This window comes from Labilithrix sp. (assembly GCA_019637155.1).
GTDB lineage: Bacteria > Myxococcota_A > Polyangia > Polyangiales > Polyangiaceae > Labilithrix.
The window spans coordinates 1-113,767 of record JAHBWE010000009.1 but is presented as its reverse complement, the minus strand read 5'-3'; the positions used below and the strand labels follow the sequence as shown (position 1 = coordinate 113,767).

Annotated in this window: 105 protein-coding genes and 2 tRNA genes (1 of these 107 cut by a window edge); 45 read left to right on the top strand and 62 right to left on the bottom strand. The window is 70.5% G+C overall.

All coding sequences use genetic code 11. From position 1 onward, the window contains the following. The 6 genes in view from rfaE1 to KF837_20195 are tightly spaced (at most 33 nt apart) and all read right to left on the bottom strand, a layout consistent with a single transcriptional unit that may run on beyond the window. On the bottom strand, positions 1-376 hold the beginning of the coding sequence (rfaE1, locus tag KF837_20220; GenBank protein ID MBX3229656.1) for a D-glycero-beta-D-manno-heptose-7-phosphate kinase. Its footprint begins 596 nt before the window's first position; the window shows 376 of its 972 coding nt (coding positions 1-376); it begins with the start codon at positions 374-376; its stop codon lies off the left edge, out of view. A 9-nt stretch (positions 377-385) separates the two neighbouring features. Further along, positions 386-895, bottom strand: coding sequence for an HAD family hydrolase (locus KF837_20215; GenBank protein ID MBX3229655.1), 510 nt, complete (start codon positions 893-895; stop codon positions 386-388). A 1-nt stretch (position 896) separates the two neighbouring features. Next, the gene (locus KF837_20210) at positions 897-1,979 is read right to left on the bottom strand and encodes an SIS domain-containing protein (protein MBX3229654.1); all 1,083 of its coding nucleotides are present in this window, start codon (positions 1,977-1,979) and stop codon (positions 897-899) included. Continuing rightward, positions 1,979-3,223, bottom strand: coding sequence for a glycosyltransferase family 9 protein (locus KF837_20205; protein MBX3229653.1), 1,245 nt, complete (start codon positions 3,221-3,223; stop codon positions 1,979-1,981). The genes KF837_20210 and KF837_20205 overlap by 1 nt, the downstream gene beginning before the upstream one ends. Before the next feature lie 33 nt (positions 3,224-3,256). After that, on the bottom strand, positions 3,257-4,054 hold the full coding sequence (locus tag KF837_20200) for a glycosyltransferase (GenBank protein MBX3229652.1): 798 nt from the start codon (positions 4,052-4,054) through the stop codon (positions 3,257-3,259). Beyond that, a complete protein-coding gene (locus tag KF837_20195; GenBank protein ID MBX3229651.1) occupies positions 4,039-4,788 on the bottom strand; it encodes a methyltransferase domain-containing protein in 750 nt (249 codons plus the stop codon). Before KF837_20195 ends, KF837_20200 begins: the two co-directional genes overlap by 16 nt. Before the next feature lie 188 nt (positions 4,789-4,976). On the opposite strand from KF837_20195, the gene KF837_20190 reads away from it, so the two are divergent. Both KF837_20190 and KF837_20185 read left to right on the top strand, forming a co-directional pair. Further along, on the top strand, positions 4,977-6,830 hold the full coding sequence (locus KF837_20190; protein MBX3229650.1) for a beta-propeller domain-containing protein: 1,854 nt from the start codon (positions 4,977-4,979) through the stop codon (positions 6,828-6,830). 25 nt (positions 6,831-6,855) lie between these two features. Beyond that, the gene (locus tag KF837_20185) at positions 6,856-7,011 is read left to right on the top strand and encodes a hypothetical protein (GenBank protein MBX3229649.1); all 156 of its coding nucleotides are present in this window, start codon (positions 6,856-6,858) and stop codon (positions 7,009-7,011) included. 460 nt (positions 7,012-7,471) lie between these two features. Here KF837_20185 and KF837_20180 read toward each other — a convergent pair whose 3' ends face one another. Next, positions 7,472-9,037 (bottom strand): glycosyltransferase family 39 protein, encoded by a 1,566-nt coding sequence (locus tag KF837_20180; protein ID MBX3229648.1) that lies wholly within the window; start codon positions 9,035-9,037, stop codon positions 7,472-7,474. 82 nt (positions 9,038-9,119) lie between these two features. Here KF837_20180 and KF837_20175 point away from each other — a divergent pair, with 82 nt between their 5' ends. The 4 genes from KF837_20175 to KF837_20160 all read left to right on the top strand — a co-directional run bounded on the left by KF837_20175 (position 9,120) and on the right by KF837_20160 (position 13,711). Continuing rightward, entirely contained in the window at positions 9,120-9,872 is a 753-nt protein-coding gene (locus KF837_20175; GenBank protein ID MBX3229647.1) for a class I SAM-dependent methyltransferase, read from the top strand. A 58-nt stretch (positions 9,873-9,930) separates the two neighbouring features. After that, a complete protein-coding gene (locus KF837_20170; GenBank protein ID MBX3229646.1) occupies positions 9,931-10,770 on the top strand; it encodes an FkbM family methyltransferase in 840 nt (279 codons plus the stop codon). A gap of 55 nt (positions 10,771-10,825) precedes the next feature. After that, the gene (locus KF837_20165; protein MBX3229645.1) at positions 10,826-11,356 is read left to right on the top strand and encodes a class I SAM-dependent methyltransferase; all 531 of its coding nucleotides are present in this window, start codon (positions 10,826-10,828) and stop codon (positions 11,354-11,356) included. A gap of 1,305 nt (positions 11,357-12,661) precedes the next feature. Next, entirely contained in the window at positions 12,662-13,711 is a 1,050-nt protein-coding gene (locus tag KF837_20160; protein ID MBX3229644.1) for a VCBS repeat-containing protein, read from the top strand. 109 nt (positions 13,712-13,820) lie between these two features. Here KF837_20160 and KF837_20155 read toward each other — a convergent pair whose 3' ends face one another. The 3 genes from KF837_20155 to KF837_20145 form a co-directional block, all read right to left on the bottom strand. Then, positions 13,821-14,741, bottom strand: a complete 921-nt coding sequence (locus tag KF837_20155; protein MBX3229643.1) for a hypothetical protein — start codon at positions 14,739-14,741, stop codon at positions 13,821-13,823. Positions 14,742-14,759: 18 nt separating this feature from the next. Next, positions 14,760-16,442 (bottom strand): hypothetical protein, encoded by a 1,683-nt coding sequence (locus tag KF837_20150; protein ID MBX3229642.1) that lies wholly within the window; start codon positions 16,440-16,442, stop codon positions 14,760-14,762. Positions 16,443-16,533: 91 nt separating this feature from the next. Then, positions 16,534-19,680, bottom strand: a complete 3,147-nt coding sequence (locus KF837_20145; GenBank protein ID MBX3229641.1) for an ankyrin repeat domain-containing protein — start codon at positions 19,678-19,680, stop codon at positions 16,534-16,536. 111 nt (positions 19,681-19,791) lie between these two features. Here KF837_20145 and KF837_20140 point away from each other — a divergent pair, with 111 nt between their 5' ends. The 4 genes from KF837_20140 to KF837_20125 are packed head-to-tail and all read left to right on the top strand — an operon-like array spanning position 19,792 to position 22,750. Beyond that, positions 19,792-20,205, top strand: a complete 414-nt coding sequence (locus KF837_20140; protein MBX3229640.1) for a DUF962 domain-containing protein — start codon at positions 19,792-19,794, stop codon at positions 20,203-20,205. Beyond that, positions 20,189-20,770, top strand: coding sequence for a hypothetical protein (locus KF837_20135; GenBank protein ID MBX3229639.1), 582 nt, complete (start codon positions 20,189-20,191; stop codon positions 20,768-20,770). Before KF837_20140 ends, KF837_20135 begins: the two co-directional genes overlap by 17 nt. 4 nt (positions 20,771-20,774) lie before the next feature. Beyond that, complete coding sequence (locus KF837_20130) at positions 20,775-22,256, top strand: protein kinase (protein MBX3229638.1); 1,482 nt, start codon at positions 20,775-20,777, stop codon at positions 22,254-22,256. Positions 22,257-22,276: 20 nt separating this feature from the next. Continuing rightward, positions 22,277-22,750, top strand: a complete 474-nt coding sequence (locus KF837_20125; GenBank protein ID MBX3229637.1) for a hypothetical protein — start codon at positions 22,277-22,279, stop codon at positions 22,748-22,750. On the opposite strand, the gene KF837_20120 is transcribed toward KF837_20125, so the two are convergent. Both KF837_20120 and KF837_20115 read right to left on the bottom strand, forming a co-directional pair. Continuing rightward, on the bottom strand, positions 22,740-24,140 hold the full coding sequence (locus KF837_20120; GenBank protein MBX3229636.1) for a HAMP domain-containing protein: 1,401 nt from the start codon (positions 24,138-24,140) through the stop codon (positions 22,740-22,742). The two genes, KF837_20125 and KF837_20120, sit on opposite strands and share 11 nt — an antisense overlap. Before the next feature lie 16 nt (positions 24,141-24,156). After that, a complete protein-coding gene (locus KF837_20115) occupies positions 24,157-24,906 on the bottom strand; it encodes a response regulator (protein MBX3229635.1) in 750 nt (249 codons plus the stop codon). A gap of 166 nt (positions 24,907-25,072) precedes the next feature. Here KF837_20115 and KF837_20110 point away from each other — a divergent pair, with 166 nt between their 5' ends. From KF837_20110 to purS, 3 genes are read left to right on the top strand one after another with little or no spacing between them, the layout of a single operon-like run. Continuing rightward, complete coding sequence (locus KF837_20110; GenBank protein ID MBX3229634.1) at positions 25,073-25,612, top strand: OmpA family protein; 540 nt, start codon at positions 25,073-25,075, stop codon at positions 25,610-25,612. Between the two features lie 2 nt (positions 25,613-25,614). Beyond that, positions 25,615-26,580, top strand: coding sequence for a phosphoribosylaminoimidazolesuccinocarboxamide synthase (locus tag KF837_20105; protein MBX3229633.1), 966 nt, complete (start codon positions 25,615-25,617; stop codon positions 26,578-26,580). Further along, positions 26,577-26,825 carry a phosphoribosylformylglycinamidine synthase subunit PurS gene (gene purS / locus KF837_20100; GenBank protein ID MBX3229632.1) on the top strand — a complete coding sequence of 83 codons (249 nt, stop codon included), beginning with the start codon at positions 26,577-26,579 and terminating at the stop codon, positions 26,823-26,825. The genes KF837_20105 and purS overlap by 4 nt, the downstream gene beginning before the upstream one ends. A 4-nt stretch (positions 26,826-26,829) precedes the next feature. Here the strand turns inward: purS and KF837_20095 are convergent, their stop codons facing one another. The 4 genes from KF837_20095 to KF837_20080 form a co-directional block, all read right to left on the bottom strand. Then, positions 26,830-28,173 carry a hypothetical protein gene (locus KF837_20095; protein ID MBX3229631.1) on the bottom strand — a complete coding sequence of 448 codons (1,344 nt, stop codon included), beginning with the start codon at positions 28,171-28,173 and terminating at the stop codon, positions 26,830-26,832. A gap of 634 nt (positions 28,174-28,807) precedes the next feature. Further along, positions 28,808-29,659, bottom strand: a complete 852-nt coding sequence (locus KF837_20090; GenBank protein MBX3229630.1) for an aminoglycoside phosphotransferase family protein — start codon at positions 29,657-29,659, stop codon at positions 28,808-28,810. 15 nt (positions 29,660-29,674) lie between these two features. After that, positions 29,675-30,547 (bottom strand): PD40 domain-containing protein, encoded by an 873-nt coding sequence (locus KF837_20085; GenBank protein MBX3229629.1) that lies wholly within the window; start codon positions 30,545-30,547, stop codon positions 29,675-29,677. Between the two features lie 107 nt (positions 30,548-30,654). Continuing rightward, a complete protein-coding gene (locus tag KF837_20080) occupies positions 30,655-32,166 on the bottom strand; it encodes a CoA-acylating methylmalonate-semialdehyde dehydrogenase (GenBank protein ID MBX3229628.1) in 1,512 nt (503 codons plus the stop codon). A gap of 65 nt (positions 32,167-32,231) precedes the next feature. Here KF837_20080 and KF837_20075 point away from each other — a divergent pair, with 65 nt between their 5' ends. Beyond that, a complete protein-coding gene (locus tag KF837_20075; GenBank protein ID MBX3229627.1) occupies positions 32,232-34,772 on the top strand; it encodes an NUDIX domain-containing protein in 2,541 nt (846 codons plus the stop codon). Here the strand turns inward: KF837_20075 and KF837_20070 are convergent. Together KF837_20070 and KF837_20065 are read right to left on the bottom strand one after the other, a co-directional pair. Then, positions 34,759-35,577, bottom strand: a complete 819-nt coding sequence (locus KF837_20070) for an SDR family NAD(P)-dependent oxidoreductase (protein ID MBX3229626.1) — start codon at positions 35,575-35,577, stop codon at positions 34,759-34,761. The genes KF837_20075 and KF837_20070 overlap by 14 nt on opposite strands. Positions 35,578-35,602: 25 nt before the next feature. Beyond that, the gene (locus KF837_20065; protein ID MBX3229625.1) at positions 35,603-36,934 is read right to left on the bottom strand and encodes a hypothetical protein; all 1,332 of its coding nucleotides are present in this window, start codon (positions 36,932-36,934) and stop codon (positions 35,603-35,605) included. Between the two features lie 114 nt (positions 36,935-37,048). Here KF837_20065 and KF837_20060 point away from each other — a divergent pair, with 114 nt between their 5' ends. Continuing rightward, entirely contained in the window at positions 37,049-37,840 is a 792-nt protein-coding gene (locus KF837_20060; protein ID MBX3229624.1) for a metallophosphoesterase, read from the top strand. Here the strand turns inward: KF837_20060 and KF837_20055 are convergent. Beyond that, positions 37,824-39,122 (bottom strand): delta-60 repeat domain-containing protein, encoded by a 1,299-nt coding sequence (locus KF837_20055; protein ID MBX3229623.1) that lies wholly within the window; start codon positions 39,120-39,122, stop codon positions 37,824-37,826. The genes KF837_20060 and KF837_20055 overlap by 17 nt on opposite strands. On the opposite strand from KF837_20055, the gene KF837_20050 reads away from it, so the two are divergent. Further along, entirely contained in the window at positions 39,041-39,286 is a 246-nt protein-coding gene (locus tag KF837_20050; protein ID MBX3229622.1) for a hypothetical protein, read from the top strand. The two genes, KF837_20055 and KF837_20050, sit on opposite strands and share 82 nt — an antisense overlap. A gap of 12 nt (positions 39,287-39,298) precedes the next feature. On the opposite strand, the gene KF837_20045 is transcribed toward KF837_20050, so the two are convergent. The 5 genes from KF837_20045 to KF837_20025 form a co-directional block, all read right to left on the bottom strand. After that, the gene (locus tag KF837_20045) at positions 39,299-40,102 is read right to left on the bottom strand and encodes a hypothetical protein (protein ID MBX3229621.1); all 804 of its coding nucleotides are present in this window, start codon (positions 40,100-40,102) and stop codon (positions 39,299-39,301) included. Continuing rightward, the gene (locus KF837_20040) at positions 40,099-43,029 is read right to left on the bottom strand and encodes a PHP domain-containing protein (GenBank protein MBX3229620.1); all 2,931 of its coding nucleotides are present in this window, start codon (positions 43,027-43,029) and stop codon (positions 40,099-40,101) included. Before KF837_20040 ends, KF837_20045 begins: the two co-directional genes overlap by 4 nt. Positions 43,030-43,089: 60 nt before the next feature. Next, positions 43,090-43,344: a hypothetical protein gene (locus KF837_20035; protein ID MBX3229619.1), complete on the bottom strand. Its 255-nt coding sequence runs from the start codon at positions 43,342-43,344 to the stop codon at positions 43,090-43,092. Further along, positions 43,341-44,717 (bottom strand): protein kinase, encoded by a 1,377-nt coding sequence (locus KF837_20030; protein MBX3229618.1) that lies wholly within the window; start codon positions 44,715-44,717, stop codon positions 43,341-43,343. The genes KF837_20035 and KF837_20030 overlap by 4 nt, the downstream gene beginning before the upstream one ends. Positions 44,718-44,796: 79 nt before the next feature. Continuing rightward, a tRNA-Arg gene (locus tag KF837_20025) sits at positions 44,797-44,870 on the bottom strand. Positions 44,871-45,012: 142 nt separating this feature from the next. Here KF837_20025 and KF837_20020 point away from each other — a divergent pair. After that, the gene (locus KF837_20020) at positions 45,013-45,756 is read left to right on the top strand and encodes a HAMP domain-containing histidine kinase (GenBank protein ID MBX3229617.1); all 744 of its coding nucleotides are present in this window, start codon (positions 45,013-45,015) and stop codon (positions 45,754-45,756) included. Here the strand turns inward: KF837_20020 and KF837_20015 are convergent. Continuing rightward, positions 45,719-47,713 carry a DUF4139 domain-containing protein gene (locus KF837_20015; GenBank protein ID MBX3229616.1) on the bottom strand — a complete coding sequence of 665 codons (1,995 nt, stop codon included), beginning with the start codon at positions 47,711-47,713 and terminating at the stop codon, positions 45,719-45,721. The genes KF837_20020 and KF837_20015 overlap by 38 nt on opposite strands. Before the next feature lie 51 nt (positions 47,714-47,764). After that, positions 47,765-49,234, bottom strand: coding sequence for a sigma-54-dependent Fis family transcriptional regulator (locus KF837_20010; protein ID MBX3229615.1), 1,470 nt, complete (start codon positions 49,232-49,234; stop codon positions 47,765-47,767). 293 nt (positions 49,235-49,527) lie between these two features. Between KF837_20010 and KF837_20005 the strand changes: the two genes are divergently transcribed. After that, positions 49,528-50,346 (top strand): GGDEF domain-containing protein, encoded by an 819-nt coding sequence (locus KF837_20005; GenBank protein ID MBX3229614.1) that lies wholly within the window; start codon positions 49,528-49,530, stop codon positions 50,344-50,346. Here KF837_20005 and KF837_20000 read toward each other — a convergent pair whose 3' ends face one another. Then, positions 50,347-50,694 carry a hypothetical protein gene (locus KF837_20000; GenBank protein ID MBX3229613.1) on the bottom strand — a complete coding sequence of 116 codons (348 nt, stop codon included), beginning with the start codon at positions 50,692-50,694 and terminating at the stop codon, positions 50,347-50,349. A 128-nt stretch (positions 50,695-50,822) separates the two neighbouring features. Between KF837_20000 and KF837_19995 the strand changes: the two genes are divergently transcribed. Together KF837_19995 and KF837_19990 are read left to right on the top strand one after the other, a co-directional pair. Beyond that, positions 50,823-51,872, top strand: a complete 1,050-nt coding sequence (locus KF837_19995; GenBank protein ID MBX3229612.1) for a hypothetical protein — start codon at positions 50,823-50,825, stop codon at positions 51,870-51,872. After that, positions 51,869-53,191, top strand: a complete 1,323-nt coding sequence (locus KF837_19990) for a sigma-54-dependent Fis family transcriptional regulator (GenBank protein ID MBX3229611.1) — start codon at positions 51,869-51,871, stop codon at positions 53,189-53,191. Before KF837_19995 ends, KF837_19990 begins: the two co-directional genes overlap by 4 nt. 1 nt (position 53,192) lies before the next feature. Here KF837_19990 and KF837_19985 read toward each other — a convergent pair whose 3' ends face one another. After that, positions 53,193-53,507, bottom strand: a complete 315-nt coding sequence (locus KF837_19985; GenBank protein ID MBX3229610.1) for a PDZ domain-containing protein — start codon at positions 53,505-53,507, stop codon at positions 53,193-53,195. Positions 53,508-53,511: 4 nt separating this feature from the next. After that, positions 53,512-53,871 (bottom strand): hypothetical protein, encoded by a 360-nt coding sequence (locus KF837_19980; protein ID MBX3229609.1) that lies wholly within the window; start codon positions 53,869-53,871, stop codon positions 53,512-53,514. A gap of 219 nt (positions 53,872-54,090) precedes the next feature. On the opposite strand from KF837_19980, the gene KF837_19975 reads away from it, so the two are divergent. The 5 genes from KF837_19975 (at position 54,091) to KF837_19955 (ending at position 59,001) form a co-directional block, all read left to right on the top strand. Beyond that, positions 54,091-55,086, top strand: coding sequence for a hypothetical protein (locus tag KF837_19975; GenBank protein ID MBX3229608.1), 996 nt, complete (start codon positions 54,091-54,093; stop codon positions 55,084-55,086). A gap of 28 nt (positions 55,087-55,114) precedes the next feature. Next, on the top strand, positions 55,115-55,486 hold the full coding sequence (locus tag KF837_19970) for a hypothetical protein (protein MBX3229607.1): 372 nt from the start codon (positions 55,115-55,117) through the stop codon (positions 55,484-55,486). 44 nt (positions 55,487-55,530) lie between these two features. Beyond that, the gene (locus tag KF837_19965) at positions 55,531-56,991 is read left to right on the top strand and encodes a hypothetical protein (GenBank protein MBX3229606.1); all 1,461 of its coding nucleotides are present in this window, start codon (positions 55,531-55,533) and stop codon (positions 56,989-56,991) included. Between the two features lie 122 nt (positions 56,992-57,113). Next, the gene (locus KF837_19960) at positions 57,114-57,800 is read left to right on the top strand and encodes a response regulator (GenBank protein ID MBX3229605.1); all 687 of its coding nucleotides are present in this window, start codon (positions 57,114-57,116) and stop codon (positions 57,798-57,800) included. 937 nt (positions 57,801-58,737) lie between these two features. After that, on the top strand, positions 58,738-59,001 hold the full coding sequence (locus KF837_19955; GenBank protein ID MBX3229604.1) for a helix-turn-helix transcriptional regulator: 264 nt from the start codon (positions 58,738-58,740) through the stop codon (positions 58,999-59,001). Between the two features lie 65 nt (positions 59,002-59,066). On the opposite strand, the gene dnaK is transcribed toward KF837_19955, so the two are convergent. Beyond that, complete coding sequence (gene dnaK, locus KF837_19950) at positions 59,067-60,986, bottom strand: molecular chaperone DnaK (protein ID MBX3229603.1); 1,920 nt, start codon at positions 60,984-60,986, stop codon at positions 59,067-59,069. Positions 60,987-61,205: 219 nt separating this feature from the next. Beyond that, positions 61,206-62,447: a serine/threonine protein kinase gene (locus tag KF837_19945; protein ID MBX3229602.1), complete on the bottom strand. Its 1,242-nt coding sequence runs from the start codon at positions 62,445-62,447 to the stop codon at positions 61,206-61,208. A gap of 245 nt (positions 62,448-62,692) precedes the next feature. Between KF837_19945 and pcnB the strand changes: the two genes are divergently transcribed. Together pcnB and KF837_19935 are read left to right on the top strand one after the other, a co-directional pair. After that, on the top strand, positions 62,693-63,892 hold the full coding sequence (gene pcnB, locus KF837_19940) for a polynucleotide adenylyltransferase PcnB (protein MBX3229601.1): 1,200 nt from the start codon (positions 62,693-62,695) through the stop codon (positions 63,890-63,892). Continuing rightward, positions 63,876-64,898, top strand: a complete 1,023-nt coding sequence (locus KF837_19935) for a hypothetical protein (protein MBX3229600.1) — start codon at positions 63,876-63,878, stop codon at positions 64,896-64,898. Before pcnB ends, KF837_19935 begins: the two co-directional genes overlap by 17 nt. On the opposite strand, the gene KF837_19930 is transcribed toward KF837_19935, so the two are convergent. The 3 genes from KF837_19930 to KF837_19920 are packed head-to-tail and all read right to left on the bottom strand — an operon-like array spanning position 64,899 to position 68,784. Further along, the gene (locus tag KF837_19930; protein ID MBX3229599.1) at positions 64,899-65,798 is read right to left on the bottom strand and encodes a hypothetical protein; all 900 of its coding nucleotides are present in this window, start codon (positions 65,796-65,798) and stop codon (positions 64,899-64,901) included. Between the two features lie 19 nt (positions 65,799-65,817). Next, positions 65,818-66,477, bottom strand: a complete 660-nt coding sequence (locus KF837_19925; GenBank protein ID MBX3229598.1) for a methyltransferase domain-containing protein — start codon at positions 66,475-66,477, stop codon at positions 65,818-65,820. A gap of 42 nt (positions 66,478-66,519) precedes the next feature. Continuing rightward, complete coding sequence (locus KF837_19920; protein MBX3229597.1) at positions 66,520-68,784, bottom strand: glycosyltransferase; 2,265 nt, start codon at positions 68,782-68,784, stop codon at positions 66,520-66,522. A gap of 85 nt (positions 68,785-68,869) precedes the next feature. Between KF837_19920 and KF837_19915 the strand changes: the two genes are divergently transcribed. Next, positions 68,870-70,804: a hypothetical protein gene (locus KF837_19915; protein ID MBX3229596.1), complete on the top strand. Its 1,935-nt coding sequence runs from the start codon at positions 68,870-68,872 to the stop codon at positions 70,802-70,804. On the opposite strand, the gene KF837_19910 is transcribed toward KF837_19915, so the two are convergent. Then, on the bottom strand, positions 70,789-71,742 hold the full coding sequence (locus tag KF837_19910) for an NAD-dependent epimerase/dehydratase family protein (protein ID MBX3229595.1): 954 nt from the start codon (positions 71,740-71,742) through the stop codon (positions 70,789-70,791). The two genes, KF837_19915 and KF837_19910, sit on opposite strands and share 16 nt — an antisense overlap. A gap of 36 nt (positions 71,743-71,778) precedes the next feature. Next, positions 71,779-73,878 (bottom strand): thioredoxin domain-containing protein, encoded by a 2,100-nt coding sequence (locus tag KF837_19905; protein MBX3229594.1) that lies wholly within the window; start codon positions 73,876-73,878, stop codon positions 71,779-71,781. A gap of 11 nt (positions 73,879-73,889) precedes the next feature. On the opposite strand from KF837_19905, the gene KF837_19900 reads away from it, so the two are divergent. Continuing rightward, positions 73,890-74,543: a MarR family transcriptional regulator gene (locus KF837_19900; GenBank protein ID MBX3229593.1), complete on the top strand. Its 654-nt coding sequence runs from the start codon at positions 73,890-73,892 to the stop codon at positions 74,541-74,543. Positions 74,544-74,554: 11 nt separating this feature from the next. Here KF837_19900 and KF837_19895 read toward each other — a convergent pair whose 3' ends face one another. The 5 genes from KF837_19895 to KF837_19875 are packed head-to-tail and all read right to left on the bottom strand — an operon-like array spanning position 74,555 to position 79,485. Then, positions 74,555-75,652, bottom strand: coding sequence for an FHA domain-containing protein (locus KF837_19895; protein ID MBX3229592.1), 1,098 nt, complete (start codon positions 75,650-75,652; stop codon positions 74,555-74,557). 31 nt (positions 75,653-75,683) lie between these two features. Beyond that, a complete protein-coding gene (lepB, locus tag KF837_19890) occupies positions 75,684-76,316 on the bottom strand; it encodes a signal peptidase I (protein ID MBX3229591.1) in 633 nt (210 codons plus the stop codon). After that, positions 76,313-77,692 carry a HAMP domain-containing protein gene (locus tag KF837_19885; protein MBX3229590.1) on the bottom strand — a complete coding sequence of 460 codons (1,380 nt, stop codon included), beginning with the start codon at positions 77,690-77,692 and terminating at the stop codon, positions 76,313-76,315. The genes lepB and KF837_19885 overlap by 4 nt, the downstream gene beginning before the upstream one ends. After that, on the bottom strand, positions 77,689-78,411 hold the full coding sequence (locus tag KF837_19880) for a response regulator transcription factor (protein MBX3229589.1): 723 nt from the start codon (positions 78,409-78,411) through the stop codon (positions 77,689-77,691). The genes KF837_19885 and KF837_19880 overlap by 4 nt, the downstream gene beginning before the upstream one ends. Before the next feature lie 3 nt (positions 78,412-78,414). After that, entirely contained in the window at positions 78,415-79,485 is a 1,071-nt protein-coding gene (locus KF837_19875) for a hypothetical protein (GenBank protein MBX3229588.1), read from the bottom strand. 54 nt (positions 79,486-79,539) lie between these two features. Between KF837_19875 and KF837_19870 the strand changes: the two genes are divergently transcribed. Continuing rightward, the gene (locus KF837_19870) at positions 79,540-79,857 is read left to right on the top strand and encodes a PilZ domain-containing protein (protein ID MBX3229587.1); all 318 of its coding nucleotides are present in this window, start codon (positions 79,540-79,542) and stop codon (positions 79,855-79,857) included. A gap of 116 nt (positions 79,858-79,973) precedes the next feature. Here the strand turns inward: KF837_19870 and KF837_19865 are convergent, their stop codons facing one another. The 4 genes from KF837_19865 to KF837_19850 form a co-directional block, all read right to left on the bottom strand. Beyond that, a complete protein-coding gene (locus tag KF837_19865) occupies positions 79,974-81,209 on the bottom strand; it encodes a FecR domain-containing protein (GenBank protein MBX3229586.1) in 1,236 nt (411 codons plus the stop codon). Next, complete coding sequence (locus KF837_19860; GenBank protein MBX3229585.1) at positions 81,199-82,041, bottom strand: RNA polymerase sigma factor; 843 nt, start codon at positions 82,039-82,041, stop codon at positions 81,199-81,201. The genes KF837_19865 and KF837_19860 overlap by 11 nt, the downstream gene beginning before the upstream one ends. A gap of 204 nt (positions 82,042-82,245) precedes the next feature. After that, positions 82,246-82,572, bottom strand: a complete 327-nt coding sequence (locus KF837_19855; protein MBX3229584.1) for a hypothetical protein — start codon at positions 82,570-82,572, stop codon at positions 82,246-82,248. A gap of 16 nt (positions 82,573-82,588) precedes the next feature. After that, positions 82,589-83,083 (bottom strand): hypothetical protein, encoded by a 495-nt coding sequence (locus tag KF837_19850; protein ID MBX3229583.1) that lies wholly within the window; start codon positions 83,081-83,083, stop codon positions 82,589-82,591. Between the two features lie 82 nt (positions 83,084-83,165). Here KF837_19850 and KF837_19845 point away from each other — a divergent pair, with 82 nt between their 5' ends. The 5 genes from KF837_19845 to KF837_19825 all read left to right on the top strand — a co-directional run bounded on the left by KF837_19845 (position 83,166) and on the right by KF837_19825 (position 87,494). Beyond that, positions 83,166-84,350 (top strand): acetyl-CoA C-acyltransferase, encoded by a 1,185-nt coding sequence (locus KF837_19845; protein MBX3229582.1) that lies wholly within the window; start codon positions 83,166-83,168, stop codon positions 84,348-84,350. Between the two features lie 21 nt (positions 84,351-84,371). Further along, on the top strand, positions 84,372-85,196 hold the full coding sequence (locus KF837_19840; protein MBX3229581.1) for an MBL fold metallo-hydrolase: 825 nt from the start codon (positions 84,372-84,374) through the stop codon (positions 85,194-85,196). A 6-nt stretch (positions 85,197-85,202) separates the two neighbouring features. Further along, a complete protein-coding gene (locus tag KF837_19835) occupies positions 85,203-85,439 on the top strand; it encodes a hypothetical protein (protein ID MBX3229580.1) in 237 nt (78 codons plus the stop codon). Positions 85,440-85,788: 349 nt separating this feature from the next. Next, positions 85,789-86,298, top strand: a complete 510-nt coding sequence (locus KF837_19830) for a hypothetical protein (protein ID MBX3229579.1) — start codon at positions 85,789-85,791, stop codon at positions 86,296-86,298. Further along, complete coding sequence (locus KF837_19825) at positions 86,295-87,494, top strand: site-2 protease family protein (GenBank protein ID MBX3229578.1); 1,200 nt, start codon at positions 86,295-86,297, stop codon at positions 87,492-87,494. The genes KF837_19830 and KF837_19825 overlap by 4 nt, the downstream gene beginning before the upstream one ends. On the opposite strand, the gene KF837_19820 is transcribed toward KF837_19825, so the two are convergent. The 10 genes from KF837_19820 to KF837_19775 all read right to left on the bottom strand — a co-directional run bounded on the left by KF837_19820 (position 87,491) and on the right by KF837_19775 (position 95,420). Further along, positions 87,491-88,099, bottom strand: a complete 609-nt coding sequence (locus KF837_19820; GenBank protein MBX3229577.1) for a hypothetical protein — start codon at positions 88,097-88,099, stop codon at positions 87,491-87,493. The two genes, KF837_19825 and KF837_19820, sit on opposite strands and share 4 nt — an antisense overlap. Continuing rightward, complete coding sequence (locus tag KF837_19815; GenBank protein MBX3229576.1) at positions 88,096-89,232, bottom strand: hypothetical protein; 1,137 nt, start codon at positions 89,230-89,232, stop codon at positions 88,096-88,098. The genes KF837_19820 and KF837_19815 overlap by 4 nt, the downstream gene beginning before the upstream one ends. A 148-nt stretch (positions 89,233-89,380) precedes the next feature. Beyond that, positions 89,381-90,502, bottom strand: a complete 1,122-nt coding sequence (locus KF837_19810) for a zf-HC2 domain-containing protein (GenBank protein ID MBX3229575.1) — start codon at positions 90,500-90,502, stop codon at positions 89,381-89,383. Then, complete coding sequence (locus tag KF837_19805) at positions 90,499-91,098, bottom strand: RNA polymerase sigma factor (protein ID MBX3229574.1); 600 nt, start codon at positions 91,096-91,098, stop codon at positions 90,499-90,501. Before KF837_19805 ends, KF837_19810 begins: the two co-directional genes overlap by 4 nt. 75 nt (positions 91,099-91,173) lie before the next feature. Then, positions 91,174-91,674 (bottom strand): hypothetical protein, encoded by a 501-nt coding sequence (locus tag KF837_19800; GenBank protein MBX3229573.1) that lies wholly within the window; start codon positions 91,672-91,674, stop codon positions 91,174-91,176. Continuing rightward, complete coding sequence (locus KF837_19795; protein ID MBX3229572.1) at positions 91,671-92,153, bottom strand: hypothetical protein; 483 nt, start codon at positions 92,151-92,153, stop codon at positions 91,671-91,673. The genes KF837_19800 and KF837_19795 overlap by 4 nt, the downstream gene beginning before the upstream one ends. Continuing rightward, positions 92,153-93,316: a DUF3570 domain-containing protein gene (locus KF837_19790; protein ID MBX3229571.1), complete on the bottom strand. Its 1,164-nt coding sequence runs from the start codon at positions 93,314-93,316 to the stop codon at positions 92,153-92,155. The genes KF837_19795 and KF837_19790 overlap by 1 nt, the downstream gene beginning before the upstream one ends. A 5-nt stretch (positions 93,317-93,321) precedes the next feature. Next, the gene (locus KF837_19785) at positions 93,322-93,534 is read right to left on the bottom strand and encodes a DUF4266 domain-containing protein (GenBank protein ID MBX3229570.1); all 213 of its coding nucleotides are present in this window, start codon (positions 93,532-93,534) and stop codon (positions 93,322-93,324) included. Continuing rightward, positions 93,531-94,505, bottom strand: coding sequence for a hypothetical protein (locus KF837_19780; protein MBX3229569.1), 975 nt, complete (start codon positions 94,503-94,505; stop codon positions 93,531-93,533). Before KF837_19780 ends, KF837_19785 begins: the two co-directional genes overlap by 4 nt. 93 nt (positions 94,506-94,598) lie before the next feature. Beyond that, on the bottom strand, positions 94,599-95,420 hold the full coding sequence (locus tag KF837_19775) for a hypothetical protein (protein ID MBX3229568.1): 822 nt from the start codon (positions 95,418-95,420) through the stop codon (positions 94,599-94,601). Between the two features lie 139 nt (positions 95,421-95,559). On the opposite strand from KF837_19775, the gene KF837_19770 reads away from it, so the two are divergent. Further along, positions 95,560-95,805: a hypothetical protein gene (locus tag KF837_19770; protein ID MBX3229567.1), complete on the top strand. Its 246-nt coding sequence runs from the start codon at positions 95,560-95,562 to the stop codon at positions 95,803-95,805. Positions 95,806-96,160: 355 nt separating this feature from the next. Here the strand turns inward: KF837_19770 and speA are convergent, their stop codons facing one another. Next, complete coding sequence (gene speA, locus KF837_19765; protein MBX3229566.1) at positions 96,161-98,113, bottom strand: biosynthetic arginine decarboxylase; 1,953 nt, start codon at positions 98,111-98,113, stop codon at positions 96,161-96,163. A gap of 130 nt (positions 98,114-98,243) precedes the next feature. Continuing rightward, a tRNA-Ser gene (locus KF837_19760) sits at positions 98,244-98,331 on the bottom strand. Positions 98,332-98,417: 86 nt separating this feature from the next. Here KF837_19760 and KF837_19755 point away from each other — a divergent pair. Then, a complete protein-coding gene (locus KF837_19755; protein ID MBX3229565.1) occupies positions 98,418-99,761 on the top strand; it encodes a hypothetical protein in 1,344 nt (447 codons plus the stop codon). 9 nt (positions 99,762-99,770) lie between these two features. On the opposite strand, the gene KF837_19750 is transcribed toward KF837_19755, so the two are convergent. Continuing rightward, on the bottom strand, positions 99,771-101,345 hold the full coding sequence (locus KF837_19750) for a beta-ketoacyl synthase (protein ID MBX3229564.1): 1,575 nt from the start codon (positions 101,343-101,345) through the stop codon (positions 99,771-99,773). 105 nt (positions 101,346-101,450) lie between these two features. On the opposite strand from KF837_19750, the gene KF837_19745 reads away from it, so the two are divergent. Genes KF837_19745 through KF837_19735 form a run of 3 tightly spaced genes read left to right on the top strand, consistent with a single transcriptional unit; the run spans position 101,451 to position 103,361 of the window. Continuing rightward, positions 101,451-102,128 carry a TetR/AcrR family transcriptional regulator gene (locus KF837_19745; GenBank protein MBX3229563.1) on the top strand — a complete coding sequence of 226 codons (678 nt, stop codon included), beginning with the start codon at positions 101,451-101,453 and terminating at the stop codon, positions 102,126-102,128. A gap of 50 nt (positions 102,129-102,178) precedes the next feature. Further along, positions 102,179-102,502: a hypothetical protein gene (locus tag KF837_19740; GenBank protein MBX3229562.1), complete on the top strand. Its 324-nt coding sequence runs from the start codon at positions 102,179-102,181 to the stop codon at positions 102,500-102,502. A 4-nt stretch (positions 102,503-102,506) separates the two neighbouring features. Further along, positions 102,507-103,361 (top strand): ferritin-like domain-containing protein, encoded by an 855-nt coding sequence (locus KF837_19735; GenBank protein MBX3229561.1) that lies wholly within the window; start codon positions 102,507-102,509, stop codon positions 103,359-103,361. Here the strand turns inward: KF837_19735 and KF837_19730 are convergent. Further along, positions 103,345-103,728: a hypothetical protein gene (locus tag KF837_19730; protein MBX3229560.1), complete on the bottom strand. Its 384-nt coding sequence runs from the start codon at positions 103,726-103,728 to the stop codon at positions 103,345-103,347. The two genes, KF837_19735 and KF837_19730, sit on opposite strands and share 17 nt — an antisense overlap. 261 nt (positions 103,729-103,989) lie before the next feature. On the opposite strand from KF837_19730, the gene KF837_19725 reads away from it, so the two are divergent. From KF837_19725 to KF837_19710, 4 genes are all read left to right on the top strand, one after another. Continuing rightward, positions 103,990-106,530, top strand: coding sequence for a DUF3516 domain-containing protein (locus KF837_19725; protein ID MBX3229559.1), 2,541 nt, complete (start codon positions 103,990-103,992; stop codon positions 106,528-106,530). A 334-nt stretch (positions 106,531-106,864) separates the two neighbouring features. After that, positions 106,865-107,347: a hypothetical protein gene (locus KF837_19720; GenBank protein MBX3229558.1), complete on the top strand. Its 483-nt coding sequence runs from the start codon at positions 106,865-106,867 to the stop codon at positions 107,345-107,347. After that, positions 107,344-107,691 (top strand): hypothetical protein, encoded by a 348-nt coding sequence (locus tag KF837_19715; protein ID MBX3229557.1) that lies wholly within the window; start codon positions 107,344-107,346, stop codon positions 107,689-107,691. The genes KF837_19720 and KF837_19715 overlap by 4 nt, the downstream gene beginning before the upstream one ends. A gap of 82 nt (positions 107,692-107,773) precedes the next feature. Continuing rightward, positions 107,774-109,312 (top strand): M48 family metalloprotease, encoded by a 1,539-nt coding sequence (locus tag KF837_19710; GenBank protein MBX3229556.1) that lies wholly within the window; start codon positions 107,774-107,776, stop codon positions 109,310-109,312. A gap of 2 nt (positions 109,313-109,314) precedes the next feature. Here KF837_19710 and KF837_19705 read toward each other — a convergent pair whose 3' ends face one another. Beyond that, the gene (locus KF837_19705; protein MBX3229555.1) at positions 109,315-110,553 is read right to left on the bottom strand and encodes a hypothetical protein; all 1,239 of its coding nucleotides are present in this window, start codon (positions 110,551-110,553) and stop codon (positions 109,315-109,317) included. 482 nt (positions 110,554-111,035) lie between these two features. Here KF837_19705 and KF837_19700 point away from each other — a divergent pair, with 482 nt between their 5' ends. Beyond that, entirely contained in the window at positions 111,036-111,905 is an 870-nt protein-coding gene (locus tag KF837_19700; protein MBX3229554.1) for a pirin family protein, read from the top strand. Between the two features lie 44 nt (positions 111,906-111,949). On the opposite strand, the gene KF837_19695 is transcribed toward KF837_19700, so the two are convergent. Next, complete coding sequence (locus KF837_19695) at positions 111,950-112,819, bottom strand: hypothetical protein (protein MBX3229553.1); 870 nt, start codon at positions 112,817-112,819, stop codon at positions 111,950-111,952. A gap of 153 nt (positions 112,820-112,972) precedes the next feature. Beyond that, the gene (locus tag KF837_19690; protein ID MBX3229552.1) at positions 112,973-113,608 is read right to left on the bottom strand and encodes a Uma2 family endonuclease; all 636 of its coding nucleotides are present in this window, start codon (positions 113,606-113,608) and stop codon (positions 112,973-112,975) included. Positions 113,609-113,767 lie beyond the last annotated feature (159 nt).

The window sequence follows — 113,767 nt, the reverse complement described above, 5'->3', positions numbered from 1 at the left end:
CGCGCGACTCCTGATCGATGCGGACGATCTGCTGGCCGCGCGCGACGAGGCGCGTCTTGTGCGTGGTCGGCCGCGCCGGATCGTGGACGAGGCGCGAGGCGATCGATCGCTCCGTGAGGAGGCGCTCGATCGTCGCCGCCCCCGCGTCCTCGCCCACCAAGCCGACGAGCGTGGCGCGGCCTCCGAGCGACGCGACGTTGGCGGCCGCGTTGGCGGCGCCGCCGAGCGCGTGCGCGCGGCTCGTGACCTCGAGGACGGGGACGGGCGCCTCCGGCGAGATCCGCTTCACGTCGCCGCGCGCGAACTCGTCGAGCATGACGTCGCCGACCACGACGACGTGACGTCCGCGGAACGCGTCGATGGCGTCGCGATTCATCGAAGCGACCTAGCCGAGCGAGCGCAGGATCGGGACCAGCGCTTCGAACGATCCGATGGCGTAGTCAGCGTTCACGCTCGCTCCTCCGACGATGACGGTCGTGCAGCCGGCCGCGTGGCCGGCGAGCATGTCCGAGTCGCGGTCTCCTACCATGACGGACCGCGTCAGGTCGATAGCGCGCGCGGCGGCGGCGTCCTGGAGCATGCCCGGGCGCGGTTTGCGGCAGGCGCAGCCGTCGTCGGGTCCGTGGCGGCAGTAGCGGACGTCGTCGAGGACGACGCCCTCCGCCGCGAGGAGCTCGCCGACCCGCGCCGTCACGGCCGCGAGCTCCTCCGGCGCGATGATCCCGCGCGCGACGCCGGACTGGTTCGAGACGACGACGAGCTCGAAGCCGAGCGCCTTCGCCTCGCGGAGCGCGGTCCCCACGCCGGGGAGCAGCGTGACGATCGCGGGATCGCGCGGATAGCCGGTGTCGACGACGAGCGTGCCGTCGCGATCGAGGAAGAGCGCGCGCTTCACTTCACTTCGCGAGGAGCGCCGCGATCGCGCTCGTCGTCGAGCGCTGGGGGACGAGCGGCAGGAGCACGACCTTGCCGCCGTGCGCCTCGACGACCGCGCGCTCGGGGATCGGCTTGGCGGCGTAGTCGGCGCCCTTGCAGTGGACGTCGGGCCTCAGCTGACCGAGGGCCTCCTCCGGCGTCGGCTCCGCGAACGCGTGCACGAAGTCGACGAGCTCGAGCGCCGCGAGCATCTCGAGCCGCTCCGCCAGCGGGAAGATCGGCCGGCCTTCACCCTTCGCCGCGCGCACCGTCTCGTCGGCGTTCACCCCCACGACGAGGACGTCGCCGTGCGCGCGCGCGGCCCTGAGCGACGAGAGGTGCCCGGCGTGGAGCACGTCGAACACGCCGTTCGTCCAGACGATCGTCTTCTTGTCGTGCCTCGTCTGCTGCCGCAGGAGCGCGAGGTCGTCGCGCGAGAGCACCTTCGGCGCGGCGCCGCTGGCGGGAGCCGCGACGCCGTGCTCCTCGAACGCCGCGTCGACCGCTTCGCAGAGGACGTGCCCGATCATGATGTGGCACTCCTGGATGCGCGACGTGACGCGCGAGGGCACCGCGACGCAGGCGTCGCACGAGGCCGCGAGCTTCGTGCCCTTCGCGCCGGTGAGGCCGAGGACCTTCACCCCGCGCGCGCGCGCGGACTCGATCGCGGCGAGCACGTTCGGGGAGCCGCCGCTCGTCGTGATCGCGACGAGGACGTCGCCCTTCTGCCCGAGCGCCTCGACCTGCCGCGCGAAGACGCGCTCGAACCCGTAGTCGTTGCCGACCGCGGTGAGGATCGAGGTGTCGACCGTGAGCGCGATGCCCGGGAGCGCGCGGCGCTCGGTGACGTAGCGGCCGACGAGCTCGGCGGCGAGGTGCTGCGCGTCGGCCGCGCTCCCGCCGTTGCCGCAGAAGAGGACCTTGTTGCCGGCGCGGAGGCAGTCGACGACGAGCGCGCACGCGGCGAGGATGTCCTTCGCGCAGCGCTGGAGCAGCGCGCTCCGCGCCTGGACGCCGTCGCGGACGGAGGTGGCGAGCAGGAGCTCGAGGGCGCGCGTGGACATCAGTTCATGACCGCGGCGGCGCGCGGCGCGGGCGAGATGACGGGCCGCGTGCGCTCGAACACTTCCTTGACCGAGACCGTGCACGCGGCGGTGTTGCGCACCGCCTCCGATTTGCGGCCGACGACCACGTCCTTGCCGTTGTAGACGGTGAAGAGCGGCATCGAATAGAGGTTCGGCGCGATCGACGCGACGCGCGAGCCGATCGGCGCGAAGAGCGTGGGCGTGTCGGCGAAGAAGAGGCCCACCGTCGGCGTGTCGACGAGGCAGGCGAGGTGCATCGGGCCGCTGTCGTTCGAGACGAGCACGTCGGTGATGCTGAAGAGCGCGAGGAGCTCGCGGAGGTTCAGCTCGCCGGCCATGCTGAAGGCCCGCGGGTCGCGCGTGGTCCTCGCGACGGCCTCGACGTAGGCGGCCTCCCCCTTCGTCCCGATGAACGCGACGCAGGCCTCGGGGTACTCGGCGAGGAGCAGCCGCGCGAGCTCGCCGTACCGCTCCGCGGGCCACTTCCGGGCCTCGGGCGCGAGCTCCGGCGACGTGTTCGGGTTGATCACGAAGACGCGACCGTTCTTGCCGACGCCGTGCGCGGCGAGCTTGCTCCACACCGCGGCGAGCGACGCCTCCGCCGGGCTGACGCGCGGATAGGTGTATTTTGCAGCGAACTCGGCGAATTCGAGGTAGTAGAAATCGTCTTTTGCGAGCAAATAGACGAGGGAGAGGAAAATGTCTTTTGTGTGGAAGTAGTGGTTGTACCAACCGGGCACGTCGAGGAGCTCGCGACGCCAGGGCTCGGGGTTGAGGTAGAAGCCGGCCTTCTGCGGGATGTTGCCGAGGCTCGCGAGGACGAGCGGGAACTTGGCGTAGAACTCGAGGTCGATGACGAGGTCGCACCCCGCGGCGCGGAGGTCACGCGCGACCTTGAGCGTCGAAGCGACGAACGCCTGCGGGCTCGAGTTGTCGACGAAGTAGTGTTTGTCGGTGAGCCCCAGGATCTCGAGGAGCTCCTTGTTGCCCTTGAAGGTGACGAAGTGGATCTCGGCGCCGGGGAACTGATCGCGCAGCGCGCGCAGGCTCGGCGTGGCCACCACGATGGAGCCCATGCCGAAGAACTTCATGACGCAGATCTTCTTGTAGGCCGTGACCGGCTGCATGAAGGGGCGCTTGAGACGTTTGCCGACCGCGAGCGCCGAGCAGATGGCGTTGCCGACGACGGCGTCGACCTTGCGCATCATCTTTACGTCAAGCATCGCGTTGCTCCTTGCCACGGCGGTTTTTGTCGGTCAAGGCGAGGGAGAATCGACCGATTCGGCCGAGGCCGAGGCGATCGTCACCGTCCCCGGGTCCCAGCGGCGGCGCGAGCGCAGCTGGAAGGAGCGGACCATCAAGAGGCCCCCTTCGCCGAAGACGCGGAGCATGCCGACGACGCTCAGCTTCGAGCCCCCCACGTCCTGCCAGCGGACGAGCGGGAGCTCCAGGATCCGGAGCGGCTCCGATCCGTCCTCCTGGAGCAGGCGTCCGAGCAGCTCGACGTCGAAGGCCCAACGCGTGGTGAACGGCTCCTCCAACGCGCGCACCAGCCGCGGCGTGGCCCGGAACCACTTCGCGCCGCACTGCGTGTCGTAGACCGGGAGGCCGAGCGTCACCGACGCCATCGTCGCGAAGACGCGCCCGGCGACGTGGCGGATGGGAGAACGATCGATGATCGCGCCCATCCGCCGCACGCGCGAGCCGAGGACGACGTCGAGCTTCGAGCGCAACAGCTCGTCGCAGAGGCGCTTGATCTCGGTGGGACCGGTCGCGAAGTCGGCGTCGGCGTAGCCCACGAGCTGCGCGCCGTTGTCGATCGCGAGCTGCATGCCCGCGCGGACGGCCTCCGCCTTGCCCGCGTTCACCGGCTGGATGAGGCACTCGACGCCGTCGATCTCGGCCGCGAGCGCGCGGAGCATCGTCGCGGTGTCGTCCGTCGATCCGTCGTCGACCAGGAGCACGCGCGGTCCTGTCGCGAGCTCCTCGATGAGCCGGCGCGAGAGGCGCGCGCGCTCGTTGTAGCAAGGGACGACGACTACGCTCGTTCGCATACCGCCCACCAGCTCAGCCCGGGGACGTCGAGCTTGGCCAGGCTCGACCAGCGCGACAAGCGGTTGTCGATCCGCAACGCGGCGTGGATCGCCGCCGTCAGCGCGGGACCGCCGCGCCACTCGCTGCTCGGACGCTCGCCGCCGGGCGCGGGCGGGAAGACGCGCTCCTTCAGGACCTGCAGCGCGCGCGGAGCGAGGAAGGAGTGGAACAGTCCGCCAGAGGCGCGGATGTGGAGGCCCGCGCTCTCGAGCACGGACGTCGCTGTTGCGGGGCTGTAGCGGCGGCAGTGCTCGAGCGCGAGGTCGTGCGAAGACCGGAGGCTCTGCCAGGCGGGGACGCTGAGGAGCAGGGTCGAGGTCGCGCTCATGTTCCGCGCCACGATGGAGCGCAGGAACTCGACGTCGTCCGGGACGTGCTCGAGGACGTCGAGCATGAGGACGACGTCGAAGGTGCCGCCCGGCTGCTCGTGGACGAGCTCGATCCGCGAGGTCGCGAGCCGCGCGGCCGCGCTCGCGCCGAGGCGCTCGTAGCCGCTGTCCCAGCAGGTGACGCGCGCGTCGTCGGGGAGCTGTCCGAGGAGCCGCTTCGAGAACCAGGCATCTCCGGCGCCGACGTCGAGGATCGTGTGCGGCTTCGACGGACGGCTCGTCTCGAGGCACCGCGCGAAGAAGTCGAACCGACTCAGCTCCCACGGATGCCGGGAGTGGTTGTCGTGCTGCTCCTTCAGGTCCATCGCTGCGAGGAGGCCACGTACCACTTCCGCCGAGCCGCGTCCCGCCCGCGACGTGTGCCACGCGCGGCACAGTCCGACTCGGCTGTCGCCTCGGAGGGGAGCGAGAGCGCGAACCGCACGGGAAATAGGCTCGAATCGCGCGTGGCCCGGGCGTCGCTACGGGGAGGGACGGAGGCTCCCAAGGAACCATGCTTCGCTCGACCCGTCTCGGACTCGCCGCTGCCCTCGCCGTCGCCCTCGCCGCCCTCTCCGGTTGCAGCGGAAAGAGCGACTGCTCCACCTTCGCCGTTCCCGCGTCTGACCGCACGGGGGCCGATGACGCGCGGTCCGGCTCGTCCTCGGGCGCGTTCGCTCCGTCGGCAGGAAGCACCAACAGCGGCGCGGCCGCCAGCCGGGCGATCTCCGAGGCCGACGTCGTCCAGCTCGACGACGTGACGGATCGCATCTACGCGCTCTCGAAGAGCGGCACGCTCGCCGTCGTCGACGCCGCGGAGCCGGGCAAGCTCTCGTTGCTGGGCAAGCTCGCGCTGCCGGGGGAGCCGTTCGAGATGTACCGGCGCGGCGACGTCCTCCTCACGATGTCGAACCGAGCGCTGAAGGGCGACGGCGACCTCCAGGCGCCGCTCCCCGAGGACGAAAACACGATCTACGTCGACGACAAGGCCGCGGGCGCTGCCGTCCATGCCGTCGACGTCACGGCGCCGGGCTCGATGCGCATCCTCGCGTCCTTCAAGGTGCCGGGCGAGATCGCCGACTCGCGCATCGTCGGCAACATCCTCTACCTCGCCACCTACGAGAACGCGGCGTGCTGGCACTGCAGCACGACCCCGCGCACGCTCGTCACGAGCTTCGACATCAGCGACGCGTCGGCGCCGCGGCAGATCGAGCAGGTCTCGTTCGAGTCGGCCGTCGCGCCGTCGCCGACCATGCTCGCTCCCTGGCGTCGCAGCGTCTCCGCGAGCAAGGAGCGCCTCTACATCGGCGGCCTCGCCGAGGCGGCAGGGACGACGACGAACGAAGGCGTCATCGAGGTCATCGACATCAGCGACAAGGCCGGCCACCTCGCGCGCGGCGCGAAGATCTCCGTCGCCGGGCCGGCGATGAGCCGCTGGCAGATGGATGAGAGCGACGGCTTCCTCCGCGTCGTGAGCCAGCGCGGCGTCAGCCGTACGCTGAACGGCGAGGCCTTCCCCGACGTCGACGTGTTCCGCATCGAGTCGAGCACCTCGATCGTCCGCGTCGGCCACATGACGATGCAGCTCCCGAAGCTCGAGGGCCTCAAGTCGGTGCGCTTCGACGGCAAGCGCGGCTACGTGATCACCGCGTACACCGAGCCGATGATCGTGCGCGATCCGCTCTTCGTGCTCGACTTCACCGATCCGGCGCAGCCGACGCAGGGGGCCGGGCTCGAGATCCCGGGTTGGGTGTTCCACCTCGAGCCGCGCGGCGACCGTCTCCTCGCGCTCGGCCTCGACCGCGAGAGCACGGCCGGCAGCCTCAACGTGTCGCTGTTCGACGTCGCCGACGCGAAGTCGCCCTCCATGATCGAGCGCGTCAACTTCGGCCCGAGGAACATGTTCGCGGACAGCCAGGTCACGAGCGCGGTCCTCGCCGAAGATCAGGATCGGATCCAGAAGGCGTTCCGCATCTTCCAGGACGGCGTCATCGCGGTCCCGTTCTCCTCCGGCAACGGAGACTGCGGCGCCGCCGGCGCCGGCATCCAGCTCCTTCGCTGGACCCCGAGCTCGCTCGAGGCGACGTCGTTCTTCCCCGTACCGGGCAATCCACGGCGCGCGATCCGGCGCGACAGCCCTTCGATGAAGGAGCTCATCGCCGTCTCGGACTCGAACGTGCGCGCGTTCGCGCTCGAGCGGGCCAACGTCGCGCCGCTGGCCGACGTCGTCATCGGTCGCTGCGTCCCGCGCACGGTCGACATGTCCTCTCCCGGCGGCGGCTTCTCGATGGGCGACGACTGGGACGGCGACATGCGCGGCCCGCGCCGAAGCGGAAGCTCGCCCTGGCCCTCCGGCATCTGCGAGTAGCGACGCGGGGCCTTCGCGCCTGGTCGTGTTGTCAGGCCTCGACTTCCGGCCGGATGCCGTCGCCCTCGACGCGACGTCGGTGTTCGTCGCGGGAGAGGGCTCGTCGACCGCGACCCTCCGCGTCGTCCGGCTCGGCGCCGACGGCGGCGAGACTCTCCGCGCCGAAGCGATCCTCCCGTGACCGCGTTCGTGTCGGTCCATCGAAGAGCACGAGAGGCGCACCGCACCTCCATGACCGCGAGGGTGCTCTGGTAGTGCCATGACGGGTTCGTCTCCCGCGCAGACCAGAGCGCCATCTTGAAGGCGGCGTTGTACTGAAAACGTCTTCCGGATGGCGGGAACCAGCCGCACGACGGCGCCGATCTGAGGAAGCGCGCGAGCGCGGTGGAGGCAACGAGTCTTGCTCGCGCGCCGGGATCGCTCCACGGTAGTCATGAGACTCGGACGGCAGCGGCTCCTCGCCGGCGTTGCGCTGGTCCAGCTCCCACTCCATCTCTCCGTTCGCGCAGCGCCGAGCAGCCACGCGCCATCGCGCCGAACGAAACGCGACCCGCGACGATCTCCACGCGGCGACCCTAGTAGCTCCGCGCCACCGCCGGACAAAACGCGAGGATGCGCATGGAGTCACGGTCGCGTCCACGTCAAGGTTTGCTGTCCGGCTCCAGCATGCGCCACGCGCGGCAGTTGCCGGGCGGGACCTCCATTCCGCATTCGCGCGCGCAGTGCTTCGTGAGCTGGCTGTCGTCGATGAAGAGGACGTCCGGCTCGCGCTTTGCGATCGCGCGGAGGTTCGCGCAGTCGGGTCCGAGCCCGTCCTCCGGGACGCTGAAGAGCACTTCGTTCGTCATTCGCCGTCCGTAGAGCGGGAGGATGAAGCCGTTCCACACGAAGTACACGATCACGAAGCGGGCGTGGACGTCGGGGAACGTGTCCTGCTGGTCGGGTCCGTCGAGGAACCACGGGCTCCCTGCCACGTTCATGCGCGGGCCGATCGAGTGGCGCGTCATGTACATGTCGAACTCGGGCCGCGCGAGATGCAACGCGAGTACCCCGGTCGCGACCGCGAAGAGCAAGCGGCGACCCTTCTCGCGCGATAGGTGCGCGAGCGCGCGCCCGATGACGATCGTGATCGCGACCGTGAACGTGTAAGCCCAGCGCGGGAGCCAGTAGTCGCGCGCGAGGAACGAGACGAGCACGCCGCCGACGACGAGCCACTTCTCGAGCGCCGTCGCCTTCCGCCAGAACGTCGGGACGAGGAGCAGCGCGACGTGGAGCACGAAGCCGCCGCCGAAGTGGCGCGAGTCGCTGAAGAGCCCCGGCGGCCAGAGGCTCGGCCAGAGCCATCCGCTCCGGAAGGACGCCCAGTATGCGGCCGGCGTCTCGTCGGCGAGGCCGGCGTAGAAGAAGAGGTCCTTGGTCGACACGCCGCTGCCGACCTTCACGCCGAAGAACTGGAACTGGTACGGGTAGATCGGCGAGCCGTAGTGGAAGAGCTTCCACACCTGGATGCCGAGGGAGGGGAGGGAGCCGCACGCGATCGCGAGGGTGGCGAGCACGAGCTCCTTCTTCTTCACGAGGCGCGGGCGGAAGCCGTCCCGCGTGAAGAACAGCGGCAGCGCGAGGACCGGATAGAAGAACCCGACGAGGTAGACCGCCGTCGTCCGAGAGAGCGAGAGGATCACCATCGCCACGACGATGCGTAGGAAGCTTTTCCGCGTCGGCTCCTTCGCCGCGCGGATGATCGCGTACGTGAGGAAGGCGATGAGCGGGATGACGACGAAGTCGATGTGCCCCGAGTACGGCTGCTGGTTGTGCGCCGGGATCGCGGCGTAGGCGAGGGCGCTGAACGCGCCGCCCCGCGCATCTCCCGTCAGCTCGCGCCCGAGGAGGAAGATCGCATAGACGCAGAGCGGGAAGGCGACGATCGGAAAGGCCAGGATCGTGCCGGCCTGCTTGAACACCGCGATGAACGGGGTGTGCAAGAGCTCGATGAACGGCAGGTACCCGTTGAAGGCCCACTGGTTGTACTTCTCGAAGCCAAAGCTGCCGTGCTGGACGAGCTCGACGATCGGCGGGACGCGGTACGCGAAGCCGTCCCACGACGCGAACCCGACGAACAGCAGATGGACGACGAGACCGTGCGCGAAAGCCGCCGCGAGGAGCGGCCATCGATAGCGAAAAAGTAAGGCGAAGAGCCTCTCCCGCACGGCGCGACGCTAGCCGACCGCCAGAGCCCCGTCGAGGTTGCCGAGGTAGGCCCCTGCGGGGAGCCATGGTAAGCGGCCGGGCATGGAGAACGAAGCAAAGGCGGAGCGCGAGCCTCTTTCGAGCAGGTTCATCCGCGTGCTCTCCGGCGGGCCCGCTCCGACGAAGCGCCGCTACGACGCGCCGGAGATCTACGGCGTCAGCGCGATGTCGAAGATCGTGCGCGCGCTCCCGGCCGTCGAGCGCACCTACGCGACCATCCGCTTCGCGATCATGCGGCCGAAGCTCCTCAGCGTCATGGACCTCCTCCTCCCGGACGAGGGGCGCATTCTCGATATCGGGTGCGGCTTTGGCCTGTTCGCCGCGTATTTCGCGCAGACGCAGCCCGACCGACAGATCTTTGGCGTCGATCCCAACGCCGCGCGTATCGAGATGGCGAAACGCGTCGCGGCCGAGGTCGGCGTAGGCAACACGTACGTCGCAGGTGACGCGCGGGACGTGCAGATCGATGGCAAGTTCGCTGGTGCGTACGTCCTCGACGTCATGCACCACATCCCGGAGGAGGATCAGGTCGCGCTCCTCGAGCGCATTCGCGACATGCTCGCCCCGCGCGGCGTCCTCGTCATCAAGGACATCACCACCGAGCCGACGGTGGGCCTCGAGTTCACGCGCTTGCTCGATCGCCTCATGGTCGGCTGGCGAGAGCCGCTCTGCTACCGCCACCACCGCGAGTGGGGCGCCATCCTCGAGCGGCTCGGCTTCAAGGTCCGCGCCGTGCGCGTGCCCGACGTGATGCCGTACCCGCACGTCGTGATCGCCGCCACCAAGCTGGGATGAAGCCCAGCTCGCGCCCGCCTCGTTCTCGGCTGCCGAGGAGTGCTAAGGTGCGCGCGAGATGCTGGGCGTTCCGACCAACTCGAAGCCGACGTGGATCACGAAGCTCGCGGGGATGCCCGTGGTGCACAAAGCGATCAAGCTCTTCCGGGTCCAGCAGATCGCGTCGCGGGCGCTCACCGTCATCCCGATGAAGCGCCGCCTCAAGCGGACCGGAATGGAGTACCGCGTCCGCTTCCTCGAGAGCCTGCTCATTGCCGACGAGATCTTCCAGCGCGGCATCTATCGCGAGGCGTTCGAGGAGAAGGAGATCCGCACGTTCATGGACCTCGGGTCGAACGTCGGCTACTTCCCGCTATTTGCGGTCGAGGAGACGGGGCGCCGCGACATGATCGGCCTCGTCGTCGACGGGAACGAGCAGATGGCGGAGGAGTCGCGCTGGCACGCTGACCACAACGCGCTCGGGAAGGTGCACGTGAAGTTCGGCGTGGTGGGCTACCCGCGCGACGTGAGCGAGGCGACCTTCTTCGTGAACCCCTCCAACGTCGCGTCGTCGGCGCAGCCGGTGCTCAACCCGGACGTCCCGGCGAAGGGCGAGAGCAAGCCGGTCACGGTGCCCGCCGTCGACGTGTTCGGCGAGTGGCGGAAGATCGCCGGGGACGCGCGCATCGATCTGATGAAGGTCGACATCGAGGGCTTCGAGTCGGACTTCATCAAGAACTCGGCGGAGGCGCTCTCGATCACCGATCGCCTCGTCATCGAGTGGCACAAATGGGTGAACGGCCGTGACGCGATCGACGCGCTCCTCGCCGAGCACGGCTTCACGCTCCGCAAGGTCATCTCGGAGGACCCGCACTGCGGCGTCGCCATCTACGACAAGAAGCCGACGGCGCACGCGTGAACGAGTCGAAGGTCGAGCGCGGTCACGAGCCGCTCTCGACTCCGCGCCCGAAGCGTTGCCACGAGCCCGAGGTCTACGGCGTCCGCGGGATCGCGAACATCGTGCGCGAGCTCCCGTTCGTCGAGCGCACGTACCCGACGATCCGCTTCTCGATCCTCCGGCCGAAGCTCCTCTCGGTCATGGACCTCCTCCTCCCGGACGAGGGACGCATCCTCGACATCGGCTGCGGCTTCGGCCTCTCTCCGCGTACTTCGCGCAGACGCAGTCGGAGCTCAGCATCCTCGGCGTCGATCCGAACGCCACGCGCATCGAGATGGCGCGCCGGGTGGCGGACCACATCGGCCTCGCGCAGAACGAGTACTTCGCGGGCGACGCGCGCGACGTGAAGCTCGATGGCAAGTTCGCGGGCGCGTACGTCCTCGACCTGATGCACCACATCCCGGAGGCGGATCAGATCGCGCTCCTCGAGCGCCTTCGCGATCTCCTCGCCCCGCGCGGCGCTCTGAGTCATCAAGGAGATCACGACCGAGCCCGCCTTCGGCGTGGAGTTCATACGCCTCCTCGATCGCGTGATGGTCGGCTGTAACGAGCCGCTCTGCTACCGCCACCACCGCGACTGGCTTCGCTCTCGAGCGCCTCGCTTCCGCATCCGCATGGTGCGCGTCCCGGACGTGTTTCCATATCCGCACGTAGTTATCGCGGCGACCAAGAGCTAAACCAGCTTCCAACAGGATGAGCCGCAACGCCTTGCCAGATGCAAGCTCCTGCATACTCCTGCGCTGCGATGGCGCACCAGTGTGCGCATTCGTGCAGTCAAAACGATCAAAGTGATCAATTCAATGAATTGGTGGTGGACGTGTATGTGGTGCTGCGGTAGGAATCCTCTACCCCGCGACGACCGCCGTACGGTCTTGCGGCATGGGGAGGGACGGATAACTAGATCGGGGAATCGTGGGCAACTTTGAACCTCGCGATGATTGAGTGGGCATGCCGGCTGCAACATTTACTGGTGCCGACCGGTGCCGACCGAATGTCGGCGGCTCGCTCGCGATCGGAAGCGCTACTCACCCACCCAGCGACCCGCTGCTGGACTGAGACAACCAATTGACGGCAGCGCCGCTGCCATTGCATCCGAGGGGTAATGATGAGCAAACACGCACAGTCAACGGTGATGATAGGGTTGTGGAAGAGTCTCGCGATGAGCGTGCTAGTCGCGAGCACAGTGCTATTGGCCGGCTGTGTTACGATCGTCGATCCTGCGATTTCAGCGGATGACGATGTGACCCTTGGTACGACGACGCAGCAGTTTTACTACAATACCAATTGGGTTTGGCCTCTGCAGCAGCGGCAACAAATTCCCGTTTGCTGGGACACCGCGGGTGGGGCATTCGCTCCGGGCGATCAGCTCCTGATTCGACAAGCCGTCCGCGGGCAACGTTCTTGGTCAGCAGTTTCGGCAGTCGCATTCACCGGATGGGGAACGTGCCCCGTGGGGAATACTCCCGGAACGCTCAGAATCAGGCGTGCGGACTATGGGACACCGGGCGTGGGGACTGACACGATGAGAGTCGTTCGCAGTCCGGAAACGCCATCGTGGTGTACAAGCACGCAGACCTGCAATCTAGTATTGCGACTCGATCTCCGGGCAAACTCGAACATGGTACTTCAATGGAACCAATGTTCCGTCGGTACCACCCCACTGGTTAGTCGTGATGAGTGCATTCGACGCGTCGTACTCCACGAATTTGGCCATGTGCTTGGATACGTGCACGAGCAGAATCGTCCCGGCAAGCCATCCTCCTGTACGTCGCCCGTCGACTCTTGGGTCGGCAATGCTACATACGGGCCGTGGGACTCGGACGGGCTAGTGAATTGGTGTGCGGATCCTGGCGTGGGCGGAACCAATGGCGCAAACCTTTCGGCGCTCGACCGGCGAGGTACAGAGCGTCTATATGGCGCGAAAAACGGAGACCGAGCGAAACTGGGCGACTACAATGGAGATGGGCGTGCAGACTTGCTCTGCCACGACCTCGAGAACGGCTACAAGTTCATTGACTATGCAAACGCGTCCGGTCAGTTTCAAGGTGGTGATTGGGCCAGCGCGGCCGCGTTCTGCAATCACTTCTCGGGACGGCTATTCAAGGGAGACTTCAACGGCGACGGTCGTCAAGATCTGCTATGTCATGATATCGGTAATGGTTGGAAGTGGATAGACTACGCTGACACGAATGGTCAACTTGCCGGAGCCGATTGGTCGACGAGCACGCCGTTCTGCAATAGTTCCTCTGGCAGACTCTTCGTTGGCGACTTCAATGGCGACGGTCGTGACGACCTTCTTTGTCACGATATTGTCGGTGGCGGCCATTCGGTATGGTACACAGGTGCCTCTGGGCAGCTAGGAGCCTCCACATGGTCTCGCCCATCTGCCGGCTGCAATAGCCCTGACACTCGAATTATGGTCGGCGATTTCAATGGTGACGGTCGCGACGACCTTCTCTGCACCGGGCTAGACAACGGCTACCGCTGGATCGACTACGCCGACTCAGCTGGTCAGTTCAACAGTTTTAATGATTTTACGACGGCGCTGGGCTGGTGCAGTCATCCGGGGGCCGAGCTGCATATCGGTGATTTCAATGGCGATGGTCGCGACGACCTTCTCTGTCACGATACCGTGAGTGGGAATCTTTTTATCGACTACGCGAGCGCGACCGGCACCTTCGCGTGGCACGACTGGTCTCGAGTGGGGGCGGGCTGCAATCACCGAACTGCAAGGCTCTTTATCGGCGACGTCAATGGCGACGGTCGAGATGACCTCGTTTGCCATGATGTGCAGGGCGGTCAGAAATGGGTGGACTTGGCGGACGTAAATGGCCAGTTTAGTGGGTGGGAATGGTCGGTGGCACTCAACTGGTGCGACATTCCGAGTAGCGAGTTGCACTGACGGTATTGGTGAACTCAGCTCTCTGTTCCGGCATCCCGATTCGGGTGGGGTGTCGGGGCAGGAGGTTCATGGACGTGACGATACCAACGCAGCGCCGCCAGATTGGTTTTCAAGGCGCGCTCTGGAAGAACGCCCAGCTCTTCGTGAACGTCTCGCGCCACGGGTCGTGGCCGAGGTTGGGGATGATGCAGAGCTCGACCGGGGCGGCGCAGGCGTCGGCGCGGGTGCAGGACTCGGTGGTGGGGACCTTCACCTCGTTCGTCGTGCAGCGGTTCGACTCTGCGGCGCACTTGGCGGCGAAGGCGGCGGAGGTCTTCGGGACGCGGCCGTCGTTGTTGCCGTGCGCGAAGAGGGTGGGGACCGGGCCGCCGGGGCACACGTAACACTGGTTCGACTTCCGCTCGAGGCCGGCCTCCTTGCCGTCGGGGGCGCCGCCGGCGTTGACCGAGATCGCGCGGAAGAAGTCGCCGAACAGACACGCCATCTGCGAGACGAAGAAGCCGCCGCCGCTGAAGCCGAAGCCGTAGACGCGCTCGAGGTCGACGCTCACGCGCTCCGCGATCTCCTGCGGGAGCGCGCGGATCCAGTCCATGTCCTTGTTCGTCGCCGGGGGCGCGAAGAGGTCCCAGCCGCCGCCGGCCGCGTCGGGGTACACGAGCACGGCGTCGCGGCGCGAGCCGAGCTCGAAGGGCGCTTGCTTGCGGAGCGTCTCCTTGGTGCTCGGGTTTCCGTGGAACATCATGACGAGCGGGTAGCGGCGGTTCGGGTCGTAGTCGCGCGGGCGGGCGAGGAGGTAGCTCCGCGCCTTGCCGTTCCACGACGTCGCGATCGTCTCGAGGTCGACGTCGGGATCGGCTGGCGGATGGATGCCGGCGTCGCGGACGAGCGGCGTGTTCGAGGAGCCCGACGCGCCGCCGCCGTTGACCGGGAGGGCGCCGGGCGCGGCGGTGCGATCGTCGCCGTCGTCGTTGGAGGCGGTGGCCGCGCACGCGAGGAACGGGAGGACGACGAGGAGGACCGAGGCACGCATGAGCCTCGGCCGAAGCCACTAACGTGCCATGACGTCGTGTCGCATCCAGAGCCGCACCGTGCCGAAGGTGGGGCCGCGCTCGTAATGCCGCTCGAGGAAGGCAAACAAGCGCGGGCAGTGCGCGGCGAAGTCCTTCTCCGCGTTGGGCGGGAACGTGAAGGGGGCGCGATCGAAGAGCGCAAATGCAGCGGGGGGAGACGCCTCGACCGTGGCGAGCACGAGCGCTTCTGCCTCGTCGCGGTAGTCGCGGAGCCACTGCGAGAGCTCGGCGTCGGGGCGCGCGCCGGGGCCGCCTTCGAGCGCGGCGTCCACGTTCAGCTCGAAGCCGTAGAGGACGGGTGAGGCGCTCTTGCGCTTCGCGAGGAAGAGGAAGTACGGGTCGAAGCCGTAGATCTGCACCCGCTCGTCCGGCGTCGTCTTGAACGCGACGTACGCGGCGGCGTCGCGGAGGTCGTTGGCGAAGAAGTCGCCCCAGCCGAACGCCTCGAAGTACGCGCGCGAGCGGCGGAGCTCCGGCGTCGCGCCGGCGGACATCCAGCGCCGGTCCAACGCCGCGCAGTGGAGCGACTCGACGCAAGCCTTCGCGCCGAGCCCGAGCGCGAGGGCGGCGCCGGCGAGCGCGACCTCCGCGCGCCGCGGCGTCTCCGGGTCCTGGACGACACGCGCGATCGCGGCGACGACGACGAGCTGCGCGACGCCGGCGCCGAGCGTGAGCATGTGGAGGTGGTACGGGAACGCCTTGCCCTGACCGAAGAAGACGAGGAGCCCTCCGACGGGGAGGACGACGGCGAGGAGCGCGCGCCGCGGCAGCCGGAAGACGCGGTACGTGACGAGGAACGCGCCGAGCGAGATCGCCGCCCAGTTCAACGTGACGGAGTTGCGGTACGCGCGGTACGAGCCAATGAGGGTCTCGTTCCAGATCGTGTGGTGGAGCTTCGGCACCTTCGCGAGCATGGCGACGCCGCGCGCGAGGTCCTCGAACGCGAGCATGAACGCGAGCATGAGCGCGCCGGCGATCGCGATCCCCGCGCCCGCGGCCGCGCCGGCGCGTCGGAGCGAGAGCGGGAGCGAGGCGCGATCGTGCAGCGCGACGAGCACCTGCAGCACCGCGAACACCGCGCAAGGCGGCTTGCCGAACCACGGCAGCGCGCCGAAGAACCCGGCCGCGAGGAGCGCGCGCGTCGCGGCGCGCGGCGCCTTCGTCGTGTGCGCGATCGACTGGAGCGCGAGCGACGCGAACACGAGCGCGGCGTAGAGGGCCTCGCGCTGGGCGGAGTGCCACCAGTCGTAACGCGTGTATTGTGCACCTAGCACGGCGAGGCCGGCGAGGGCCCAGAGCCAGGGCCGCGTCGTGGTGAGGCCGGCCCAGCGCGGGATCGTGAGCGAGCCGACCGTCCACGACGTCGCGAGGACGAGGGTGTCCAGAGTGCGGAACGTGTGCTCGTCCTCCCCGCCGAGGAGCTGCATCCCCATGAAGTACGCGTGCGGCAGCGGCCCGTTGATCTCGTGGAAGTCCTTGTACGCGCGCTCCCCGTGCCGCAGCGCCCACGCGACGTACTGAAAGATGCCGTGATCACGCCCCAACGTCGCGAACGTCTGCGCGTACACGGCGTAGAGCGCCGGCCCGAGCGCCACGAGGACGACGAGCGCGGGGTAAACCCAGGGCGCCCGGCTCGCGAGCCGCCGTGCCCGCTCCATCACGGCGCGAGCTCCGACACCGCCGCGGGAGCGAGCTGCGAAGCGCGAGCGGGCTGCGGCGCGGGGGGGCGAGCGCTCGTGGTGGGGCGGTTCATCAGAGGTCTCGCGGGAGGCCTCGCGCGGCGCGCGGTGGGGTGTGGGCGCCTGCCTCGAGGAGCGTGATGGCGCGTTTGCTGCCGTGCTCCTTTGCGATGTCGAGGGCGGTCTTCTGTGCGAAGCGGCGGCGGGTGTCGGCGCCGATCGCGAGGAGGGCGGCGATGCGCTCCTCCGCGTCCATCCGCGCCGCCTCGTGGAGCGGGGGCCACGCGCCCTCGCTATCGAGCGGGCTCCCCGCCTGGAGCAGCACCTCCGCCGCGCGGTCCTTGCGGTAGCGGAGCGCGACGTCGAGCGCGGTCTCGCCCGCCGGCGTGCGGACGCGGACCGGCTCGCGGGCGAGCACGCGCGCGAGCATGAAGTTGTCGGTCATCGCGGCGGCGTGGAGCGGGGTGAAGCCGCGCGCGTCCGTGAGCGACGCGTCGGCGTCGTGCTGGAGGAGGAGCTGCGCGATGATCGCGGCGCGCAGGCCCTCGACGCCGGCGATGATGTGGAGCGGCGTCTGCCCGAACCAGTCCTTTTCGTTCGGGCTCGCGTTCGCGTCGAGGAGGAGCCGCACTAGCTCGACGTTCCCGCCCGCGCATGCGTCCTGCAATGCCGTGCGGACGCGCGGGCCCGCCTTGTCGTCCACGCCCTTGCCGCGCGCACGCAGCGCGCCGAGGACGACCGCCGCCGCGGTGGGGTTCCCGTCCCGCGTCGTGATGATGAGCGCGTCGACGCCGTTCGCGTCCTTCACCGCGGGGTCCGCGCCCTTCTCGATCAGGAGCGCGAGGACGTGCGCGTCGCCCGCGTGCGCCGCGGCGAGGATGGGCACGCGGCCGCCGCTCCCGTTCGGCGAGCCGCCGTTCGCGAGCGCCTGCTCGACCGCGCCGCGACCGTGCACGACCGCGCGCGCGACGTCGTCGTCACGCGCGCACCCGCCGAGCGCGAAGAGCAGCGCGGCCGCCGAAGAGACCGAAGCGACCGAAGCGACCGAAGCAGCCGAGCGGCGAACACGGAGGCCGCGCCGGGCGGCGAGGTCGATGCCGGTCGCGACGACCAGCGCGAGCGCGAAGAGGGCGAGCCCGTAGCGCCCCGCCTTCGACGCGGGGTACTCCGCCCCGCCCGGGGTGGGCGGATCGAGCGGCGCGAGGGGAGGATGGAACGTCGGGTCGGCGAGGCGGCGGACGGACGCGACGAGGTGCGGGATCGCGCGGACCGCGCCGCCCATGTCGCCGGCGTCGAGGTAGCGGCCGGCTTGCTCGAAGAGGGTGGTCTTCAGCGATGCATGTATCCTGCAACCGGCGACCGCGAAGCCCCAGCCGCCGAAGGCGATCGCGCAGCTCGTGCGACCCTCGAACGACGGCGGCGGCGGCTTCGGCAGCGCGTGGATCTCGAGCGGGAAGCTCCACGCGTCGAGGACCGCGAGCATGTGCTCCGCGACGATGCGGTCGCGGCGCGGCACGATCGCGGCGGGGTCCTCGATCGGCCGGCGGGCCGCCGGCGCGACGACCGCGACCTCGGCCGGCGGCGGGCCCTTCGGGTAGTGGACGCGGAAGACGACCTGCTTCGGCGCCGCGTTCCACGTCGCCTTGATCGCGGGGAGCCAGCGCTCGAACGGAGTCTCGAAGACGCGCATCGGCTCGAGCCGGATCGCGGCGTTCTCACGGAGGTGGAGGCGCCACGCGTAGTCGCCGAAATCGGGCAAGACGTTCTCGTAGGCCTCGGGCAGCACGAGCCACTCCACCTCGTTCTCCTCGAGCCACGTCGAGACGCGGCCCTGCTCGAGGAGCGCGGCGATCTTTGGATCGGAGAGGCCCCCGAGATCGAGGACGCGGCGTCCGCTCGTCCAGGTGCTCGCGCCGATGTCGAACGCGGCCACGTTCCCCGGCGGCAGCGTCTTCACGTAGAAGCCGGCCCCCTTCTCCGTCGTCTCGATGTGCTGCACCGCGAGGGCGTTCGCCTTCCGCAGCGAGCCCGCGACGGGCGCGGCGAGGACGACGAACGGGAGGACGCCGAGCGCCGCGCGCGCGCCGAGCTTCGCGTCCTCGAGCCCCGCGATGCGCGCGAGCTCGCCGAGGAGGAACGTCGCCCCGAGCGGGAGGCACAGCGCGAAGAGCAGCGGCGTGAGCGGCTGGTAGCGGCCTCCGTGCCCCGGCGTCGGCAGCATGAGCGCGTAGAACGCGGCGTGGAAGAGGGCCCACACGAACACGAGCCCGATCCCCGCGGCCTTCCCGCGCGCGAGGCGGACCGCGCCGTACGCCGCGATCGCGACGAAGACCCACAGCACCGCGCCGCCGACCTCGAAGGTGTACGAGCCGAGCCGCGTGTTCCACGCGTCGAGGAAGTCGAGCACGCGATCGACGCGCCCGAGGCCCGCGGTCGACTCGAACCAGAGCCAGCGCCTCCCCGCGAGCGTGCTCGGGAGCGCGTGCCCCGTCTTCGCGAGGTTCGACCCGACGTACAGCGCGACCCCAGCGAGCCACGGCACCGCGACCCTCGCGGCCGCGCGAACGTCCCGCGTCCGCCAAAACGACACGAAAACGAGCAACCCACCAAGCGGCACCGCCTCCGGCCGCAGCAACGCAAGCACTCCCGCCCCAAACCCCGCGGCCACCCCGGGGCCCCAGAAGCGGCCGCGCAAGCGGTCGCGAAGCGACCCTCGCGCCCCGCGCGAGGGCCGTGTCTGGGGTGGGGTGTCGGGGCGAAGCCCCGACGTTGTCGAGTACAGCGACAGCGCGACGAAGGGCATCGCCTCCATGCCCGAGGTCGTGAACCACAGCACGTTCGGCGAGACGCACGCGAACAGCGTCGTGACCGCGGCGACCGCGCGCCAGGTCCGCTCCTCCGCGTGCTCGGGCCTCGCGCGATCGACGAGGCCGAAGAGGAGCTGTCCCGTCGCGATCGCGGCGGCGACGTTCAGCGCGAGCGCCCAGCGCGTCGGCTCGACGTGGAAGACCTTCAGGTTGATCGCGAGGAGCGCCGCCCAGAGGTAGCTCGTCGCCGCGGCGCCGTGCTGGTCCGGCGCGAACCCCAGCGTCCCGGTCTCGGCGAAGGTGCGGGCGACGACCTGATGGATCCACGCGTCGTCGAGCGGGAACCCCGCCCCCGGCGAGAACCATGCGATCGCGACGCATTGCACGGCGACGAGCACGGCTCGTTCGCGCAAGCGGTGGCGGAGCAGATCGCGCAGGAAAGGGGGCAAAGCGGGCCAGGCAATCTATCGCAGGGATGGACATGGGCGGAGGCTAGGTTCATCCTTTTGTCCGCGAGGTGCGTGATGGCCGACCGCGAGATCGAGACGTTCGAGGAGTTTTGGGACTTCTACGTCGGTGAGCACAAGGACAAGGGGACGCGCATCCTCCATTTCGTCGGGACCACCGCGGCGATGGCGTGCGTCGCGGGCGGGCTGCTCACGAAGCGGCGCTGGCTCCTCCTCGCCGCGCCTTTCTGCGGCTACGGCCCCGCGTGGATCGGGCACTTCTTCGTCGAGAAGAACAAACCGGCGAGCTTCAAGTACCCGCTCTGGTCGCTCCAGGCCGACTTCGTGATGTGGTGGAAGACGGTCAAGGGCGAGATGGACGCCGAGGTCGAGCGCGTCGTCCGCGAGGCGGCCGAACGGGCGGCCGAAGCCTCTCCGCCGGCCGAATCCGGCGAGCAAGCCGCCGCCTACTCGAGTGACACCGTCAACTAGCGGTGCTCCCGTCGTCGCGGCGGTCGCCGCGGTCTCGACCCTCGTGATCCTCTCGGCCTGCTCCCACGCGAGCAACGTCGTCGAGGCGCCGATGGTCTCCGTCGACGCGTCGGCGGCGGCGATCGCGCTCGTGACGGAGTCGCGGGAGGGCCCGCGCGCGGGGAGCCAGGACCTCCTCATTCACATCGGCGATCGCCTCGTCGGGACGTACCGCTGCGCGCAGGGGGCGACCGAGCTCACGATCGTCCTCGGCGAGATCGGCCGCGGCGACGGCGAGGTGTCCGTCATCGCCTCCGCGGTGTTCCACTTCGCCGGCGCGCCCGGGCGCGACGAAGAGGAGGGATCGTTCCGCGTGCGGGGGACCTTCGATCCGCGGTCGAAGCGGCTCCACCTCCGCGGCGACGAGTGGATCGATCAGCCGCCGGGTTACCAGCTCGTGAGCTTCCTCGGGAGGGTCGAGAAGAAGAACGACGTCTACACGTACGCGGGGACGGTCGAGGGCCATCAGTGCACCACCTTCCACACCGTCCTCGAGCGCGACGACGACGGCGAGGAGGAGCCCTGAGACGATGGGGATCGACGAGCCGCGCGGCCGAGTCGGGCAGCTGATCGCCGGGAAATGGCAGATCGATCAGCGCATCGGCGTGGGCGGTATGGCCACCGTCTACGCCGCGACGCACCGCACGAACGGGATGCGCGCCGCGATCAAGATGCTGCACGCCCCGCTCTCGCGCGACGCGTCGACGCGCGCGCGCTTCCTCCGCGAGGGCTACGTCGCGAACTCGGTCGGGCACGACGGAGTCGTCGCGGTCCTCGACGACGGCGTCGCCGAAGACGGCGCGGCGTTCCTCGTCCTCGAGCTCCTCGAAGGCGAGACGATCGACGCGCGCCGCCATCGCCTCGGCGGCTCGATCCCGATCGAGGAGGCGCTCGAGGTCGGCGTGCAGGCGCTCGACGCGCTCGCGTCCGCGCACGAGAAGGGGATCGTCCATCGCGACGTGAAGCCCGAGAACGTGTTCCTCACGAACGAGGGCCGCGTGAAGCTCCTCGACTTCGGCCTCGCGCACATGCGCGACGTGCAAGCGGAGGCGACGAAGACGGGCGTGACGATCGGCACCCCGGAGTTCATGCCGCCGGAGCAGGCCCAGGGCCGCCGCGACGTCGACGCGCGCTCCGACGTCTGGGGCGTCGGCGCGACGCTGTTCACGATCATCAGCGGCGCGTTCGTCCACGACGACGCGCAGACGATCCACGAGGCGCTCATCGCCTCCGCCACGCGCCGTCCGCGTCCGCTCCGCGAGCTCGTGCCCCACCTCTCGCCCGCGATCGCGCAGGTGATCGATCGCGCGCTCGAGCTCGAGATGAGCGATCGCTGGGAGAGCGCCGCGCACATGCGCGACGCGCTCCTCGCGGCGCAGAAGCCCTCGGGCGGGAAGGTCTACGACAGCGAGACCGCGCTCGCGATGCCGACCTCGCGCCGCCGCCCCGACGTCGTGCTCGTCAGCGACGACACGATGCAGGACTCGCAGCCGGTCGACGTCCGCAGCGGCGAGGTCGAGCTCGCCCCGACCTACGCCGACACGACCCGGCGCCGGAAGGCGAAGCGCCGCGAACGCGAGGAGCGTGAACGCGTACCTCCGCCGGCCGGCACCACGCGCATGGCGAACCGCCCCTCGCGCCCCGCGGCGTCGCCGCAAGGTCAGTTCCGCGCGCCGATGCAGACGCCGTCGGAGGAGCACGAGACGTTCGCCGCGCCGGCCTCGATGCCGCCGCGGTCTTCGCCGGGCTCGATGCCGCCGCGCGCGTCGATGGCGCCGATCCACGATCCGATGGAGCCGACGCCGATCGTCAACCTCCACGCGCACGGGCACCCGAGCATCCCGCCGGAGTACATGCCGCAGGAGCACCTGCCGACCGACCCGAGCCTCCGCCTCGTGCCGCAGGAGCGCCCGCGGCAGAAAGAGTCGAAGGAGACGATGATCCTCCTCGGGCTCGCGCTCTTCTTCCTCTGCGCCGCGGCCGGCGCGTTCATGATGCGGTCGCGTCGATAGAACTCGTGTATGACGGACGGATGAAGCCGATCGTCGCCGGTTCGATCCTCGTGAGCGTGCTCTTCCTCGCGGGCTGTCCGTCGAAGGACAGCTCGTCGTCGAGCGGCGCTTCTCCTTCGGGCGCGGGTCCGCTCGGGAACCTCGAGGCGACGCAGCCGGTCCAGGAGGCGTGGATCGGGCCGGACGGCGCGCAGCTCCCGATGCTCTATTACGGGCCGCAGAACGTCCGCATCAGCGCGCAGTGCCGGCAGCCGAACGGGCAGCTCTCGTGCGACGCGATCCGCCAGCTCCGCAGCGCGCCGCCGATCCAGATCTCGTCGCGCGGCGGCAGCCCGAGCATGAGCATGGGCACGAAGGGCTGCTTGAAGATGAACTACCAGCTCGTGACCGGGCGCAACTCGGTCGGCGCCGAGGACGGCTTCTGCCGCTTCCCCGACGGCTCGATGGTGGCGAGCGGCGCGCTCGAGCAGTACGGCATGCACATCACCGAGTAAAAAGGACGATCCGGAAGGTCGTCCCCGCGCCGACGGTGCTCTCGACCGCGATCGTCCCGTCCATCGACTCGACGAGGTGCTTCACGATCGCGAGGCCGAGGCCGGCGCCGCCGCGATCGCGCGAGCGCCCCGCGTCGACGCGATAGAAGCGCTCGAAGAGGCGCGGGAGGTGCTGCGCCTCGATCCCCTCGCCGTCGTCGACGACCTCGATCGTGACCTCGCCGCCCTCGCTCCGCGCGCTCACGCGCACGTTGCCGCCGTCTTTGCCGTACTTCACCGCGTTGTCGACGAGGTTCAAGAGCGCGCGCTCGAGCCCCTCCGGATCGGCGCGGAGGTGGAGGTCGCTCGGGACGTCGATCGCGACGGTCACCTTCCGCTTCTCGGCGTGGCCCGCGACCGTCTCGCGCACGTGGCGCGCGACCGCGACGAGCTCGACGTCCTCCTTCGCGAGGTCGTCCTTGCCGCGCACCTCGAGCTCCGAGAGCGCGAGGAGCTGCTCCACGAGCGCGCCCATCCGCTGCGCCTGGCGGTGAATGACCTCGACGAACTGCGCGCGCATCTCCGGCTTCGGGTCCTTCCGCAGCAGCGTCTCGGCGTAGCCCTGGATCGACGTCACCGGCGTCCGCAGCTCGTGCGAGACGTTGGCGACGAAGTCGCGGCGGATCGTCATGAGGCGATGGAGCCGGTCGCGCTCGGCGACGAGGTCGCCGATGCGCGCGGAGAGCTGGGTCGCGAGGGACGAGAGCGCGCGGCGGAGGACGCCGAACTCGTCCGCCGCGCCCTCTTCGATCGGCGTGTCGAACTCGCCCTCGGCGAGGCGCGTCGCGGTCGTCGTCATCTCGGCGAGCGGTCGCGACGCGACGCGGGACGCGAGGAACCCGAGCACGATCGCGACGAGGAGCGCGAGCGACGACGCGAAGACGAGGCGCCGCCGCGTCTCGGCGACGGTGGCGTTGATCTCGGAGAGCGGCTGCGCGAGGCGGAGGATCGTCCCGTCTTCGCCGACGACGGCGACGTAGTGCATCTCGCGTCCGCTGCGCCAGCGCGCGGCCTTGCCGACCTCGCCGCGCTTCGCGATCTCGACCTCGGGCCCGATGTCGAGGCGCGCCTCGATCGCGGAGGCGCCGAGGACGGTCCCGTCTTCGCCGAAGAGCGTGACCTCGGCGTCGACGATGTGCGCGATGCGCGACGCGATGCGATCGGGGTGGCGCTTGCCGCCCTCGGCCCACTCGAGCGCGCCCTTTCCCTGCTGCTCGAGCCGTTGATCGAGCTGGCGGCCGAGGTCGGCCGCGAGCCAGCGATCGAGCGTGAGGAGCGCGATGCCCACGACCGCGAGCACGACGGCGACGTGACTGGCGAGGAGCTTCGAGCGGAAGCTGAGGGCTCGCACGCGGCGTCTCAGGCTCTCAACCGTCCTCGCGGAGTCGATACCCGAATCCGTGGACGGTCTCGATCGCGTCGCTGTAGGGGCCGAGCCGCTCGCGGAGCCGCCGGATGTGCGTGTCGACCGTGCGCGTGTTCGTGTCGGGGCTGATCCCCCAGACCTCCTGGAGGAGGTCGGTGCGCGAGAACACGCGGCCGGGGTGCTCGATGAAGATCGCGAGGAGCTTGTACTCGAGCGGCCGGAGCCCGAGCTCCGCGCCGTCGCTCGTGACGCGATGGCGGACCGGATCGATCTCCAGGCCGCGCCACGCGAGGCGCTTGCCCTCGTCGCTCTTGCCGCGCGCGAGCCTGCGCTCCCGCGCCCGCACCGCGAGCCCGCGCACGCGCATGATGAGCTCGCGCACGCTGAACGGCTTCACGACGTAGTCGTCGGCGCCGACCTCGAAGCCGAGGACGCGGTCGTACTCGTCGCCGCGCGCGGTGAGCATGAGGATGGCGGCGTCGGCGAGGGCGGGGTCCGCGCGGAGGCGCCGGCAGATCTCGGTGCCGGACTGATCCGGGAGCATGAGGTCGAGGATCACGACCGACGGCCTCGAGCGGGCGGCGCTGTCGAGCGCGGCCGTTCCGCTCTCGACCGCCTCTACGCGGAATCCTGCCTCATCCAGGTTGAACGAGACGAGACGCCGGATGTCCTCCTCGTCATCGACGACGAGGACGAGGTCGCCGGTCGGCGCGGTCACCGAAGGCGGCGGAATCTCCGAAAGATTGGCCATGGCTCCGCGATCTTATCCGTCCCGACCCGCGGAGGCGGCAGGTTCGCGCGCGACCGAGCGTAAGGCTGGACAATGAGCCGCGTTTTCTCCTGGGCGGAAGCGCATTGACGCCGCAAGCCACCCGATTACAAAGAGCGTCCGGGACCTGACCCGCCGAGGATTTCCAATGAAGAAGGTCGCATTCATCATCGCTGCTCCGCTCCTCGTCCTCTCGATGGCGTGCGGGGGTGACAAGAAGCCCGAGCCGGTCGGCCCCACGGCCACAGCGCCGTCGGCGACGCCCACCGTGACGAGCGCGCCCTCGCAGACGGGCAACAGCGCCGTGAACGTGGACGACGCGATCACGAAGGCGTGCAACCTCAAGTTCTCGAACGAGGAGACCGCGCCGAAGTTCGACTTCGACTCGGAGTCCCTCTCGCAGGCCGAGAAGGACATCCTCGAGCAGATCGCGAAGTGCCTCACGACCGGTCCGCTCAAGGGGCGCGCGGTCGACCTCGTCGGGCGCGCCGATCCGCGCGGCGAGACCGAGTACAACATGACGCTCGGCGCGAAGCGCGCGCGCGCGGCGCACAACTTCCTCGCCTCCGCCGGCGTCCCGAACGACAAGCTGCACGACACGTCGCGCGGCGAGCTCGACGCGACGGGCACCGACGAGAAGGGCTGGCAGAAGGATCGCCGCGTCGACGTGAAGCTCCGCGCCAACTGAACGTGGTCCTAGACTCCGTTCTTCAGGCGCAGCTCGCTCACACCCTCGACGCGACCCACTTCCAGGGTCTCGGCGAACGCTACGAAGGCAAGGTCCGCGACAACTACAGCGCGAACGGCCGGCGTTTCATCGTCGTGACCGATCGCATCAGCGCGTTCGATCGCGTGCTCGGCACGATCCCGCTCAAGGGCCAGGTGCTGAACCGCCTCGCGGCGTGGTGGTTCGAGAAGACGAAGGACGTCGCGAAGAACCACGTCGTCCGCGTCCCCGATCCGAACGTGCTCGAGTGCGTCGACTGCGCGCCGCTGCCGGTGGAGATGGTGGTCCGCGCGTACATCACGGGCTCCACCTCCACGAGCATGTGGACGCACTACGCCGCGGGCGCGCGGACCTTCTGCGGCCACGCGCTGCCGGACGGTTTGGTGAAGAACCAGCGCCTCGAGCGCCCGCTCCTCACGCCGGCGACGAAGGCGCCGAAGGGGGAGCACGACGTCTCGGCGTCGCGCGAGGAGATCCTCGCCGCGGGGAAGCTCTCCGCCGCCGACTTCGATCGCGCGGCGGAGATGGCGTACGCGCTCTTCGCGGCGGGCCAGAAGGTGTGCGCGGAGCGAGGGCTCATCCTCGTCGACACGAAGTACGAGCTGGGCAAGACGAAGGACGGCGAAATCGTCGTTATCGACGAAATACATACGCCGGACTCCTCGCGCTTCTGGATGGAGGCCTCCTACGCGGACCGCATGGCGCAGGGGCTCGATCCGGAGCCGCTCGACAAGGACTTCGTGCGCCGTTACTACACCGCGCTCGACTACCGCGGCGACGGCGAGCCGCCGCCGCTCCCGAGCGACGTGCGGATCGGGGCGGCGAAGCGTTACATCGAAGCGTACGAGCGCATCACGGGCGAGCGGTTCGAGCCGAACACGGAGCCGCCGCTCGAGCGCATCGCGAAGAACCTCGGAGTCTCCTCATGAGCAAAGCCACCGTTCTCGTCCGACTCAAGACCGAGGTGCTCGACCCGCAGGGCGACGCCGTGAAGCGCGCCCTCGACAAGCTCGGCTTCGAGGGCGTGAAGGGCGTCCGCATCGGCAAGCTGATCGAGATCGACCTCGGCGACGCGCCGGTCACGGACCAGGCCGCGCTGAGGTCCCGCCTCGAGAAGATGGCCGACGAGATGCTCGCGAACCCGGTCATCGAGGACTACGAGATCCGCATTTGACGCGTCAGGGCAGCGCGGCGTAGAGCGGGGTGCCCTTCGCGGCGGGGAAGAACGTCGGGGCGTGGGCGAAGTTGATGTCCGGGGAGGAGACGATCACCTCCGGCGTCGTCGGCGCGCCCGGGGTGCTGCTCGCGCCGAGCTGCGAGGCGCCGAGGCGACCGATCTGACCCTTCGCGAGCGTGAGCCAGAGCGCGCCCGACTCGTCGAAGGCGAGGCCCTCGGGCAGCGCGTTGACGGACAGCGAGATGCGGACGGCCGGCGTGACGTCCTTCGTGCCGGCGCCCTCGAGCTCGCTCGGCGTGAGGCGATAGATCGTGTTCGCGGAGAAGCTCGCGATCCAGAGGTTGCCGTCCTTGTCGAACGCGAGGTGGTTCGGCGCGAGCTCGACCGCGGTCTCGGTCTTCGGCGCGATGACGAGGCTCGCGATCTCGTCGGAGGACGCGCCGAGGCGCGCGGCGTCGAAGCGGACGAGCGTCTTCGCTCCGGTATTCGCGACCCACAGGTTGCCGTCCTTGTCGAAGGCGAGGCCCTCGGGCCCGTCGAGGCCGCCGAGGTTCACGTTCGGCGCCGGCTCGCCCGACGCGCGGATGTCCTCGGGCGCGAGCCGGAGCGCCTTCTTCGCGCAGCCCGACGTCGCCCAGAGCGCGCCGTCGCCCGCGAACGCGATCGACGAGATGCCCGGGATGCAGCCCTGACCCGGATCGAAGCGGAGCTCGACGTCCGGCCGCTTGTCGCCGGAGGCGGCGAGGCTCGCGGCCGAGTACCGCGCGAGCGTGGCGTCGGTGGTGGTGCCGCCGTGCGACCAGAGGTTGCCCTCGCGATCGAACGCGAGGCTGCGACCGAGCCCGCCCTTGCCCGCGACGGTCGCCGCCGGCGCGCCCGTCTCCGCGAGCGACGACGAGGCGAAGCCGAGGAGCTGCGCGGCGGCGTTCTGGTTCGTGTGCCAGAGCTTCCCGCTCGTGGCGATCGGCGCGTACGTCACGGTGACGGTCTGCGCGCTCCCGTTCGTGAGGCAGAAGTCGGCCCCGTCGATCGACGCCGCGTACGCGGTGCGCACGATCGGATCGCTGCCCGCGACGACGTTCGCGCTCACGCGATAGCTGCCGCCCTCGGCGACGAACGCCTCGTTCGGCACGACCGCGCGCGCGCCGCCCGCGCCGCCCTCGATCGACACGTCGGCCGCGAGCCCCTCCGGCAGACCTGCGACCATGACGGTCACGTTGCCGCTCCCGCTCGCCGCGCACGCGCCGCCGTCGGCGTCGGGGACGTCGGAGCTCGTGCTGGTGGTACACGCGACGCCGAAGAGAGGCGCGAGGACAACGGCGAATCGAAGGACGGAGGTACGCATCGCCCTATTGGACGATCTTTCGCGCCCACACAAACGTCACCCCGACGGCGTCACCCGAAGGAAGGCACCGTCCGCGCCGCACCACGAAAACACGCACGATCTCGGGTGCGACGCCCGCCACACGATCGCAGCCAATGCGGCAGCGGCGACGTCGCGTTTCCGGACGGCACGCTCCGGAGCGAGGCACCGATGCATGGAGCGCCGAGCGTCGCGGCTTCGACCGGCATCCGCTTCGCGCGGCGTCGTGCGCTCGACGTCGAACGACTTGGACCTGTGCGTGTGACCGAGTCACGTCGATGTAACAGCGCGGGCGCTCGGAGCGGGCGGACAATCTGATGGATGCGTCGTGTCTTTGGCGGTCAGGGGCTTCGTCCCCGACACTCCCGCGCGCGAGGACACGGCCCCCGAAGACGGGGGTTGCTTCGCTGCTGTTGTGGCGGTCGCGTCCTCGCGCGGGTCGCGTTGCTTGCCGCGGCCGGCTGTGAAGCACTGCGAAGGTCGTCCTCACCGGCGGCGGCGCCGAGACGGCGATCGTCGCGAGCACGGGCACCGGCAAAGACGATCTCCGGTACGCGATCGACGGAAGCGGTGAGCGCGCCGGCGTGTGGGTCGCGCCGCTGCCCTGACCGACGCGCTAAGGCAGCCGCTCGATGCGCGCGCGCATGCGCGGGAGGAGGCTCGGGTCGCGCTCCGCGAACACCGCGAGCCACACGATCACCTGGAGGTTTCGCACGGGGCCGAGGTCGCGCACGAGATCGCGATCGTGCTCGCCGTACGCGGACGTCATCGCGTCGATCGCGTCGACCTCCTCGCCGAGGAGCTCCGCGCGCGAGCGGAGGCACGCGAGGTCGAACTCGATCGGTCCCCGGAACGCGTCCTCCCAGTCCGTCCAGAGTATGCCGCGCGCGGTCGCGAGCACGTTCCGGATGTGCGCGTCGCCGTGCACCGCCTGGAACGACGCGCTGCGCGCCCGCGCACCATGAACGACGCGCTCCGCCGCTTCCCAGGCGCGGTCCACGCGCGCGAGCTCCGCCGCCGTCATCATGCGGCTCGTGCGCGCGCGATCGCGCACGAGCCGCGCCTCCTCGAAGCCGCCCCACTCCGGCAGCGCGCCCTCGTAGCGCGCGAGCGCGGCGTGCGCGCGACGTAGCTCCGCGCCCGCCGTCGCCGGATCGGGTCCCTCGCTCGCGACCGCTTCGCGATGCCAGAAGCTGATCACGAAGCCGTCGCGCTCGAACGGGCCGTCGATCGGCCGCGTGACGCCGACGCCCTCCGCGTCGAGGAAACGTGAGACCTCCACCTCGCGCCGCAGCCACGCCATGCCGACGCGCGCGAGCGACGTCGCCATCGCCACGCGCGCGACCACGCCGGCGCCGAGGCCGAGGACCAGGTTGCTCCGATCGGCGAGCACGGCCGGCGCGGACACCTCGAGGCCCCGCTCGATCGCGAGCGCGTGCGCGACGGCGGCGGCGACCTCGGGGCTCATCCTCGAACGCGAAGACTACAGCGCGACCCAGTGCGGGGGTGCGCTCGTGCCGAAGACGACGATCTTGCTCGCGAGGGCGGGGTAGGTGTCGAAGACGTCGATCGCGGCGCCGCCGGCGGCCGGACGGATCTTCAAGTGACCCGCGGTGGCGTAGTAGGCGATCGACTTGCCGTCGGGCGACCACGTCGGCCACGAGTCGTTCTCGGTGTCGTCGGTGTCGATCTGCGTCAGGCCCGAGCCGTCGACGTTCATCACGAAGACGAGCTTCTTCAGGATGAACGCGACCTTGGTGCCGTCGGGCGACACCGCGGCCTGCCTCGGCTGCTCGAGGTTCGGGTCGATGCGCGTCATCGTCGTGAGCGCCGCGTCGGAGATGTAGATGCCCTGCTTGAAGAAGCTGCCCGAGGCGACGATGCGGCCGTCGGGGGTCCAGGTCGGACGCGAGAACGTGTCGCGTTCACCCTGGGGCTGGAGACGGGCCACGACCGCGCCGTCCGCGCGCGAGCAGACATAAGACGCGCTCCCGAGCGTGTCGTACGCGATCTTGGTCCCGTCCGGGGAGACGTCGAGGGTGACGTAGTTGACCTCCGCGTCATCGACCGAGTTGACGTCGCTCGTCTTGATGACGCGCGTGGAGATGACGGCCTCGTCCGTCTCCTCGATCCCCTTCGCGCCGACGATGAGCAGCTTACCGTCCGGCGCGCGCCGGACCTGATGCGCACCACCGAGCTTCGTGTCGGCGCCGGTCGCGAGGTCGAGCTTGTGGATCTCGACGCTCGCCGAGTCGGTCCAGTAGAAGGTCCCGGAGAGGGCGCCGCCGGCCTGCTCCGCCGGGTCGTCCTCCAGCTCGTCATCACAAGCAAACAGCGTCAGGCCAAGCGTAAGCACCGCGCACGTCACGAATCGCGTCATCGACGAACCTCCCAAAGGATGGAGAAGGGTGATCGTCCACGGTATCCGATTTCGCGCGAGCGCGGAGGCGCCTCCTCGACGCGTTACTTGTGGTTCGAGGGGAACGAGAAGGTCGTGCCCTCGCGGACGCCGGCGGAGGGCCAGCGTTGCGTGATCGCCTTCTTCCGCGTGTAGAAGCGGACCGCGTCGGGGCCGTAGGCGTGGAGGTCGCCGAAGAGCGAGCGCTTCCAGCCGCCGAACGAGTGGTACGCGACCGGCACCGGCAGCGGGACGTTCACGCCGACCATGCCGACGAGGATGTGATCGGAGAAGTAGCGCGCCGCCTCGCCGTCGCGCGTGAAGATGCAGGTGCCGTTGCCGTACTCGTGCTCGTTGATCAGCTTCATCGCCTCCTCGAGCGACTTCACCCGCACGACGCCGAGGACGGGCCCGAAGATCTCCTCGCGGTAGATGACCATCTCCGGCTTCACATGATCGAAGAGGCACGCGCCGAGGAAGTAGCCGTTCTCGTGCCCCGGCACCTTGATCCCGCGGCCGTCGACGACGAGGGTGGCGCCCTCCTTCACGCCCTGCTCGACGTAGCCCTTCACCTTCTCGAAGTGCGGCTTCGTCACGAGCGGCCCCATGTCGTTGCTCGCGTTCGTGCCGGGGCCGACCTTCATCTTCGCGATCTGCTCCTTCAGTCCGGCGACGACCTTGTCCGCCGTGTCGTCGCCGACCGCGACGACGATCGGGATCGCCATGCAGCGCTCGCCGCACGAGCCGTAGGCCGCGCCCATGAGCGCGTTGACGGCGTTGTCGATGTCGGCGTCGGGCATGACGACGGCGTGGTTCTTCGCGCCGCCGAGCGCCTGCACGCGCTTGCCGTTCGCGCAGCCCTTCGAATAGATGTATTCTGCAATCGGCGTGGAGCCGACGAAGCTGAGCGCCTGGACGCGGCGGTCCTCGAGGAGCGCGTCGACCGCCTCCTTGTCGCCGTTGACGACGTTGAGGACGCCGGGCGGGAGGCCGGCCTCCTGCGCGAGCTGGGAGACGAAGAGCGTGCTCGACGGATCGCGCTCCGACGGCTTGAGGACGAAGGTGTTGCCGCAGACGACCGCCATCGGCCACATCCAGAGCGGCACCATCGCCGGGAAGTTGAAGGGCGTGATGCCGGCGGTGACGCCGAGCGGCTGGAGCTCGGTCCACGCGTCGATGCCGGGGCCGACGTTGCGCGTGTGCTCACCCTTGAGGAGCTCCGTCGCGTACGAGGCGTACTCGACGTTCTCGATCCCGCGCTGAACCTCCCCCATCGCGTCGCCGGCGACCTTGCCGTGCTCGGCGGTGAGGAGCGAGGCGACCTTCTCCGCGTTCTGCTCGAGGAGGACCTTGAGCTTGCTCATCACGCGCGCGCGCTTGAGCGGCGCGGTCGCGCGCCAGGCGGGGTACGCCTTCTCGGCCGAGTCGATCGCGGCCTGCACCGTCTTCTTGTCCGCGAGGAGCACGCGTTTGTCGGCCGAGCCCGTCGCGGGGTTCCATACCTCCTGCGAACGGCCTTCGCCGGTGACTTCTTTGCCGTCGATGAGGTGACCAACAATCGGGAGTGCTTGGGACATGGCAGGCCCATTGTCACACAGACGAGGTGCCGCGTCGAAGCGTGGTACGCTCACGCTCCGCGCCGTTGATTCCGCTCGATCGCGCCGGTCTCCATGTCCTCGTCGTGCGCGGAGACGGCGAGGTGGCGGTCGAGTACCGCGGCGGCGATCGCGTCAGCGCGGCGGAGCAGGCGCTCTCGTCGGCGCTCCGCGTGCACGGCGCGAGCGTCGGCCTCGCGCTCGAGGACGGCTCGGTGCTCGAGGTCGCCGAGCGCGCCGGCGCCGGCGGAGCGCTCCGCTCGCGCTATCGGCTCTGTCCCTTCGAGCTCCGCTACGCCGCCGATCACGGGCGGCTCCATCCCGTCCCGCTCGCCGCGCGCGGCGACGAGAGCGTCGTCACGCCGATCACCGATCTCCACACGCACTACGCCGGCTGCGTCGGCGCGGAGGACCTCCTCGCGATCGGACGCGCGCACGACGTCGCGTATCCGCCCGCTCTTCTCGCCGAGGCCGGCGTCCGGATCGAGGTCGAGGGAGAGCGCGCGGTGCCGATCGCGGAGCTCCCGGACGGCGCCCGCGCACGGCTCGCGCGGGCGCTCGCGGCGCCGGCCGATCGCCGCATCACGTTCCTCGACATGGAGCGCATCTACCGGCTCCGCGCGCCGATCACGAAGTCGCTCCCCGCGATGCCCGCGATCTTGCGCCGGCTCGCCGAGGACTACGCGGCGATGGGGATCCGCTACGTGGAGCTCTCGCTCGGCAGCCTCGCCCTTGCGCGCGTCTTGCGGACGATCCACGAGCACGTCCCCGCGATCGAGGACGAGACCGGCGTGACGCTGCGCTTCCTCCTCGCGCTGAGCCGCCACGACGATCCGGAGTGGGACGAGGACCTCCTCCGCCGGCTCGCGACGCTCGGCGAGAGCCTCTACGTCGCGGGCATCGACGTGATGGGGCACGAGACGAACTCGACGCACGCGTTCGTCCCGCAGCTCCGCGCCGCGGCGACGTGGGCGACGCGGGAGCGCCCCGGCTTCGTCGTGCGCGTCCACGCCGGGGAGAGCCCGTCGCATCCGGAGAACCTGCGCGTCGCGATCGAGGCGCTCGCGGGCTTCGCCGTCGCGACGCGGCTCGGGCACGGGCTGTACGGCGCGGACGACGAGACGCTCTCCCTCGTGGTGGAGTCGCGCGCGACCGTCGAGATGAACCTCGACTCCAACGTCGCGCTCAACCACCTCGCGAGCGGCCGCGACGCGCCGCTGCGTCGCTACCTCGACGCCGGAGCGCGCGTCACGCTCGGCAGCGACGGCTACGGGATCTACGGCGCGTCGGCGGAGTCGGCGGCGCGCGCCGCGCTCGTGTCGGGCGTGCGGCCGGCCGATCTCGCGGGCCCGATGCGCGCGGTCGAGGAGGAGGTCATCGCGGCGGCGCGTGAGCGCGATCGGCCCGCGCGCCGCGCGTTCGCGGTCCCGGACGATCTCGCGCCGGTCGCGTTCACCGACGAGGTCGTGCGGCGGCGCCGGGAGGCGATCGCGGCGCGCGACCACGCGCTCGCGGAGCGGCTCGCGGCGCTATCCGTTCCGGTCCTCGATCGAGCTTCGTTCCTCGCGTTCGCCGAGGGACGCCACGTCGTGTCGATCGCGGGCGCGTGGAAGCACAGCTGGGACGCGATGAGCGAAGGCGATCGCGCCCGCGTCGAGATGGAGCTCGCGGCGTTCGTCGACGCGCTCGACGTCGCGCGCGTGCTCCTCCTCACCGGCGGCACGCGCTTCGGCGTGGAGGGCCTCGTCGGCGCGCGCGCGCGGGGACGCGGGATCCCGGTCGTCGGCGCGATCGTGAGCGAGACCGAGCCGGCGTCGCTCGCGAGCGAGGCGATGACGCACGCCCACGTCGTCGCGGCGACGCTCTACGAGAAGTGCGCGCGCCTCTACGAGCTCGTCGACGCGACCGGCGGCGCGTGCGTGTTCGCGGGCGGCGGTCAGATCGTGCGCGACGAGATCCAGGCGGCGAAGAACCTCGGGCTCCCGTACGTCGCGCTCTCCGGCCCCGGCGCGAGCGGCGCGCACGCCCGCGAACGACCCGCCGCCGCGGTGCACACCGGCGCGGAGATCGCCTACTTCGTCGGCGCGCGCCCGTCCTCCGCGCGCGTCGCCCCGCACTGGTTCGAAGGCCCGAACCCGACGGTGGACGCGATCGTCCTCCGGCGCGGCTCCGAGGTGCTGCTCGTGCGGCGGAGCGTGGACGCTCCGGTCGAGCCCAGCGCGTGGGCGCTGCCGGGCGGCTTCGTGCGGACCGACGCGCCGCGCGGCGGTGCGTGGCGCGCCGGCGTCGAGACCGACGTCGAGGCCTGCGTGCGCGAGCTCCGCGAGGAGACGGCGCTCGCGGTGTCGCCCGAGCGCTTGCGCCGCGTCGGCGTCTTCGAGGGCAACGGCCGCGATCCGCGCGACGGCGCCCGATCGTTCAGCCGCACGACGGCGTTCCTCGTCGCCCTCGACGACGAGGAGGGGCGCGTCGCGATCGCGGGCGGCGACGACGCCGACGACGCGCGGTGGTTCCCGCTCGACTCCCTGCCCGCGCGCCTCGCGTTCGATCACGCGGCGATCCTCGCCGCCGCGCTCAAGCTCCCGTGAACGGCGGAGACCCTGGCGCGCGGTAGCGATCGAGCGGGCTCCGCTGCGCGTCGCTGCCGTAGAAGTACCCGTTGCCTTCCGGCTCACCAAATAGGAGGAACATCGGCGCGCGCGCGCCGGCGGAGGGCGGTTTCATCCCGAGCTCGGCGGCAGACTTGCCCGACCCGGCCGCGTGAGGCCGCGTCATGTCGGTCTCGATGTACCCGGGCGTGCACGCGTTGATGCGCAGCTCGGGGTGCTCGCGCGCGAGGAGCGCGGTGTACGCGTTCGCGCACGCCTTCGAGAAGCCGTAGCTCTCCACGTCCGCGCCGCGCGCGATCTGCTCCTCCATGAAGGCGCGGAGGCGCGGCCACGTGAGCGTGTCGTCGAGGAGCACCGCCTTCACCTCGGGGCTGCACGACGACATGAACATCGGACCCGACGCGGAGGTGACGTTGACGACGCGTCCGCCGCGATCGATCGAAGGCAGGAACGCCTCGCAGACGCGCTGCACGCCGAACGCGTTCACCGCGAGCACCGCGGCGAGGTCACCCGCGCTGCTCCCGATGCCGGCGTTGTTCACTACGCCGTAGAGGCGCGCGCCCGCGAGGCGCGCGGGGGCGGCGGTGACCGACCCCGCCGCCCCCACATCCAGCTCGAGCGGCTCGACGCGCCCGGGCTTCTCGAGCGACGCGGCCGCCGCGCGCCCGCGCTCCGGATCGCGCGAGCCGAGGTAGACGAACGTGTCGGCGTGCTCTTCGAGGATCGCCTTCGCGATCGCGAGCCCGATCCCCTTGTTGGCGCCGGTGACGAGGATGCGTCGCATGCGCCGCAGCTTACCGATTTACGCTCTAGAAACGACCCTTCGTCTTCTCGAAGATGGCCTTTCGCTGCGCGGTGCGATCGTCGATGACCTTGAGGAGCGCCTTCTCGAGCTTCTGCTTCGTGGGCTCGCACTTCTTCGGCGCCTCGAGCTCCGCGGTCTTCCGCGCGCCGGTCAGCTTGCCCCACTTGTCGTTCGCGGCCGCGCTGGACGCCTCGATCTTGTCGAGCTGCTCCTTCGTCGTCTTCCAGACGCCGTTGACGCACTCGAACCACGCGTTGTCGGCGTCGACGACCTCCTTCGCCGTGGCCGGCGCGATCGCGCCCGCCTTCTCGAGCGCGCGCACGGTGTCGACGTCGACGAGCGCGTGCTGATTGAACGCGGGCCACGAGGCCTTCGCGCCGGCGCCCTTCTCGAAGTACTCCGACTCCTCGTTCGAGTTCGAGAGCTCGTAGCGCCCGCCGTCGGCGGTGACGAACACGATGTGATCGTGCACCTCCCAGACGATCCCCGGCGTGCCGGCGGCGAGCGGCGGCGGCCATCCCTTCAGCGTGTGGAGGCGCAGGCGGTTCGGGCTGTTGTACTCGAACATCGTCGGGATCAGCTTCCCGCCCAGCTTGCCGATGCCGGTCGCCTTCGCGGGCTCCCACGCGTCGTCGGCGGGGTAGCCGGTGACCTGGCCGCCGAGGCCGCCGGTCGTGTTCCCGATCTTCTGCGAGGCCGGCGCCCACCGCGCCGCCTTCGAGCCGGCGTCGGTGAGCCGCACGAACTGATCGACCGGCGTCGACGCGAGCGCGTCGCCGACCTTCGCGAGGTTGCCGGAGTCCTCCGAGGGCAGCTCCGGCTTCTTCGCCTGGAGCGAGAGCGCGGTGTACTTCGCCTTGTTCTTGTCGTACGCGCTCTCGGGCGCCTTGTACTCGCCCGCGATCGTCGCGGCCGGCAGCGCGCTCGCGGCCTTGTCGCTGTTGAGGCGGATCTCGTCGCGGCCGATGTAGGCGGAGAGGGCGCCGCGCGACGAGAGGTAGAGGACGTTCTTGCCGTCGGGCGACTTCAAGTACCAGCCGCGGCGCTGTCCGCCGAACCGGTCCTCGACCATCGTGAGCTCGATGACGTCCTTCTTGTCGTCGAACTTCACCTTCGGCCGCTCGCCCGATCGATCGAGGACGAGCCCGGTCGTCATGTCGCCGCTCGAGTAGTGCGCGATCTTGAGCTGGCCCTGGGTGATCTCGCGGGAGACGCCGTCCTTCGGCTCCGCGTCCTTCTCGGCGCTCTGCGCGGCGGGTGTCTTCGTTTCGGCGGGCTTCGACGAGGAGCAGGCGGCGGCGGTGACGGCGAGGAGTCCGAGGAGGGCTTTTCTCATGCGGTTGCCACAGACGCTCGGCTCGGAGGGGATATTCACGCCTGTATGAAAGGCGTGTGAAACGCGGATTTGCCGCCTTGCGTCATGCGCGTTTCGCCGCACGATCATCGGTACATGCTCGCTGCCACCACCACCGCCGTCGCCGGCGTCCTCGCCGTTCATCGTGTCGTGAAGAGTTATCGAGACGGCGTCGCCGTACGGCGTCATGACGTCGCATGGGGCGCGTCGCGTCCCTACCGTGTCGTGCACCTCAGCGATCTGCACGTCGGGGCGACGACGCCTCGTCGGGTCCTCGCCGAGGTCGCGGCCGCGGCGCACGCGGCGCGCCCCGACGTCGTCGTGCTGACCGGCGACTACGTGAACGCGTCGTCCCTCTACCTCGGGCGCGTGACGGAGCTGGTGCGCTCGCTCCCGAAGCCGTGCATCGCGACGCTCGGCAACCACGATCACTGGGTCGGCCCCGACCGCATCGCGCTCGCCCTCGCGCGCGGCGGCGCGAAGGTGCTCCGCAACGAGTCGGCGCTCGTCGGCGACCTCGCGGTGGTGGGCGTCGACGACGGCAGCTCCGGCGCGGCCGATCTCGCGCGCGCGTTCCGCGGCGTCGATCCCGATCGCGCGCTGGTGCTCACGCACTACCCGAACACGGCCGACGAGATCGCGGCGCTCGGTCCGCGCCTCGTCCTCGCGGGGCACACCCACGGCGGTCAGGTCGACGTGCCGTGGGTCACGCGCGCGGTCGCGAAGATGACCGGCAACCCGTACCTCCGCGGCTTCTATCGCGTCGGCGATCGCACGGAGCTCTACGTGAACGCGGGCGTCGGCCACTCGCTGCCGGGCTTCCGCGCGGGGACGACGAGCCCGGAGGTCGCGGTGTTCGATCTCCGTCCCGTCAGCGCAGCGGGATGACCGTGACGTAGGAGTCGTCGTTCTCGGTGTCCGTCTGGCTCGTGTGGCCCCGGTAGCCGGCGAGGAGGACGTTGTTCCCCGACACCGCCGCGGACCAGATCGCGTCGGCGCCGGTGGTGCCGTAGTCGACGGCGTGCACCGCGCCGTCGTAGGACGGGTCGAGCGCGCCGTTCGCGTCGATGACGCCGAAGAGGGCCGTCTGCTCCGGCGTGTTGCTGGTGCCGGTCGTGCCGAAGAGCAGCGTGCGGCCGCCGGGGAGCGCGACGGCGCCGCGGCACGCGCTGCCGGTCAGGAACATCGGCGTCTTCACGATGACGGCGCCCTTCGCCGCGCCGCCGTAGCTCGTGTCGCGCGTGAAGTTGGTGAGATCGAGCTTGAGCGACACCCAGTCGTTGGTGTCGCCGGTCTCGCGTCCGTATCCGCCGGTGATGAGCGTGTCGCCGTGCAGCGCGAGGCCGTAGACCTCGGTCGAGCGCGCGAGCACCGGCTCGTGGAAGAGCCGCCCCGTCACGAGCTTGCCGGAGGGATCGAGGTTGAAGATGACCGGCTGCACGGTGTCCCCGACCGTCGTGGTGTTGGCGTAACCCGCCGCGTAGACCGAGCCGTCGGCGAGGACGACGATGCTCCGCGGCGTGGCGCCGGCTTCGTCGATGTCGAGGCGGTAGGTCGCGTCTCCGTCGGCGCCGTACGCGGCGACCGGGCTCCCGTCCACGTCGAGCTTTCCGACGACGAAGTCGGTGTCCGTTCGGGCCGCGCCCTTGTTGCGGCCTGCGCCGTGGAAGTAGAGCGCACCGTCGGCGCCGACGGCGAGCGCGCGCAGCGCGTCGATGCCGGAGAGCGCTCCGGTCCCGCCGTCGAGCGCGGTGTTGATCGAGAAGCGACGGAAGCCCGACGAGCCGAAGGTGCCGTCCACGGCTCCGCCCGCGTCGAGGCGCACGAAGCCGACGTCGCGATCGCCGGCGGTCACGTCGCTCGGGATCGTGGCGGCGACGACGATCTTGCCGCTCGGCTGGACGACGACGTCGATCTCGTCGTTGCCGCCGGCGAAGATCATCGACGTCATCGCGGCGCCGCCGGCGCCGAAGCTCGTGTCGGGCGCGCCGTTCGCGCCGATCTTCGCGACGATGACGAGGCGGTCGCCGGCCGCCGACGCCGCGGCCCAGCCCGCGACGTAGAAGCTGCCCTCCGGCCGCGACCGACATGAGCTGGTCGGGACCCGCGGCGGAGAGCGGGACCTCGATCGACGCCGGCACGACGAAGGGGGCCGAGCCGTCGGGCACACCGGAGTCGGGGTCGACGGGCGTGACGGGGGCGTCGGTGCCTGCGTCGTCGTTGGGGGTCGAGGGCGGCGGAGCAGCAGGGTCGTCGTCGCCGCACGCCGGCGCTGCGGCGACGGCGAGGGTGACGAGGACGAACCAAGAGAGGTGCTTCATCGCGCCCACGTAAAGCATGGATCCGTCAGAGCTGCCATCCGGTGGAGAACGCGAGCCCGAGGTCGGTGCGATCGCGGCCCGCGAGCGGAATTGCCGCATTGAGGATCAAAAAGAGGCCTTGGAACGGGTACACGCGCACGCCGACGCGAGGATCGAAGGATTCGAACGGGTTCGAGCTCCCGAACGAGAAGCGAAGCCCGGTGCCCGCCGCGAGGCCGAAGGCGCGCCAGGGGCGATAGACCGCATCGACGGAGAGCGACTCGCTGAGGAACGACGACGCACGGCCGCCGTTCCACACCGACACGAGCGTGAACGCGAAGCCGCCGACGAGCTCGAGGTCGTTGCGCGCGCGATAGACGGCGGAGATGCCGTGGTCGCCGCCCCAGCGCGCGGCGCGCTCGAAGCCCGTCTCCGTCGGCAGGAGCACGCGGAAGAACGGCGCGAGCGAGAGCCTCGTGTCGATCGGCAGCCGGTGGTGCGCGCCGATCGCCGTCCCGCCGAGGCTCGTCCGCTCGGACTCCACGCTCGCGTTGGCGACGAAGCGGTACTCGAGCGACGGCGCCCACAGCGAGAGCCACGTGCGCTCCGCGATCGTGAGGCGCCCGCGAACGCCGGCGCCGGCCTGGAGCGAGCCGTAGAGGTCGGACGTCGCGATCAGCGCCGCCGCCCGCGTCTCGAGCGACGCTTCGGTGCTCTCGCACGCCTCCGGCAGCACCCCGAGGTCCGCCGGCGCGAGCGGCACGCGGATCGGCCGGCACGCGCGCGCGTCGCTCCCATGCCCGAGCAACCCCGCGACCATCACGATCGCCGCGAGCACGCGCCGTCTCATCGCGCCGGCGCCTTCCAGCCGTCGCCGCGGCGGTCGATCAGGAATGGGTTCGTGAACGCGGCGCTCCAGTGGCCGTTCGCGATCGCGTACGCGTGGAAGCGCGCCTCGCTCTCGCGCGGACGCGGCGGCTCGCGGTATCCGTCGGCACGGTCACTTTCGTCGATGACGCTATTACCGTCGTTGTCGGTCGTTTCGGGTAGACCGTCGTCGTCGAGGTCGCGCACCGGCACGAGCGGCAGGCCCGCCTCGACGACGATCCATGCGTCCTCTTCGCTCGGGACCGCCGCGAGGAGCTCGGCGAGCGGGACGGATCCGCGGTAGCGCACGAGCCCGTCCTTCCCGAACGGATCGGCGGGCCGCGCGATCGCTCCGCCGCCGATCGTGCGCGCGACCGCGCCGTTCACGAGGACGCGGACCTCCTCGACCGGGATCCACGGCGCGGCGCGGACCTCGATCGCGAGCGCCGCGGAGGCGCCCGGCGCGAACGCCTCGAGCGAGGGGCCCCGTCCCTCGATCGTCGCGAGGACGATGGGGCCGTTGGTCCCGATCATGCGGCCCGCGCGGACGTCGGCGTTGAAGCGGGGTCGATCGAACGCGGCGACGGAGTGTCCGCCGAAGACGAGGTTCCGGGGATAGCCGAGCACCTCGACCGCGAGCGTGTGCGAGTCGCTGTTCGCGGTGCCGGCGCGGAGGATCCCTTGCGAGAGGAACGCGTGCCACGCGACGCGGTACTGATGGAACTGCTTCGTGCTCGTTCCGTTCATCACCTCTTGCGTGTCGTAGTCGAGCGCGGTGCGCCCGCCGGCCGATCGCCTCGTGAGCTCCGCGTTCGACCGCGCCGGCTCGCGGACGTCGAGGTGGAGCGCGTTGAGGAAGCCCTCGTCGCGGCCGAGCGTGGTCGGCGAAAAGGGGTGGTTCATCTGCGCGACGCCGCGCTCGGGGCTCAGCGCGGCGACGACGTCGAACAGCGCGCCGGGCTCGAGCCGCTCGTCCCACGGCGCGCCGTTGCGCGGGAGCTCCGGGTCGTAGGGCAGCGGCCAGAAGTTGTAGTGGCCGATCACGCGCGGGACGAGCCCGAACCCGGGCGGCTCGTAGAAGAGGATCTGTCCCGTCGTCTCCACGCCGGGCATGACGACGACGCGGTCCTCGATCCCGAGCGTACGGAGCGAGCTCGCGTAGTTGGTGACGACGTCGTGATCGGTCGCGGCGATGACGTCGAGGCCGCCGGCGACGAAGGTCCGCGCGCGATCGCGATCGGGCAGACTGCTGTCGAAGCTCGCGCCGCCGTGGACGTGGAAGTCGGCGCCGAGCACGCCGTCGGGGACGAGGCCGGGCAGCGTGTCGACGGCGAGCTCGACGCTCGCGCGCGCGCCGGGCCGGATCTCGACCCGCGATCGCGCGAGGGTCGCGAACGGTCCCCGCGTCGCGTAGACCCAGAACGTGCCGGTCGGAACGGCGAAGCCGACCGCGCCGTCGACGTAGGTGAGCGCGCGGTTGCACGCCGGCGACGCGCCGTGCGCAGGTCCGAGCCACGGCGCGCAGTGCTCGACGTCGACCGCGCCGAAGAGCGAGCCGCGCGTCGCGTCGGGATCGGCGCCCTCCACCGGCGTGAGGACGACCTCGGCGAGGACGGGCTGACCGCTGCCGTCGTGCACGACGACGTCGAGGACGCCGGAGCGCGGGACGACGATGTCGGGGACGACGCCGTCCGACGCTCCGGTCGCGAACGCGGCGTGCTCCGGGATCGGCCGGCCGAGGACGAGGACCTCGGCGCGGAGCGAGCGCTGCGCGGGCAGGCGCACGGAGAAGGTCCCGTCGGCGGCGGGGACGACGGTCGACCACGGCCGCCGCCCCGCCGGCGCGTCGGGGTTCGCGCCGGGCGCGGGCTCGTAGAAGAGGAGCGTCGCGTGGCGCTGGCCGCCCTCGATCGTCCCGCCGTCGTTCGCGCGCACGCGTCCTCGCATGACGACGCTCGCTTCGCCGAAGAGCGACGCGCGGGCTTGCAGCGCGACGTCCGCCGCGCCGCCGAGCCCGGGTCCGGGCGCGACCGCGAGGAAGCGCTCGTACGCGACGCCGTCGCCGGGGAGCACGACGCGGCGCGCGGAGCCGCTCGCGGTGACGGTGCTGCTGTGGAACGCCTCGAGCATGAGCCGATCGCACGGCACGAGCGCGTAGGCCGAGTCGGAGTCGTTCTGCGCCTGCGCGGCGAAGAACGGCTCCTCCGCGAGCGCGTCGCCGAGCTTCTCGAGATCGATGTCGGGATGGACGAAGCCGCGGCCGCGGAGCGGCGTGAACGCGCTCGCCTCGCGGCTGCCCCAGAAGACGGCGTCGGCGAGGAAGAAGGAGTCGGGCTCGCGGCCGCCGTGGAACAGCTCGGTGCGGACGCGCACGCCGGGCTCGCACGCGCGGAGCTCGTAGCGCGAGACGACCGTCATCTCGGGCCGACCGTCGAGCGTGCCGCGGAGGATCACCGCGACGTGATCGGGCGCGGCGTCCTCGAGCTCCACTGATCGGTACGCGACCGCGTCGCGCGGGAGGACGCCGACCGCGTGATAGAGGAGGTTCAGCGTGTCGCCGCTCGCGCCGGCGGAGAGGTCGATCACGTTGCCGCCGGTCGGCGCGAGCGCGTGCGGCGCGCCGATCGCGTCGAGCACGATCTGCACGCGATCGTTCGCGAGCAGGACGTCCCCCCGCGTCGCGAGGGCGTCGGCGCCGGCCGCGCGCTCCGCCGAGCTCGCGACGTGCCGCACCACGAGCCGCCCGTCGTCGCACGCGGGGAACGCGAGCTTGGTGCACGCCGCCGCGGGCTTGCACGAGCCGTCGTCGCCGGCGAGGCACCCTTCGCGCGCGGAGCACCCCTTCGCCCCGGACGCCGCGACGATCGCGACGAGCCCCCACGCGATCGCTCCGCCCCACCTCACGCGCATCTCGTGCCCTACGCTAAATCGGATTCGGCCTCGCGCGGAGGAGAACCCCGCCCGCCCTGCTCAGCGCGTCGTCATGCGGCGCGGAGCGTCCTCCTGCTCTTGCCGCTCCTCTCCTTCGTCCGCCAGCTGCGGCGCGGCGGCGACGCGCAGCTTCATCGGTCGCTCCTCCATCATGCGCGCGGCGACCGCGCGGTCCGCGGGCGAGAGGTACTCGAGCGCGTGCTCGTACTCGGCGACGTAGGTCCCGTCCTTCGTCGCGAGCGCGGCGGCGACGACGACGAGCGGCGGCGTGCTCGGTCCGAGGGCGGCCATCACGCGTCTCGCGTCCTCGCGGCGCCCACGTCGACGACGACGCGCGATTTTACCATTCGATCATGGAACGCCGCCCGGCGTTTGCCAACGGCGAGCAGCATGAGGCCGATCCATTGCACGCAGGCGAACGCCACGATGGCCAGCATCCGACGATTGTGGATGTCCACGTGGCTCACGTGCTTGCGAGCGAGGATCGCGAAGGCCGAGTAGATCATCGCGATCGTGAGCGGCGCGAGGAGCTTCAAGTAGGTGCGTACGATCGCGTTGCCGAAGGGCACGCGCTCGCCGACGTCCGTCAGCGTGTGGACTCCGACGAGCTGCTTCCCCCAGGTCGCGCCGCGCTTGCTCTCGAACCAGGCGAAGACGAGCAGCGCGAGCCACCAGACGAGCACGCGATGCTCTCCGTTCGGGAAGCGCTGGGTGAGCGCCGCGTCGAGGAGGGCGAACGGCAGGAGATCGAGCACGAACGCCCCGGCGCGCGGGAGGAGCGGAGCGAGGAAACGCCGCGCGTGGATGCCGGCGATCGCGCGGCGAAGCTGGGCGTAGTCGGGGAGCCTCCCTCCCGGGGCCTTCACGAGCATGCGCAGGATCAGGTTCTCCGTCTCTTCGCTCAGGTCCGGGACGATGACGCGCGGCTCGATCACGGGGGCGTGCTCGTGCGCGGCGGCGAGGCGGCTGTTCGTCGGCGCTCCGAACGGCCGCGTGCCCGTGACGATCTCGTAGAACGTGACGCCGAGCGAATAGATGTCGGCCCGATGGTCCACGGGACCGACCCCGGACGTCAGCTCCGGCGCGATGTACGCCGGCGTGCCGATCGCGCCCTTCGTGACGGTCGCGTCGGGCGACGGCGCGCCACCGTCGTCCGGGAGCGCCGCGCCGATCGCCCTCGCGAGCCCGAAGTCGGCGAGGAGGATGCGACCGGACTTCTTCTCCACGAGCACGTTCGACGGCTTGACGTCGCGATGGATCAAGCCCTCCGCCAGCGCGGCCTCGAGCGCGGCGGCGACGGCGTCGACGATCTCGAGGGCGCGCTCCTCCGAGAGGCGCTTCTCGCGCTCGATCATCGCGGCGAGCGACTCGCCTTCGACGAGCTCCATCACGAGGTAGGTGAGGCCCTCGTGCTCGCCGACGAAGTGCACGGGCACGACGTTGGGGTGACGGAGCTTCGCCTGAGCGCGCGATTCGCGCACGAAGAGCGCGCGCGTGTGCGCGTTGTCGAGGAGGACCGTCTTGAGCGCGACGGGCCGGTCGAGCGAGAGGTCCCACGCGCGATACACCGCGCCCATGCCGCCCTGGCCGAGCAGCGCGTCGATCCGGAAGTTCCCGATGTCTCGCCCGATCAGCGAGTCGACTCGCCCCGGCGCCCGCTCCGCCATCCGCCGACTCTTAGCGCGTCCCCTTCACGGGAGCGAGAGGATGCACTCGCGCGGTCGCGGTCCCGAGAAAACTGCTTTGCGCGCCCGGCAGGATTCGAACCTGCGACCTACGGCATCGGAAACCGCCACTCTATCCAACTGAGCTACGGGCGCGAACGGGTTCGTTCATAGCGCTATGCGAGGCGATCGAGCAAGCCTCAGCTTCGGCGAGGTGGCGCGTGAGCCTGCGGGGCATCCGTTCGCTGCGATCTCCTTCTACCTCGAAGCACGGGGCGGCGTTGCCTACGATGGAGGGATGAGCAAGGCCGCGGGGAAGGACCCGCTCCTCGCCGCGATCTGTCATGACCTCCGGGCGCCGATCGCGGCGGTCACGATGGGCGCGAACTACGTGCTGCAGACGACGCCCGAGAACGAGGCGAGCGGGCGCTCGCGGCGCGTGCTCCAGGCGATCCTCCGCTCGTGCAAACAGATGGAGCGCATCGTCCGCGACTTCGGGGACCTCTCCGAGATCGAGGGCCACGCGGTGGAGCTGCGCCTCGCGGTGCAGGAGGCCGGCGAGCTCGCCGCGATCGCGGCCGAGGGCGCGCGCGAGGCGGCGCTCGCGAAGGACGTCGACGTCGTCGTCGCGCCGCCGGAGACGCCGCTGCTGGTGCGCTGCGACCGCGAACGGATGCTGCGCGCGCTCGCGCACCTGCTCGACAACGCGGTCCGCTTCGCCCCGCCCGCGACGCGCGTGTCCGTCGCCGTGCGCGACGAGGGCGCCGACGTTCGCTTCGCGGTGACCGATCGTGGCTCCGGCCTCGACGAGGAGACGCGCGCCAACCTCTACGATCGGACCTGGCACGCGAAGCGCGCCGATCGCGTCGGCGCCGGGCTCGGCCTCGCGATCGTGCGCGGCTTCGTCGCGGCGCACGGCGGACGCGTCGACGTCGACGCCGCCCCCGGCTCCGCGACGACCTTCTCGATCGTCGTCCCGAAGGAGCGCGTGTCGAGCACCGACGTCAGCGCGGGACCGGAGCGGGGGCCGACTCGATCTTGAGATCGCGGAGCGCCTCCTTGAACTGGATGCGCAGCTCCGCGAGCTTCGAGTCGATCTCGACGATCTTCTTGCCGACCTCGTCGAGGCGGTTCGACGTGTCGGCGAGGCGCTTCGTGAGCTGAGCGCGGAGCGCGTCGGCGGTCTTGTTCTTCTCGATCGCGCGGAGGTTCGCGCGCGTCTCGTCCTGCTGCTGCTTGAGGTTCGTGTTCTCCTGCGCGAGGCCCGCGCGCGCGTCGAACCGCGCGACGATCTCCTTCCGGATCGCCCACGCGGCGGTGAGCTTCGTCTTCGCGTTCGCGTCCGCGCGCGGATCGGCGAGGTAGGCCTTCACCGCGTTGTCGGCGAGGAGCGTGAACCAGTCCTCGCGGCGGCGGATCGTGCTCCGCTCGTCGACGACGAGCTCGCCGTTCGCGGCGGGCTTCACGGTGGTGGGCACGAGCGCGGTGCCGGTGCCGACGTTGTCGTCCGTGCCCGCCGGCGGCTCGTGGAGGCGCGCGCCGGGGACGCGGGGGTGGCGGACGAGGACCTTCGCGGGCTGATCGCCGCCGTTGCGAACGCGGTACTTCGTCTGCCGGACCGAGTCGCGCTCGATCGTGAGCTCGCCGTTTTCGATCTTCGCGACGCGTTCGCCGAGCTCGTCGCTCTTCTCGTCCTTGTCGATCGCGAGCCCGCGCTCGAGCGCGAACGGCACCGTCGCGGTCGCGCCGGCGGGGAGGGGATCGAGCATGCCCTGCCCGAGGAACGACGCGCTCTCGAACACCGCGATCGGCCCCTTCTCGAGCACCCCCGGCGTCTGGTTTACGAAGCGCGCGACGCGGAACGGATGCGTCGCGGAGTCGGGCACGCCGCCGTCGGGCGCGAAGAGGAAGAGCGCCTCCCCCGAGACGCGCTTCGAGAGGAGGAGCACCATCGTCGCGCTTCGGTCCGGCACCGTGACGGGGAGCGGGAGGTCGTAGCGCGTCGCGCCGGACTCGACCGCGACCGCGGCGAGCGAGCGGAGGTTCCGCGGCGCGGTCGTCTTCGGCGGCGGAGGCGGCGGCGGAGGAGGCGGCGGCGGCGTGGCCGGCGCGGCCTGGCCCGCCGGTCCGCCCGAGCTCCTCGTCTTCGCCGGTTGGCTCTTCGGCTTCGCCTTCGGCTTGTCGTCCTTGCGCGCCTCTTCCCTAGCGCTCGTATCCGTGTCCTCGTCCGAAGAGATGCTGACCCTCCCCCGATCGGGACATCCGTCTTCGTCGTCGATCCCGTTGTACGTCTCGGGATCGTCGGGGCAGCGGTCGTCGGAGTCGGGGATGCCGTCGCCGTCGCGATCGTTCTCCTTCGCCCCGCGGAGCGACGTGTCTCCGCGCGGGACCGCGGCGATGACCTCGCCTTGATCGGTGACGATCGGTCGCGGCGGCACGTACGAGCTGCCGAGCTGCGGGTCGAACGCGAGCGGCGCGCCCGCGACGAGCGAGAGCTTCACGTTCTTCCAGTCCTCGCCGGAGAGGTTCTGCACGATGCCCCACGCCTGGAGGTACGCCTCGCCGTTCTTGTCGATGACGACGCGGTACGACGGGCGCCACACCGGCGACTCCGCGACGTAGCCGACCTCGAGGTCGTGCGCCTTCCCGTCGAGCGCGAGGACGACCTTCCGGAGGCCCTTCTTCTCGTCGGGGGTCTTCTCCTTCTTCGGTCCGTCCTCCGGCTCGTCGTCGTCGACCTTGAGCGGGAACGCGGCGGAGCGGACCGAGCTGCCGCCGCGCTCGATCACCGCGAGCGTCGCGAGGAAGTCGCCGACCTCGCTCTCCTTCATCTTGAAGCGGACCTCGTCCTCCTCGACGTGCCCGGCGCGCTCGAAGTAGGCGACGCCGTTCCGGTAGACGACGACGCGTCGCAGCGGGAGCCCGTCCGCGGAGACGATCGGCGTCCGCGCGCAGCCGGCGAGTGGAAGGAGAGCGGCGAGGAGGAGGGCGTGTCGCATCGGGCCGCATCCTACTGCAGCCCGCGCGTTCGGGCGCGAAGAGCCCGCGCGTCAGTGCTCTTCGCGCTCCGTCCTCGGGCCGTGGTCGGTGATGTCGTGGCGCTCCATCTTCTGCTTCAAGCTCTTCACGGAGATGCCGAGCAGATCGGCGGCGACGGGCTCGTCGCCGTTCGCGAGGTCCAGCGCGTGGACGATGTGCCGCTTCTCGCACTCCTTCATCGCGACCGCGAGCGGCTCGATCTTCGCGCCGACCGAGGCGCTCGACGGGATCGGTCCGACGATGTCGTCGGGCAGGTGCTCGAGGTCGATCTCGCCGCCGCGCGCGAGGACGACCGCGCGCTCGATCGCGTGGGCGAGCTCGCGCACGTTGCCGGGGAAGGGATACTCCGTCAGCGCGTCCCACGCCCGCGGCCCGATGCCGGGCGGGACGCGGCCGGGGCAGAAGCGACGGAGGAAGTGCGCGACGAGGAGCGGCATGTCGGCGCGCCGCTCCCGCAGCGGAGGCACGGTGAGGTCGAGGACGTTGATGCGATAGAAGAGGTCGTCGCGGAACTTCCCCTCCGCGACGAGCGCCTTGAGGTCGTCCGTGGTCGAGGTGATGAGGCGCGCGTTGATCGACACCGGATCGCCGCCGCCGACCGGCTGCACGACGCCCTCCTCGAGCACGCGCAGGAGCTTCGCCTGGGTGGGGAGCGGGAGCGCGGCGACGTCGGCGAGGAGCAGCGTGCCGCCGTCGGCCTCGCGGAAGCGTCCGATGTGACGGCGTCGCGTCGAGCTCGTCTTCGGCGGCGGCTCGGCCTCGCCGAAGAGCGTGAGCTCGATGAGCTCCTCCGGGAACGCCGCGCAGTCGAGGGTGACGAAGGGCGCCGCCTTGCGCGGCCCGCGCGCGTGGAGCGTGTGCGCGACGAGCTCCTTCCCCGAGCCGCTCTCGCCGGTGATGAGCACCGGCGCGTCGCTCTGCGCGACGGTGGAGACGCGCTCGACGAGACGCACCATCGCCGGGGTGTGGCCGACGATCGGCGAGCCGGTCTCGCGCGTCGCGACGAGACGGCGCGCCTCTTCGAGCTCGCGCTTGAGCGAGACGTGCTCCGAGATGTGGCCGATCACGCGGAGCGTGAGCTCCTCCGGATCGAAGGGCTTCGTCACGTAGTCGTAGGCGCCTTCGCGCAGCGACGCGACGGCGTCGGGCACGGTCGCGAACGCGGTCATGAGGATGACCGCGGTCGTCGGCGCGCGGAGGCGGAGACGGCGGAAGATGGTCAGGCCGTCGACCTTCGGGAGGCGCACGTCGATGATGGCGACGTCGAAGGTGCGCTCCGACGCGAGCGCGAGCGCCTCCTCGCCGTCGGACGCCTCCGTCACTTGGTGTCCGGCGTCGCTCAGCGCGAAGACGAGGCTCAAGCGCGTCGCTTGCTCGTCGTCGACGACGAGGATGTCGAGGGGCACGGAGTGACGCGGCGCCGACTCGCGCGGCCTGGCGTTCGCGAGGCGTTCGATCATCGATGCGGCCGAGGTCGACATGAGCGAGACGACATCCTCAAGCACGTCTCGATCCGCGCGCGCCGCTTGCGCCGTGCGATCGCACCTCGTGTGCGGTCCGGCGCGATCGCGCGCGCGGCGGCGTGAACGAAATGGAGACCACATGTGGTTTTCATTACTTGCGCTCGCTCGATGAGCGTGGCGAATCACCACGAGTGAGCAACAGGAGCGTGGCAGCCTGGTCGTGCTTGTCGAGCAGCTTCGGCCGATCGCGCGCAAGTTCGCGACGACTCGGGAGCGCCGCCGTGGCACGCGCCTTTCATCGTTGGTCTCCGATGAAGCCGTCGATCCCGCCGCCGAGCAACGGGACACGCGCACGGCATCGCTTCGCGATCGGCGGCCTCGCGCTCGCGCTCGCCGCCGCGCTCGGCTCGCCCGCGCTCGCGCGCGCCGTCACGACGACGTGGTCGTCGCTCCCGATCGAGGCCTCGCTCATCGCGGTCGGCTTCCTCGTCGCGCTCGGCTTCCTCGCCGCGGGCTGGGCGATCGGGCGCCGGGTCGATCGCCTCGCCGAGGAGGCGCGCCGCGATCCGGTGACGAAGGTCGGCAACCGCCGCCACTGGGAGGAGTGCCTCGCACAAGAGGTCGCCAACGCCGCGCGCGCGCAGATGCCGCTCTCTCTCCTCCTCCTCGACGTCGACAACCTGAAAACGCTGAACGATCGCGGCGGCCACGCCGCGGGCGACACGTCGCTCGCGATCGTGGGGGAGGTGCTCAAGGACACGTGCCGCTCGCGCGACATCCCCGCGCGCTTCGGCGGCGACGAGTTCGCGGTCCTCCTCCCGCGCACGCACGCGGTGGAGGCGCGCGTCCTCGCGGAGCGCATCCGCGGCGAGCTCGCCGATCGCCGCCGCGGCCACGCCTCGCCGATCGCGGAGCTCCTCAGCGTCTCGATCGGGATCTGCGATCTCGCGTCGATCGAGGAGGAGAGAGCGGAGCAGCTCTTCGTCTGCGCCGACCGCGCGCTCTACGCCGCGAAGCAGGCGGGGCGCGATCGCGTCGAGGTCTTCGCGCCGCCGCCGCGCACCTCGACCGTCATCAGCCTCGACGCGGCCCGGCGCGCGCGCAAGAGCCGCCTCTCGACGAACGGCTGATCAATCCGGCTCGCGACAGCGCTCGAGGTCGTCGAGATCGGTGACGAGCGTCGTGACGCATTCGACCTCCCCGTCGGTGAGCACCGCGCGCTTGCAGAACCGATCGGCCTCCTCCATCGCCCGCGGCGTCTCCGGCCCCGCGACGTGACGCACGAGCAGGTCGCACTCCGCGCGCGTGAGCGGCCGCCGTTTCTTGAGCGACGACGGCAGTCGCGGCGTCTCGACCGGCGGCGGCGCGGTCGGCGCGGCGGCGACGCTGCTCACCGTCCCGACCGGCACCTCCGTCGGCGCCGCCGCCGGCGCGCTCGATCCGCACGCCGCGATCACGATCACGAGCCAGCGACCCACCCGACGAAGCGTAGCGCGACAACTGCACGAGCGTTCACGGTGCGGGGACCCCTGTCCCCGGCGACAGGTGCCGGCTCCCCCGCGGGCAGTACCCAGCCGGGAGCGTCGCGAGTAGCGATCGATGATCCGTGTCCATCCGCATCGTCGAGCTCCAAGACTCCGTCTTCGCGCTCGCGCGGCACGTCGAAGCGATCGACATCCGGAAGTTCGAGTCGCACGCGCCGACGGAGCTCGCGAGCGAGCTGGCGCCGATCGTGATGGACGTCCTCCGGGACGCGCACCGCGTCGTCTCGGACGTCGCTCGCCTCAGCGAGGCGCGCGAGAACGCCGCGCCCGACGCGATGTTCGCGGAGGGCCCTCCGCTGCCGTATTTGCCGTTCGAGCGCGCGCTCGACGCCGCGGTCGTGCAACGCGCGGGCTGGTCGCTCGAGACGGTCGGGGACCTCGGCTTCCTCGCGCGGCTCGAGATCCATCAACGGCTCGAGCGGCTCGAGCGGCTCGCGGCGTGCCATCAGCACTGGGCCATCATCGGCGAATGCGACGGCGCGCTCCGTCGTATCCGCAAGGCCCTCACCGCGATCGATCGCGGGCTCGAGCGCGCCGGCGCCGGCAAGGCGCGGCTCGACTACTCGTCGGAGCTCGAGATCTCGCTCGACGTGCGCCGCGCATACGGGAAGCTCCGCGCGCGCGTCCGCAGCATCGGCGCGCCGCAGCGGGAGACCTTCTACGTCCAGGTCCGCGCGATCGGAACGGCGCTCGCGACGGTGGTGGGCTGGCGCGGCTACGCGAACCTCCGCGTCCGCGACCGGATGCAGATGCGCGAGCTCCAGCGGCGCCTCCTGGAGTGGTTCCGGTCCGAGCGCGACGTCGCGGACGGCCAGCGCCTATGGGAGGACATCGACGCGTTCGTGACCATGCTCGTGGACGTGAACCAACGGCAGGAGCTGCGCGAGCACGACGGGCGCCTCGTGCACGACGCCCTCGCGAAGGTGATGACCGAGCCAACCGACGCCGTTCCCGCCGCGCTCATCGAACGTCTGAGCCTCCTCGAGGGGCTGGACGACGAGGCCGACGCGCTCCTCCACTCCGGGACGAGCAGCGCGGCGGCCTGGCGTCCCGTCCTCGCGCGCCTCGCGAGCGAGCTCGCCCGGACCCGCGAAGGAGGGCTCATCTCGTGAACGGCGAGCTGTCTACCCTCGGCCGCGTCGCCGTCCTCTCGAAGGAGGGCGCGAGCGGGGAGCTCATCTGCGCGTCCGACACGATCGAGGTGCACGTCTACCTCCAGCGCGGGCGCATCGCGTGGGCGACCGACGCGGCGCAGCCCCTCGCGTTCACGCGCTACTTGCTCGAGCGCGCGCAGATCGACGTGGAGGTGTTCCGCGAGATCCTCGAGTCGTGCCGGCGCGAGAAGCGGCCGCTCGGCGAGACCCTCATCGCCTGGGGCGTCGCGACGCGCGAGGAGGTGCGCGACGCGCTCCGCCATCAGATCGAGCTCGCGCTCGCGCGGATCCACGAGTCGGGGCCGGTGGAGTCGCTCTTCCTGAAGCGGACCTCGCAGTTCTCGGACTACGACGTCCTTGGTGAGACAGGGACGGGGAAGAGCATGCTCGCGCGGCGCATCCACGCGCTCGGTCTCCGCTCGGGCGGACCGTTCGTCGACGTCAACTGCGCCGGCCTCTCGCACGACTTCGTCCAGAGCGAGCTCTTCGGGCACGAGCGCGGCTCGTTCACCGGCGCGTTCGCGACGCGGGAGGGCCTCCTCGACGCGGCGAACGGCGGGACGCTCTTCCTCGACGAGATCGGCGACATGGATCCGCGCGTCCAGCCGAAGCTCCTCAAGGTGCTCGAGGAGAAGCGCTTCCGCCGCCTCGGCGACTCGCGCGACCGCACCGTCGACGTGCGGCTGATCGCGGCGACGCATCGCGACCTCGTCGGCCCCGAGAGCGGCTTCCGCCCCGATCTCTACTACCGCATCAGCACCGTCACGCTCCTCGTGCCTCCTCTTCGCGAGCGCGCGCCCGACCTCGACGCGCTCGCGCTGCAGATGCTCGAGCGCCTCTCCGCGGGTGAGGACGAGCGCTGCGAGCTCACGAGCGGCGCGCTGGACAAGCTGCACGAGCACACGTGGCCGGGGAACCTGCGCGAGCTGCGGAGCGTCCTCGAGCGCGCGCTGATTCGACGGAAGGGCGCGCTGATCGCGGCCGACGACATCCGCTTCGATCCGCTGCGGTCGTCGTCGCCGCGGCTCCCGCCGGAGCCGCCGTCTTCGGTTCGCACGCGCCCCGCGCTCCTCGCGGAGGACGCGGGGATGGCGTCGCGCGGCGAGGTCGAGAAGGAGCACATCCGCCTCGCGCTCGCCGCCGAGAACGGCCGCGTCATCCACGCCGCGCGCCGGCTCGGCATGTCGCGGAGCACGCTCTACTCCAAGCTGAAGCGCTATCACATCGATCACGTCGAGGTCCGGCGACCGCTGGTCCGCCGTCGCTCGTCGGCGTGACTCACGGCAGGAGCCGGAGCCGCGCCAACGTATCGGTGAGGTGCGCGAGATCGACGGGCTCGGACGGCGCTTCGTATTCGAAGCTCAGCTCGAGGGTCGTGCCTCCACGGAAGACCGTCACCTGCATCCCGTCGCTGCGCGCGCCGCGCGCCGCGACGTAGTCGACGACGCTGCGCACCCGCTCTCCGTTCACGGTGAGGAGCACGTCGCCGTAGCGAACGCCGGCGCGCGCGGCGGGGCTGCCCTCGAGCGCGCCGAGCACCGGGATACCCTCGAGCGCCTTCGCGAGGGCGAAGACCGCGTCCCTGGAGATCACCTCATCAGACCTGGAGGTCCTTCTCGACGTCCGCGAGCTGGATGCGCGCCATCGCGAGGTTCGCGCGTGAGCGATCGAGCGCGACGTAGAAGAAGAGCGTCGGCCGGCTCCGGAGCGGGCGGATCAGGTGGTACTGCTTGCCGAGCGTGATGAGCATGTCCTCGATGCCGTCCTTGAGGTTGAGGTTGTTCATCGTCTTGCGTTTCGCGCGAACGACCTCCGTGTTGCCGGCCGCCGCGACCTCGAGGTTCAGGCCGGTGCCGCCCTCTTGTCCGAGGAGCATTCCGCTCTCCGAGTCGACCAGAGCGGCTCCGACGAAGCCATCGAGAGAGGTGAGACCGACGAGCGAGTCCTTGATGTTCATGATTGCCTCCGTTCGGCGTGCGCATGTGCAGCGCGCATGCCATCGGCCGCCGTGCCCGAATGAGGACGCCCCGCCTGCGCTGCGTCCGAAGACTGGACACAGTGCCTGACCGACAATCGGTCACTCGTCGACAGTCCTGCGATGGTCCTCTCGCGATCTCGCGAGTCGAGCGCGGTCGGCGCGCGCGGCACACCGGTTGCGTGAGCCTCCCTCCACGGCATGGCTTATCTCAACGTCGCCGAGAAGCGGGTGGAGGCGTGCGTCGCGTACGTCGGCCCGCGGCGCGCCGGCAAGCGCGGGAACCTCGAGCGGCTCCGCCTGCGCGGCGGCAGCCCCGCCGAGCTCGTCGCCGTCGGCGGGGAGGCGTTCGCGATCGAGCTCGAGCCCGGCGCGGCGAAGCTCGGCGACCTCCCCGTGCACGTCCGCGTCGTCGGCCAGCGCGCGGGATCGGGCATCGCGACCGACGCGATGCTGCACGACGTCGACGGCGTGGTCGTCGTGCTCGACGCGGCGCCCTCCGCGCACGCGCGAAACCTCTCCGTCGTGATGGAGGTGCGCTCCGCCCTCCGCGAGCGTTCGACCCCGGTCGTGGTCCAGGTCAACAAGGCCGACCTCCCCGATGCCTTGCCGGCGGCGGACCTCGTCGCGTCGGTGGCGGCGACGGAGTGGCCGCACGTGAGCGCTTCGGTCGCCGCCGACGTCGGCGTCGAAGAGACGTTTCAACAGGTCGTAGGAGCCGTCATGCAATCGATCGCCGCCGCCCCCGCCGAGTCCGACCGCGCCTCGCTCCCCGAACGACGAGCCGACGGCCATCCGCTCCTCAGCGCGCTCCGCCGTGTCCTCGAGACGACGGCGGAGCAGCAAGCGAACGCGCTCTCGTCGGAGCTCGCGGCGCGGGTCGAGCGCCGGATCGACGAGCGGCTCCAGGTCCTCGAGGCGCGCATCGACACGCTCGCGGGGATGAACAAGCGGATCGTCGCCCTCGAGTCGGCGACCGAGCTCCTCCGCGCCCAGCTCGGCTCGGCGAACGAAGAGCTGCTCAAGGCGGCTCGTCACGCGTGCTCGCGTGAAGACCTCGCCGCCGCGACGGCCGACGTCCGGACCGAGATCATGCACGTCTCGGCCGCGGATCAAGAGCGGGTCGGGCGCGTCGAGGCGCTCCTGAACGAGCTGATCGAGGAGCTGCGCAAGCCGAAGAAGGGTTGGTTCGGCTGAGCCGGACAGGAACGCAAAGGAGGACATCATGGCAAACGAGAAAGAGATGAACGAGGCGCTCGACCACTTCCACTCCGAGGTCCCCGGCTTCATCGCGGCGTCCCTCGTCGACCTCGACTCGGGGATGACGCTGGCGGTGCGCTCGAACCGGGCGGACTTCGATCTCGCCGTCGCGAGCGCCTACAACAGCGAGCTCGTGAAGCAGAAGCAGAAGATCATGAAGGCGCTCAACCTGAAGACGCACCTCGAAGACGTGATCCTCACGCTCGGCGACCAGATCCACTTCATCAAGCTCGTGTCGCCGACGATGTTCATCTACCTCGCGGCGGAGCGCGCGTCGTCGAACATCGCGATCGTGCGCACGGTCGTGAACAAGCACTCCAAATCGCTGAGCACGTGAGCGCGGTCGGCGGCGTCGCCTGAACCGTACTGGAGGTCACACGGATGGCGACGTTCGAGCCGCGTGAGCGGAGGATCTGCGTGCGGATCGTCTACGACGGGCTCGGCTCGGCGGGGAAGACGACCAACCTCCAGCAGCTCGCGTCGCTGTTCTCCGCGCAGCGCACGACGGACCTCTACTCGCCGGCCACCGTCGACGGGCACACGCTCTACTTCGATTGGATGCAGATCCACGGCGGCGTGGCGTGCGGGTTTCCCCTCCTCTGCCAGGTGATCAGCGTCCCTGGTCAGGTCGTGCTGACGGAGCGCCGCCGTCACCTCCTCACCACCGCCGACGCCGTCGTCTACGTCTGCGACAGCGCGCAGGCGAGGCTCGCGGCGGCGCGGGAAGGGTTCGCCTTGATCGCGGACGCGGCGGAGGTGAGCGGACGGCGGCCCGTCATCGTCGTCCAGGCGAACAAGCAGGACCAGCTCACGGCGGCGTCGGGCGAGACGCTGCGCGGAGCGCTGGGGCTCGGCGGCGACGTCGAGGTCGTCGAGGCGATCGCGCGCGACGGGATCGGCGTCGTCGACTCGTTCGTGACCGCGGTGCGCGGCGTGACGAAACGACTCCAAGCGGAGGTCGACCGCGGCCACGCGCGGCTGCCGCTGCGCCTCGCCGAACGACCGCAGGAGCTGCTCGACGCGCTCGACGCGCTCGACGTCGATCCGGAGTGGGCGGCGGAGATGCTGCTCGAGGAGGCGGCCTCTTCGTTCGCCGGGATCGCGCGCGACGTCCTCGCTCCTCCTCCGCCGCCGCGCGATGACGGCGACACGCGCGAGCACGCCCCCGTGCCGCGCGCCGACGCGCCGGCGGGCTTCGTCTGGCCCGCCCACACCGCGCGCGAGCGGCTCGACTCGCTCGCGAACGCCGGCGTGACGGCGGCGCCGATCGACGCGGACGGCGGCGTCCGGATCGAGGTGGCGGGGGTAGGCCTGACGACCTCGCGCGCGGAGTGCTTCATCGAGGCGGAGCAGGCGAGGCAGAGCATCGTCCGCGCCGCGCGCGAGCTGACGCAGCTCGGTCCTCTCCTCGCGCCCGAGACGGTACTCGCGCTCCAGCCCGGCGACGACGGGCGCATCTGGCTCTGGACGGTGACGCCTGCGCTCGAGCCGTCGGCGGCGTGGCTCGCGGCGGCGGCGCCGGAGGAGCAGCCGGCGCGCGTCGCCGCGATCGCGGCGGCGGTGGCGGAGGCGCTCGCGTACACCGCCCACCGCGGCGTCGAGCTCGAGACGTCCCTCGACGGGTTCGCCGTCGAGCGCGATCACGTTCGCTACGTCGGTCCTCGCCGGCCGGCGACTCCGGCTTCTCTATCGAAGATGGTGGAACGCGCGCTTCGATCGATGGACCAGCTCCGTCACGAGCTTCACCCGTTCGCGACCGCGCTCGAGCACGAGCTCCGCGCGCGCTCCCTCGACGTGGGCTTCCTCGATCGTCGACCGGCCGTCGAGCTGTCGGGCGAGTGAGCCGTCGCGGTGCGCCGGCAGGTGGTGTAGCGCCGGCGCAGCAGCCGCTCGCGGGACGGCACAAAAGCCCATGCATTCGCGCCGGTACGTGTCGTGCAGCGGCCGGCGCGTTGCGTTCTAGGGTGAGCGAGGCGATCGCGACGGTGCTGCTCGTCGAGGACGACGGTCTCGTCGCGCGCGCCGTCTGCCGGCAGCTCGAGGCTCGCGGCTTCGAGGTGCTCACCGTCGCGAGCTGGGAGCACGTCATCGCGTGCGTTCAGTCCCGGCGCCCGGACGTCGTGCTCATGGACGTCGGCCTGGGCGGTCACGTCGACGGGATCACGATCGCGGAGGAGATCTTCGTCTGCGAGGACACGCCGGTCGTCCTCATCTCCGGCGCGATGTGCGACGCTCTGAGCCGGCGCGCCGCGCAGTGTGGAGCCTATGCCTTCCTCGTGAAGCCGACGCCGATCGAGTCGATCGTGGCGACGCTCGAGCTGGCGATGCGCAAGCACGAGGAGCTCAGGCGCCGTCGCGCGGAGAGCCGCCGTCTCGCCCAGGTGGTGGACGCGATCGACGTGGCGGTGATCGTCCTCGGCCGCGACGGCGACGTGGAGCTCATGAACCGCGCCGCGTACGGGCTGACCGGCGCGCGGCTCGGTGAGGCGAAGGTACGCCGCCCGGAGTGGGCGGCGCAGATCGATCGGACGGACGCCTCGGGCTCGGTCCAGCTTCGCATCGGCGACGATACGATCCCGTGCACGTTTCGGCGCTTCGGAACGCCGGATGGTGAGAGGGTGTTCCTCGTCGAACGTGTCGTCGAACGATGATGCGCCGTCGACCGCTCGTCGGACGGAGCCGCGAGCTCGCGGCGCTCGACGCCGTCCTCGCTCCGAACGGGCCGAGCGGCGTGGTCCGGATCTCGGGTCCGGTCGGGATCGGGAAGTCGGCGCTCCTCTTCCGCGCCGTCGTCGCCTGCGCCGCGCAGGGCGTCCCGCTCCGGCGCCTCGAGGCGTCGGACCGCTCGCTCGGCGGCGACGACGTCCGCCGCGCGCTCGACGAGCTGGTCGCGGAGGAAGGAGCGGGGCGCCGCGTGCTCGTCATCGACGACCTCCACCGCGCGCGCGAGGCGGAGCGCTGGCTCGTCGCGAACCTGCACACCGTCGATGAATCGATCACGATCCTCCTCGGCGATCGCCAGCCGCCTTCGCTCGCGTGGTTCACCGGCGACGCCGCGATCGCGCTGGAGCTCGTGCTCGGGCCGCTCGACGAGGAGACGGTCGCCCGGCTCTTCGACACGTACGACGTGCCCGCCGCGCAGCGGAGCGCCGTCGCGGCGGTCGCGGACGGGAACCCCCTTCTCCTCACGCTCCTCTCCGGGCCCGACGACGGTCTCGTTCGTCTCGCGTACACGCTCTTCCCCGACTACGACAACGACGCCGCACGGATCAAGGGGCTCGCCGTCCTCGTCATCACCGTCGCGGCGAGCCACGAGCTGATCGCGCAAGCGATCGGCGACCCGGAGTCCGCGCGAGAGGTCGTGCGCTGGCTTCGCTCGCTCTCCATCGTCGAGAACGCGCGCGATGGCCTCGCCCTGCACCCGGCCGCGCGATGCGCTTGCTCGGTCCTGCTCCGCACGCATCACGCCGGCGCGTACCAGCAGACCTTCGAGGCGCTCTATCACCCGCGCGAGACGGAGACGACGGCCACGCCGGCCGAGACCCCGGCACGGAGACGCCGGCGCCGGACTCGAAGCGAGCGGTCGCGATGGAGACGGCGATCGACGGCGCGCCGGCGCCGACCCCGGAGTTCAGCGAGCTCCTCCGGGGACGGCTCGACGACCTCGCGCGCCAGTCGTCGCTCACCGGGCGGGAGCGCGAGGTCTTCGAGCTCCTCGTCCTCGGCCGGAGCGCCCACGAAATGGCGACCGTCCTCGGCATCACCGCGCGCACGGTGAAGTTCCATCAGCAACGCGTCCTCGAGAAGATCGGCGCCGACACCCGCCTCGACATCCTGCGCGTCCTGTTGTGACGAAAACGCCGAAGGCGGCGGGCTCGCGCGGAGCCGCCGCCTTCGTCGTGCTGTCGTGGTGTCCGTCAGCCGTTCGTCTCTTCGAACTCGGCGTCGATGACGTCCTTCTTCTTCTCGCCGCCCGCGTCGCCGGCGGGAGGAGCCTCGCCGCCGCCGTCGGGTCCGCCCGCGCCCGGGGCGCCGCCGGGAGCGTTCTGGTACATCACGCTCGCGAGGCGGTGGGCCTCCTTCTCGAGCTTCTCGAGGACGTCCTTCACCTGCGCGTCGTCCTGCTTCTCGACCGCGGCGCGACCGTCCTTGATGAGGCCCTCGAGCGTGGAGACGTCCGCGGCCTGGAGCTTCTCCTTGTTCTCGGAGATGGTCTTCTCGAGCGTGTAACACATGTTGTCGAGCTTGTTGCGGCGCTCGATCTGCTCGCGCCGCTCCTTGTCCTCGGCCTCGTGCGTCGCCGCCTCGTCGACCATCTTCTTGATGTCCGCCTCGTTGAGGCCCGAGTTCGCGGTGATGGTGATCTTCTGGTCCTTGCCCGTCGCGGTGTCCTTCGCGTGGACGGAGAGGATGCCGTTCGCGTCGATGTCGAACGTGACCTCGACCTTCGGCATGCCGCGCGGCGCCGGCATGATGCCCTCGAGGTGGAACTTGCCGAGGGTGCGGTTGTAGCGCGCCTCGGTGCGCTCGCCCTGGAGGACGTGGACCTCGACCGACGGCTGGTTGTCCGTCGCGGTGGAGAAGATCTCCTTCTTCTGCGTCGGGATCGTCGTGTTGCGCGGGATCATCACCGTCATCACGCCGCCGAGCGTCTCGACGCCGAGCGAGAGCGGCGTGACGTCGAGGAGGACCATGTCCTTCACGTCGCCGGAGAGGACGCCGGCCTGGACCGCCGCGCCGATCGCGACGACCTCGTCCGGGTTCACGCCCTGGTGCGGATCCTTGCCGAAGAACTTCTTGACCGTCTCCTTCACGAGCGGGATGCGCGTCGAGCCGCCGACGAGGATGACCTCGGCGATGTCCTTCGGGCTCTTCTTCGCGTCCTGGAGCGCCTTCTTGACGGGCTCCATCGTGCGCTCGATGAGCGGCGACATCATCTGCTCGAGCTTCGAGCGCGAGAGGCGCATGTCGAGGTGGACCGGACCGCCGGGGCCGACCGAGACGAACGGCAGGTTGATCGACGTCTCCTGCATGTTGGAGAGCTCGATCTTCGCCTTCTCGCCCGCCTCCTTGAGGCGCTGGAGGGCCATCTTGTCCTTCGCGAGGTCGATGCCCTGGCTCTTCTTGAACTCGGCGATCATCCAGTCGATGATCAGGTTGTCGACGTCGTCGCCGCCGAGGTGCGTGTCGCCGTTGGTCGAGATGACCTGCACGACGTTGTCGCCGACCTCGAGGATCGAGATGTCGAACGTGCCGCCGCCGAAGTCGTAGACGGCGATGATCTCGTCCTTCTTCTTGTCGAGACCGTACGCGAGCGCGGCGGCGGTGGGCTCGTTGACGATGCGCTTCACCTCGAGGCCCGCGATGCGGCCGGCGTCCTTCGTCGCCTGGCGCTGCGCGTCGTTGAAGTACGCGGGGACGGTGATGACGGCCTCGGTGATCTTCTCGCCCAGGTAGTCTTCGGCGGCCTTCTTCAGCTTCTGGAGGACCTTCGCCGCGACCTCGGGCGGGCTGACCTTCTTGCCGCGAATGTCGAACGACGTGTCGCCGTTGTCGGCCTTCACCGTCTTGTACGGGACGCGCTTCGTCTCCTCGTTCACCTCGTCGAAGCGGCGGCCGATGAAGCGCTTCGCGCTGAAGATCGTGTTCTCGGGGTTCGTGACCGCCTGACGCTTCGCGATCTGACCGACGAGGATCTCGCCCTTGTCGTCCCACGCGACCACGCTCGGCGTGATGCGCGAGCCCTCTTCGTTGACGATCACCTTCGGCTCGCGCCCTTCCATGATCGCCACGCAACTGTTGGTCGTGCCGAGGTCGATTCCGATGATCTTGCCCATGGTGATATTGGCCTCCAAAGCCCGTGTGAGAGCCGCGCTGCAAAGGACGCGAAGTGACTGCGAATTCGCGCCCGAGCGCAGCTCGGGATTGCTGGGTCGACGGGCAAGCTAATCACCTCGATCCGGGCGTCAACGGGCGTCGGCACGGAACTTGGCGAGGTGAGCCATGGGGCTTGTTTTCCGGTCTTTGGTGAGGCTAAAAGGAGTCCGCTGCCAGCCTCAGCCTTTGCCTTCCTTGCGGGCGCGCTGGAGCGCGAGCTCACGCTCGACGAGCTTCCGGAGGTTCGGATCGCTCTTCGTCGGGAGGTCGAAGGGATCCGCGCCCTCCACGTAGGCCGCGGTCTCCTCCATCGTCCGCTCGGTGTGCGGCGCCTCGTCCGGGTCCTGGGTGAGGAACGCGGGGCGCGCGTGGATCGTGTGCTCGTTGGTCGACGACACCGGCGCGAACGACGGCGGCGCGAAGGCCTGCGGCATCTTCGGCGTCGGCGGGGTCGGCGGGGAGACGGACGGCGGCGCGGTGCGGTGCCGCTGCGCGGGGCGATGCAGGACGCCGGCGTACGACTCGTCGACGCGGCCGATCCCGCGCATGATGTCCGTCACGCCGCTGTCGTCGAAGCTCGCCATCACGTTCCACCAGTGATCGAGCATCTCGCGCGCGCTCTGGAACCGTACGCCCGGGTCCTTCGCCGCCGCCTTCTGCACGAACCAGTCGAGGAGCGGGTTCTGCGGCATCCCCGGCATCGCGGAGATCTTGGGGACCGACTGCTCGACCTTCATCTTGATGACGGCCTGGAGCGAGCGGCTCACGAAGGGGAGGCGCCCCGTCAGCGTGCGGTAGACGACGATGCCGATCGCGTAGAGGTCGGCGGTGAAGTGCACGCCCTTCGCGTTCGTGAACTGCTCCGGCGCCATGTACCCCATGCTGCCGATGAGGTGGTTCGCGGAGGTGAGGCCGCCCGAGCCTTCGTCCGTGATCTCGCGGAGGCGCGCGACGCCGAAGTCGATCACCTTCACGACCTCGTCGAAGCCGTCGTGGTGGAGGAAGATGTTCGACGGCTTGATGTCGCGATGGATGACCTTCGCGTCGTGGCAGTCGCGGATGCCGACGATCAGCTGCTCGATCCAGCGCACCGCCACGTGGGGCTGCACCGGGCCGTCGCGCCGGAGCTTGGCGTCGAGCGTCTCTCCCGCGAGGCGCTCGAGGACGAGGAACGGCTGCCCCTTCTCGAAGCCGAACCCGAGGATCTTGCTGACGTGACGGCTCTCCACGCCGGAGAGGAGGATCGCCTCCCGCGCGAAGCGCTCGCGCATCTCCGCGCTCGAGCCGGAGTCGTCCATCATCTTGATCGCGACGGGGCGGCCGCTCGTGAGGTGGGTGGCCTCCCAGACGCGGGCGGTCGCGCCGGCGCCGAGCGAGCCCGCCAGCTTGAAGTCCGAGAGCTTGGCGGGCTCGAGCGCCATGAGGTTGAAACATATCACTCATGTTCGTGGGGTCGCCGGACCTCGTTGCTACCGATCGGGCGGGCTGATAGAGTGGGAACCCGAGTTTTCCCGTGTTTTCTTCGATTTCCTGAGTGGGCGGTACCATGCGCCGCCGCTCGAACCCCGACCTTCCGCCGCCGCCGGAGCTCCCCTCGTTCAGGGTCGAAGCTGACGCAGAGGAGCCCCTGGAGGGCGTCCTCGAGCGGCACGCCGACACCGGTCTCATGCGGCACGACGCGCCGCTCGAGGAGGACGCGATCGATCCCGACGCGGCGAAGGTCGTGCGCCGGCTCGAGCGCAGCGGCTTTCAGGCGTACCTCGTCGGCGGCTGCGTCCGCGATCTCCTCCTCCGCGGCCGCCCGAAGGACTTCGACGTCGCGACGAGCGCGCGCCCCGACGACGTGCGCGGGCTCTTCCGCAACTGCCGCATCATCGGGCGCCGCTTCCGCCTCGCGCACGTGCTCTTCGGCGGCGGCAAGGTCGTCGAGGTCGCCACCTTCCGCAAGAACCCGGGCGAGAACGACCTCGACGAGGACCTCCTCATCCGGAGCGACAACGTCTTTGGCGAGGCGCACGAGGACGCGCTCCGCCGCGACTTCACGATCAACGCGCTCTTTTACGATCTCGATCGCCGCCAGGTGCTCGACTGGTGCGGGGGCATGCCGGACATCCTGCGCCGCACGATCCGCACGATCGGCGAGCCGAACGTCCGCTTCCGCGAGGACCCGGTCCGCATCCTCCGCGCGATCAAGTTCGCCGCGCGCCTCGACCTCGGCATCGACCCGCACGTCTACGACGCGATGGTGGCGTCGCGCCTCGAGCTCGCGCGCGCCGCGCGGCCGCGGCTCTTCGAGGAGATCCTCCGGCTCATGCGCGCGGGCGGGGCGCACCGTTCGATGTGGCTCATGTGGGAAGTGGGGGCGATGGCGGTCCTCCTCCCCGAGCTCGCGGCGTTCCTCGACGACGAGGAGGCGACCGCGGACGGCAGTCTCCGCTTCTTCCGCAAGATGGACGCGATCGATCGGAAGACGCTCGACGATGGCGTGCTCGACGACGTCGTGCTCATGACCGCGCTCCTCTACGAGCCGCTCGAGGAGGCGGCGGAGGGCGTGCGCGACGTGATGGCGGCGGTGAACGACTTCCTCGAGCCGATCATCGAGCGCATCGCGATGCCGCGGCGCATCGCCGACGGCATCCGCCGGATCATGACGATGGTCCCGCGCATCCTCGCGGGCAAGATCGGCCGCTTCGCGCGCACGGAGCTCTTCCTCCCCGCGCTCGACGTCGCCGAGATCGTGCTCGTGTCGCGCGGCCAGAGCACGAGCGCGATCGAGACGCTGCGCCGCGAGGCGATGCCGCCCGCGCCGCCGCGCGAGCCGCGCCGCCCCTCCGGCTTCCCGCGCCAGCGTGGCGTCCGGCGCTGACGGCAGCAGGCCTCCCGCGAGGGGAGGTGTCCGTTCGCGGATCTGCCTCTCGTGCCGCACGCTCTTCGATCACGGCGAGGACTGCCGCGGGAAGGGCCACCAGACGGTCTCGATCGTCTCGCGCGCCGGCCGGACGAAGCTCTTCGACGAGGTGTGGGGCCCCGACTCGCGCGCGCGCGCGGTGCGCAACGCGGCGAAGGCCGGCGCCGGCGGCGCGGCGAGCGGGAGCGCCCTCGACTACTGCAACGGCTGCGACGTGCTCGACGCGTGCAGCGCCGGCGACGCGGGGGTCGGGGGCATCATGGCCCTCATCGTCATCGTCGTCGCCGCGGCGGTGGGCGTGATCCTCTACTGGCTGATCCGCACGATCGTGCGCTTCGTCCGCGACAGGATGCACGAGCCGCAGCCGCACGGCGCGCTCTACGCCGCGCCGAAGCCGAAGAAGGTCGTCGCCGCGGCGCGCGGCGTGGTCCGCGGCGGCGAGCTGCTCGACACGCCGTGGCGCGAGGGCTCTGCGTACGGCTGGTCGATGGAGCTCCACGAGCGCCGCGTCCTCGGCGGCGGCGCGATGATGCGCGACGCGCGCACGGCGGGCTTCGACGTGACGCTCGAGGACGGCCGCACGCTCCGCGTCCCGCCGGGCCGCATCCGCGTCCTCGGGACGCTCGCGCGCGTCGACGCCGAGGTCGCCAAGCTCGAGGGTCTCGTCGCGGAGATCGATCGCGCGCGCATGTCCGAGCGGACGGTGTTCCCGTTCGACTACGCCCGCGCCCTCACGATCGAGGAGGGCGATCACGTCGAGGTCATCGGCGAGCTCACCCACAGCGCCGACACCGCCGCGGGGATGGGCTACCGCGCGAACGCGGGCCTCATGGAGCCGGTGGGGATCCCGTTCCTCCGCGTCGAGAAGGCCGCGCGCGTCCGCGTGATGTCGGCGCCGCCGCCGGTGCTCGAAGAGGCGGAAGCAGAAGCGGAAGCGGAGGAGGCCGCAGCGCGGGAGCGCTGATCACGGGAGCGCTTGGAACATGTCCCACGCGACCTGCATGCTCGGCTTCCACGCGTCGTGGCCCTGGCCCGGGACCGCGCACCACTTCGTCGGGTGGCCCGCGGAGCAACCCTTGTACGTCTGGCACGCCGAAGGCTCGGAGTCCTCGAGCTCGTCCTGCGTGCAGCCGTTCGTCTCCGCCCAGCACTTGCGCGCGAAGTCGCCGCCCTCGAAGGGGACGACGGACTTGTCCTCCATGCCGTGCACGACGAGCGTGGCGAGCGGAGTGCCGTCACACACCACGCAGCCCTGCGTCGTGGTCGCCTGCCCCTCCTTGTACGCTTCGGGGGCGCCGCCGGAGAGGATGGCGATCATCTCGAAGATCCCGCCGACGCGGCACGCGGCGGCCGAGATGAAGTAGGCGCCGCCGCTGTAGCCGTAGCCGAGGACGCGCGCCTTATCGATGTTCACCTTCGAGGCGACGTCGTCGACGAGCGGCAGCATCCACGGGATGTCCACGTTGTCGGTCGGCTGAAAGTCCCAGTCGTCGTGCGCGGCGGCCGGATAGACGACGATCGCGTCGTCCTTCGACACGCTCTCGAACGGGAGCAAGTTGCGCTGGTACTCGGGGTAGCCCGGGTTGCCGTGGAACGAGAGGACGAGCGGATACGTCCTCTCGGCGTCGTAGCTCTTCGGCTTGACGAGGAGGTAGCGCCGCTCGCGCCCCTGGAAGCTCATCTTCTCTTCGCTGACGGTGACGGTCTCCGTCTCGGCCGGGGCTCCGTCGGGCAGCGTCTCGGTGCTCTCGCCGCCGTCCGGATCCGGATCCGCGCCGGCGTTGGGCGTCTTCGAGCTGCTGCACGCGGAGAGGATGGCGCAGCCGAGGAGCAAGGAGCCGATGAGCACCGGCGCGGGTCGCATCCCGAGATGATAGGCCAGCTCAGAGCGGGACGCAGCGGTAGCAGACCCGGATCGGGAGGCGATCCAGCGGCGCCGAGCGGCGCTCCGTCACGCGGAAGTAGCGGGCGAGCAGGCGCCCGAACTCGTCCGGCGTCCACTTGTGGAGGTGGTACTCGTCGCCGCCCCAGTTCACGCGACCGCCCAGGACGTACCCCGCCGGGCTGCGTCGGACGATGTCCTTGAGCCGAAGGATGAGGGGATCGTTGGGCACCGTGATCACCGCGACGCCGTCCTTCCGGAGGAGCTTCGCGAGGGCCTCGAGGATCACTCCCGGGTCGACCGTGTGCTCCAGCACCTCGGTGCAGATGATGCGGTCGAAGCTGCCGGCGGGCAGATCGAGCTTGTCGACCTCGCCCTTCACGAACTTGGCGTCGTAGCCGGCGAGGTTCTTGCGAGCGGTGTCGAGGAACACGTCGGAGACGTCGATCGCGGTGATCTTGGCTTCCTTGAACATGCGGAGCACGTGGCCGCCGCCGGACCCGATCTCGGCGAGCTCGAGACCGGCCGCGGGGCCGATCATCTCGCGAATGATGGACAGGCGGCGCTTCTCGATCAGCCGGATCGGGAGCGGCGAGCGCGCGTAGTAGTCGTCAATCGGGTGCTCGCGGGCGAGGCGATCGTTCAGCGCTTCGACGTCCATGGCTCGCGCTCCTAGCACGGCGCCCCAGGCGGCACGAGCCGTTCAGGAGGCCGCGGTCGAGCGGCCGTTTCCTTCTCGGTGCGCGCGAATGAGCGACGGGGCCACGTTCTGGAAATCGATCGGGACGCGCGAGACGCTCGCGACGCGTTTGCCGGTGCGAATGAGCGCGAGGTCATCGACGAACTCGGTCGTGATCTTCATGTGCGCGCCGAGGTGCTCGCGGAAGGTGGTCAGGATCTCGTCGAGCACCGCCTCGGAGTAGCGGCCGCCCTTGACCACGCGGAACGTGATCGCGCCCGGCTCGTCCTGCACGACCTGGAATTGCCGGATCGCGTGGTCGAACTCCTTGAGGTAGTGGGCGAAGAAGGTGCCGGGCAAGAAGCGTCCCTCCGTGCCCTGGATGATGGATTGGACGCGCCCCTCGATCGCGCCGATGCGCGGCGCCCCGCGCCCGCACGAGCACGCGCCGGGGGCCATCGCCTCTCCGATGTCGCCGATGCGATAACGGAGGAAGGGCATGCAGTAGTTGTTGAGATCGGTGATGACGATTTCGCCGATGTCACCTGGTTTGGCGGGCTCACCGCCTTTCAATATTTCGACGATGTAGCTCTCCGCGACGACGTGGTGGCCGTCGTGCGCGTTGCACTCGTAGGCGATCCCGGAGAACTCGCGGCTGCCGTACTTGTCGAACACCTTGCAGCCGAAGGCCTCCTCCATGAGGCGCCGGCTCGAGGCGGGGAGCGTCTGCGCGCTCGACATGATCGCGCGCGGCCGCAGCGCGACGTCGTTGCCGCTCGACTTCAGGTACCGCGCGAGGAGGTCGAGCGCCTCGGCGTAGCCGTCGATCAGGACCGGCTGCTTCTCGGCGATCGTGCGGATCATCTCGGGCAGCTTGGCGTCGGCGAGCTGGAAGACCGGGACGAACGAGCGGTTCGAGAGGATCGCGTCGGCGCGCTCGCGCGACGCCTGCAAGGTCGTCATGCCGAGGGTCTGGTGCCAGAGGCGCACGGTGGGATCGCCGAACCGATAGCCGGTCCACTCCTGCGCGCGCAGGGTCGCCGCCCAGCGATGCTCGAGCTGAGCGCGGTCCGCGAAGCACACGAACGGCTCGCCGGTCGAGCCGCTCGTCGTGATCTTGAGCACCTGCGCCTTGTCGTGGTTCTCCGACATGATGTCGAAGAAGAGGTGCTTCCGGATGTCGGCCTTCGTCAAGAAGGGCAGCTTGTGGAGGTCGGCTTGGCCGCGAACGTCGCTCGGCGCGAGCTTCAGCGCCTGCATGCGCGCCCGGTAGTAGGGGACGTTGCGGTAGGCGTGCCGGACGATGCGACGAAGCTTCTCGTCCTGGAGCTCGCGGACCTCGTCGGCGGCGAGCCACTGCGTCTTGCGCAGCGTCTCGTAGTAGCCCTCGACGTCGCGCGTGATCATCCAGTGCGTCGCGCCGAAGAGCGAGAGGTACGTGCGCCAGCGCAGCTCCTGCAGCGGATCGCGCTCGGGAGAGCGATCCACGACCGGGTTGCGGCGCAAGAACTGATGCGCGACGTCGGGCACCGGCGGCCGGACGCGGTACTCCCAGGCGGCCTTCCCGAGGTCGTAGACGCTCTTCAGGCTCGCCGACGTCGAGGTGGTCTCGAGGAACGACACGCCCTGGCGCCGCTGCTCGAAGAGGGTCTCGATCTGCTCGTACGAGTAACCCTTCGCCTTGGCGGCGACCATGATGAAGGACTGCCAGTAGAAGTAGGTGCCCTGGTACGTCAGGAGATCGAGGAAGACCTCCCGGCTGCAGATCACGAACCCGCTCTTGTTGTCTTGCAGCTCCATCCCGAACACGCCGTTCAGCATTCGGTTGAGGCCGCGGCTCAGGTAGTAGCGGTTGTCGCGCCGGCGGCCGACGGCGCTGCGCCAGCCTTGCACGACGTCGGCGTTCGACTCGATGAGCTTCCGGCGCAGGCGGAGGAGGTCCTCCGGCTGGTACTGGAGATCGGCGTCGATCGTGGCGACGAGGCGACCGGTGGCGGCGGCGGCGGCCGTCTTCCACGCCGCCGCGATGCCGCGGTTCTCGGTGTGGTGAACGGCGATCACGGTCCCGGGGTGCGCCTCCGCGAGCGCGTCGATCACGCGACCGGTCCCGTCGGTCGAGCCGTCGTTCACGATGACGAGCTCCCCGCGGAATCCCCCCACCTCGAAGACCTCGAGGACGCGCCGCGCGAGCTCGCCGAGGTTCAGCTCCTCGTTCAGGCAGGGGACGAGGACGGACACCTCGACGGATGACGATCCAGTTTCCTCCGGCGGATGGAACGAGCTAGACACGGCGGCGCATCCTAGCGGAGTCCGTCCACTGCGCCAGACTGCCCTTTCCCTATTGAGCACCTTGAAAGCGCGGTCTTCGCGCCCGGTGATCCTGGGCTGGGTGCTGTTCGCCGCGTGTGCGGCGCCGGCGCTCCGCCACCTCGTGCTCGTGGTGCGGCTCTATCTCGCCCGCTTCGACTACCCGTGGGACATGGAGTGGCTCGAGGGGCACGCGCTCTATCAGGCTTACCGGCACATGAAGGGGCTGAGCACGTACGCCCCACCGGCGAACGGCTACCTGCCGCTGTTCCACCCGCCCGGCTATCCGCTCCTCCTCGCGGGCGTCGGCAAGGTGACGGGGCTGACGTACGGCGTGGCGCGCTCGGTCACGATGGCCTTCTTCGTGCTCGCGATGGCGCTCACCGTCCGCGTGCTCGCGGAGCGCGACGAGCGCGGGAGCCGTGCGCTGGGGCTGACGGCGGGGGCGCTCGCGGTCGGCGTCGCCGCCGCGGGGACGCCGCTGTTCGAGGGCTTCTACGATCTCGTGCGCGAGGACTGCATGGCGTGGGCGCTCTGCATGGTCGCCGCCGTCCTCGCGGAGGAGCGAAGGCCGAAGGTCAAGCGGCTGCTCGCGCTCGCGGCCATCTCGACGATTGCCATCTACACGCGCCTCCTGACCGTCTTTCTCATCGCGTGGATTCACCTCTTCGTGCTCGTGCGCAATCGGCGCGCCGGCACCAACCTCGCCCTCTACACGACGGCCCTCTCCGCCGTCGTGCTCGCCGCGTTGCAGCTCAAGAGCAAGGGCTGGTTCTGGGTCTACACGATCGGCCTCCTCGGCGGCCACGAGGTGCTGCGGGCTCGGTTCATCGCCGGAGCGTGGAGGCTCTTCGACTTCGCGCCCTATCTCGCGGCGATGCCGGTCGTCTTCGTCGCGCTCGCCGTCCGGCGTCGCCTCTCGCAGCGAACGATGCTCTGGTTCGGCCTCCTCGTCGCCGCGATCCCCGCCGCGCTCCTCCCTTACGCGAAGGTCGGTGGCTTCGCGAACGACTTCATGCCGTTCGCGCTGCTCACCGGGCCGGCGGCGCTCTTGCTCGCCAGAGACATGGGGCGCGCGTTCGAGCGACATCCACGCATCGGTCGCGGCCTCCGCTACGTGCTCTTCGTGGCCCTCGCGCTCTTCCTCGCGCGCCGGAGCTGGAGCCACGAGCTCGAGAAGTACACCCCGACGACGGAGAACCGGCTCCGGGCGATCGAGACCAACGCGATGATCTCGAAGCTCGAAGGGGGCGTCATCATCCCGCGTCATCCCTTCGTCCCGATCCAGAACGGTCACGATTCTCCGCAGTACAGCGACATGACGATCCTGGACGCGTATTGGGGCGGACTGCCGGGGCTCTCCCTCGGGCCGTATCTCGATCGCGGGCGCGCGCGCTACGCGCTCCTCACGCGCACCGAGCAGATCCTCGGCATGCGCGAGATCGTCGCTCGCTACGAGTACGATCGGGAGATCACGAGCGCCCCGACGACGCAGATCGGAGAGGGCTCGCGCCTCACGCTCATGTTGCGCTGGCAGGACCCGGAGAAGAACCTCCGCGTGCTCTTCGACTTCGAAGATCCGGCGCTGCCGGGCTGGCTCCGAAGCGGCGGCGCGTGGGAGACCGGGACGACGACGGCGAACCCGCAGTCGCAGCAGCCTCTTCACGGCGTGATCGGCCAGCGCACCGCCAACTCGCTCGACACCAGACACGGATTCGACCTCGCGACCGGCATTCTCACGTCACCGACGTTCACGATCGATCGCGATCGCCTCGCGTTCCGCATCGGCGGCGGCGGCAGCGTGCACGTCGAGCTCGTCGTCGGCGGTCGGGTCGTCACCTCGCAGGGCATCGTCTACCGGAACTACGAGCTCCTCGTGAAGGTGGCGCTGAACGTCGAGCGCTGGCGCGGGCAGACCGCGTTCCTCCGCTTGATCGACAACGACGCCGGCCCGTGGGGGCACCTGCTCGTCGATCACGTCGTCCTCTACGACCGGCCCTGAGCCGCGATCCAATCGAACGTGCGGCGGAGGCCGTCTTCGAGGGACGTGGTGGCGCGCCACCCGAGGACACGCGCGGTCTTCTCCGGATCGCCGAACCGGTGGGTCCCCGCGGTCCAGTCGGCCGGGCCGAAGGCGGGGGCGAGGTCGCGACCGCTCACCTTCACCATCGTTTCGATCAGGTCCCGCACGGTCGTCGCTCTGCCGCTCGCGACGTTGAGGACCTCCCCCGAGACGTCCTCGGTGGCGGCGAGGATCGTCGCCTCGACCGCGTCGTCGACGTACACGTAGTCGAGCGCCTGCATGCCGTCGCCGAAGACGACGGGCGCTTCGCCGGCGAGGAGCCGCTCGAAGCTCTTCATGATGACGCTCTTGTAGCCCATGCCCGCGAACTGCTTCGGGCCGTAGATGAAGAGGTACCGCAGCACCACGAACGGGACGCCGGAGGCCTGGCTCGTGTACGCGAGCAAGTGCTCGCCGGCGAGCTTGCTGATGCCGTAGACCGTCTTCGGCTCGCATCGCTCCGTCTCGACGAAGGCGCCTCCGCTCATGCGGCCGTAGGCGTAGAGCGAAGAGGTGAAGACGATCTTCTTCACGCCGGCCTTCACCGCCGCCTCGTAGAGGGCGAGGGTGCCGGCGACGTTGCTCGCGAGGACGCGGGAGGGCGAGTCCTTGCTCTGGTTGTGCTTCTCGGCGGCGAGGTGAAAGAGGAGATCCGCGCCCTCGAGCGCGCGCTCGAGATCGGCCGGCGGGTCGAACCCGATCTCGTGCTTCACGAGCCGCACGCCCTCGCGCGCCCCGAGGTTGGCGACGTCGCCGTAACGCAGGCTGTCGACGACGGTGACCCGCGCCGCGCCGCGCTCCGCGAGCGCACGAACGAGGTGCGAGCCGATGAACCCGGCGCCCCCGGTCACGACGATGTTCGAGCCCTGGATACGCATGCGCGCGATGCTACACCGCGCGGCCGGCGAGGGGCTTCAGGAGGGCGTCAGCAGCGGCAGGAGCTCGGCCGGGGTCGTGACCGGGAGCGAGCAGGTGCGGCCGCGGCAGACGTAGGCCGCGGGCGCGTCCTGCGCGGGCTTGCCCTCCGCGAGGGCGGAGCAGGCTTCGAGCGTCGCGGCGTCGGTGGGGTCGAGCCACGCCACGGTGCGGTTCGGGAGCCACTGCGTGAACGTCGCGCGGGCGAGGGACTTCGTGCGGGCGTCGGCGCGGGGGCCGACGAGGACCACGTCGACGGAGCCGCGGACGAGGCGATCGAGCTCGCAGATGGACTGGCCGTACGCGAACGGGTTCTTCGCCGCTTCGGGGGCGAGGCGGACCAGCTCGCGCTCCGCGATCGCGGCGTAGCGATCGCCGACGAGCGCGCCGAGGCGGAGGAGCGCGCGGCACGCGATCGAGGAGCCGCTCGGCACCGCGTTGTCGTACGGGTCCTGCGCGCGCGTGATGAGCGCCTCGCCGTCCTTCGGCGTGAAGTAGAAGCCTTCGCCTTCGACGTAGAACGCGTCGAGCAGCGCGTCCGCGATCGCGCGCGCGTGGGCGACGTAGCCCGGCGCGCCGGTGGCCTCGTAGAGGTCGAGGGCCGCGTTCGCGAGGTAGGCGTGGTCGTCGAGGAAGCCGGGCTTCTTCACGAGCCACTCGCCGTCCACCTTCTTGCAGAGCCGCGCGACGCGGCCGCCGTCCAGCATCGTCGCCCACACGAACGCGAAGGCGCGCTCCGCCGCGGCGGTGAGGGCGGGCTCGTCGAGCGCGGCGCCGGCCTCCGCGAGCGCGCCGATCATCAGCGCGTTCCAGCTCGTGAGCACCTTCTCGTCGCGGAACGGCTTCGGCCGCGCCTCGCGCGCGGCGAACAGCTTCTCCTTGATCGGCGTGATGTCGCCGTCGCGGACGGACGAGAGGACGGTCTTGAACGTCGGCCGGCCGTGCTCCTCGAAGTTGCCGGCGAGCGTGATGCCGAAGTGCTTCAGCGCCTGCTCCGCGTCGGGTCCGTCGCCGAGCGCGGCGCGCACGTCGGCCGGCGACCACACGAAGAACGCGCCCTCTTGCTTCTCTTCGCCCGGCTCCGGCTCGCTGTCCGCGTCCTGCGAGGCGTAGAAGCCACCGTCGGGATCGGTCATCTCGCGCGCGACGTACTGCGCGACGTCACGCGCGACGTCGGCGAACGCTGGCTCGCCGAGGGCGCGCGACCCGTCGACGTACGCGCGCAAGAGGAGCGCGTTGTCGTAGAGCATCTTCTCGAAGTGCGGGACGAGCCACTCGCGATCGGTCGAGTAGCGGTGGAACCCGCCCCCGAGGTGGTCCCAGATCCCGCCGCGGCGCATGCGCTCGAGCTGGAGGCGCGCGGCCTCGCGCGCGGCGGCCACGTCCTCGAGCACGCCGCGACGGAGGAGCACCTCGAGCGGCATCGTGTTCGGGAACTTCGGCGCGTCGCCGAAGCCGCCGTAGACGTCGTCGCAGCGCTTGAGGAGCGGGCCCGCCGCGCGCTGGAGGAGATCGCGCCCGAGCACGAACGATCCCGGCGCCGCGTCGGCCGCGCCGCTCGTGCCGCTCGTGCCGCTCGTGCCGCGGCCGATCTGCGCGATCGCCTTCGTCAGCTCCTCCGCCTGGCCAAGGACCTCGTCGCGGCGATCGCGGTACGCCTCCGCCAGCGCGCGGAGGACCTTCGGGAAGCCCGGCATGCCGTGGCGATCGTCGGGCGGGAAATACGTACCGGCGAAGAAGGGCTTCTGCGCCGGCGTGAGGAACACCGTGAGCGGCCAGCCGCCCGAGCGACCCATGAGCTGCACCGTGAGCTGGTAGATCTGGTCGAGATCGGGCCGCTCCTCGCGGTCGACCTTCACGTTCACGAAGAGCGCGTTCATGACCTCCGCGATCGCGGCGTCCTCGAAGCTCTCGCGCTCCATCACGTGGCACCAGTGGCAGGCGGAGTACCCGATCGAGAGGAGGATCGGCACGTCGCGCGCCCGCGCCTCCGCGAGCGCCTCCTCGCACCACGGCCACCACGCGACCGGATTGTTTGCATGTTGCAACAAATACGGAGACGCCTCGGTCGCGAGCCGGTTCGGCATGGTAGGCTGCATGCTACGCGCCCATGCCGAAGCCTTCCGCGAAGAACCGAAGTGGACGGGGTGGCGCGGCTGCGGCGAGCGGGGCGGGGGAGGGGGCGAGAGATCCCGTCGCGTCGGCGCGCGCCGCGGTGCTCGAGGGGGTCGGGCGCGAGGTCGCGGCGAGCTTCCCCGGCATCACGCGCCTCGGCGGGCAGATCGTCGCAGCGCTCTACCTCGCCGACGACGCGCGCTCGATGGATGACCTCTCCGAGGAGCTCGGCCGCTCGAAGAGCAACGTGTTCGCGAACCTCCGCGCGCTCGAGGCGGCGGGCATCGTCGAGCGTCGCCGCGTCACCGGCGCGCGCTCCGACGCGTTCGCGCTGCGCGGGAAGTACCCCGACGTCGTCGTCGGCGCGTACCTCGCGCGCCTCCGCCGCGTCGTCGCCGACAAGGTCGGGCTCTGCACGCGCGCGCTCGACATGCTCGGCGACGCGCGCGGGCGCGAGGCGGACGCGCTCCGCGGCAAGCTCGGCGCGCTCCTCCGTAAGTACGAGCGCTTCGCGACCGCGTTCGAGCTCGTGCCCTTCGGCGACGGGCCCATCGATCTCGAGGAGCTCCTCGACGAGCTCCCGCAGAGCCTCCTCATGGCGCTCGCCACCACCGCGAAGCGCCCCCCGCGGAGGGCGGCGAGCTCGTAATCGGACGGAGATCAGGCCGCCGTGATCTCGACGCGCAGGAGCTTGCGTCCGATGAACAGGTAGTCCCCGTGCGAGAGCTCGCGCTCCGTCCGGAGACGGATGTACGTGCCGTTGCGCGAGCCGAGATCGGTCAGCTTGAAGACGCCGCCCGCCTCCTCGATCTTGCAGTGCGAGCCGCTCATGTAGAGGTCGGTCGGGAAGTTGAGGTCCCCACCTTCGCGCCCGATCTGGAGCGTCGGCTGCCGCGCGCAGACGACCATGCCCTCCGGTCCGCCCTGGAGGATCTGCGTGATGCGGAAGAGCGCCTGCTGCTTCGGCGACGAATAGAAGTAGGTGCCGTCCGGGCCCGGTTGATCGTCCGGCGGCGGGGGCGGGTTGAAGCGGAACACCTGCTCGCCGGCGAGGAAGTAGTCGTCGGCCGTGACCTCGATCGTGCCGCGCACGCGGAGGAACACGCCGTTGGTGGACCCCTCGTCGCGGACGCAGAGCGTGTTGTTGCGGTAGAAGAAGTTCGCGTGGCGAGGGGACACGAACGGATCGTCCGGGAAGACGAGCTGCCCCGCGCGCCCGACCACGTGCTGCTCCGCGTTGAGCTGGTAGCTGAGCCCCTCGACCCCCTCGCCGCGAATGAGGATGAGCTTCGCCTTCCCCGGCGCCTGGAGCTGGCCGAAGAACTGGGTCCGCACGCTCATGATCTCGGGCGGGACCGCGGCGCCGCATCGGCCGCAGAACTTGTGGCCCAGCGGTACCGGGGTGGAGCAGGAACGGCACACGAAGTTCTTCGCTTGATCCATGAGCTCCTCGATCGATTTCTTCGTCTGTCTCAGCGCTCCCGAGCGTGCGGACGGAGGCGCCGGGCTCTCGTTCGTCAACGTCACCCGCGGGCCCTCGGCAGACGCGGCGGGCACCGCAGGCATCGCGCCGTTCGACGGCGCGAGCCCGAAGTCGCCGGTCTCGCGCGTCGTCGCGGGGGCCTTGCTGCTCGCGGAGAGCACGGGATCGTCCGCGCTCGCCAAAGCGAGGACGTTCCCGCACGACGAGCAAGTCGCGGTCCCGAGCGTCGCGTACGACTCGCAGCGCCCGCAAACGATGCCGATCTCGGCTTCCATCGAGCGTCCCGAGCTTACTACAGCTTGCGCCTCACCAGAGGACCGTGAAACGCCGCGAAGAATCGGTGTAGCTCTCGCCCCAAAGGCGAAAAACGACGTGCCGGCACGTCGTTTCGTCGACCTGCCCGAAGTCCCGCGAGTCCTGGTGCATGAACCGGTTGTCGCTGACGAGGTACACCTTGCCCGCCTCCACCAGCGCCGAGTGGGTCCCGCCGCTCATGTGCTCCGGCGCGTTGAGGTACTCGAAGGACCACGCGCCGGTCTCGACCACGCCGCAGCTCAGCGTGACGAGGTTCTGCGTGACCGGGTGCGGCACGACCTGCTGCGGGCAGCCGTGCGCGGCGCTGAGCCCTTTGCCGTTCGTCTGGATCGTGCCGTCCGACACCTCGACGCGGTCGCCGCGCACCCCGAAGATGCGGCCCACGACCCACGTCCCGGGCGAGTCCGGGTGCTCGCAGCGCACGAGCTCGCCGAAGCCGGGCGTCGACCCGCGCCGGAGCAGGACCTTGTCGCCCGGCTTGAGCGCGGGGACCGCCGACGCGGCGAGCTGCGCGTCGTTGCCGGGATCGAAGAGCCAAACGTCGAAGACGAGCAAGTAGAGGAGGAGGCAGATCGCACCGCCGATGCCTCCACACCAGACGAGCCATCGCGTGATCGCCCTCACGAGGCGAGCTTATCAGCCGCGGCCTTCGGCGCAGAAATTGGCGGCAGCTCGAAGCCGACGACCGCGCCGGTCGCTTCTCCTTCATCGACTTCATCGACGTTCGCGGCGAAGACGCGGCCGCCGTGCGCTTCGACGATGCGCCGGACGAGCGAGAGGCCGAGGCCGATGCCGTGGGCGCCCGGCGATCGCGCCGCGCCGGTCCCGGTCACGAACGGATCGAACGCGCGGGGGAGGATCTCCGCCGCGAAGCCGGGGCCGCGATCGCGCACCTCCACGCGCACGAACCCGTCCTCCGCCGCGCGCACGGTGACGACGAGCGGCTCTGCCTTCGGATGACCGTGCGCCCACGCGTTCGCGAGGAGGTTGTGGAGCGCGCGGCCGAGGAGCGCGGGATCGATCTCCGCCGCGGCGCTCTTCTTCTCGAGCACGACCTCGACCGGCCCCGTCGTCTCCGTCTTCGCGCGCTCGCGCACCCACGCCGGCACGTCGATGCGCTGGCGACGGAGGTCCGCGAGCCCCGCGCGCGCGGACGCGAGCAGATCGCCGAGGATGACGTCGACCTCGCCGAGCTGCTTCTCCACGTCGTCGAGCGCTCGTGCTTGTAGCACGAGCGCATCCCCGACCTTCGAGTCGGTGAGCGCCCGATCGGGCGAGCGCTCGCGCGCGATCTCGAGCGCGACGCGCGCGCGGCCGAGCGGCGAGCGGAGCTCGTGGCTGATCGCGGCGAGGAGCTCGCGCTGCTCGACGACGACGCGGGAGATGCGGTCCGCCATTCCGTCGAAGGAGCGCCCGAGGTCGCGGACCTCGTCGGCGACCCAGCGGCGCGAGAGCTTGTCGACGCCGGTGCGCGCGTCGAGATCGCCCGCGCCGAAGCGCTCCGCGGTGGCGGCGACGTGCTCGAGCGGCTTCGCGAGGCGCATCGCGACGCGGCGCGCGCCGAGCGAGAGCGCGAGGAGCGCGACGACGAGCGCGACGCCGACGCGCCAAGGCCGCGGCGGCGGGGTCCCGGTCCGGATCTCGAGCGCGCCCACTGTCTCGCCGCGCCGCTGCACCGGCACGTACGCGACGTCGCCCTCGAAGATCATGCCGCCGGGGCGCATCCGGCCTTGCCCGCCGAACATGCTCGCGTCGCGGCGGACGCGGACGTCGAGCCCGGTGTCCTCGCGCAGCTCCGCGATGTAGCGGTCCGTCGCGACGGGATCGTCCCAGAGCCGCGCGACGCGCTGCTGGACGTGGCGGGTGACGACGCGGGAGGGATAGTCGTTGTCGCTGCTGGTGATCCACGTCGTGATCGCGGTCGCGCCGAGCGCGAGGAGGATCGCGCCGATGAACCACAAGAGGAGGCGCGCCTGGAGGCTGCGGGCGCGTCCTCTCACGACGGTCTCGCGAGGACGTAGCCGATGCCGCGCACGGTCTTGATGTAGCGCGGCTCCTTCGGATCGTCCTCGAGCTTCTGCCGCAGGCGGCTCACGTGCACGTCGAGGGAGCGATCGACGCTCGGATCGTAGGCCGCGCCGGCCTTGCCCTTGCCGGAGGGATCGCGCACCGCCGCGGCGAGCTCCTCGCGCGCGATCGTCTCGCCGTTCTTCTTCGCGAGCTCGACGAGGATCCGGAACTCGTACGACGTGAGCTGCACCTCCGCGCCGTTCCGGGTGACGGTGCGCGCGGCGGCGTCGATCTCGATCGGGCCGATCACGATCTTCGCCGCGGGCTGGGCGACGCTCGCCGGCTTCGCGCGGCGGAGCACGGCGCGCATGCGGGCGAGGAGCTCGCGCGGGTTGAACGGCTTCGGGACGTAGTCGTCGGCGCCGAGCTCGAGGCCGACGATGCGGTCGGCGTCGTCGCCGCGCGCGGTCAGCATGACGACGGGGACCTCGGAGCCGGAGGCGCGGATCTGCTTGCAGATCTCGAAGCCGTCCTGACCCGGGAGCATGACGTCGAGGAGGACGACGTCGAAGGCCTCGCTCCCGAGCCGCGCGAGCCCGGCCGCGCCGTCCTCGACGTGGGTGAGCTTCACGTCGTGCGTCCCGAGGTATTCGTCGAGGAGACGCGCGAGGTCACGATCGTCGTCGACGAGCAGCGCCTTGATCGTCATCGGTCACGGCTCGACGCCGACGAGGGCGGCCTTCATGTGGTTCTTCGCGCGGGCGGCGTAGGCGCCGTCGGGATGAGCCTGGAGGAAGTTGCCGAAGGCCTCGACCGCGAGGTCGGAGCGCCCGCCCTGGAAGTAGGAGATGCCGAGCGCGTAGTCGGTCGGGTAGCTCGGATCGATCATGCCGAGGCGCTTGATCTTCTCGGTCCGCCAGGCCTCCTCCTGCCGCCGCGTCTCCGCGCGCGCGCGGGCGCACGCCTCCGGCGTCTTCGCGTCGCGGAGGCGCCCCGCCACGATCTCGCGCGCGTTCTCGGGGACGCGAGGATGTTGGATGTAGAATGCATAGAGCGCGCGCTCCTCGTCGAGCGTGAGCGCGAACGCCTTCGTGTCGAGGTGCGTGACCGCGTTCCAGACCGTCTTGAACGCGACGCGCCGCTGCGTCTCGTCGAGCATGACGCGGCGGTCCTTCACCCAGCCCGCCTGCTCCGCGCGCTGCACGAAGCCGCCGCCGGCGGCGAGGAAGTCCTTCGGCTCGGCGCCGGCCTCCCACTCCTCCACTGCGCGGAGGAACGAGCGCGTCTGGAGCGCGCGGAGCGCGAGGAGGTCACGCTCCGAGTCTTTCCGCCGCACGACGGAGGTGACGAGCTTCTCGAGCTTCAGCCGCGCGAGCGTCGTCGCCTCCGCGTCGTCGCCGGCCTCTCCGGCGTTGAGGTCGCGCACGGCGGTGCCGATCTCGAGGACGTCGCCGGGGAGCCGTGTCTCCTCCGCCTCGTTCGCGAGCGCGTCGTCGGCCTTCGCGATCGCGGCGGTCACGCGGCGATCGACGCGCGGCAGGGGGATGCCGTCGGGCCGCGTCGACCGCGGCATCATCAACGAGAGGAGGACGAAGGCGATGCCGAGCGGGATCGCGGCGAGCCATCGCCCGGACTTCCGCGCGTGGTCGGCCTTGACCGCCTCCCGCGCCTTCGCGAGCGCGAGCTCGACCTTCGGCGGGAGCGGCTTCTCCTGCTCTTCCTGCTCTTCCTGCTTCTCCGCCGCTTCGTCCTCGGCAGCTTCCCCTGTTTCTTTGGCTTCCACCGCCTGCCGAGGATAGCATCGTGAGGCATCACCGAGGATGGAGCCTCCGCCAGGATGGAGAAGCGTCGCCACGCGCGTGCGTCGATCGATTTGCCGGTGCTGTTCGCGATCAAAGGCGCGAACGGGCACGGTCAGGGGATCGGCAAGGACATCTCCATCGGTGGGATGTTCATCGAGACCGACGAGACCGCGACCTTCGGCGCCGACGTCGTGGTGCGCGTCCGCCTCCGCACGCCGACGGGCGGCGAGCAGGACTTCGACCTCCCCGGCGTCGTCCGCTGGGTAAAAAACGGCGGCATGGGCGTCCAATTCGGCCTCCTCGGCGCGCTAGAAACCCACGCGATCACCGAGCTCTCAAAGAGCGGCGGATAATAGTCGCCCCGCTGCCCCTCTCGGGGGTCTGGGGCGGCCGGAGCACGCACGCAGTGCGTGCGGAGGGGCCCCAGCGGGAGAGCTCGAGAGGGCAGAGCCCTCTCGAACAAGAAAGCTCAGTAGGAGAACTCGAGGGGGACCGAGAGGGTGCCGCTCGCGGCGGTGTGCTCGTCGACGCGGGTCTTGTAGATCGTGGCGGCGGCGCAGGTCTGGACCTCGGGCGGGAGCGGCGGGCTGAACTTCGCGAGCTTCACCTCGCCCGTCGGCGCGAGCGTGAGGGTGAGCTCGCTCGTCACCGTGACGCGCACGGCGCCGGACGACTTCGCGTGGCTCCCCGCGCACTGGCGAACCGCGGCGATGATCGCGTCGCGGGCGGGGACCTTCGCCGGCGGCTTCGGCGCGTCGACCTTCGCGGACGGCTTCGGCGGCGTCGCGGGCGCGGCGGCGGCGACGGACGCGTGCGGCGCGGCGGCGCTCGCGGCCGCGGCCGTCGCCGGCTCGCCGAGCGGAATGGGGGCGCGCACGACGGCGGGCGCGTCGTCGATGCGCAGCGTCGCGAGGTCGCGCGCGTCGAGCTCGACGTGCGCGGGCGCGGTCACGCTCGTGCCGGTCGTCATGCCGTGCTTCGGCGCGACGCCGATCGCGATGACGCCCTCCGTGAGATCGACGACGACGCGATCGCCCGCGCGCGCGACGCGGAGGTGCGTGCCGTGCACCGCGATGCGGACGACGCCGCTGAGCGTCGCGACGTCGACGGCGAAGGCCTCGCCCTCCTTCACCGGCGTGACCTGCGCCTCGATCGCGCCGTGCTCGAGGCTCAAGACGAGCGGCTTGCCCGCGGACGTGACGCGCGCGCGCGCGGCGACGCCGTCGTCGTCCGGCTCGATCAGCCACGACACGGCGCCCGCGCGCTCGAGGCTCGCGCGTCCCTTCGCGACCGAGAGCGCGTCGCCTTCGTGGATCGTGAAGCCCGGCTGCGCGAGCGCGCCGCCGACGTGCAGCTCGCCGCCGGTGAACGAGGACGCTTCGAGCGCGGCGAGCGCCGGCGTCTCCGTCGTCGCGACCGCGGGGCCCGTCGCGCCGGGGTGCTCGGCCGCTTGCCGGCGGACGTAGATGATCGCCGTCGCGGCGATCGCGAGCGCGAGGGTCGCGCCGCGCACGAGGTTCCGCCGCGTGCGATCGCGCGCGAGCGGATCCATCGCCGCGCGAGGCTCCGTCGCCGCGTGCGGCTCGTCTTCGATTCGCCTCGTCACGCGCGCTTCGATCGCGTCCCAGTCGAGATCGCGCACCGCCGAGGGCTCGCGTTCGGCCTTCGCTTCTGCGATCAGCGCATCGAGCTTTTTACCCTTCATCGCCGGTTCCGCCTTTTCCGATGCTTTCATCGAGTCCGGCGAGGGCCGGCTCGTCCGCGAGCATCTCCTCGAGCTCGCGACGCGCGTAGAAGAGGCGCGTACGTACGGTAAGGACGGGTGCTGCGACGATCTCGGAGATCTCCGCGGGGGAGAGACCTTCGAGCTCGTGAAGAACGAAGACGACGCGCTTCTTGTCGGCGAGGCGCGCGAGCAGGCGCTGGAACGCGCGCATCCGTTCGCTCCGCTCCGCCTCTTCGTCGGGCCGCGCCGCGCGCTCGTCGGCGACGACCTCCTCGGTCGGCGTCTCGCCGGTGAGGACGGGGCGGCTCTTCGCCGAGCGCCGATGCATGAGGACGACGTTGACGGTGACGCGATGGAGCCAGGTCGAGAACTTCGACTGACCGCGGAAGTCCTTCAGGCTGCGGAAGACCTGGACGAAGACCTCTTGCACGACGTCTTCGAGATCGGCGGGGGCGCTGAGCATGCGGTAGACGAGGCGCGCGACGTCGCCGCGGTGGCGCAGGAACACCTCGCGGAACGCGACGGCGTCGCCCTGCCCGGCGCGCCGCAGCAGGTCCTCGTCGAGCACCGTGTGGGAGCGGGTGGGCTTCGTCGAAATCGCCGGGAAGATCCCCGCCGTGGACGCGACCGCGGTCACCTCTCCTCCGTTGCCCGCGTCCTCCGCACCATTCACGTCGTGGGTTTCGGCGACAGAAACTTGGCCCGACGCCGCGCGACGTTGTTGGCTCGCGGCATGGCCCTCCTCGCCCTCACCGCGCTCCTCGGGGTTGTGCTCTTCGACGCCCACGACTTCGTGAACCGTCGCACGCACAGCCGCTCTTGACCAGTCACCCAGCCGGGGGCGTAGCGCAAACGCATCGCTTCACGCCCCACCCTCGCTGCCCGCGTTTACGAGGCGATCCTAGGAGTTCTTCGCCGCGGCGGACGACGCGCGCGTGCGCGCCGCGGCCTTCTTCTTCGACCCCATCCTCGAACCGTACATAGACGCGCCGCGACCGACAACGGTCGGTCGCGATTAGAACAAGGTCTTGAGGTCGACCTTGTCCTTCTTCTTCTGCTCGAGGAGGTAGTTGACGGCGCGGAGGATGCGCTGCTTCGTCGGGCCGCTGAGCGGGCCGCCGGTGAGGGCGGCGCCGAGCGCGCGATCGGTGACGGCGCGGCCGGACTTCGGCTTCGCGACCTCCTTCTTCTCGGCGCCCTCCTTGCGGTTCGCGCGGCGCGCGACCTTCAGCGCGCGATCGGCGCGCGTGTGCTGCTCGAGCTTGTGGGAGACGGCGAGCAGGCGCTTCGCGTTGAGCTTGTTCTCGTCGAGGAAGTTCTTGAGCTTCGATGCTTCGGCCATGGCGGGACGGACGTCTTTAGTCGGAGTCGGGCGCCGCGTCACCCTGAACATCCGATCCGGCGTCCGCGCACGGCTCCGTCGTGACCTCCCAGGTCCCGCTCGGACAGCGCGCGCGGCTCCGGTTGACCGAGGCGTCCGGCGCGCTGCAGTCGAGGCTGCCGTAGACGCACTCCGCCTCGGCCGAGAAGCACGCCGGGCACGCCTCGCCCGGCGTGGGGAAGCGCGTCGGGCACAAGACCGACGGCGGCCGCGCGCCGAAGCGCCAGGTCCCGCGCGTGCACTGCGCGATCGAGAGGCTGCACTCGTCGAAGCGGCACGTCGTGCCTTCGGGCACGGAGCAGGTCGCGCCGGGGAGGGGCGCGGCGTCGGGGCACTTGCCCTGATCGAGGACGCCGGGGTTGGTCCCGCTGTCGGGCGGGCCGTCGCTCGCGGTCGTCGCGTCGTCGCACGTCGCGACCGCGAGCGTGATCGCCGGGATCACCGCGAGCCACGCGAGCCGCCGCACGAGCATCGAAGTGAACTCTAGTCGACCTTCCGTGATTGTGCCCGCTCCTCCACTTTTCGCCGCGGGAGAAAGCGCTATAAGGCCACCCATGTCTCAGCCCCCCGTCTACATCGTCTCGGCCACGCGTACCCCCATCGGCGCTTACCTCGGCGCGCTCTCGTCGCTGAAAGCGCCCGAGCTCGGCGCGGTCGCGATCAAGGCCGCGCTCGAGCGCGCGAAGGTCGCGCCCGAGCTCGTCGGTCAGGTCTTCATGGGCAACGTGCTCTCCGCCGGCATCGGGCAGGCCCCCGCGCGGCAGGCGATGCGCGCCGCGAGCATCCCCGACAACGTGCCCGCCGTCACGATCGGCAAGGTCTGTGGCTCCGGCATGGAGGCCGTCATCCAGGGCGCTCGCTCCATCATGGTCGGCGACAACGATGTCGTCGTCGCGGGCGGCATGGAGTCGATGTCGAACGCGCCCTACTACCTCGAGAAGGCGCGCTCCGGTTACCGCATGGGCAACGGCACGCTCATCGACGGGATGATCCACGACGGACTCTGGGATCCGTACGCGAACGTCCACATGGGCACGTGCGGCGACAAGTGCGCGGCGGAGCACAAGATCACGCGCGAGCAGCAGGACGAGTGGGCGATCGGCAGCTTCCGCAAGGCGCTCGCCGCGCAGAAGGAAGGCCAGTTCGACGCGGAGATCGCGCCGGTCTCGATCGCGCAGAAGAAGGGCGACCCGGTCGTCGTGAAGCTCGACGAAGGTCCGGCGAAGGGCGACCCCGCGAAGATCCCCTCGCTGCGCCCCGCGTTCGGCAAAGACGGCACGATCACGGCCGCGAACGCCTCGTCGATCAACGACGGCGCGTCGGCGCTCGTCCTCGCGAGCGAGGCGGCGGTGAAGAAGCACGGCCTCGTGCCGGTGGCGAAGATCGCGGGCTGGGGCTCGGCCGCGCAGGCGCCCGAGTGGTTCACGACCGCGCCGGCGAAGGCGATGGACTCCGTCCTCGCGAAGCTGAACCTCGCGCCGAAGGACCTCGACCTCGTCGAGATCAACGAGGCGTTCGCCGTCGTCGCGATGGTCTGCGCGCAGCTCTCGAAGCTCGATCCCTCGAAGGTCAACGTCCGCGGCGGCGCGGTCGCGCTCGGTCACCCGATCGGCGCGTCGGGCGCGCGCATCCTCACGACGATGCTCCACGCGCTCCAGCAGCGGAACGAGAAGCGCGGCCTCGCGTCGATCTGCATCGGCGGCGGCGAAGCGCTCTCGATGGTCGTCGAGCGCGTCTGAGCGTTCGCTCGAGCCGCGCTCATGTTGCGTCCGCGCGATCTCGGTCGAGGCGTCGAGCTCTTCGCCGCGCGGACGCCCACGCTCCTGCCGGCCACGCATACGAACAGCTATGCGATCGGCCGGCAGGACGTCGTGCTCGTCGAGCCTTCGACGCCGTACGAAGACGAGCAGCGCGAGTGGCTCGCGTGGGCGCGCGAGCTCGCGTCGACCGGCCGCCGCCTCGTCGCGATCGTCGCGACGCATCACCACCCCGATCACGTCGGCGGCGCGGCCCTCCTCGCGAAGGAGCTCGGCCTCCCGATCTGGGCCCACGCGCTCACCGCCGCGCGCATCGACGTGCCGGTCGCGCGCCACCTCGACGACGGCGACGCCGTCATCGACGGCTGGCAGGCGCTCCACACGCCGGGCCACGCGCCCGGCCACGTGTGCCTCTTCGATCCGGCCTCGCGCTACGCGATCGTGGGCGACATGATCGCGAGCGTCGGCACGATCCTCGTCGCGCCGGGGGACGGCGACATGCAGGTCTACCTCGAGCAGCTCGCGCGCCTCGCGAAGCTCGACGCGTTCGTCGCGCTCCCGGCGCACGGCGATCCGGTCGACGCCCCGACCGCGACGTTCGAGCGCTACATCTCCCACCGGCTCATGCGCGAGGCGAAGATCCTCGGCGCGCTCGGGCGCGCGGGCGAGGCGACCTCGGACGAGCTCGTGCCGCTCGCGTACGACGACGCCCCCCCCGCCGTCTGGCCGATCGCCAAGCTCAGCATCGACGCGCATCTCGAGAAGGTGCTCCGCGAGGGCAAGGTCGCGCGCGCGGAGCGGGATGGCGCGTTCCGCGTGGTAGGCTGACCGGCGATGTTTCAACGTGCGTTCGTGGCGACGACCGTAGCGCTCGGCGGGACGCTCGACGACGCGCTCGCGGCGCTGCCGGAGAGCGCCCCCGAGACGATGCGCATGATCCACGCGCGCCCGAGCCCGCTCGACGAGCTCGTCGCCGGCCTCCGCGCGCGGACGCGACCCGCGCGCGCGACCGCCCTCGCGCAAGCGCTGCGAGACGTCTTCGTCGCCGTCGATGAGATGACGCTCCGATGACCCCGTCCCCGCGCGACATCCACGTCCACGCTTCGACGCCCCGAGCGCCGCGATGACCCTCCACCGCGCCCGCATCATCAAGCGCGAAGACGCGCCAACACTGGACCGCGCCGCTCTCCCGCACCGCCACGCAATCGCCAGCGACGGCCCCGCGGCCGGGTTGGGCGTCGCGAGCGCCGTTACGGTCGGTCCGGCGGGCGGGTTGGGCGTTGCGGCCTCGGGCCAAGCCGGCGTCGCGGCCGGTCCGGCGGTCGGGTTGGGCGTCGCGGCCTCTGGCCAAGTCGGCGCGGCGTTTGGGCATCTCGGGGTGCGGGGGCCTGTGTTTGGGCGGCGGGTGGCGCGGGGGGTGATGGATGCGCGCGCTGAGGCCGAGCGCATCGTCGCGGGGGCGGAGGCGCGGGCTGCCTTTGCGGCGAAGGAGGCGGCGGCCGCCGCGCGCGAGGAGGAGATCGCGAAGCTCGCGGCGAGCGCGCTCGCGCTGCGCGTCGCGGACGAACGACGCGCGGAGCGCGACCTCGCGCGCACGATCGACGTCGCGGTGCTGCTCGCGGAGCGGCTCGTCGGCGAGGCGCTCGCGGTCGATCCGAAGCGCATCGGTGAGCTCGCGGCGGCGGCGCTCGCGGAGACGCGCGGCTCGCGGCAGGTCCGCATCGAGGCGAACCCCGCCGACGTCGACGCGCTCCGCGAAGTCCTGCGCGAGCTCGCCCACGTCGCGACGGTGGAGCCGAGCACCGAGCTCGGGCGCGGCTCCCTCGTCGTCCACACCGACCTCGGCAAGATCGACGGCACGCTCCGCCCGCAGCTCGATCGCCTCACCGCCGTCCTCCGCGACGCGATGGCGGCGGAGGCGCGCGCATGAGGGACGCGTCGTTGACGACGTCGGAGCCGCCGCCCGCGCCTTCGAGTGAAGCGCGGCCGGCGTGGCGGCTGAACCTCGTCCTGTTCCTCGCGACGGTCGCGAGCGTGTTCGTTACGGGAGTAGTGTCGTTTCCGTCGAAGCCGGATGATCCGATGATCACGCGCGCGGCGCTGCTCCACGGCGCGCAGTTCGTCGGGACGGTGATGACGATCCTCGTCGCGCACGAGCTCGGGCACTACGTGACCGCGCGCATCCACAAGGTCGACGCGTCGCTGCCGTTCTTCATCCCGCTGCCGCTCCTCTCGCCGTTCGGGACGATGGGCGCGGTCATCCGCATGCGCGGCGTCATCCCGACGCGCCGCGCGCTCCTCGACATCGGCGCGTCTGGCCCGCTCGCGGGCATGGCCTTCGCGATCCCGCTCTACCTCTACGGCGTCGCGCACTCCGAGGTCGTCCCCGCGAACGGCGAAGGGATGGTGGAGCTCGGCGAGTCGGTGATGGTCCGCTTCCTGGATCATTTCTTCGCGCCGCCGGTGCCGGAAGGGATGACCGTCGTCTATTCGCCGATCGCCTTCGGCGCGTGGGGCGGGATGTTCGTGACGATGATCAACCTGCTGCCGGTGGGACAGCTCGACGGCGGCCACGTCGCGTACGCGCTCTTCGGACCGAAGCAGGACCGCTACGCGATCACGGTCCATCGCGCGATGCTCGTGTTCTTCGGCGTCATCGTCGCGGGGCACGTGATGCGCGACGTGCAGGCCGGCCGCGCGCTCACGGTGCCGCTCTTGAGCCAGCACGTCGCGAACGCGCTCTTCTGGCTCGTCTGGTTCCAGGTCCTCGGGATCTTGGGTACGCTCGCGCGCCCGCGACGTCCCGAGCCGGAGCCGCAAGGTGACGAAGGCGGAGGCGCCCTTGGTCTCCTCACCGTGCGCACGCGCATCTTCGCGACGCTCGGCCTCGTCACCCTCGCGAGCATCGGACGGCAGCAGCCTTCGCTCCTCCTCCTCGGCGGCTTCGTCGCGGGCCTCGGCATCCTCATCGCGATGGAGGTGAAGGGCGGCGTGCTCCGCCCGCACGACCTCCTCGTGCACCCGCCGACCGGGCCGGAGGGCCTCGACCTCCCGCGCAAGATCGTCGCGATCGTCAGCCTCGTGCTCTTCGCGCTCCTCTTCATGCCGGAGCCGTTCAGCCTCTAACGCTTGCAGTTTGCATCTTTCGTGAAGCGGCGGCCGGTCTGCATCGCCGTGCACGCGTCGACGCACCGGAGCGCGCCGTCCGCGGTGGAGCACTCGCTGTATTCCCCTTTCCCCGCGGAGGGCGGGCACTGGACCGCGCCCCAGCAGCGCCCCACCGGCGCGCCGCACGTCGGCGAGTCGACGGAGCCGTAGCCACCGAGCAGCGCGCACGTCGCTCCGGTCGGGCACGGGCGATCCGTGTCGTTGCACGCGCGCGGCTCTTCGCACTCGCCGGCGACGGCGCCCTCCTCGCCGGCCTGACGGCGGTAGCAGTCATCGAAGTACGAGATCCCGCTCGTGCATCCGCACACCGGATCCGGCCACCCGTCGTCGCGACAGAACGTCGGTCGCGGCCAGCACTCTCCGGCCGGGGCGCCGCAGCGACCCATCTCGTATTTGCAGTACTCGTCGGAGGGGCACTCGGCGCTCGAGAAGCAGCGAGGCTTTCCCTTTCGCGCGCCCGCGTCGTGCGCGGGGAGGCTCGCGAGGACGATCGTCTCGTCGTCGCACGCGGGCACGAGCGCGAGGAGCGCGGCGAGCGCGAGGAACACGAAGAGCGCCCTCATCGCGCGGGCCCCATCGCGGTGAAGGAGAGCCCCGCGAGCAGCATCGGCCGCGCCGTCCACGGCGCGAGGACGTCACGCGAGAGCCCGCGATCGTCGAAGACCCAGCGGCGCGAGGTCGGGTCGACGTCGAGCATCGCGGTGAGCGTGAGCGCGACGTCCGACGCGAGGCCGAGCCGCCCCGTCACCGCGCCCGAGAACACGCCGCTCGCGCGCGTCGTCGCCGCGCCGAGCGCCGACGACGGCAGCTCCGCCGACGTCGGGTCGACGCTGACGACGTCGAGCCCGCCTCCGGCCTCGACCTCCAGCGAGAAGCGTGCATTGTGCACGAGAGCGACGGAGGGCAACACGCGCAGCGAGAGCACGTTCGTCCGCGCGGACACCACGTCGTCGCCGGTCTCGAACGGGAAGGCGTAGAGCGCGAGCACGGAGACGCCGGGGCGCACGCCGTCCTTGCGCAGCCACAGCGCCGCCGCCCCGCCGACGCGCGCGACGACGGAGGCGTCTGGCGCGAAGAGGCCGCCGCCCGCGAACGTCGACACGTCGAGCGCGAGCGCACGTGCCACTCTCGCACGTGCCGGCCGCGGAAGCAGCGGCGTGGGCGGCGTGTCGGCGTTCGCGGGCGGCGCCTCCACCCTCATTGCGTCCTCCGTCGCCGATGCCGGCCGGGGCTCGAAGGCGGGCAGCGGCTCGATCACCGGCGGAGCGCGGCCTGCCACGCGGTCGTCGTCGATCAAGAGCTCTGCCTCCGCCGCGCCGCGCACGGCGTGGGCGATCTGCTCGCGCTGGATGGCGGGGCTGTCGCCGCGCGGCACGGTTCGATCGAGCACCGTCGTACCGTTCGCCGATCGCACGACGACGCGCGCGCCGTATGTGCCGGTCAGGTCGATCGTGACGGACTCGAGCAGCGACGCGGGCGGCACCTTGTCCGGCGTCGTGACGTTGAGCTGGAGCCGCGCGAGCAGCTCGCGGATCGTCGCCTCGAGCGGCCGCGCGTCCTCCGACGCTCCGTCGATCTTCACCGCCACCACCCGCCGCGGTGTCGCGCCGTCCGCCGACGCCACCGGCGCGATCGCGATCGCCGCGCCGCAGAGCGTGAGCCGAAGGAGAAGACGCAGAGCTGCACGCGGCCCCATCGCTCGGTGGCGCTCGTGCGTGACCGTCGCACCGCTCATCTGTGGGGCCGCGCGGCGTTCGGGAGCCACGGCGCGGTCGCGAACGCTGGCTGGGTGCAAGGGCGCGCGGGGTTTGGCACTTCGGTCGCGTGCCATGGCTGCGATGCGCTCAGCGCCCCTCGCGTGCGAGGCGCGCGGCGGCGTGCTCGCGGTACGGGGTGTCGGGGAAGCTCGTGATCAGCTTCGCCCACGTCGCGCGGGCCTCCGCGTCGCGGCCGAGGCGCTCGAGCGCGGTCGCGGTGCCGACGAGCACGGCCTCGTCCATCGGGCCGGGTCCGCGCGCGTCGTAGGCCTGGAAGCTCGCGAGCGCGCCCGCGGCGTCTCCGCGATCGAGCAAGAGCCGCCCCACCGTCGCGTACGAGACATGCGCCTCTCGGCTCGCGGGGTACGACGCCTCGAGCTTGCGATGCAGCGCGATCGCGCGGCCGTAGTCGCCAGCGCTCCGCGCGCGGCTCGCCTCATCGAAGAGAAGCGCCGCGGACTCGCTCGGCACCGCGCTCGCATGCGCCGCCGTCGTCACCGTCGCGGTCGCCGTCGTCACCGTCGCGGGCGGCTCCTCGACCGGCGGCGCCATCACGACCGGCGGCGCCGTCACGACCGGCGGCGCCGTCGCGACCGGTGGCGCGGCCGCGGTCGCCGTCACGACGACGGGAGGAGGCGGAGGCGGCGCCACGTGCGAGCGCTCGTCCGACGTGAGATGGAGCACCGACGCCACGCTCGTCCACACGCGCCCGCCAGCTCCCGCAGTCGCAGCCGTCCCGACAAACAACGCCGCCGCCGCAAGCAACGCGACGCGAACCCCCCGCCGCGTCCGCACCGGCCGCATCGACCCACGCGCCACCCCCTCTCCGTCGCACGTCGCGCCCTCGCGATGCGCCCCGCCGCGCCCCTCACGCGAGGTGGTCGCGCCCTCGCGATGCGCCGCGCCGCGCCCCTCGCGCGAAGCCGTCGCGGCCTCGCGGTGTGCATCGTCGCCCTCGCGCGAAGCCGTTGCGGCCTCGTGTGTTGCGGCTTCGTGTGCGCCTTCCATCAGGGCGACGAGGCGTTGTGAGGAGAGCTCCTCTTCCTCGGCGCCGAGCTCGTCGGCGAAGTCGGCGCGGGCGTCGCGCTCGAAGCGGCACGTCTCGCAGCGCGCGAGGTGCGCCTCGAGGAGCTCGCGCTCCGCGTCGCTGAGCTCGCCGCGCGCCTCCTTGTCGAGGAGGTCATCCGGATGCAGGTCGACGATCTTCATCGCTGCACCTCCAGTGTCTCACGGAGGTCGGGATCGCTCTCTATCCGAGCACGAAGGCGCTCTTTTGCGAGGCGCAAGCGCGAGCGGACCGTGTTCAGCGGTGCTCCGCTCTGGCTCGCGATCTCCTCGAGCGAGAAACCGAGGACCACCCGCATCGCGATGGCCTCGCCCTGCTCCTGCGGGAGCTCGGCGAGGAGGTCGCGGAGGGCCGCCTTCCGCCGCCGCGCGAAGGTGTCCTCGCGCGGCGACGCGGTCCCCGCCATCGTGTCGGCGTCGGCCGCCGGATCCGTCTTCGCGTCCCGGGCGCGCGCGCGCTTTCGGATCGCGACCGCGGTGCGGACCGCGATGACGCGGCCGTACCCCGTCGGATCGCAGTCGCCGCGGAACGCGGGCAAGCCCTGCACGAAGCCGATGAGCGTCTGCTGCACGGCGTCGTCGACGTCGGCGTGGCCCGCACCGAGGATCGCCTTCACCACCGCGATGAGCTTCGGCGCGATCGCGCGGAGGAGCTTCGACGTCGCCGCGCTGTCGCCGGCGGCCGCCTCTCGCGCGAGCAAGACCAGCGGAGACGGCAGGTCCGAAGCGCGTTCCTCCATGAGCCGTCGATGGAGTAGCGACCTCGCCGAAAACGGATCACGCGCGCCGGACGAATTTCGAATATCGAACGATTCTCACTGGTTGAGCCGCGGCACCGCGCGCCGGCACGCGTCGGCGTCGACGCTCGATTGGAGCCACGACTGGATGCAGCGATCCGCGTCGTCGCCCGGCGTCACGCGCGTCCCGCCCTTGTGGTTCTCGCGCCCGCGGCTCTTCCGCACGAAGGTGAGCCGCTCGGGATCGGCGCCGCCTTCGGCGATCACCCGCCGGAAGATGTCAGGCTCGAGCGCGGCGACGGCGTTGTAGTTCTGATCGGCCTCGAGCTGCGTCGTCTCCGGCGTCGCGGGTCGATGCCGCGGATCGAAGCGCTGGCTGCCGAAGCCGTAGAGGCGCATGTTCCGGTACTTCGAGCCGTGGCAGTCGATCGAGCCGCAGCGATCGACCAGGACGAGCGCGACGGGATAGAACTCGGCGCCGCTCGGCGCGACGCCGGGGTCGGGCGCCTTCGCCTCCGGATCGGGGCTCGAGCACGCGAGCGCGACGAGCGACATGGCGAGGGCGAGCGCGCGCTTCATTCGAGCCTCAAGAAGATGGGGCCGGTGTGCTGCGGATCGCTCCCCTCCGCGCGATGACAGGTCGCGCAGCCGCCGTCGCGACCGATGCTCGTCGTCATCCGGCGGAAGATGCCCTCGCCCTGGAGCGTGACCCGCACCGGGAACACGGGATCGAAGCTGTCCTTCGTGATCCAGAAATTGCCGACCGAGTTCGTCGTCGCCGAGATCGTCTTGCCCGCCGCGTCGGTGAAGCTCACCGTGCCGTCGACGAGCGGCTCCGGCTTGCCGCGCGTGCGGGAGACGGTGCCGGCGAGCGAATACTCCGTGTCGCTCGGTCCGCGCCCGCCGTGGCACGTCGTGCAGCGCTGACCCGCGCGATGGGTGGGGCCTTCGGGGATGCCGGGCGTCTCGGGTCCGAGCGCGGCGACCTCGTCCGCGTGGACGGGATCGTAACAAGCGCCGGCGAGCAGGACCGAGAGCGCGAGGATGGAAGGGCGCATCAGAACCCCACCTCCACCGTCGTCGCGGCGAGGCCGCTGAAGCGGTTCTTCACGTAGATCGCGTCGGTGAAGCTCGTCCACGTCCCGTCGGCGCTGAAGCCGAGGACGAAGTCCTCCTTCGCGCCCGATCGACCGAGCGCGAAGCGAACGCCGCCGCCGGCGCCGAAGTTCGAGAGCGGCCCGAGCTCGCGGTCGCCGGTGCGGAACAGCGGGATGTCGGCGAGCGAGGTCGCGGAGTACGCGCGGCGCCAGAAGTCGACGCCGCTCTGGACGTGGACACGGAGGTGCGGCCACACCGTGATGCGCTCCGCGACGTCGACGAACCAGCGGAAGTCCGTCGTCGAGGCGAGGAGCGACCAGTTGTCTCCGTAGAGGCGCTGATCGAGGCGCACCGTCGTGCGGTCGGTGCGCCAGCCGAGCCGCCCCGTCACCGCGAAGCGATCGCGACCGCGCGGGAGGTTCTCGATCGGCTTCGCGGTGATGCGCGCGTCCGCGACCGAGAACGCGGTCGCGCCGCGCGGGATGATCGGCGCGATCTCCGGCGCGAACATCGGGATGTAGCGGTACGGCTTCGACTGGTTGCCGCGCTCGAAGATGCCGTCGGCGTAGATGCCGATCACGGTCGACTCGTTGATGATGCGCGAGGCGCCGAGGGTCGTGCCGTGCGTCGTGAGGTCGTACGAGAACGTGTCGAACGACGTGCCCGCGCGGCCGATCGTGTCGCGGCCGAACGAGTAGCCTTCGACCAGCGTGATGTGTTTGTCGTCGAGCTCCTGCGTGAGCTGCACGTTCGCGCCGAGCGCGAGGTAGTCCGGCGTGTACGAGGTGCTCGCGCCGATGCCGACGCCCCACCAGCTCGGTTTGTAGCGCGCGCCGATGCTGCCCGCGTTGCGGACCTCGGTCCAGCGCGGGGACGCCGTCGACACGATGTCGGGCGACGCGGCCGAGACGACGTCGACGAGGTAGCGGCCGCTCGCCGCCCAGCCCGCGAGCGGGTTCTCGACGACGCCGCTCACGCTCGGCGTGAAGACCGAGACGCCGACGGTGTCGGTGTAGCCGGCGACCTCCGTCGCGATACGCGCGCTCGTGCCGTCGGCGTGCGCCGGCCCCGCTACGGCGGCGAGCACGAGGAGCGTGGCGAAGACGACGAAGCGCCGGAGCATGTCGCTCAGTTGCAGCCGCACCCGCTCTCGGCCGCTGCCCCGCCGCCGACCGCGCCTTCTTGCACGGCGTAGACGTGCTCGGCCGCGGGGCCGGCGACGTCGATGCTCATCGTGCGGTGGGCGAGCTTTCCACGTTGCCACGGCTGCACGTGCGTGCACGCGGTCTGGGCGAGCGCGGCCAAGGAGACGAGAGCGAGAAGGAAGCGTCGGTGGGTCATGGTGCCATGATGCGGCCGGGCGCGCCGTTCCTGCCGCGCTCGGTGTGACAGGTGTTGCAGTCGGTCTCGGACTGCGTCCCTTTCATCTCACGGATCTGGTTACCACGCACGACGACCGCTTTGTACGGCTTCGCGATCTCGGCGCTCGCCGGGGCCTGTGCGTCGGCGACCGGCGGCGGTCGCAGCCAGAAGTTGCCGGCGCTGTTGACGGGTAGCACGCGCATGACTCCGTTCGCGTCGATGATGAGGACCTTGGTGCCGTTCGTACCGTTCGTACCGTTGCAGTCGTTCGGTTCGACCAGCGTGGGGTACACCGTACCCGCGGCGACGAAGGTAGGCCCACTCTGCGACGCATGACAGGAAATGCATGCATTGCCCGGGCGCATCGCGCCGCCGTACCGGTCCGGGTCGGCCGTCACCCCGCTCGTGCAGACGCTCGGCCGCGGGGCTGGGGCGGCGTCTCGGCCGGCGTCGCGCGCCTCGCCGCTCCCCGCGTCGCTCTTCGGCGCCTTCGGCGGCGCGCAGGTGCCCTTCTTCATCCCGCCGTCGATCCACTCCTCGAGGATGTCTATTTCGTCTTTTCCTAGGTTTCCGCTCGGCGGCATCGGGCTCACCTCGGACTTCATGCGCGCGAGGGCCACCTCGGCGACGGTCTTCGACGGGTCGAACGCGGACTCCGCGGTGAGGTCTTCCCACGTCGCGATCGTGTTCTCGGCGCCGTTCTTCGGGGTCGCGCCGTGGCACGAGCCGCACGCGGTCTTGATGAGGAGCGCGACGTCGCAAGGGAGCCCTTTCCCCTCGGCGAGCTTGGACGGCTCCTCTTCGTCGTCGGAGTCCTCCGTCTCCGGCTCCGTCGACTCGACGGCGACGTGGGGATACGGGCTGTTCGTGTCGACCGCGCTCCCGGTGTAGCAGCCGGCGGCGGCGGCGAGGACGAGCGACGTGGCGAGGAAGACGAGGCGCGGTTTCACGGCCACGTTGTCCCCCTCCGGACCTGTTCCGACAAGGCAACGATCGCGCAACGATCCTTGCCCCGCGGGAAAGCCTCTTTCAGCGCGCGCGCGTCAGGTCCCGCATTTCACGGTGTCGGAGCACTGGCTCGAGGGGACGAGCGTGCCGTCGCGGTCGCCGAGGTCGTAGCGTACGGCGCGGACGTCGCCGTTCGCGATCGCGTCACGCACGGCCTGCTTCGTCTTGCCGTCGGAGCTGTTCGCGTGCTCGCGGCCGATCTCGCGGCCGACGGCGTTGTTGAAGAAGTCCATGTCCGAGAGGACGCGGTCCTTCGGCGTCGCGCGGTTCTGGGGGTAGCCGTTCTCGTGCGCGTCGCCCCACGCCTTCGCGTGGTCCTCGCCGACGGAGCGCGTCATCGCCGCGTTCCAGTACGTGTGCCGGAAGGCGTCGATGCGGCCGCCGACGTTGCCGTCGCGGTAGGCCGCTTGCGAGGCGCCGCGCGCCTTGAACGCCGCGAGCGCGACGCGCACGCAGACGATGCGATGGCTCCGGCAGAGCGTCTTCTCGAGCTCGTTGAGCTTGAAGAGGTCCGAGTCGTAGACGTCGAGCGTGCGCAGCGCCTTCGTCTTCACGCCGGCCTTCACGACGGGTCCGCGGCGGAGCGCGGCGTGGAGGGTCTTCTTCGTGGTGAGCGACTCGATCGAGCTCGTCGCCACGCCCTCGGCTTCGAGCGCGCGCGCGTCGCGATCGATCGCCTCGAGCGCCGCCTCGTCGAGCCGCTCGATCGCCCCGTCGAACCCGATCTCCGCTTCCAGCGCCGAGAGCGCCGCGTCGTCGCTCGCGATCGCGTCGTCGTCGTCACCGGCGCCGTCGGCCGCACATCCCGCGACGAGCGCGACGAGAAGCCCACCAGCCAGCGCACGAACGGGAAGCATACCTGCCTACATGCACGTACCTGGCCGGTCGCAAGTACTCGAAAATATTAGGGCCTGCAACGCAGGCGACCCGGTTTTGGATCGCTTTCTCTCCATCACCGTCGCGCGCCGGCCATGTTCGGTCCGTAGCGTGAGGGCCATGCAAGACTCTGTATTGGTCGTGGCGCTCGAGGAGGCGCGGGCACACGCGTCGAAGCTCGGACCCGGCGCTGTCGCGCGCGATCTGCGCCGTCGCATCGACGCGGTCGACACGGCGCTCTCGAACCTCGAGCCGCCCCACCCGAAGGACTTCATCGTCCGCCTCGCCCTCCACGCCCTCGCCCTCCGCGACGAAGCCACCCGCCTCTTCACCGAACGCGCCGCCATCCACGAGATGATGGACTGAGCCCCTCGTTCGCGCGTCGCGGAGGTCGCGGCGCGATTCGCCCGCGAAAGCGAGACGACAGAACGCCCGCCGCCCGAGCTCACGCAGGTTGGCGGCGCCCCGGGGCCAGATCGGCAGCGCCCGCGAAAGCGGCCGCGTCGGCGCGCCCCCCGAAAGCGGCCGCGTCTGCGCGCCCCCCGGGCCCCGCGAAAGCGGCCGCGTAGGCGCGCCCCCCGGGGCCCCGCGAAAGCGGCCGCGTCTGCGCGCCCCCCGGGGCCCCGCGAAAGCGGCCGCGAAAGCGGTTGCGAAGCAACCCTCGCGCTCCGCGCGAGGGCCGTGTTCGCGGGATGGGGGTGTCGGGGGCGAAGCCCCTGACCTAAAAAGACAGGTACGTGTGCTCGCGGAGGCCGCGTTCGTATTCGGCTAGGAGGCGCATGCCTTCGGTTGGCTTGAGGCGGTCTTGTTTGATCGCGGCGTCGACCTGGCCCTTCATCTTGCCGGCGAGATCGCGGGCGTCGTATTGGGTCATCTGCAGCACGTCGCCGATGGTCGAGGCGTTGATCGTCTCCTCGAGGTAGTAGCCGCACTCTTCGTCGTCATCGAGGAAGACGTGGACCTCGTTCACGCGGCCGAAGAGGTTGTGGATGTCGCCCATGATGTCCTGGTACGCGCCGGTCAGGAACACGCCGAGGTAGTACGGGGCGTCGCCGATGCGGTGGAGGGGCAGCGCGTCGACGTACTCCTCCTTCTTGTCGATGAACTTGGAGATCTTCCCGTCCGAGTCGCACGTGATGTCGACGAGGATGCCCTCGACCTCCGGGCGCTCGTCGAGGCGGTGGATGGGGACGACCGGGAAGAGCGCGCCGAACGACCAGTGATCGAGGAGCGACTGGAAGACGGAGAAGTTGCAGATGTGCTGCGTCCAGAGCTCGCTCGCGAGGCCGCGGAGGTCGTCGGGGAACTCGGCCGGATCGATCGTCTTCGACGCCTCGTGGATGCGCTTCGCGACGCGCCAGAACTCCGCCTCGACGTTCGCCTTCACGTCGAGCTCGAGGAGCCCGAGCTCGAACATCTTCTGCGCCTCCTCCTTCGTCTCCTGGAGGTCGTGCCACGACTCGACGAGGCCGCGCTCGTCGATGTGCGCGACGATGTCGCCGAGCGACTTGATCAGCTTGTGCTCGGTGAGCGACGGCGTGGGGAGACGCTCCGCCGCGGTCGAGCGCTCGATCGCGCCGAAGGCCTCGATGACGAGGAGCGAGTGCTGCGCCACGATCGCGCGCCCCGACTCCGAGACGATGTGCGGGTGCGGGACGCGCTCCTCGTCGCAGATGTCCGCGATGTTGCCGACGATGTCGCGCGCGTACTCCTCGAGCGAGTAGTTCATCGACCCGTGGAAGGTCGAGCGCGAGCCGTCGTAGTCGACCGCGAGGCCGCCGCCGACGTCGAGGTACTCGATCGGGTGGCCCGCGCGGCGGAGCTTCGAGTAGTAGCGCGCGGCCTCGCGCACGGCGCGCTTGATGATGAGGATGTCCGGGATCTGCGAGCCGACGTGGAAGTGGAGGAGCTTGAACGAGCGCGTCATCCCCGCGTCGGTCAGGATCTTCGCCGCCTCGAGGATCTCGCCGGTCGAGAGGCCGAACTTCGCCTTCTCGCCCGACGACTCCGCCCACTTGCCCGCGCCGCGCGACGCGAGCTTGATGCGCATCCCGATCTCGGGGACGACGTTCATCTCGCCCGCGATGCGGACGATCGCCTTCACCTCGGAGAGCTTCTCCGCGATGAGGATCACCTTCTTGCCCAGCTTCGTGCCGAGCAGCGCCGCGCGGATGTAGCCGTCGTCCTTGTAGCCGTTGCAGATGATGAGCGACTCGTTGTCGGTGTGGAGCGCGAGGCCGGCGAAGATCTCCGGCTTCGATCCGACCTCGATGCCGTAGTGCCAGGGGCGGCCGGCCTCGACGATCTCCTCGCAGACCTCGCGCAGCTGGTTCACCTTCACCGGGAACACACCGCGGTACTGGCCGCGGTACTTGCTGCCCGCGATCGCCTTCGAGAACGCCTCGTTCAACACGCGGACGCGGTGATGGAGGATGTCCTGGAAGCGGATGATGAGCGGGGCCTTGAGGCCTTCGTCGCGCATCGCCGCTTCGACGACGTCGAGGATCGCGATGCGACCGCCGCGCGATCCGAGCGGCGTGACGATCATCTTGCCGTTGGGCGAGACCTCGAAGTAGTCGCCGCCCCAACGATCGACGTTGTAGAGCGCGGCGGCATCATCGACGCTCCACGAGCGCTCGGCGGTGGGAAGAGTCCCGGACTGGTCCTCGAGGATCACGGCGCACACGATACTGGATCGCGAGCGCGCGCAAACCCCGACACGAGAAAGTCACCGCGGCCTACGAGGATCGCTCCGACCATTCCCTACACGGCGAATCCGCGCTGCGAGTCGGCGGGATTTCTTGCGGAGAGGGAGGGATTCGAACCCTCGGTAGGCTTTTGACCCACGCTCCCTTAGCAAGGGAGTACCTTCGGCCACTCGGTCACCTCTCCAGAGTGGGAAAGACCGATCTACTCGCGGTTCGGGCGCGGCGCAAGCGAGCTTGCTCGGGGCCGCTCCCGTGCTACGGAGCGCCCCGATGCGGGGGTCCCTCCTTCTTCTCGTTCCTTCGGTCGGCGCGGCGCTCCTCGCGTGCACCCTCTCTCCGGAGCCGGTCGCCGGCACCGAGGCCGCCGCCACGTCCGAGCTGCCGCTCGACATCGACACGCGATCGCTCCTCCACGAGCTGACCGCGCGCGGCGTCCGGTCGAAGAGCGAAGCGCTCGCGCTGCTCCCGAAGCCGTTCAAGCAGCGCTTCGTCCTCGTCACGAACACGGGCGCGATCGGCGTGGCGTCGCGCGCGCGGCCGCGCGTCGTGCACTTCACCGAAGACGCGAGGCTCCTCGTCGCGACGGGCGGTCACCCGCTCGCCGAGGACTTCACCGCCAACTCGCTCGAGATCCTCGAGCACGACGAGGCGACGCACGGCTATCGCACGCACACGATCGAGATCGACCCCGTCACCGGTCCGCACCTCGTGGCCGACGATCAGCGCTGCGTGAGCTGTCACGGCGCGGCGGGGAAGGCGCGCGTGGTGTGGGGCTCGTATCCCGACTGGCCCGCGGCCTACGGCGGTCAGCTCGGTCACGACGGCGTCGACGACATGGGACCGGAGGAGCTCGCGGAGTTCCGCGCGTTCGTCGCGGTCGCGAGGAACGATCCGGATTATCGCCACCTCGAGATCCATCCGGCCGCGAACGGCTTCTACCTCCCCACGCCGTACGGCAACCCGAACACGCTGTTCGGCAACGTCGTCGGCAACCGCCACGCCGCGGACCTGTACGCGCGCGTCGCCGAGAGCCCGCGCTACGCGAAGCTCGCGTACGCGCTCGTCGCGGACGACATCCGCTGCCGCCTCTCGCGCGAGGTCGAGGACTACGTCGATCGCCTCTACGACCGCGTCGGCGGCTGGGACCCCGCGTTCGTCGCGCGCCGCACGACGACGAAGATGTACCGCCTCCTCGGCGTCGACCCGACCGCCGATCTGCACCTCGACCTCACCGTGACGACGCCGCCGCCGGCCGACGACTGGCGCCCGGGCTGGTCGTACTGGAACGCGGGGGCGGACTACCTCCCCGCGCTCGTCGGCGTGCAGGCGCTCGCGAAGCTCGTGGCGACGGACGCGACGCTCGGGGAGCTCTTCGCGTCGCAGCGGCGCCGAATCGCCGACCTCGACCACTTCGCGTTCCACGCGACGCGCGCGGAGTACCTCTCGCTCACGCGCGACACGGTCCCGGCCTACGGCGACGTCACCGGCCCGAGCATCCACTGGACGATCCTCTACCCCGTGATGAACGCGCCGACGGACTCGTATCCGGGCGAGGGGAAGAAGGATGCAGTGTGCAATCACCTCGACGCGATGCAACGCGCGCGGCAGCTCTGATTGACCTGATCAGCTCCCGGAGCGCATCACGACGCAGGCGGTGATGCCGCCGATGCCGAGCATCAGCTTGAAGCCGACGCGCTCGCCGGTGAGCGGCTTCATCCCGGCGACGATCGACTCGGGGCGGCGGACGTCGCGATGGATCGCGCGCGCGTCGATGTCGGTCGAGAGCGCCTCGCCCGCGCGGAGACCGAGCGCGAGGGCGGTGAGCTCCCAGCCGCCCGAGTTCGCCATGCCGTGACCGAGCTGCCCCTTGCGCGCGGTGATGAGCGTGTGCGCGCTCACGAAGTCCTGCACGAGCGACAGCTCGTTGAGGTCGCCCGGCGTCCCCGTCGCGTGGAGGTCCGCGATCGCGATGTCCTCCGGCTTCACGCCTGCCTCCTCGAAGGCGCGCGAGATGGCGCGCTTCGGGCCCGACACCGACGGCGTGATGATGTGCTCGGCGTCGGAGGAGAGCGCGATGCCCTCGACCCAGCCGCCGACCGGCTCGCCGGTGACGCCTTGCGCGCGCATGTGCTCCTCGTCCGCGAGGATCCAGATGCAGGAGCCGCCGGAGAGGTGGGTGCCGCGGAGCGACGTGAACGGCGAGTTGACCGCGCCGGTCGCGGACATGACGCGCGCCTCGTGGAACGCGCCGACGAGCGCGGGGTCGGGGCGCGGATCGGTCGTGCCGACGATCGCCATCTTCGCGTCGCCGGAGAGGATCGCGTCGCGCCCGCACTTCAGCGCGACGCCGAAGGTGGAGCACGCGCCGACGGGGGCCCACGCCGCGCCGTGCACGTCGAGCAGCATCGTGATCTGCGCGGCGGGGGCGTTCTGGATGTTCCAGATCAGGTCCGGGCTCACCGCGGTCCACGGCGGCGGCGGGCAGCCGACCTCGTCGAGGAGCGCGCGCAGCGCGCGGACGCGCCGGCGGATCGCGTCGAGGTGCGCCTTGTCGGACGCGACCTGGCCCTCCGGCGCCTGCGCGGCGTTCTCGACCGCGGCGAGGCGGACGAGGAAGTCCGAGAGCGCGCTCGATCGCGCGGCCCAGAACGCGTCCCACGCGACGCGCGCGTCCTGGCGCGCCTCGCTGTCGACCGGGAGCGTGGTCGGGTTCGGCGGCGGAGCCACGCCGCCCGCGTCGCCCGTCTCCTCGAAGGCCCTCCGCGCCGCGCAGCGCGCGGGGTCGGCCCAGAAGTGGTTCCACTCCCGCGTCGCGCGGTCGAGCGAGCGCACGGCGGCGTAGCTCTGGGGGAGGTCGCCGACGCCGGAGCCGACGTAGACGTGGCAGCGATCGTCGAGCGCGCGCGCGATCTTCTCGAGCCTCGGCTCGCAGCGCATCGCCTGCACGGTGGCCCCGAGCGCGAAGAGGACGTTGTCGCCCATCTTCTTCTTGAGGCGCGCGGCGAACGCTTCGCCCTTCCGCTCGGCGATCCAGCCCGCGTAGTCGTCGAGCACGAAGTCCGGATCGCCGACCGCGAAGAGGCCGCTCCCGAGCTCGGGCCGGCTCGCGGTCTTGAGCGCCGTGGAGCCGGATCGCAGGAGCTTCTCCAGCGCGTCGATGTTCCGGGCGCCGGGCGCGATGACGCCCCACCCGTACACGCCTACTCGAGGCCTCAGTTTTTCCCCGCTTTGACGCACGGCAGCGCTGGAGTATCCATCCCCTACCGCTTCCGATCCATTCGCATTCCTTTCAGGTTTTCAATCATGCCGTCCAAGAAGCAGCCGCCCCGAAAAAAGCCGCAGCAGGCGCGCGCACAGCAGACGGTGAACGCCATTTTGGAGGCGACCGTTCAGGTTCTGGAGCGCGAAGGTCCCGAGGCCGCGACGACCACCCGCATCGCGGAGGTCGCCGGCGTGAGCGTCGGGACGCTCTATCAATATTTCTCCCATCGTGACGCGATCTTCGACGCGCTCCAGGAGCGCGAGTTCACGAAGGCGATCGCGCTCACGCAGGAGATCCTCAGCGAGGACAACCTGCCGAAATCCCCGCGCGAGGTCGTGTGCGCCTGCGTCGAGGGGATGCTCCAGCTCCACTCGAGCTATCCCGGTGTGCACCGCGTCCTCGCGATGGAGGGGCTCCGCACGGCGAAGGCGGACCGCCTTCAGTCGTTCGACCTTCGAATCATCGGACTGGTGCGCCACTTCCTCTCGGCCACCGGCGCGAGCGTCCGGCGCAAGAACGTCGACGCCGCCGCGTTCATCGCCTTCCAGTGCGTGCGCGCGGTCATGCTCGCGAGCTTGCTCGAGACCTCCCCCGGCCTCAACGACGCGACGATGGTCGAGGAGCTCGTCGACCTCCTCATGCGTTACCTCGTCGAAGAAGAGGCGACCGCGGTCGCCCCCGCGCCCGAGTCGGCGGTGAAGACCGCCGCGCGCGCGTAGGGTACGCTCCGCGCACCATGCGCTCCCATCGACTTGGTCGTCTCGCGTCGTTGACCCAGGGTGTCGCGCTCGTCGGCCTCGGCCTCGCGGGCGCCGGCTGCGGGAACGATCCGCCGCCGGTGACGCCGGTCGCCGATCCCGCCGCGAGCGCCGCGCCGCCGCCGACGACTCCGGCCGCGACGGGCGAGGCCGAGCCGCCAAAGCCTCCGAATCCGCCGCACGTCAACGCGCCGGAGACGCCGGAGCACATCAACGCGCCGAGCCCGTCCACGTCCGCGTCCGCGTCCGCTCCGCCGCTGCCGAAGCACGTGAACTCGCCGGCGCCGGCGGATCCGCCGCACGTGAACTCGCCGCCGCCGAAGAAGGGCCCGTAGCTCCGTGTATCGCCTGAGGCGGGTCAGCGGCGACCCGCTCGCGCTCACGGAGGAGCACGAGGCGATCGCGCGTCCGCGCAAAGGAGCCGTCGACTGGGACGCCTTCGATCGCGCGGCGTACCGCGCCGAGGACCTCGACGCGGCGGCGCGGCTCTGGAGCGCCCGCGCGGTGCAAGAGATGGCGTCGCTCGCGATCTTCACCGAGCTCGCGAGCAAGCTCCACCTCCTCGGCGCGCCGCTCGACTGGTCGGGCGCGTTCGCGCGGATGATCGCGGACGAGGTCCGGCACACCGATCTCTGCCTCCGCATGTGCGCCGCGCTCGGGCGGCCGGCGGAGCCGGAGATCGATCCGAGCGCGCTCCACCTCCTCCGCGATACGTCGCCGCGCGCGCACGTCCGCCAGACGATCGTGGCCGCGTTCTGCATCGGCGAGTCGATCAGCGGGCGGATGTTCCGGCGCGCGCTCCGCGTCACAGACGTCCCGCTCGCGCGCGAGGTCGTCGGCGCGATCGTCGTCGACGAGACCTTCCACGGCGAGCTCGGCTGGGAGCTCGGGGCGCTCCTCATGCGCCGCGATAGTCCCGCCTTCGACGAAGAACGCGATTCGTTGGCGGCGCGCCTCCCGTCCCTCTTCCGTCACTACGCGCGCCTGTGCGGCGCGACGCGCGGACCGGCGTGGGCGCGGAGCGAGCCCGAGGTCCTCGCCGGACCGAACTTCGGCACGCTGAGCGACGCGGGCTACGCGCGCGCGTTCTTCGACGGGATGGAAGAGGACGTCGTGCCGGGCCTCGTCGCGATCGGCCTGCCCGAGGCCGAGCCCGCGTACGCGTCGCTGCTCGAGGCTACTCCCCGAACTTGAAGGTCTTGCCGACCGTGACCGCGTCGCCCTTGAACGCGGGGACCTTCGCCTTCTTGAACGCCTTGGTCATGCACTTCGCGACCGGGGTGCCGATCCACGGGCCCTTGTCGATCTTCACGTCGGACGCGTCGCCGGCGGGCGCGAACGTGATCGTCACGTGGCCGTCGCCCTTCGCCGCGTTGGTCGCCTTGCACTTCGAGAGGTCGACCTCGTTGATCGCGGTCGCGGCGGCGATCCGATCGAACTCCGGCCCTGCCTCGACGTTCCCCTTCTTCTTCGGCTGAGCGTCGGCCGTCGTCGAAGCGAAGACGGCGACGCAGGCGAACAGAGCGATGGTGACCGGTGTAGGCAGGAGGGACGCTCGCATCGAGAGGGGCGAGTGCAACCGCGGTGCCGAGACGGTTGAAGAATGCATCCTTCCTCGATCTCGTCTCGATCTCGCGGAAACGAGGTGATCCGACCCCTGCCGTCAGCGTCGTGATCGTGGATCCCGACGCACCCACGTGTTCCGGCGCGTGCTCAGGCAAACAGGCCTCGGTTGCTCCGCCAGCACGGTTTTTCCTCGATTTTTCCTCTCCCGCGGACGCGCTTGGGAGACGTAGACGAGACCGAGTATGGTGGCCGCGACATGGCCGCGGCGACACTGAAAGACCTCCCGCCGCGCGACGCTCCGAGCGACGCGATCCTGAGCGCGTTCCTGAACTACGTGAACGAGCGCGGGCTCGAGCTCTACCCCGCGCAGGAGGAGGCGATCCTCGAGATCTTCGAGGGCGCGAACGTCATCCTCGACACGCCGACCGGTTCGGGGAAGTCGCTCGTCGCGGAGGCGGCCCACTTCTACGCCCTCGTCCGCGGCGAGCGGTCCTTCTACACGTGCCCGATCAAGGCGCTCGCGAACGAGAAGTTCTTCGCCCTCGCGCGCGCGTTCGGGGCGGAGAACGTCGGGCTGATGACGGGCGACGCGACGGTGAACCGCGACGCGCCGATCATCTGCGCGACGGCGGAGATCCTCGCGAACATGGCGCTCGCGGAGGGCGATCGCGCGCCGGTCGACGTCGCGATCATGGACGAGTTCCACTACTACTCCGACCGCGAGCGCGGCGTGGCGTGGCAGGTCCCGCTCCTCGCGCTGCCGAACGTCCGCTTCTTGCTGATGAGCGCGACGTTCGGCGATCCGGAGCCGTTCAAGGCGCGCCTCACGAAGATGAACGGCCTCCCGACCGCGGTCGTGCGCTCGACGCTGCGTCCGGTGCCGCTCGACTTCACCTACAAGGAGACCGCGCTCGGCGAGACGATCTCGGACCTCATCCGCCGCGATCTCGCGCCGGTCTACATCGTCAACTTCACGCAGCGGGCCTGCGCGGAGGAGGCGCAGAACCTGATGAGCTCCGACTTCTGCACGAAGGAGGAGAAGAAGCAGATCAACGAGGCGCTCCTCGGCGCGCGCTTCGACTCGCCGTACGGCAAGGAGCTCCAGCGCTTCATCCGGCACGGCATCGGCATCCATCACGCCGGCCTCCTCCCGAAGTACCGGCTCCTCGTCGAGAAGCTCGCGCAGCGCGGCCTCCTCAAGATCATCAGCGGGACCGACACGCTCGGCGTCGGCGTCAACGTGCCGATCCGGAGCGTGCTCTTCACGCGGCTCTGCAAGTACGACGGCGAGAAGACCGCGATCCTGAGCGTCCGCGATTTTCAGCAGATCAGCGGCCGCGCGGGGCGCAAGGGCTTCGATGACAAGGGCAGCGTCGTCGCGCAGGCGCCGGAGCACGTGATCGAGAACCTGAAGCTCGAGGCGAAGGCCGGCAACGACCCCGCCAAGAAGCGGAAGATCGTGAAACGGAAGCCGCCCGAGTTCGGCTACGTCCACTGGGACAAGTCGACGTTCGATCGCCTCGTCGCGAGCAACTCCGAGCCGCTCGTCTCGCGCTTCTCGCTCACGCACGGCATGGTCGTGTCGGTCCTCGCGCGCGAGGAGGACGGCGGCTGCATGGGGCTCGCGCACCTGATCAAGGCGTGCCACGAGCGCCATCCGCAGAAGCGCATCCTCGGACGGCAGGCGATCGAGATGGTGAAGGCGCTCCGCACGGCCGGCGTCCTCACCTGGGACTACGACGACGACGGCCGCCGCTTCCCCGTCGTCAACGCCGACCTCGGCGAGGACTTCTCGCTCCACCACGCGCTCTCGCTCTACCTCCTCGACACGCTCCCGCAGATCGAGAAAGAGCGGGAGACCTACGACCTCGACGTCCTCACGATGGTGGAGTCGATCCTCGAGGACCCGGACGCGATCTTGCGGCGCCAGCTCGACAAGCTGAAGGGCGAGAAGGTCGCGGAGCTGAAGGCGGCCGGCGTCGAGTACGACGAGCGCATGGCCGAGCTCGAGAAGCTCGAGTACCCGAAGCCGAACCGCGACTTCGTCTACGGCAGCTTCAACCTCTTCGCCGAGAAGCACCCGTGGGTTCGGAGCGAGAACATCCGGCCGAAGTCGATCGCGCGCGACATGCTCGAGCAGGTCATGTCGTTCCAGGAGTACGTGCGCGAGTACGGGCTCGAGCGGATCGAAGGTGTGCTCCTCCGTTATCTCTCCGACGTCTACAAGACGCTCGTGCAGACGATCCCCGAGTGGGCGAAGGACGAGCGCGTCGACGACGTCATCACGACGTTCCGCACGATCGTGCGCCAGGTCGACTCGAGCCTCCTCGACGAGTGGGAGCGGCTGAAGGATCCGCACCAGCTCTTCGAGAAGCCGCCGGAGCGCGAGGAGCTCGAGCCGGTCGGCATCAAGGACATCACGCACGACGTGAAGGCCTTCACCGTCCTCGTTCGCAACGAGGTGTTTCGCCTCGTCCGCGCGCTCGCCCGCGGCGACTTCCCGGAGGCGGGCCGCATCGTCGCGAGGACGCCGGAGGAGGCGTCCGGCGAAGGCGCGCGCATCCAGAAGGCGCTCGAGCCGTTCTGGACGACGCACCGCTCCATTCGCGTCGATCCCGAAGCGAGAGCACCCAAGCACACAGCGATCGATCGCGGCATGGAAGGCGTGTGGCGCGTCCGCCAGGTGCTCCTCGACGAAGAAGAGGACAACGACTGGTACTTCGACGTGACGATCGACCTCGCCCGCTCTCGCGACGCATCGCGTCCAGTGCTCACCCTCGAGCGCTTGGGAACCTAGTCTTTCAACGTCGGGGGCTTTGCCCCCGACACCCCCACCCCAGACACGGCCCTCGCGCTGCGCGCTCGGGGCGCTTCGCGCCCGCATTCGCGGCCGCTTCTGGGGCCCCGTTTTGCTGCTACGCGTTTGGGGCCCCGTTTGGAGCCCCGTTTTGCTGCTACGCGTTTGGGGGCCCGTTTTGCTGCTACGCGTTTGGGGGCCCGTTTTGCTGCTACGCGTTTGGGGGCCCGTTTTGCTGCTACGCGTTTGGGGCCCCGTTTGCTGCTACGCTTTTGGGGCTTTGGGGAAGAAGGTCAGTCTCCGGGTCCTCGACGATGCGGCCGGTCGTGGGCCGGTGAAGACGAGGGCGCGGGGGAGCGTGCTCGGGAAGCGGCCGTCGATCGAGGCGGCGCGGCAGCGGCTCGGCGGACGGATCTCGCCGGACGATGCGCCGCCGCAGGGGCTCGCGCACGGGCTCGTCGTCGGCGTCGCGGGCGGGCGCAACACGATCGTGCCCGGCGTCGTCGTGTTCGCGTCGCGGAGCGAGGTGCACGTCCTCCTCGACGGCGTGCGCCTCCGTCGCGTGCTGCCCGATCACGTGCGCACGTACACGGGCGACGTCTCGCTCGCGCTCTCGAAGATCGCGGGCGACGCGCAGCTCTTCGCGCGGCTCGCGGAGGGCGAGGCGGTGCGCTACGCGGGCGACGACGGCACGCTCGTGCAGGCGAAGGTGGTGGAGAAGTGCCGGTGGGGCGCGCTCGTCGCGCGGGACGACGGCGCCGTCATCGCGGTCGGCTTCCGCAAGCTGTGGCCGCTCTCGGCCGGCGGCGAGGTGTGACGCTCCGCTCCGAGCTCGTCGCCGTCGTCGACGGGCTCCTCGCCGACACGAAGCCCGGCGCCGCGATCGAGCTCGACGCGCTCGGCGACGCGATCGGCGCGCGGAGCGTGAGCGCGGACGAGATCGACGCGATGCTCCGGCTCATCGAAGCGCGCGGACACCGCGTCGAGACGCGCCCCGGCGGCGGCGGCGAGGCGGCGCTGAAGGAGGTGCTCGCCGCGGCCCGCGTCCTCCGCGCCGAGCTCGGCCGCGCGCCGCGCGCGTCGGAGATCGCGGCGCGCGCGGGGCTCGCGGAGATCGACGTCCGCCACGCCCTCGCGCTCGCGCGCATCATGCAGCGCTGATCGCGCGAGCTTTTTCGGGGAAGGTATTCGGTTTCAGAGGCCGCGAGTGGTCGCGTCGGGGCGGCGTGCTACCCCGCACGCCATGCGTAGCTTGCTTGTGCTTTCGGCTCTCCTCGCGGGGCTCGGCGCCTGCGCCTCTATCGCGGAGGACTCGGGTGTATCCGCCGACGATCTCGTCACCGGCGGCGTCTGCTCGACGCTCGACTACGGTCCGCGCGCGGACGCGAAGGAGCTCTATCGCTTCTTTGCGAGCAACGCGGAGCTCGAGACCGCGGCCAAGGCGCTCGTCGCGTCGGGCTTCGTCGCGCAGTTCACCGGCGCGGGCGCGACGGTCGCCGGCGTCGACAGCGACGAGCGCGCCGTCCGCCTCGTGGGCGAGGTCTTCGAGGGCTACCGGAAGGTGTTCCCGGAGGAGACCGCGGGGCTCGACAAGGCGCCCCCGGTCGTCATCGTCCAGGCGGCTCCGGTCAACGCGTTCGCGCTCGGGAACTTCATCGAGGACGGGGCGCTCGTCCCGAAGAGCCCTTGGTGCTTCTTCGTGAACAGCGGCCTCCTCGCGCACGGCAACACGGACGACGAGCTCCGCGGCGTCATCGCGCACGAGCTCGGCCACCTCATCCTCCAGACCTTTCGCCCCGACGTGCAGGCCCGCGTCCGTCACACGTACACGCTCGGCACCGAGAGCGAGGACGGCATTCTCGGCGCCGCGCAGCCGGACGATCCGACGCTCGCGCCGGCGATCGGTCGCCTCCTCCAGGGGCAGACGCGCAACGGCGCCGTCGCGCACCTCGGCATGAACGTCGTCGCGCCCGGCATCTACATCCGTCTCCTCGGCAGCCAGCTGCGTCCGACGCCGGCGACGCAGGAGGTCTGCGCGTCGGTGCAGCCGAAGCTCCTCGCCCTCGGAACGAAGCAGATGGAGTTCCTCCCCGGCGCCGCGGCGCAGGACCTGACGCCGCGGATCCCGAACGCGACGGAGCTCGCCGAGCTCGAAGCCCTCACCGCCGATGCGATGACGGCGATCGAGGCGTGCGCCGCCCCGAACGCCGTCGACGTCGGCTCGCTCGGCGCCATCTCGGCGCTCCTTCAGGGCCTGCCGCCGAGCGCCGCGTCCGACCCGAGCAGCCCCGTGTTCGCTCAGATCCAGGCCGGAATGCATCCGCTCGAGCAGGAGGTCGACGCCGAGATGCCGACCGCCACGTTCTTCGATCGCGTCGTGCGCGCGGAGCCGCGCGTGCGGAACGACATCGTCGCGATCCGCAGCTCGCTCGATATGTCACGTGTCCGCGTCTACGACTACGAGGAGGACGCCGACGACGCCTCGATGCGCGTGCTCCACGCGATCGGGAAGGATCCGCACGGCATCGGCAACTTCACCCTCTCGCTCCTGCCGGCGGAGCAGAGGGCAGCCTGCATCGCCGACGTCGCGGCGGGCAAGCACATCGGCTTCGGCGAGGCGTACGACGTCCACCCGTTGCCCTGCTGGCGCTACTACCACGCGCAGCAGTTCACGAAGGCGCTCGAGACCTGCAGCCCGGCGCCGACGAAGCGGGCGCTGAAGACGTCGCTCCCGCTCATCGCGAACGATCCCGCGAGCGTCTCCGGCATCCCGCAGCGCTGAGGCTATTGCCGCGCGTAGACCTCGAGCTGACCGCCCTGACCGATCCACTTGATCGTGAGCGTCGCGGCGTCGAGCGAGTAGCGCCCGCTCGAGCCGCCGAAGTCTCCGTCGAACCCGTCGGTGCAGTCCGCGTTCGCCTGGTACATGCCGGAAGAGAACGTGATCGTTCCGCTCTCCTTCCTCGTCGCGCCGTTCTGAACGGTCGTGATCTTCGAGTAGGTGCGGCCGGCCGCGTTCGTGCCGATGCGAAGGACGCTGGCCACGGTCTGGGGACCGCCGGGCTTCTGCGGCGAGATCGTGCGCGCCGTCATGACGTACGTCCCGTCGACGACGGTCTCTCCACCCGACGGCGGATCGGGGACCGCGCCGTTGGCGCGCTCGTCGGTCACGAACGAGGACGGGCTCTGGAGGCCGAGGCACCCGGTGCCTCCGTCGCCGCCGCCCGCGTCGTTCGGCACCGGCTCCGGCCCCGCTTCGGGGAGCGTGCCGGAGTCGGGATCGGTCCCGCCTTCCGGCGTCGTGGTGGAGGCTTCGGTCGGACACGCGCTCGCCGAGACCTGGAAGGTCGAAGCGGCCCCCGCCGCGTTCCTCACTTCGCCGGTGGCCGAGGCGAACTCGTCGCCGGCGCGTGTCAGGCTCCCCGTCGCGGTGATCCCGTTCGAGGCGCTGGCCGAGAACGTCGCGTCGTCGTGCGATCCGCTCGCGACCGCGTTCACGACCCCGCTCCCGCCGTTTCCGGCGAACGCGAAGACGGCGAGCTTCTCGCCGCCGCGCTGCGCGAGGAGGACCGCGTTTCCTTGCGCGAGGCCGCCGGCCACTTGCCCGCAGAGGCGATCGATGGGCCCGACGCCGAAGTCCCGCAACGTCCCTTGGTACGTCTGCCCGCCGATGGTCGCCGTCCCCTCGAAGGTGCGATCTTTGTAGGCTCCGTCGAACGATATCCCGACGTCGGTCGTGCCCGTCGCGGTGATGGTCCCGTTGATCGTGTCGAACGTCCCTTGGATGGTGAGCGCGCCCGCGCGCGTGTTCAGACGAATCGTCCCCGTCACCGTGTACTGCTCGATGATGTTGCGCGGCTTGATCGACGATTTGCCCACGTCTCCCGGCGCCTTCGGCGCGAGGGTGAGGTCGATCGTCCCGAAGTCGTCGGCGCCGACGAGGACGCCGCGATACGTCGTCCCGACCGCCGCCGGGGGCGCCTCGTTCTTCGTCTCGTCGTCCGAGCACGCGGTCGCGGACATCGCTCCTCCCAGGAGCGCGACCAGACCGAGAGCCGATAGGCGCCTGCAAGCTCTCTTCACGCGCTCGGCCGAACGCCCCGACACCTCGACGATTCGATCTTGCTTCGAGTGCACTAGACCTCCAATCCCGACTTCATCGTCACGATAAATCTCGGGGCATGAGGCGCGTCAATCTCGTGCGCGGCGGCCGACGCGCCCTCCGCGCGTCGACAGTCAAACAATCGCGAGCGAAATGTGTTCGTGTTTACGGTCAGGCGTAAGCACTTTTCCGGCAGTCGGCAGTCGGCAGTCGGCTCACGGCCGGCGCTCCTCTCGCAGCGCGGCACGATTACGAGCTTGGGTCATTGCCCGATAGCGTCTGCCTAATCGCGTATTCGCCGTCGCGTCGATTGTTCGTGCTGGAGCAACGATGAGTCGCGGCTCCCCGGCCTGTCGTCGGAGCACCGGCGTCTTACGGTAAGGGTCTCGGAAGGAAGGCCATCATGGTCAACAGCACGACAGCAACGACGACGAACGGCTTCGATCGCGGCATCGGCAAGAGCCTCCGCGGCATGGCGACGAGCGACGGCGCGGGGGTGAAGCTCACGCGCGTGATCGGCAACGCGCTCCTGCGGCGCCTCGATCCGTTCCTGATGCTCGACGAGTTCCGCTCCGACGAGCCGCAGGACTACCTCGCGGGCTTCCCCGATCACCCGCATCGCGGCTTCGAGACGGTCACGTACATGATCGCGGGGCGCTTCCGTCATCGCGACAACAAGGGCCACGAAGGCATCCTCGCCGCCGGCGGCGCGCAGTGGATGACGGCGGGCCGCGGCATCGTCCACTCGGAGATGCCCGAGCAGGAGGAGGGCCTCGTGCACGGCTTCCAGCTCTGGCTGAACCTCCCCAAGAAAGACAAGATGAGCGCGGCGACCTATCGCGACGTGCAGGCGGAGGAGATCCCGCACGTGCCGCTTGGCGGCGGCGTCGTGGTGCGCGCGCTCGCGGGCACCGTGGGCGGCGTCATCGGCCCGATCGCGGGTCGCGACACCGAGCCGGTCTACTTCGACGTCGAGATCCCCGCCGGCGCGACGGCGGAGATCCCGGTCCCGGCGGGGCACGAGGGCTTCGTGTACCCGTTCGCGGGTGACGTCGCGATCGGCAACCGGTCGCTCGCCCGCGGCGAGCTCGGCGTCCTCGCGGAGGGGAAGGGGACCGCGGGCGTGCGCCTCACCGCGAAGTCGGACGCACGCGTGCTCGTCGTCGCGGGCAAGCCGATCGGCGAGCCGGTCGTGCAGTACGGCCCGTTCGTGATGACGACGCCGGAGGAGATCGAGCAAGCGATTCGCGACTTCCAGGCGGGCCGCTTCTGAGCGCCGCTCGCTTCTGAGCGGCGCTGGCTTCCGAGGAGCGCTGCTCAGCGCGACGGCGGGTCGGCGCAGGCCATTTCCGTGCACGCGATGTAGCCGTCGGCGCCGCACGTGCAGGTGTTGCAGCGGTCGAGCGGGACGGAGTCGCCGGCCGAGTACCACTTGCCGTCGTGCTCGCAGCCCTTGCTCGGCGGCGGCGGCTCCACGGGCGCCTCGCAGGTCTTCACGGTGCACATGATGCCGATGTCCGTGCACGTGCAGCGATTGCAGCCGTCGATCGAGGGGAACCAGTCGCCGAGCTGGTAGGTCGGCGAGGGCGCGGGCGTCGGGCGCGGCTCCGGCGCGGGCGGCGGATCGGACGGGTAGGACCAGCAGCGGTAGTTGCCCTGCTCGTCGGTGGCGCATCCGCCGCTCGAGCCGCCGCTGCTCGACCAACCGCTCGAGCCGCCGCCGTTCGAGCCGCTGCTCGACGTGGTCGAGCCGCCGCCGCTGCTCGACCAACCGCTCGAGGTGCTCGAGCCGCCGCCGCTCGAGCCGCCGCTCGAGGTGCTCGAGCCGCCGCTGCTCGACCAACCGCTCGAGGTGCTCGAGCCGGAGGGGATCGGCGTGGGCTCGCCGTCGGCGTCGTACGACCAGCAGCGGTAGTTGCCGTCCTCGTCGGTGGCGCATCCGCCGCTCGAGCCGCCGCCGCCGGGGCTCGGGGACACCGTGTTCGGCGGGTCCGCCGGCACGACGGGCGCGTCGTTGCCCCAGCTGCAGGTCTTGCCGTCGCCGGTCGGCTTCCCGTCCTTCTTCTTCTGGACGGCGAGCTTCGACGTGTCGAGGCCGGCGCCCTCCGAGCTGCCGCTGCAAGCGAAGGTGGAGGCGGCGAGCGTGAGACCGAGGACCGAGAGGAGGAGCGAAGAGGAGCGGAACATGGTCCGGTCTACTTCAAGAGCTGGTCCATCACGAAATGCCTATTTCTAGGCATTTCGGAGTTGAGCCACTGTGCCACTTCGAGCCGGCACAACCGTGCCCCGTCAGGGGTGGCGCACGATCCAGCGCGGGCCGCCCTCATGGGCGGGCGGCCGTCACGTGCGGCGGCGCGGGCGCTTCGGCTTTCGTGTGTCGCGCATGCCGCGTTCGAGGAGCTCGAGCGCGGACTGTTGGTCCTTCATCGCCGCGAGCTTCGCGATGCGGCGGAAGTCGAGCTCGGGGAGCAGCGCGCTCTTCGTCGCGAGGACGTAACCGCCCGAAGCTTTGCGACGATGGATGGTGAAGGCGCCGTCTTCGAAGATCCACACCTCCGGTATGCCGAACCCGTCGTAGACCTCGAGCTTGTCGACGAGCGGTGTCGTCTCGATCACCTCGAAGACGATGTCCGGGAAGCCTCCCGCTGCCTCCAGCGTCCGCCCGACGACCCAGCACTCGTCCGGCTCGGCGCCGCGCTGCTTCGCCTCTCGCCGAAAGGTGGTCGAGCCGTACCCGTTGAGCGGGAGGCGCGCGAGGAAGGCGTAGGTCTCGATGAGGCGCGCGCTGGTCGTCTTCGCGGTCTCGTGCTCCGGCGATGGCGCCATGATCTCGAGCGCTCCTTTCAGATAAGTCATTCGCACGCCGGGCGCGTCGAGCGCCTCACGCGCGATGACGTAGTCCCGCCACCTGACGCCGTGGATGACGATCCGTCGCTCCCCCGACTCGGGACGCACATACGAAAGAGCGGCGACCATGATCGCGTAACAGTCTAGCGCGTTCGCGCAGCGCCGCTCGGGAAGTGTGCGCGCGGACGCGACCGTGTAAAGTCGAGCGATGCGTCTTCTCGGTTGTCCTGCGTGTGCTCGTCATCTCCGTGCGGACGAGGTCCGGTGTCCGTTCTGCGAGAGCGCGCT

What these genes read in the sequence shown, in the direction of transcription:
- KF837_20070 (MBX3229626.1), bottom strand. Translation starts at nt 35,577, where the DNA reads ATGCGACGCATCCTCGTCACCGGCGCCAACAAGGGGATCGGGCTCGCG.
- KF837_19795 (MBX3229572.1), bottom strand. Translation starts at nt 92,153, where the DNA reads ATGCGCCCTTCCATCCTCGCGCTCTCGGTCCTGCTCGCCGGCGCTTGT.
- KF837_20170 (MBX3229646.1), top strand. Translation starts at nt 9,931, where the DNA reads ATGCTGGGCGTTCCGACCAACTCGAAGCCGACGTGGATCACGAAGCTC.
- KF837_20050 (MBX3229622.1), top strand. Translation starts at nt 39,041, where the DNA reads ATGAGCTGGTCGGGACCCGCGGCGGAGAGCGGGACCTCGATCGACGCC.
- KF837_19700 (MBX3229554.1), top strand. Translation starts at nt 111,036, where the DNA reads ATGGTCAACAGCACGACAGCAACGACGACGAACGGCTTCGATCGCGGC.
- KF837_20080 (MBX3229628.1), bottom strand. Translation starts at nt 32,166, where the DNA reads ATGTCCCAAGCACTCCCGATTGTTGGTCACCTCATCGACGGCAAAGAA.
- KF837_20205 (MBX3229653.1), bottom strand. Translation starts at nt 3,223, where the DNA reads ATGCTTGACGTAAAGATGATGCGCAAGGTCGACGCCGTCGTCGGCAAC.
- KF837_19855 (MBX3229584.1), bottom strand. Translation starts at nt 82,572, where the DNA reads ATGGCCGAAGCATCGAAGCTCAAGAACTTCCTCGACGAGAACAAGCTC.
- KF837_20015 (MBX3229616.1), bottom strand. Translation starts at nt 47,713, where the DNA reads ATGCGACACGCCCTCCTCCTCGCCGCTCTCCTTCCACTCGCCGGCTGC.
- KF837_20110 (MBX3229634.1), top strand. Translation starts at nt 25,073, where the DNA reads ATGAAGAAGGTCGCATTCATCATCGCTGCTCCGCTCCTCGTCCTCTCG.
- KF837_20010 (MBX3229615.1), bottom strand. Translation starts at nt 49,234, where the DNA reads ATGTCGACCTCGGCCGCATCGATGATCGAACGCCTCGCGAACGCCAGG.
- KF837_19840 (MBX3229581.1), top strand. Translation starts at nt 84,372, where the DNA reads ATGTTGCGTCCGCGCGATCTCGGTCGAGGCGTCGAGCTCTTCGCCGCG.
- KF837_19925 (MBX3229598.1), bottom strand. Translation starts at nt 66,477, where the DNA reads ATGGACGTCGAAGCGCTGAACGATCGCCTCGCCCGCGAGCACCCGATT.
- KF837_19815 (MBX3229576.1), bottom strand. Translation starts at nt 89,232, where the DNA reads ATGGGGCCGCGTGCAGCTCTGCGTCTTCTCCTTCGGCTCACGCTCTGC.
- KF837_20125 (MBX3229637.1), top strand. Translation starts at nt 22,277, where the DNA reads ATGAAGCCGATCGTCGCCGGTTCGATCCTCGTGAGCGTGCTCTTCCTC.
- KF837_19800 (MBX3229573.1), bottom strand. Translation starts at nt 91,674, where the DNA reads ATGAAGCGCGCGCTCGCCCTCGCCATGTCGCTCGTCGCGCTCGCGTGC.
- KF837_19825 (MBX3229578.1), top strand. Translation starts at nt 86,295, where the DNA reads ATGAGGGACGCGTCGTTGACGACGTCGGAGCCGCCGCCCGCGCCTTCG.
- KF837_19870 (MBX3229587.1), top strand. Translation starts at nt 79,540, where the DNA reads ATGGAGAAGCGTCGCCACGCGCGTGCGTCGATCGATTTGCCGGTGCTG.
- KF837_19930 (MBX3229599.1), bottom strand. Translation starts at nt 65,798, where the DNA reads ATGCGACCCGCGCCGGTGCTCATCGGCTCCTTGCTCCTCGGCTGCGCC.
- KF837_19980 (MBX3229609.1), bottom strand. Translation starts at nt 53,871, where the DNA reads ATGAACATCAAGGACTCGCTCGTCGGTCTCACCTCTCTCGATGGCTTC.
- KF837_19835 (MBX3229580.1), top strand. Translation starts at nt 85,203, where the DNA reads ATGTTTCAACGTGCGTTCGTGGCGACGACCGTAGCGCTCGGCGGGACG.
- KF837_20130 (MBX3229638.1), top strand. Translation starts at nt 20,775, where the DNA reads ATGGGGATCGACGAGCCGCGCGGCCGAGTCGGGCAGCTGATCGCCGGG.
- KF837_20115 (MBX3229635.1), bottom strand. Translation starts at nt 24,906, where the DNA reads ATGGCCAATCTTTCGGAGATTCCGCCGCCTTCGGTGACCGCGCCGACC.
- KF837_20210 (MBX3229654.1), bottom strand. Translation starts at nt 1,979, where the DNA reads ATGTCCACGCGCGCCCTCGAGCTCCTGCTCGCCACCTCCGTCCGCGAC.
- KF837_19850 (MBX3229583.1), bottom strand. Translation starts at nt 83,083, where the DNA reads ATGCTCGTGCGGCGGCTCGCGTGGCTCGCGGTGATCCCGGCGATCACG.
- KF837_20095 (MBX3229631.1), bottom strand. Translation starts at nt 28,173, where the DNA reads ATGCGTACCTCCGTCCTTCGATTCGCCGTTGTCCTCGCGCCTCTCTTC.
- purS (MBX3229632.1), top strand. Translation starts at nt 26,577, where the DNA reads ATGAGCAAAGCCACCGTTCTCGTCCGACTCAAGACCGAGGTGCTCGAC.
- KF837_19945 (MBX3229602.1), bottom strand. Translation starts at nt 62,447, where the DNA reads ATGGCGCTCGAGCCCGCCAAGCTCTCGGACTTCAAGCTGGCGGGCTCG.
- KF837_19905 (MBX3229594.1), bottom strand. Translation starts at nt 73,878, where the DNA reads ATGCAGCCTACCATGCCGAACCGGCTCGCGACCGAGGCGTCTCCGTAT.
- KF837_20065 (MBX3229625.1), bottom strand. Translation starts at nt 36,934, where the DNA reads ATGAGAAAAGCCCTCCTCGGACTCCTCGCCGTCACCGCCGCCGCCTGC.
- KF837_20190 (MBX3229650.1), top strand. Translation starts at nt 4,977, where the DNA reads ATGCTTCGCTCGACCCGTCTCGGACTCGCCGCTGCCCTCGCCGTCGCC.
- KF837_20175 (MBX3229647.1), top strand. Translation starts at nt 9,120, where the DNA reads ATGGAGAACGAAGCAAAGGCGGAGCGCGAGCCTCTTTCGAGCAGGTTC.
- KF837_19830 (MBX3229579.1), top strand. Translation starts at nt 85,789, where the DNA reads ATGGATGCGCGCGCTGAGGCCGAGCGCATCGTCGCGGGGGCGGAGGCG.
- KF837_19745 (MBX3229563.1), top strand. Translation starts at nt 101,451, where the DNA reads ATGCCGTCCAAGAAGCAGCCGCCCCGAAAAAAGCCGCAGCAGGCGCGC.
- KF837_19725 (MBX3229559.1), top strand. Translation starts at nt 103,990, where the DNA reads ATGGCCGCGGCGACACTGAAAGACCTCCCGCCGCGCGACGCTCCGAGC.
- KF837_19965 (MBX3229606.1), top strand. Translation starts at nt 55,531, where the DNA reads ATGGCGACGTTCGAGCCGCGTGAGCGGAGGATCTGCGTGCGGATCGTC.
- KF837_20140 (MBX3229640.1), top strand. Translation starts at nt 19,792, where the DNA reads ATGGCCGACCGCGAGATCGAGACGTTCGAGGAGTTTTGGGACTTCTAC.
- KF837_20090 (MBX3229630.1), bottom strand. Translation starts at nt 29,659, where the DNA reads ATGAGCCCCGAGGTCGCCGCCGCCGTCGCGCACGCGCTCGCGATCGAG.
- KF837_20060 (MBX3229624.1), top strand. Translation starts at nt 37,049, where the DNA reads ATGCTCGCTGCCACCACCACCGCCGTCGCCGGCGTCCTCGCCGTTCAT.
- KF837_20040 (MBX3229620.1), bottom strand. Translation starts at nt 43,029, where the DNA reads ATGCGCGTGAGGTGGGGCGGAGCGATCGCGTGGGGGCTCGTCGCGATC.
- KF837_19690 (MBX3229552.1), bottom strand. Translation starts at nt 113,608, where the DNA reads ATGGTCGCCGCTCTTTCGTATGTGCGTCCCGAGTCGGGGGAGCGACGG.
- KF837_19895 (MBX3229592.1), bottom strand. Translation starts at nt 75,652, where the DNA reads ATGGAAGCCGAGATCGGCATCGTTTGCGGGCGCTGCGAGTCGTACGCG.
- KF837_20030 (MBX3229618.1), bottom strand. Translation starts at nt 44,717, where the DNA reads ATGGCGGAGCGGGCGCCGGGGCGAGTCGACTCGCTGATCGGGCGAGAC.
- KF837_19705 (MBX3229555.1), bottom strand. Translation starts at nt 110,553, where the DNA reads ATGTCCGCGACCGCGTGCTCGGACGACGAGACGAAGAACGAGGCGCCC.
- KF837_19785 (MBX3229570.1), bottom strand. Translation starts at nt 93,534, where the DNA reads ATGACCCACCGACGCTTCCTTCTCGCTCTCGTCTCCTTGGCCGCGCTC.
- KF837_19955 (MBX3229604.1), top strand. Translation starts at nt 58,738, where the DNA reads ATGGAGACGGCGATCGACGGCGCGCCGGCGCCGACCCCGGAGTTCAGC.
- KF837_19770 (MBX3229567.1), top strand. Translation starts at nt 95,560, where the DNA reads ATGCAAGACTCTGTATTGGTCGTGGCGCTCGAGGAGGCGCGGGCACAC.
- KF837_20045 (MBX3229621.1), bottom strand. Translation starts at nt 40,102, where the DNA reads ATGAGACGGCGCGTGCTCGCGGCGATCGTGATGGTCGCGGGGTTGCTC.
- KF837_19730 (MBX3229560.1), bottom strand. Translation starts at nt 103,728, where the DNA reads ATGCGAGCGTCCCTCCTGCCTACACCGGTCACCATCGCTCTGTTCGCC.
- KF837_20195 (MBX3229651.1), bottom strand. Translation starts at nt 4,788, where the DNA reads ATGGACCTGAAGGAGCAGCACGACAACCACTCCCGGCATCCGTGGGAG.
- KF837_19900 (MBX3229593.1), top strand. Translation starts at nt 73,890, where the DNA reads ATGCCGAAGCCTTCCGCGAAGAACCGAAGTGGACGGGGTGGCGCGGCT.
- KF837_19755 (MBX3229565.1), top strand. Translation starts at nt 98,418, where the DNA reads ATGCGGGGGTCCCTCCTTCTTCTCGTTCCTTCGGTCGGCGCGGCGCTC.
- KF837_19865 (MBX3229586.1), bottom strand. Translation starts at nt 81,209, where the DNA reads ATGAAGGGTAAAAAGCTCGATGCGCTGATCGCAGAAGCGAAGGCCGAA.
- KF837_20200 (MBX3229652.1), bottom strand. Translation starts at nt 4,054, where the DNA reads ATGCGAACGAGCGTAGTCGTCGTCCCTTGCTACAACGAGCGCGCGCGC.
- KF837_19975 (MBX3229608.1), top strand. Translation starts at nt 54,091, where the DNA reads ATGGCTTATCTCAACGTCGCCGAGAAGCGGGTGGAGGCGTGCGTCGCG.
- KF837_19695 (MBX3229553.1), bottom strand. Translation starts at nt 112,819, where the DNA reads ATGTTCCGCTCCTCTTCGCTCCTCCTCTCGGTCCTCGGTCTCACGCTC.
- KF837_19880 (MBX3229589.1), bottom strand. Translation starts at nt 78,411, where the DNA reads ATGACGATCAAGGCGCTGCTCGTCGACGACGATCGTGACCTCGCGCGT.
- KF837_20155 (MBX3229643.1), bottom strand. Translation starts at nt 14,741, where the DNA reads ATGCGTGCCTCGGTCCTCCTCGTCGTCCTCCCGTTCCTCGCGTGCGCG.
- KF837_19820 (MBX3229577.1), bottom strand. Translation starts at nt 88,099, where the DNA reads ATGAGGGCGCTCTTCGTGTTCCTCGCGCTCGCCGCGCTCCTCGCGCTC.
- KF837_19775 (MBX3229568.1), bottom strand. Translation starts at nt 95,420, where the DNA reads ATGCTTCCCGTTCGTGCGCTGGCTGGTGGGCTTCTCGTCGCGCTCGTC.
- dnaK (MBX3229603.1), bottom strand. Translation starts at nt 60,986, where the DNA reads ATGGGCAAGATCATCGGAATCGACCTCGGCACGACCAACAGTTGCGTG.
- KF837_19845 (MBX3229582.1), top strand. Translation starts at nt 83,166, where the DNA reads ATGTCTCAGCCCCCCGTCTACATCGTCTCGGCCACGCGTACCCCCATC.
- KF837_19810 (MBX3229575.1), bottom strand. Translation starts at nt 90,502, where the DNA reads ATGAAGATCGTCGACCTGCATCCGGATGACCTCCTCGACAAGGAGGCG.
- KF837_19790 (MBX3229571.1), bottom strand. Translation starts at nt 93,316, where the DNA reads ATGCTCCGGCGCTTCGTCGTCTTCGCCACGCTCCTCGTGCTCGCCGCC.
- KF837_20005 (MBX3229614.1), top strand. Translation starts at nt 49,528, where the DNA reads ATGAAGCCGTCGATCCCGCCGCCGAGCAACGGGACACGCGCACGGCAT.
- KF837_19805 (MBX3229574.1), bottom strand. Translation starts at nt 91,098, where the DNA reads ATGGAGGAACGCGCTTCGGACCTGCCGTCTCCGCTGGTCTTGCTCGCG.
- KF837_19910 (MBX3229595.1), bottom strand. Translation starts at nt 71,742, where the DNA reads ATGCGTATCCAGGGCTCGAACATCGTCGTGACCGGGGGCGCCGGGTTC.
- KF837_20020 (MBX3229617.1), top strand. Translation starts at nt 45,013, where the DNA reads ATGAGCAAGGCCGCGGGGAAGGACCCGCTCCTCGCCGCGATCTGTCAT.
- pcnB (MBX3229601.1), top strand. Translation starts at nt 62,693, where the DNA reads ATGCGGCACGACGCGCCGCTCGAGGAGGACGCGATCGATCCCGACGCG.
- KF837_19970 (MBX3229607.1), top strand. Translation starts at nt 55,115, where the DNA reads ATGGCAAACGAGAAAGAGATGAACGAGGCGCTCGACCACTTCCACTCC.
- KF837_19710 (MBX3229556.1), top strand. Translation starts at nt 107,774, where the DNA reads ATGCGTAGCTTGCTTGTGCTTTCGGCTCTCCTCGCGGGGCTCGGCGCC.